Source organism: Succiniclasticum sp. (assembly GCF_056977735.1).
Genome location: NZ_DBMCWA010000007.1, coordinates 1 through 115,343, shown reverse-complemented (window position 1 = coordinate 115,343; position 115,343 = coordinate 1). Strand labels below are relative to the sequence as shown.

Below are 115,343 nucleotides of genomic sequence, written 5' to 3'. Positions count from 1 at the left end.
GCCCTGACGGACAACGTCTGATACGCAGGGGGAGTGACAAAAAATACCGTAAGATTTATTTCTAAATAATAGGATACACTATCAATTTATTGCGCTGTTGGTTTCATAACGGCGCATTTTTATTTTGCTGAATACTGCTTTAATGCAGTATTACATTATACAAGTGCGGTATTTACACATTGACAATAAGAAAAAATTGCTGTATAATACCGACAGTTTAAGAAAAGTTTTTTATTAGAATTATATACTAATAATTCAGGAAAAATGCAGAAAGGAATGAGCTCTATGAAAAAACTAACCAGGAAATCGGCGGCTTTGCTGGTGGCAGGTCTTGTAACCTGCGGTCTGCTGGCAGGCTGTGGCGGCGGTGACAAGAAGGCGGAACCGGCGAAGGACGGTAAAACTGCTGTCAAGACGTTAAACTTTGGCAGCCAGATGTATTCGGAAGGTTATCTCAATCCGGCCGCTCAGGTTAATACAGCCTGGAATCTGACCCGCTACGGTATCGGTCAGGCGCTGTTCCGGTTTGACGATCATGTAAAACCGGTTCCCTGTCTGGCGGAATCTGCAACGGCCAGCGACGGCAACAAGACCTGGGTCATCAAACTTCGCAAAGGTGTTAAGTTCAGCAACGGCGAAGCTATGACAGCTACCAAGGTCAAGGAATATCTGGACTGGATCCGGGAAGCCGGTAAGAAAGGATCTTCCAACCCGACCAAGTTCCTGGATGCCAAGGCAGTGGTTACGGCTGACGATGCTGCAGGAACCATTACCATTAAATCTGAAAAGGTTTATGCGAACATGCCGGCCAATCTGGCGGATCCCACCATGTGTATCCTTGATATTAAGAACACCAAGAACCTTGACACCGGTGTCATTGGTACCGGTCCGTACATGATTAAGAGTTTCAAACCGCATGTGGGCTACGAGCTGGTTGCCGGTGATTACGATTTTGACAATAACAACTGGAATGTAATGATTGCCGGATCACCTACCGTATTTATGGGCAACTGGTGGAGCAAGAACAAGGATAATTTCTGCGGTTTCAAGAGCGATGCCTACGATAAGGCCTATGAAGAACTGCGTGTAACCACGGACCAGAAACGTTATGCCGAACTGATGCAGCAGTGCCAGCAGATCCTGATTGATGAAGCGGCGATCCTGGTGGACGGTTACTATAACAGCTGCTTCGTCTATAACACTGATAAAGTCGGGTACGCGCATATTTATCCGCTGGATTACTATCATATTACCGACGAAATCAAACCGGCCGGCGCGAAATAAGCACATAATTTGCTGACAGACAACGGCAAGGCAGCAGAAAGATCCTGCTTGTCACAGGAAGCCGGAACGAACCGTAAATAATGGCGCTGCATCACAATCGGATTTGACAGAACTTTTAAAGTCTCCTTCCTTTCCGGTTCTGTCGAATCCGGTGCAGTGCGTTATTTTAAACTGATGCTTATGACTGCATTCAGGAAGTAAACTCCAATTTATCGCGGTAAATGATTCAACAGTCGTGGAAATTCCACGGCTGTTTTGTTTTAGTATGAAAAATTGTTGTTTGTTTTAGTGACGTGACCTGCCCCCGTTTTATGTACCACGGGGATTTTTAGTATAGCTGAAAGAATTAACATGCATTCGTTGTTCCAATTGGTGAGTATGTGATAAAATAGATTAGTATTAATAACTATAAAACAGAGACGAGCCGGATATGATTCCGACAAAACAGGTAAGCGTTATTCATGGAAAGGAGCCCGCAGCATGCGAATCTTTGTCATCACCTGCAGTTTTAATTTATCTCAAACAGTAATTGATTGTGCATTTAAAACGGAAGCGGATGCAAAAGCGTACGCCGATGCGTTGAACAACGATAAGGCCAAGGCAGTTGCCCGCTGTAAAGAACTGATTGCACAGTACGATGGTGAGGAGCTGCTAAAGTTTTTTGACGAAGCGGGCGCCATTACTTTTGCTGTTGTTGCAGTTGAAATGAAATAAGTTGCAAAAACTGCAAGGAGGGGATCAGGTTGTTGAAAAAAGTTCTGACAGGTATGGTGTTGCTTTCGCTTATAGGCCTGAGCGCGGAAGCATGCACTGTTACGCTGGTGACCAAAGGCGCGTCGGCGGACGGGAGCGTGATGGTATCCCATTCCAATGACGGGTTCGGCGCGGAAGTGAACCTTGTCTACGTGCCGGCAAAAGATCATCCAAAAGGCCGTCTCCGTCCCGTGTATCCCTCGCCTGCCGCGCTGGGTGAAATGCCGGAATACAACTGTTTTTCCCAACCGAGCCTTGTGACGGCGGAACGGGGCGACGGCTGGAATTTCCCCGGCAAGCCGCAGACCAGGCCGCTGGGGTATATTCCCGAAGCCGAACACACCTATGCGTATCTTGACGGTAATTATCCCGTGGCCAACGAACACGGGCTGATGATCGGCGAATGCACCGACTTGTCCGCGCGCCTGCCGGAAGCTCCTTTTAAAAAGGGTGGCGGGATTTTTTACGCTGCGGAGCTTGGGCGCGTGGCGCTTGAACGCTGCAAAACGGCGCGGGAAGCGATTGAACTGATGGGCCGCCTGATTGACGAATACGGTTTGTGGGGAACCGCCGAGACATTGGTTGTAGCCGATAAAGAGGAAGGATGGGTGCTGGAGATGCAGCCGGCGCCCGACGGGAAAGGCGGGTTCTGGATTGCTGAACGGATCCCGGACGGGGAGTTTTTCATTGCAGCCAACGAATTGCGGATCCGCGCTGTGAGGGAAGGCGACCCGGACCAGATGTTTAACCCGCGCCTTCCGCAAATGCTGAAAGACGCAGGCTGGGCTGTGTATGATGAAAAAGGGAATCTGGACTGGGTAAAATCGTTAGAAGCAAAAGAGCACAACCACCCGTATTATTCCAAACGCCGCGTCTGGCGCGGGATGAGCCTGGCCGCGCCGTCCAAAGGGCTGCCGGCAAAGGTGGGGAATTGGGATTCGGAGTCCTATCCGTTGTCCGTCCGTCCCGACAAAAAACTGAGCGTCGGCGACATTATGCAGATGCACCGGGATTATTATCAGGATACGGAATTCGATAAATCCGGAAGCGCGTTGGCGGGTCTGTACGGATCGCCGTACCATTACGGTAAAGAAAAGGGCGAACGTTCCATCCTGTCGGCGAAGACGAGTTATACGCATATCGTACAGGCCGATGCCGCGTTTCCTTCGCCGGTTGTCTGGTGTGCCATGAATACGCCGCTGGAGAATTCCTTTATTCCGTTTGCGGTAGCGGCCATGCCGGAAGCGTACCGCCACGCGATGCGCGATACCTACGACCCCGCGAAGATGTACTGGGCGTCGAACCAGGTCATGTCGTTATCGCAGGGATATTTCAACGTCATGTACCCGCTGGTCAGCGAGGCAGTACGGAAAGCGGAAGCGGACTCGTTGCAACTGGTCAAATCGTCCCGCGGCCTTTCCGGGGAAGCGTTTGCTGAAAAACTTAACGGGAACGCGCTCAAAGTATTCGGCGAATGGAAAGAGCTTTATATACAATTGTTGAAGAAATACAATGGCGGCGCGGGCGTCCGGTATGCGAAAGAGCCGCAGGCGGATACGCCGGAGAAATATTAATGATAATGAAAAAGGATGGCTGACAGCATAAAAAAGATTTAGGTGCGGCTTTGGCGAAAAAATAGCAGAGTTGTTATTAAAGGGGCGATTTCGTTCCGGATTTACATGGAGGAGCCATGAAACAGGTTATGGGTAAAAATCTGAAAAAGTTATCGGTGGCGGTTTGCGCGCTGGGCATTTTAGCCGGCGCCTTTGTACTGCCGGTGAAGGCGATGGCGGCGGAAACGGAAGCGCCTGCCACTATTACGCTGCCGGAGTTCCGTATCAGGGGAAACGGAGTGTTTAACGTGCTGGAAGCGTTGGACAGGCGGAGAACCTCCCGCAGTTTTGCAGACAAAGCATTAAGCGGAGAGGATCTGTCTGTGCTGCTGTGGGCGGCCAACGGCATCAACCGGCCGGAGTCCGGCAAGCGTGTGAATCCCACCACCAAGGGTATTTATAATATTGATGTGTACGCGGTGATGGCCGGCGGCATTTATAAATATGATCCGACGGCCCATGTCCTGACGCAGGTTTCCCCGGTGGATTTCCGCCCGCAGATCAATGCGAAGCAGACCTTTGTCCACACGGCGCCGCTGACATTGTTCTATGTGGCGAACCCGGTTCCGCCCAGGGATCCGTCCCGTCCGGCGAATCCGGAACGGCAGCTTGCGAACAACTGCATCGTGGCGGGCACCATGCTGCAGAGCGTGGCGCTGGCTGCGGTGGATCGGGGGCTGGGGACCTGTATCCGCGGCTCTGTCGACCGGGACGCGTTTAGTAAAGCGGCAGGTCTTTCACCGGAACAGAAGGTGCTGATTTCCCAGACTATCGGCGTGCTTCCCTGAGGGCAGGTTATGAGGAAACGGTGGGGAACTTTCTGTGCTTTTCATGCCGGTCCGGCGCAGGCGTTTCAAAATGGCTGCAGCCGGAGGACCGCACCATCGAGATACGGAATAAAGAAGGACTGGTATCCTGGATGTCAGAAATCAGTGAGAAAACAATCCGGCATCGTACCGATGCAAAGTTATATATAGAAGATTACTGGACGAAACGTTCTCCGGAATTCATGAAGCTGCGCAGGGAAGAACTGCACAGTGAAAAGTATGCCCTGTGGCAGAAGGAGCTTTGCAGCCATTTCCCGCCCGGTAAGGCGCTTAAGATTCTGGACGTGGGCTGCGGTTCCGGTTTCTTTACCATTCTTCTCGGCCGGCAGGGGCATGAGGTTACGGGGATTGATTTAACGGAATCCATGATTGCGGATGCCCGTGCGCTGGCGGCGGAAGAACAGTGCAGGGTGCAGTTTCTGGTGATGGATGCGGAGAATCTGCAGTTCCCGGAAGAAACCTTTGATGTAGTGGTGTCCCGCAATGTGACATGGAACCTGCCCAATCCGGAACAGGCTTACAAAGAATGGATGCGCGTGCTGAAAAAGGGCGGTATTCTTTTGAACTACGATGCGGAATACGGAAAATACCACCATCATGAATATGAAAAAGAGGCGGTATACTCCCATAAAGGCGTAACGCCGGAGATGGTGGAGCAGTGCCACCGGATTTATCATATGCTGGATGTCAGTTTGTGGGACCGGCCCCAGTGGGATCTGGATGTTCTGGAAAAATTAGGAGCAGCTTCCTGCAAGGCTGACCGGACCGTATGGGAGCGGTTATATCCGCAAAAAGATCAGTTTTATATGCCGGTATCCCTGTTCGGGGTCTGTGCGATCAAATAAACCGCGCGCAAACGCATGTAAATAGCGTCTCCGTGCAACAAAAAAAGTCACGTAAGTGTTGACCTTACGTGACTTTTTACGTGACTCTTTTGCTTTCGGAATCTTTCTGCCTGCAGGGATCAGGTAATCGAGGCTTCGTAAATGGAATCCACCGATGCTTTCAGCATTGCGTCAAACTCTGCTGCGGTCTGCTTCACATTCAGGCCTTCCGATAACGCGCGGGAGAAGCTGGCGATCAGACCGTGATTGGCCGCCAGTTTTTTGTTGGAATCTTCCCGGGTATAGCCGCCGGACAGGGCAACCACACGGACGACACGCGGATCGGCAATCAGTTCCGCATAGGTGTCGGGGATGTCGGGAATGGTTACCTTAAACATCAGCTTGGTGTCTTCCGGCAGTTTGGCCAGATGCTCCATAATATTTTTTTTCAGGAGTTCTTCCGCTTTTACCTTGTCAGGGCAGTGGATATCTACTTCCGGTTCGAGGATGGGAACCAGGCCGGCCGCTGCGATCTGCAGACCGATTTCAAATTGCTGGTCTACGATTTTTTGGATGCCTTCTTCATTGGCTTCTTTAATGACGCTGCGCATCTTGGTGCCGAAGATATGCCGCTCATCGCGGGCGCGGGCCAGCAGTGCGTCCAGGCCGGGGATCGGTTTCATCAGCTGTACGCCGTTTTCCAGATCCATCAGACCTTTGTCGACTTTCAGGATGGGGATGATCCCCTTTACGTCCCACAGATAGTCTGCCGTAAACTTGTCTTCGATTTTGCGGTCCATCGTGTTTTCAAATAAAATGGCCGCCAGTACACGGTCGCTGGTGAAAGAGGGGCTGGTGATGATCCGGGTCCTCATTTCGTGGACCAGACTGAACATTTCTTCGTCATTAGAATAGGCGCTTTCTTCTACGCCGTAAAGCCGCAGCGCTTTCGGCGTGCTTCCGCCGCTCTGGTCAAGCGCTGCAATAAATCCTTTGCCGTTTTTCATTTTTCCCAATTGCTTCTGGTTCATGTTCTTACCTCCATCCTTACTGATTTTCCGGGTCAGGTTCCTTTTCTTTATGTATCTTATAAATATTATATATAAAGCAGAAAAAGAATTCAATGCTTTCCATGATATACATCAGACCGGCCGGACCTCCGCAGGACTAAAATAATTTTCTTTCAGCCTTGTGTCTGTTCTGTAAAAACGATAAAATTATGGAAAGGAAATGCATATAAAAATAAGGAAACAAAGTAGCCGCGTCTTCTTTGATACAGGAAAAAGCTACACTATTATTATATTACAAATCAGCGGAAAATTAAACGGTAATTCTATCGGTAATTCTAAAGGAAGGAACGCACACCTGTGAAGTTTTCCGTTCAGCGCGGCCGGGTTGAAAACAGTTTCCGAATAAAGGATAGAAGCAGATTTGTTGTCCTGAGGGTAAAGGAGGAGATGATGTCCATGAAAAAACTGATCGTGTTCCTGACGTTGCTCTGTCTTTTTGCGGTTGGTCAGAATATTGCGGAAGCAGCGGACGGGAGGAGAACGGGCATGGGATATATTTCCTGGGATGAAAAGATGTTGAAACTGGATCTGCACGCCAATCTTTCCACAGGGTTCCAGTGGCTGGTGGTGTACCGGTCGGATAACCTTGTGAAGAGCAGCCAGCAGTACCAGGGTACAGACGATAATGAGAAAGCTACCACGGGAGGACCCGGGACGGATCATCTCCGTTTTACGGTGACGGACGATAAAGACGCGTACCTGGTGCTGAAATACGCAAGGCCCTGGGAAGAGGGAGAGCGGGGCACCTATCATTCGTATATCATAAAAATGGAAAACGGTGCGATTGCCGATGTGTCATGCCGTGAACGCATATACCATAAAGATTTTAAATTTGTGGTGGGCCGGCCGGAGAAAAACGCGGCAACCGGGGAGAAAGCGCGCTTTGTGGCATCCGTGCCGACGGACTGGGAGTATGAAGACATCGCCGATGAAGATATGCTTGGCTTAAAGGTCAGGCCGGTGGGCGAAGAAGGGTACTGCCGGATCGGCCGTCTCCGGAACGGGGTTGCGGCAGATTCGGGCGAAAACGTGAAAAAGATCATGATTTATGACAAAGAATACACCGTGGGACGTTCCGCAGGCGGGAGCTTTGTCCTGTTTAATCAGGACCGCATCGCCTGGCTGGGCGGCAGCGCGGACTGGCAGGAAGAATATTTCCCGGATATTGTAACGATGCTGGATACAGCGACCTATTGGGAATAGGAGCGGGCACTGTTCCGGACCCTGCAGCGGTAAGCAGGTACCTGCAACAAGGCTGGCAACGCCGTTCTGCGGGCACTGCTCCGGATCCTGCAGCGATAAGCAGGTTACGGAATACGCAGAGCACTGTTTTCGGTCACGGTTATGAGGAAAAGAAGTACAAGGGGGCATTCAGCTATGAAATTCAGAAATACGAAAGTTCTGTCACTCGCTGCGGTTGTTTTGTTTGCTGCCGGCGCGGCGGGAACGGCGCAGGCTGCGGCAAGCCCGGAAAAGCAGACATCGTTTATCGCGGACCAGGCTGCCGTCTGGGGCGCGGATGCGTTTTACAGGGACTGGCAGAAAGACAGGGGCTGTTGTGCCGTCACCGATCTGGACGGCAACGGACGGCTGGAGCTGTTCTTCCTTCGGGGAGTACGGAACCCTGTTCCCCACGCAAATGCAAATGGGTCAAACGAAGAAAAGGGCAGGGCTCTTGTAGCCACCGTTCCCATAACCATGCGTGTCCGCGGGTTTGAAGTGAGCGCGGATGGGAGCAGCCTGGACGAACTGAAATTCAATTACCCGGACAAGATCGTGCCTCCTGATATGAGTCAGTTACAGGGAGGGTCTTATTACGCAGATGACAAGATCCGTTATTATACTGTTTCTACGCTGAACCGTGTCGGGGATCTCGGCTTTTGTCTGTACCGGCAAGTCCTGTCACTGAAGAACGGAACGGTGGAGGTCCAGACTATTGGAACAGAATATGGCAACTATGGTCTTTTCAACGACGTTCCCACCGCTGAGGCGATTTTTGATCATGCCGAAGACCAGTACGGGAAGGAAATGAATGAGTCGCAGATGAACGATTATGTAAAAACGTATATGGCAGGCACGGATCCCGCTGACGTAAAAATAAACTGGATCTATGCATCCGATTGGAAAAAAGCGCAGGCCGTTCCCGGCGGCGTGCGTGATGCTTTTATGGAAAGCTGGAACGGATTTACATTTGCGGCGAAGAAGTAGAATCGTAAAACGCAGAAATGTTGTGCGTTAGAGAGTATATAATTGAAAAAAAGTAATTAAAAAAATCCCGGCAGGTTTTATTAAAACCCGCCGGGGTTTTGGTTTGGCAGCATGAATTGTTTTGCGTTTCCGGGTTATTCGCCCCGTTTCGCTACGTCTTCTTCGATTTCCGCCTTCCAGTCTTTGGAAATGGGCGTGCAGCAGGCACGCATGCAGGCCATGGCTTCGCCTACGACTTTGTAGTTCAGCGAGGTTCCCCGTTTGTCCGATTTATAGCGGACGGCCCGGTCGGCGGAGATGCCGATCCGTCCCGCTGCGCTGATGGCATCGATGTTGGCCCCCAGGAACATGAATTCCCAGTTGTGTTTTTCCTGCATCCGTTTTACCAGCCGTTTCACTTTGTCCAGGGTGTATTCCCGGCTGGAGTTTTCCTCCCCGTCGGTGGTGATGACGACGATAGTGTGTTCCGGCTTTTCCTCATCCGGCAGGCCCTTCTGCACTTTCCGGATGTGTTTTACGCTTTTGGCTACCGCGTCCAGCAGGGCCGTGCAGCCCCGGGCGTAGTATTCTTTTTCGGTCAGGGGTTTTACCGTTTCCAACGGCACGCGGTTGTGGATCACGTTCATTTCGCCGTCAAACAGGACGGTGTTTACGATGGCGCTGCCTTCCACGTTTTTCTGTTTTTCAATTAATGAATTGAAGCCGCCGATGGTTTCCGTTTCCAGTCCGCTCATGGAACCGCTGCGGTCGAGAATGAAGAGCATTTCCGTTAATCCTTTTTTCATGTTCGTTTCCTCCTGTTCTGAAAAAATGTTACGAAAGGTTGGTCGCGGAACTCCTGCAGACTTTTCCGTAAAACGTCACGGCGGTTTTTCCGTTTTGTTTTTGCAATACCTGCGGCGCGTTTTGCCGTGCGCGTACTGAAAAAGGCTGCAAGGATTTTTCCTTACAGCCTTATTGTAAATCGGTTTTTACTTGTTGTGGTCGCCCGGCAGGCGACAATTCGTTTACCGGTTTTCGCAAAAGAACAAACTGCTGTGAAACGTGCTGCAATTACACTCGCGGCTCTGCGTAAAACACTGTTTTGGCTTTTCTGTTCCATTCAAATCGTCGTGAGCCCAAAGTCTTCCAGAATGCCGTTGACCTCCCAGACGTCCCGTTTGTTGGCGGAAATGCAATAGGAAATGACAAGATCTGTCAGCTTGCTGTGGGACAGGACGAACCCCGCCGCGTTCAGCAGCTTATCGGTTTCTTCCGGGGAAAGTTTCAGGCCCAGGGCCAGCCGGACTGCGGTGTATTTTTTCGGCTGGTAGTCCATATTGCCCAGGATTTTGGAAAACAGTTTCCGGTCCAGGCAGGCGCGGTTATAAACTTCCGGCGGGTCCATGTGTTTTTCCCGCATAAAGCGGATCAGCAGCTGTGTAAAGGTTTCTTCTGTAGAGAAGTCTTCCTTGCGCAGCGGTTTAAGGGTATCGAGGTCAGCTTCCTGCTGGCGTATTTTGGATTTAAGGGAAAAGAAAGATTTGCTTTCATGAGGCGCAGAAGGGGCCATCTGGAATCTGGTTTCAGATTTTGCGTGTCCTGCGATTTCTTCTGCAACGCTAACACTGGGGGCGCTGTCTTCTGCTTCAAAATGGTAGTGTTCGCGGATGTATTCTGCTACGCGCCGGAACGAAGCCTCATCGGGAAACCGGGAATAATCCGTGCGCTGCCGGACGTTTGGCACATAATCGCGTCCGCGAAGGTACAGCACGATATAGATTTCCATGTCTGCCTTTGTTTCGTTTAAAAAACGCCGGCAGGTATCGTAGGCAATCTGCAGGGCGTCGTTATAGGGATAGCCGTAAGCGCCGGCAGAGATTACAGGGAAGGCTACGGTCCTGCAGTGATTCCGTTGCGCCAGTTCCAGCGAACGCAGGTAGCAGGAGGTCAGCAGCGTTTTTTCGTGAAAGGTGCCGCCCCGCCACACGGGTCCCACTGTATGGATGATATATTTGGCGGGCAGGTTGAAACCGGGGGAAAGTTTCGCCCCGCCGGTAGGACAGCCGCCCAGGGTTTTGCAGAATGCGTGGAGTTCGGGACCTGCCGCTGCATGGATGGCGCCGTCCACCCCGCCGCCGCCCCGCAGTTCGTTGTTGGCTGCGTTGACGATGGCATCTACTTGTAATTTGGTAATGTCGCCGCGGATAAATGTTACAGACATGATTTTACTCCTCAGGTTACAAACAGCCCTTGCTTTACATAGCAAAAGCAAAGGCTGTAAAATTTTTGCCTTGGCAAAGACGGGTCTGTGTATCTGATAAAAAAACTAATTCTACGCAGCCGGTTTCAGTTCCTGAACTGCCGGTTTTGTTTCCCGTTTTACGGAAGATTCGCTGACCGGGAAGGTGAAATAGGTATCCGGATAGGGCTCGTCTTTCAGCGTGAAATGCCACAATTCTTCTACCAGCGGCTTAAAGCCGTGGGCCAGCATGGCTTCCCGCAGGATCATGCGGTTTTTATACTGCTTTTTCATTTTCTTTCCTCCCTGTCATGTTGTGGAATGATTTATCTCTTATACAAAAATTCCGTAATCAGGCCTGCTACATAGCCTACGCAGATGCCGCCCAGGATATCGCTGGGATAATGCACGCCCAGGTAGAGGCGGGAGAACGCGACCAACGCCGCAATCAAAAATGCGGGAATGCTGTACCTCTTCGGCAAAATACGGCTGATGATAAACGCCACGGCAAAGGCCAGGGTGGTGTGTCCCGAGGGGAACGAAAAGTTTTTGGGCGGTTTGATGGCGGGTACAAGCGAAGGAACATCCAGAAAGGGGCGGGGCCGCATGACCAGTTTTTTCAGATAATCCTTCATGAAATCTCCCAGCAGGCCGCTGACGATGCAGGCAGAGGCAATAGGGAAGATTCTTCGTTTTTCCCACAGAAGCATGAGCACTACATACAGGCCCATGACAATGACGCCGTAATCGGCGACGGCTTTAAAAAACGGCGTCAGGGACGGGGAACGCAGGTTGTCCTGTATAAAAAGCAAAATGGCCCCATCGATCTGGAGCACGGCATTGGGAATCGCGACAGGCATGGCTAACACTTCCTTTAAAAGTTTTACAGAAAATAATCACGTTAAGGAGACGCCGGCAAAACGGGCTTGCGGCACCGGAACGCGCACAGACGAATGAAGCAACGCTTCTTTACTTATTATACTATATCTGTAAAACTAACGCAAAGAAGGGAAGAAGATACAATAACACGGACCATGTTACCGTTTTCTGAAATCGTTTCCGAGTACCGCTTCCTGAAAAACGCTTTTGTATAAACCTTTGTATAAATTAATGTAAGAATTCAATTTTTATGCTACAATGTAATTGCAGAATAACTTGTCTCTTTTTACTGCTGCAGACAGGAAAAGGCATGGGCAAAACACCGGCGACGGGTTTGCGGAATCTGTTCCTGCCTGCATACAAAACGTTGCATTTACGATGGGAGGTTGAGATCATGAAACGGCTGCGCACATTCATTACCACGCTTTTACTGTTACTGCTTCTCATGGCACCGGCTGCCGTCCGGGCCGGGCTGCCTCAGGACGGCGTCTATGAGAAACGAGACGCAAGCGGCAGGGTGGTAGCCAAAATGTACGTGCTTTCACTGGAAGGCAGGGGCGCCGCAGGGCCCGGACAGCTCTCCATGGAAAGTTCGGCCGGTGCGCCGTATATTGCGCTGGAAGCCTATGACGGTAACGGCCATGTTACGGAAGCGCTGGCTACCTCCTATATCTGGAAAACCGATACGGCCGGCGCAGGGGAAACGGGTATCCGCCTGACCGGTGAGAACCTGCGCAATTCCATGGAACCGTTTAAAAAATTTACACCGGAACGGTTCAGTACGTCCTTTGGGGAACAGGTGGGATTCAGTTTCCGGGACGAGGGGGAAGCCGAAGCCGTAAACTGCAGTCCTGCGCTGAACGGGATCTATGTACGCTATTCTGATGTAACCGGCTGGTACCCGCTGGCCATGTTCCTGTATGCGTATGAACATTCCTATAATATGAAGAGTTTTTATGACAAAGCAGTGCCGTCCAATACCTACACGCTGGGTGAATATGAACAAAAACCGTACTTTGGCGATTATTACTGCCTGAATGTTTCCAATCCGGCTAAGCAGGACATGTGGGAAGTAATGGCGGAAAAACGGTTCCATATTGTGATGGAATGCCATCAGCATGATTTTACCTTCCCCTTTGTGAAGAATGACTACCATGGCGACCCGTCCTGGGTGGGGATTACATGGGGAACCTTTACCGGATCGGCGATGACAAGCACCAACGCGTTATACCTGCACCGCTATATCACGCTGAATGCGCCGGAGATGCTGGACGACCCCAACACCTATATCCGCATGACGGATTTTTACAGCGGGGAAGGACCTGATGCGGTTACGACTAACGCCATGGCGGTATTGGTGCCGGAAGGCAACGACACCATGCGTCTGGGACACGCGAACATTTCGGACAGAGGAACCATCCAGTTCTTTAAGGAAATGGGCCGTGCCGAAATCAAAGGCGAAGGCGTGCGGATCCGCGAACAGCCCAACACCAATTGCGCGATTCTGGGTGAAAAGGATACGGGGTATCCGTTGACGGTACTGGGATTCGTAAAGGAGCCCGGGGAACAGTACGGGAATTATAAATGGGCCAAGGTGCGACTGGACGACGGAACGGTCGGTTATGTGAGCGGTCAGTTCATCCGGGGGATCGATACGCCCTTTGACTGAGAAAGAAATGCGGCAAACGTAACTCCGTATGCCTGCAGGATTATTTTACGGTTGTACTGAAGAGACAGGCGTGAAAACAGTTTAGAATCTTAAAACCTTATAAAGAAAAAGGGACTGGCAGGACGAATCCTGCACAGTCCCTTTTTTAGAGAGGGGTGTCATATGTCTACTCAGGGAGGTGTCTGTTAATTTTTTTGGTGTGTCTGCATACCGGGCCGGTTAACATTCCGTAACCGCGCATGGGTTAATCTGCATACACATATTCCACGTTGTCTGCTGTATGGTGGCTGTTGTTGGCAATAACCGCACCGATGATGCCGCCTATGATCAGTGCGCCCAGCCAGTCGCCGCTGTGCATGCTGCGATGGTCGTCATTATGGCGCGGCGGGGGCGGCGCAGGGTGGTGCTGCTGCACTACAACCGGTCCGCCGTGGTGGATGGTACCGCCCTTATGCATGACCGGTTTAGCCTGACGGTGCTGCCCGTTTTTGTGGATAATCGGTCCGCCGTGGTGGATGGTGCCGCCTTTGTGCATGACCGGTTTAGCCTGACGGTGCTGCCCGTTTTTGTGGATAACCGGCCCGCCGTGGTGGATGGTGCCGCCTTTGTGCATGACCGGTTTAGCCTGACGATGCTGGCTGCTTTTATGGATGGAAGGGCCCTGATGTCTGGAGCTGTCCTTATGCACTGCCGGTTTGGCATGATTGCCATTGTCTTTGTGCATGACCGGTTTGGCCTGACGGTGCTGGCTGCTTTTATGGATGGAAGGGCCCTGATGTCTGGAGCTGTCCTTATGTACTGCCGGTTTGGCATGATTGCCGCCGCTTTTCTGTACTGCCGGGCGGATCTGCTGGGATTGTGACGGACCTTTTCCCCCTCCGCGGGGCGCGGCTGCCGCTGCTTCCGAAACGCCCATCACAAAAGAGGTGCTCAGGAAACTTGTCATCAAGGCTACCGCCAATACTTTCTGTAATCGTTGCTTCATTGTCATGTCAATCCCCCATTTCTGCCTATGATATCCAGGTCGCGAATCGTTCTGTCCGGATTTTGTGTTGCCCGACAGCTTTTTGTTATCTGTATCATACCAGCAGGTTGGGGCGAAAGCATGACAAAAGTTAGACTTTTTTATGGCAAAAAATTTTGAAGGAAGATTTCTGCGCCCCGTAAGTAAAAACAGCCTTTCCAATTCCGGAAGGGCTGTTTATGCAGATACATGATTTCCCCGGCGTATCTTCTTTCGTACATATCGCAGCCGGAAGAATAAAATCAGCGCAGATGCTACCAGGCCGATGTCCAGACTCTGCCAGTAGGAGTAAGGGCCGTGTCCCAGTTTGTAATCAAGAAAAAGACCCAGCGGCATGCAGATGACCCAGTAGGCGATCAGGCCGGAGTAAAACGGGGCGTTCACATCTTTATACCCTCGCAGGATGCCCTGAATGGGTGCGGCTACGGCATCGCACATAATGAAGAAACAGCCGTAAACGAGAAACCGGACGCAGACTTCCAGAACTTCCGGCTCGGTCACGTACAGGGATGCAATCGGATACCGCAGCAGGTAACAGAGGAAGGGCAGGATCAGGGCACAGCTCCAGTTGAAGGCCAGTCCCACGTTTTCATACTGTTCCGCCGTAATCCACCGGCGGGCGCCGGCTTCGATGCCGATGAGGATGGTCATGCTCATGGAAACGCTGAGAGGGATCATATAGATCAGGCCGGCAAAATTCATAGAGGCTTCGCTGGCCGCAATGGCAACGGTGCCGAAACGTGTAAGCAGAAAGGCAACAACGCCGAAGATGCTGGTTTCCATAAAAATGGAAAGGCCGATGGGGATGCCGATTCGCAGGTATTCTTCCAGCAGAGCGCGACTGAGGAAGGGCTCCGGGCGCAATATGGCGGATTTGGTTTCGCCGGAGGGGTCCTTTGTTGCGGCGCTGTATCCAATCGTTTTTTCTCCGGTGCCGGGGCGCACCGGGAAAATCTGAATGTCCCGGTACTGGGGATGTCTGCGGATAATGAAGGCGAACAGGCCAAAAATCAGCCAGCAGGTCAGGCCGGTGCCGATGCCGGCGCCAATGCCGCCCAGCGCGGGCAGTCCCAGTTTGCCGAAGATTAAAATGTAATTCAGCGCTGCATTGACAGGCAGCGCGGTCAGATAGACCTGCATGGTAAGGCGGGTTCCGCCCAGGGTGTCGATGAAGGAGCGCAGTACGATGCCCATGAAAAAGGGGATGATACCGATCCCGATACCGGCCAGATAATAAAAAGCGACGTGGGCTACCTGCGGTTCCAGCTGAAACTGTTGAAGCAGCGGCTGGAGCAGAAATGCGCCGGCCATAAAGCAGAGACAGGAAAACAGCAGGGACAGGCATAATCCGTGACGGATGACGCGACCTGTTTCGTTGCGTTTCCTTGCGCCTAACAGGTGGGCGGTGAGCGGTGTGGAAGCAATCAGGATGCCGTTGATGGTCGTAAAGACGGGCATCCAGAGACTGCTGCCGATGGAAGCGCCGGCCAGTTGTTCCGCACCCGCGTGCCCGCTCATAACCGTATCAAAAAAATTCATGCCCATGATTGCGGTCTGAGTGATGAGGATGGGCAGCATGATGCTGAAAAAGTGGCGGAATTTATCCCGGCCGTCTGCGCCGAAAAGTTTTTGCGTGTAAGACATAGTGTGTTCCTGTTTGCGAAAAACGTTTTGCATAAAAACTTCTATATCAATGGTTTTCAAAAGACTGCGAGGCAGAAACGATTTGCAAAAGCAATGAAGCAAACGTTCTGCATCAAATTGTCTTATGCATTGTAATATGATTTACAATGAAATGCAATTCTTTTACGTTTTTTGCCGCTCGACCGGGAAAGAAAATGTTGCAGGGATGAAAAATTATTGCAGATGTGATATAATACCCCGGTACAGAAAAGTTTGGGAAGCGCTTCCATAACACGCAGGAGGATCGTCATGATTGATGTAAAAAAACTGGAATACGAATTCAAAAAATATATGGATATCTATAAAGCGGATCCGGAACTGGGCCATCTGATGCAGCAGATGACGTTCCAGGAACTGTTCAATGAAAAATTCATGAAAGAGAACAGCAAGTTCACGTCTATGGATGACATGCTGTTCAAAAGCGATTTCGGCCTGACAAATCCGCTGGAGATCGAAAAGGTGAATCAGGACAAGTGGAACGCATTCATTGCGAAGAACACCGAGTGCGAAACCTGGCACCAGTTTGGCAAACTGGCCATGATCGAATGGATGAAGACCGTGATCGACCTGTGGGCCCAGGGAAAAGAAAAGCGCGCGAAAGACGCAAAAAACGCGAAAAAGGCTGAGAAGAAAGCGCAAAAAGAAACGAAATAAGGAGTTTTTTTATTACCGGCTGCAATCGAATTGCAGTGACGGACGGTATGATATTAATCAAAAAGAAATCCTTTCCGGTTTGCTGTGAAAAACGGCAGGCGGAAAGGATTTTTCATTTTGAAAAACAACTTGCGATATCACTTAATTCATAGTAAAATATAGGCATATAACAAAGTAAGAATACAATGATATTGCGTGAAGGGTTAAAATTTCCCATTTCTTAATGGAACCGTTGCAGTTTTAAGGAAACATGTTGCATCAGTGTTCCTGAAAGTTTCCGAAAGAGGTGATTTCAATATGCGGATTTCGACAAAGGGGCGGTACGCCACGCGGCTGATGCTGGATCTGGCTGTACATTACGAATGCGGATATATTCCGCTGAAGGCAGTGTCACAGCGGCAGAATATTTCGGATAAGTATCTGGAGCAGATCATCACCCAGCTGAGCCGGGCGGGTTTGGTACGCAGCGCCCGGGGTGCCCAGGGCGGGTATAAGCTGACAAAATCCCCGGAAGAATATACCGTGGGGGACATTCTCCGTACCACGGAGGGAAGCCTGTCTCCCGTTACCTGTCTCGAAGCGGGCGGCGGTGAATGTGAAATGGCCAGGACCTGTGTCACGGTTGAAGTCTGGCAGCAGATCGAGGATGCGGTAAACAACGTGGTAGACCACATTACACTGGCGGATCTGGTGAAACGGTACTATGAAAAAACCGGCGGGGATTATGTGATTTAAGGAAAACATTTGTAATGATCAACGGGTTGCGATACTTCAGGAAAGCAGCCTGGGATATTTTGAATAGTAATGAAAGAAGGATGCGTTATGATTACAAGAGAAGAAGCATGGAATTTACTGACTGAATTTAATAAAGACCCGTTCCACCTGCGCCATGCGCTGACGGTGGAAGGAGCCATGCGGCATTTTGCCCGGACCCTGGGCTATGCGGAGGAAGAAGACTTCTGGGGCCTGGTTGGCTTGCTCCACGATCTGGACTTTGAACAGTATCCGGATCAGCACTGCACCAAGTCGCAGGAGATCATGCGGGAACGGGGACTGGACGAACGGCTGATCCACGCCACGGCCAGCCACGGATACGGGATCACGGTAGACGTCAAACCGGAACACGAGATGGAAAAAGTGCTGTTTGCCTGCGACGAACTGACGGGGCTCATCGGCGCCTGCGCCCTGGTGCGTCCGTCCAAAAGCGTGCAGGATATGGAAATGAAATCCGTGAAGAAGAAATTCAAAGATCACAGGTTTGCGGCAGGCTGCCACCGGGAAGTCATCCAGCAGGGCGCGGACATGCTGGGCTGGACACTGGAAGACCTGATTACGAAAACCATTGAAGCCATGCGCGTGGATGAAGCGAAGATTAATGCAGAGTGCGCTGCATTTGAAAAATAATTAGTGTAAAAGGTTTAACATGAAGCAGAAAGTTTTAATGGCCATGAGCGGCGGCGTGGACAGCAGTACGGCGGCGCTGCTGCTGCAGGAAGCGGGCTATGATGTGGTGGGCGTCACCCTGAAGATGTTCGAAAACAAAGACGTCGGGCTGGCAGGGGAAGCAGACAGCAGTCTCGCCAATGTACGGGACGCGAAACAGGTAGCAGATAAAATGGGATTTCCCCATTACGTGTTTGATTTTTGTCCGTATTTCCGCCGGTTTGTCATCGATCACTTCATTGCGGAGTATGAAAGCGGGCGGACGCCGAACCCCTGCGTGGACTGCAACAAGAACGTGAAACTGGGGCAGCTGTTCCCGAAAGCGGAAGAACTGGGCTGCGACTACATCGCCACGGGCCACTACGCCAATGTAAAATATGATGAAAAGACCGGACGCTGGCTGCTGCTGCGGGGGGATGACCGGCAGAAGGACCAGAGTTATATGCTGTACACCCTGACGCAAAACCAGCTGGCCCACATCCTGTTCCCGCTGGGCCATCTGAAGAAAACTGCAATCCGGGAAAAGGCAGAGACGGAAGGACTGGCCAGCGCCCAAAGACCGGACAGCCAGGATATCTGTTTTGTGCCGGACGGGGACTATGCCCGGGTGATACAGACTATTACAAAGCGTGAGCCGGAACCGGGGAAGTTTATCCATCTGGACGGCACGGTGCTGGGAACCCATAAGGGGCAGCTGCATTACACCATCGGGCAGCGGAAGGGACTGGGCATCGCCTATTCGTATCCGCTGTATGTGATTCGGAAAGATGTGGAAAAAAATATTGTGTATCTGGGACCGCAGGAGGCGCTGTTTTCAGACACATTGATTGCGGAACACTGCAACCTGATTTCGATTCCGGAACTGAAAGGACCGGTGCGGGTAACCGCCAAACCCCGTTACCGGGCCAAAGATGTGCCGGCGGTCATTGAACCGCTGGAAGGCGGAATGATCAAAGTGACGTTCGATGAACCCCAGCGGGCCTTGACGCCGGGTCAGGCCGTGGTGTTCTATCAGAATGACGTGGTGGTCGGCGGCGGTACGATACGCTGATCGGACAGACAGAAACAAACTTCAGTATATTTAATCTGGCTGCAGGTTGAAAACAAATTGAAATTGTTGCCTGACGTATTCGTGAGAAGACGTACAGTGGCAAGGGGAATATGATGGAAAGAAAAATTGTTTCAAGGAAAATGATGCGGCTGCTGGCAGCAGCTCTGTGGGCTTTCGGACTGATCCTGTACCCGCTGCGCGGTGAGACGGCACCGCCGATACATCCGATGCCGTCCGCACCGGAAAACGCGGCGGACAGGGTATGGACCAAAGTAAAAAACGAAACTCCTTCCAGGGAAAAAATGCCGAAAGCAGAGGCCGGGCAGAACGAAGCAACTGTACCGGAGCAGGACGGGAAAAAGGAACCGTTGCCCGATACGCCTGCCGCAGCTGTGAAGGTGCCTGCCGGAACCTTGGGGTATACGGAAGCCGAGATCCGCGAGCAGATGATCCGGAAACATACACCGTCCCGGCCGGATTTCCGCCTGGTGTCCGGCGCGTTTGTGGGTTCCGGCTACCGGCCAGGAACCATGGATGTTAAGATCCCTGTCTTATTCTTTCCTCCCAATGAAATAAAAGACGTATCGGAAACATTTTTGGAAAATCCCGACGGGACGTTTGGGACGAAAGCCCCGGAGGGTAATGGAAACGGGCCCCTTTCTTACGGAGCGGAAGCGCAAAAGCAACTGGCTGCGCAGGCGGGCAGTCTAAAACCATCTAAACAGCTCAAATCTGCGCAGCCCGAAAAGCAGGCAGGCGCTGCAGCTGCCAGACAGAAATATAAAACCATTACGGTACAGGTACCCGTACCGGCGCCTTCTCCTTTCCGCCCGTTAGCAGCCGGGGATTTCCGCTGGTATACTAACAGCAAAGGGCATTACGTGGTGGCGCTGCCGGTCTCCATGCCGTATGATCCGCTGCAGAAGCTTCCGGCCCTGGGCCCGGCGCTTCTCCGCAATGCTTCACAGAAAGAATTTATGGCAGTGACCACAGACGATCCGGAAGATACGTATTACTATAAAAATCAGGATACCTTCCCGGATTACGGAAAAACCGTGCCTTTGTTTACGGAAACCAGGAAAAACATCCAGGGGGATGATGTAAATATAAAGTATATCCGCCGTTATATTGGCGGAGACTACTGCCTGATTGTGGACAGCAGCGGAAAACGCGGGAATAAAACATATCGCACTGCCGTGGTCTTTCCGGAAAGCAAGCAGTACGAATATCTGCCGAAGGCGCTGTATATGATAGAAACGCTGAAGGGGATTTGAAATCTCACACATCATGCCATGATCGGAAAAATGGAAAACCTGTCCCCGTCATACTGACAGGCTATAGCACAAATTGAAACAAAAAAGCGCGGGCAAACCCTTTCGGGTTTACACCGCGCTGTCTTTTTAACAGCCCCGTTCGTTCCTGGGCCGGTGTTTCCTTACCGTAACTTTTTCAACGCTGCCGCATTTTTCACGAGGATGACACCGGCGGCTTTCATTTTTTCCAGAGCGGCTTCCGTTGTATCCGGCGCGATGCCCCGGCAGGCGGCTTCATTTAAAATCACGGTGAAGCCTGCGTCTTTTAACTGAAGGACCGTGTTCAGCACACAGTAATCTGTGGCCAGCCCGCCGCAAATGACGGTAGTGATGCCGTGCTGGCGCAAAAACTCGATGACGCCGGTGCTGTACTTGTTGGCCAGGTCATGGTAGCAGGCGCCATAGGGATGTTTGTCAGGCTCGATGCCTTTCAGACTCTGGAATGCATAGGAAGCCGGATTTAATCCGTCGATAAAATCAAAGCCGGGGGTGCCGACGATCGCATGCTTTGTCCAGTACAGATCCAGATCGGGCTGGCCTTCAATGGGCGTAAGGCAGGGATGCTCCGGCGTGGCGATCCATTTCGCATACGGGGAGTGGGCGTCCCGGGACGCGACACGCAGCGCGGCAAATTTTGCCTGGGCGTTTAATTCCGGAACGATTTTATCACCCTCTGCCACAGGTAATTCATCGGGGCAAAGCGGGGTGAAAGTCTTCTGGGCATCGATATCAAACGAGGCAATAAACGGCTTGGGGGGCAAACGAAAAGCGAACATGTGACGACCTCCTTTAATAAAAATTACGAACTGTTCGCAATAAAACTCTTGACAAACGAACTGTTTAGTTATATTATAATTATAACAAACGAACGTTTTAAAGAGGTGAACAAACATGAAAAAATTTTTACTTGCGTTTGTATTAGGTGCCATGCTGAGCGGCGGTTTTACATATATGACGGTTTCTGCTTCGCCCGAAATTTATGAGAAGCAGGTCATTACGGTCCACACCGGAGACACCCTGTGGGACATTGCGGCGGAGTGGAGCGGCAAAGAAGAAGATATCCGTGAAGTGATCATGCGGATCCAGAAAGAAAACAAACTGACAGGCAGCGATCTCGCGGTTGGTCAGCAGCTGGTAATCCCGGTACGCAAAACCGTGGCAGATGTGATCGCCGAACAAAACCGGTTAAATGCCAGAAAGGTACAACTGGCTGCACAGTAAAAGCAAAATGTGCAGGTCAGGAAAAGATTGGGCAAACGTGCCAGTTTTGTGAATTCGTTTCCTGACAGTGCAATTTTACAGGGTTTCCCAATAATTTCCCGGAACGACAAGGTCGTGACCGGGAATTTTTTTCTGGTCGAACAGGGAAAGAACATCTGTTGCCCGTAACGGTTCCGGCTTTTCAATCTGCCCCAGCAGCCAGGCGATGAATCCGATCAGCGGTTCCGGTCCCGTAAGCTGTCGGCGGAGGAACCCCATGTCGGCTGCCTTGTCCCGTTTTGCCAGCCGGACGCCGTCTTCGGTGACCAGCATGGGCAGATGCAGAAACTCCGGCGTATCAAATCCCAGAATGCGGAACAAATACATCTGCGGGGCGGAAGAACTTAACAGATCGCTGCCCCGTACCACCTGGGTGACGCCCATCAGCCCGTCGTCTATGGTAACGGCCAGCTGGTAGGCGAAGACCCCGTCGCTGCGGCGGATAATGATGTCGCCCCAGTCCCGGGCCAGGTTAAATGACTGGGGACCGTAGTTCCCGTCACAGAAAGAAATCTCTTCCTCTGGCAAAATCAACCGCGCGGCCGGCCTGCGCGTCTTCGCTTTCTCCTGCACTTCTTCCGGGGTGAGATGACGGCAGGTGCCGGCGTACACCACGCGGCCGTCGGAGGCATGGGGCGCGTCTGCCACATGCAGCTGGGCCCGGCTGCAGAAGCATGGATACACAAGCTGCCGGTCCGTCAGTTGTTGGAAGAACTTTTCATACACCGGTGTACGTTCGCTCTGGTAAGGAATCTCGCTGTTATCCCATGTGATACCCAGCCACTCCAGATCGGATAAAATCTGATCGGCGTTGGCCCGGGGGCAGCGAACCGGATCCAGGTCCTCGATGCGAAGCAGAAAATCTCCGCCCCGGCTTTTGGCACAGAGCCAGGCAGCCAGTGCGGTATACACATTGCCCAGGTGCATCCGTCCGCTGGGGGACGGCGCAAAACGGCCTGCAGGTGTCAGGTCAGAAACAGATTTTGCTTTCATATACAATGATTTCCTTATTTTTATTGTAAATACTTCAAACGGTTACGCCCGACCGTATTTCCTTACTGTTTGGGCAGGAGGGTAAAATCTGCTCTTTACTTCAGGGAGGATGAAGATTTGGTAACGGAGCGTTTGCTGTATCTGCTAATTGTTCATAAAGATTTCATCTTTTATTATAGCATAAGAGATATAATATAAAATACAGAAACAAAAATATCGGAACAGATTTCGTATTTTCATTATAAACCGTAGGGAGAAGGAATTTACCCGGAAAATCCGGGAGAAAGGAAAAATCCGGTCAGCTGTTTGGATGACCGGATTGTACGGAATATTATGGCAGAAGATGAAGTAAAACAGGAGAACGGGGAAAACGCGAAGGCTTCTGATGAGGTGAAGGAAAGCGCTGAAGAAACAGCAAAGGCGGAAGAAACACTGAAAGCGGAAGAGGCAGGACAGGAAACTGTGGCAGAACAAACCGAAGATACAAAAGCGGATGATGCCGCTGAGACAAAAGAAGAAAAATCGGAACTGGAACCGCTGGAAGATATTGATACGGAGTGGGAGGCGGAAAAGCTGTGCCGCTGGGGCGCGGCCCGTGCCAGCGTGCTGGTAGTGGCTCCTGTTTTCGGGACCATGGCGCTGATCGCCAATGAGGTGTATATGATCACCCGCCTGGCCGATCTGCGGGGCGTGAAAATTTCCGAAGGAACAGCGCTGGGACTGTTAGGCTCATTAGGCGCGACCTTTATCGGACAGTCGGTGTTCACCCTGCTGCCGATTCCGGCAATCCAGATCCCGCTGGCCGTGTCTATCACCTACGGTGTGGGCAAGGCGGCCAATGCCTGGCTGAAGGCCGGACGTCCGGAGGATGTGGCCAGTTTCCGGGAAGTATTTGAAAAAGCCCGGAAGGAAGGGGCAGAGAATGCGGATACGTTCAGTAACATGGACTGCAAGGACGAACCCCTGGGTGACGAAAGCAAGAAGTTCGACCTGAAAGCCCTGAAAGAAAAAATGAAGAACGTTTCGGGAGAAGACGTGTTTGCCGGGGTAAAGACCACGGCGGACAAGGCCGAATCTACCATTTCCCAGAAGATCAAAGATTTTAATGACCGCATCGTGAACCCGCTGAAGAGCAAAAGCGACCGCTGGATTTCCGCCCAGAACTGGCAGCAGCTGTCCCGGGGCGAATTGGTGATTCCCTACAGCGAAATCAAGATGTATATGACCAAAGCGCTGGCCGGCAGCGATTTTGCCCTGCTGGATATCGGATACCAGGCGCCGGATTATCTGCGGATGAACCTGCAGCATAATACCTACGGCACGCTGGAACTGAAACTTTCCGTGCTGGACTTTTTCGTGGAGCAGGAAGAAGCGGTTTCCCATATTAAGGTGGAAGGCTTCGACATCTTCAATAATGATTTTGCTTCCCTGGTCGTCAATACGGTGGGAGACAAGCTGATTGTGGCCATCGTTGACCTGATCTTTGACAGGGTAACCATTGAAAATAAAGATGTGGAAGTGACCTATGAAAACGGCGTGATCGGTCTTGACTTTACCAAGACCCTGCAGGACAGCAAGATCGGCAAGACACGTTTCCTGAAAAAATCTGTACTGGACGTGGTGCATCTGACGAACCTCAGCGTGATGGAAGAAGGGCTCAAAGTAAAAGCCAGCGTCAAACTGTGAGAGTTCCTTCCCGGGACATGTCGATGTGAAGGCGGGTAAATGTGCCGGCGCCTTTTTACAAAAATAGCAAAATTGTGCTGAAGCCATTCCGTCATTTGCCTGGCTTCAGCATTTTTTTCAGATGCGTACCCGTCCGGCAGTTTTGCCAAAATGTTACTTTTGGTGTAAAATATAATGGTACACTGCATACGTGTTTGCATTTTTTGCTTCACATGATTTTATATACATTTTACATACATTAAAAAGCCGGAAATGTAGCAACGGTTTCCGGCAGGAGGATTTTGTGGCATTAACGTACCGGAGAAAAACGTCGGCGATGGTAGAAGGAGCGATTTGCGCAGCCATTGCCATCGTGTTTAATTTATTGTTTGCGTATGTTCCCTTTATGGGAATCATCCTGAACCTGATCATGCCGTTGCCCCTGGTGGTCTGCGGCATGCGGAACGGGATGCGCTGGAGTATTATGGCCGGCGTAGTTTCCACTGTACTGGTAGCGATGACGGTGAACCCGGTCCATGCGCTGTTTTATATCGGCGTGTACGGTGTCATGGGCATCGTGCTGGGTGAATGCATGCACCGGCACCTGCCGGCGAAAAAGCTGCTGCTGTATGCGTCCCTCGGGGCGCTGGCCAGCATCGGCATCAACATGCTGCTGGCCCTGTATGTCATGGGCATCCATCCGGTGGATATGATGTTCCAGTCGCTGGATAACGCGATTCCCCAGATGGCATCGTCCTTCAATACCCGCGGTATGACGCCGGAACAGTCGGCTGCCTTTACCGCCCAGATGACAGAGATGGTCTCCATGATCAAAATCATCCTGCCGGGGGCCATGTTGCTGATGGCGCCCATCTTAGTGATGATCAATTACTGGGCGGCCCGCAAAATCCTGGCAAGGACCGGGGAAACCTTCCCGGAATTTCCCCCGGTGGACGAATGGTCCTTTCCCCCGGTTGTGGCGCTTGTCTATGTGGCGGCCCTTTTTGGTATCCAGTTTTTTATCAATGACCGGGCCCATATCGGTTATTCTCTCTGCGCCAACGTGTGGGCCATCTGCAGCATGCTGCTGATGGTACAGGGACTGGTGTTTATCTACTGGTATCTTAAAACCCATAAAAAACCGCTGTGGTGGATGCGCGTCATTATCCCCGTTTCCATGTTTATTTCCCTGTTCGGGCTGATTGTTACCTATATCGGCGGGTATGATATTTTATTTGACGCCCGTAAGCTCCGGGCCGGAAAGAATGCGGCGGAACGGGAGCAGAAAAAGAAGTGAGGAACACGGACCGGTGTATGCGTGCAGGTGTACCGGCCAATGCGCCGGCTGTTCCGTAAGAATGAAAGCAAGTAAGTTGAGGTGATACGAATGTTTGGAAGCAGGAGCCAGTTTTCCAATTGGAAAGAAGTTTGTGTTTACGTGCTGCTCATTGCCCTGCTGATCGCCGGAATCTGTATGCTGCAGCCCCTTTTCATTCCGGTTGGTGTGCTGCTGCTCATAGTGGTGGTTTGGTTTGCCCGCCGGGCTTATACCAAAAAGAAACAGATGCTGTCCGACTATCTGGACGACGTGATCCGCAACATTGAGCGTTCGGTACATTATTCCACCAAAAACCTGGATGTGGGGATCGCGGTGTTTTCCAGTGACGGGAGGCTGCAGTGGAAGAATGAAAAATTCCAGGAATGGACCGGTCTGAAGACGCTGGAGAAGAAGAAACCGGAAGAAGTGCTGCCCCTGCCGGAAAACGCGTTTGAAACCATGTGTGTGAAAGATGACAGCAAGGTCATCAAGATGCGGGGCCGGTATTATGAGATGCGCTATTTCAGCGTGCAGAACCAGGCTAAGAATACAGAAAGCAAAGAACCGGCGGCCAACACCCTGATGGTGTACCTGACAGATATTACCGAATGGGAAAAGCTGAAGCAGCGTTTTGCGGAAGAGCGTATGTGTCTGGCATATGTCCGCTTTGACAATTATGAAGATGTGATGAAGGGCCTCAGCGAAAGCGCCCGGTCCAACCTGAACGGCGAGATCGGCGAGATACTGAATAAATGGGTGGAATCCCTGCAGGGGTTTGTGGTGCGTGCCAACAAGGAAAACCTGGTGGTAGGCTTCAATTATAAAAACCTGCAGAAGGCCATGGAAGATAAATTTTCCATTCTGGATAAGGTGCGGGAAGTCCGTCAGGAAAATAAGCTGGCGCCTACCATCAGCATCGGTATTTCCAAGGATGGGGACACCCTGCAGGAGATTAGCATGCATGCTTCCAAGGCGCTGGATCTGGCGCTGGGCCGCGGAGGCGACCAGGTGGTTGTGGAATGTGACAAACAGATGAATTACTTTGGCGGTACCAATGCGGTCAGCGCCAAAAGTACCCGGGTCCGGGCCCGGATCGTGGCACATAATATACGGGAGCAGATGGAAGAAGCAGACAAAGTGTTTGTCATGGGCCATGCCAACGAAGATTACGATGCCATCGGCAGCGCCATCGGGGTGGCAAAGATGTCCCTGTCCCTGAGAAAACCGACATTTATTGTGGTCAGCAACCGGAGCACTTCGTTGCAGAAGCTGAAAAACTATGTGTTCAACAGCGAACTGGCCATTGCGGAAGAAGATAAGGTCTATGAAGGAATCTTCGTGCACGAAGAAGATATCCTGAAGGAGATTACGCCGAAGAGCCTGCTGATGCTGGTGGATCATCACAGGGCCGTGTTAAGCGCCAGCCAGAAGGTGCTGGAGGCGATTCCCACGAAGCGGATCATCATCGACCATCACCGGAGAGCCGAGGATATCATCAAAAATACGATCCTGAAATATATGGAGCCTTCCTCTTCATCCGCCAGTGAACTGGTGACGGAGCTGACAGGATACTTTAACGATAAATTGGAATTCACAAAAGGCGAAGCGACGGCCCTGTACAGCGGGCTGGTCGTGGATACCAAAAACTTTAACGTGCAGACCGGCGCCCGGACCTTTGAAGCGGCAGCCCTGCTGCGGACTTCCGGCGCGGATCCCATACTGGTCCGGCAGCTGTTTAAGGACGACCTGGATTCGTTCCGGGACCGGTACCGTATTATTGCGGAAGCAGAGACACCGCTGCCGCATCTGGCAATTTCCATCAATCGCGGTGTAGAGAATACAAGCGACACTTCAATCCTGGCTGCCCAGGCGGCCGATGCGCTGATCAACGTAACCGATGTATCCGTAGGCGTGGTGATTTCCGCCTGTACGGACGGCAACGTGAATGTCAGCGCCCGCAGTGACGGCAGCGTCAATGTACAGGTCATTATGGAAGAACTGGGCGGCGGCGGCCATCAGACTGTGGCCGGCGTGCAGCTGCAGAACGCCGATGCGGATGAAGTGAAGCGGCAGATTATTGAATTGACGAAAAAACAGCTTGACGAAGCAGCAGAGAAAGAGAAGGAGAAAGAGAAAAATGAAAGTAATCTTGTTGAGTGATGTAAAAAAACTGGGGAAAAAAGGCGATATTGTGGAAACGGCGGAAGGCTATGGCCGCAATTACCTGATCCCCCGCAAACTGGCAAAAGAAGCGACCGCGGTCAATATGAACCAGGCCATGCAGGATAAAAAGGTAGCAGAGCACAGGGCCGCCCAGCGCAAGGACGAAGCAGTGGTGCTGGCCGCGCAGGTGGAAAAGGTTACCGTGAAACTGAAACTGAAAGTTGGCGCAAACGGCAAACTGTTCGGCGCCATTACGTCCAAAGATGTGGCGGAAGCGTTGATCAAACAGACCGGGCTGGAGGTCGACCGCCGCAAGATCGAGCTGAATGAGACGGTAAAAACACCGGGTACCTATACGGCAGTGGCCAAACTGCATCCGGATATTTCCGCCAGATTCAATGTAATCGTGGAAGCTGACGCGGACTGATGTGACTGCGATCCGTTCAGTTTCCAATGCAGCAATGATTCCAAGGGACAGTGTCCGGTTAGATACATAGCAGAGGGTTAGAATGCAGGACAGGGTACCTCCGCAAAACATAGAAGCGGAACAATCCGTAATCGGGGCGATGCTCATTGACAAGAATGCGGTGAGCGTAGTAACGGAAAAGCTGATGCCGGAAGATTTCTACCGGCAGGCGCATCAGGTCATATACAGCGCCATGCTGACGCTTCATTCCAGGAATGAGCCGATTGACATGGTCACGCTGATCGATGAGCTGAAAAAAATGAATAAGCTGGATGACGTGGGCGGCGTTTCCTATGTCACCCTGCTGGCCAATGCGGTGCCTACGGCTGCCAATGCCAAATACCATGCCCAGATCGTGGAAGAAAAATCGCTCCTGCGGCAGCTGGTGGAAGGCGGTACGGCTATTGCAGCCATGGGCTACGACGGTTCGGAAGATGTACGGGACATCATGGACCAGGCGGAAAAAACCATCCTCCGTATTTCCAACCGGAAGGGGGGGACAGACTTTGCCCCCATCTCGGAAGTGCTGACCGATACGATCAACCATATCCAGACAGTGCTGGAAAGCAAGCAGTCCATTACCGGTGTGGCTACGGGGTTTGTGGATCTGGATAAACTGACTGCCGGTCTGCATCCTTCCGATTTCATTATCCTGGCCGCCCGCCCGTCCATGGGCAAAACGGCCCTGGCCCTGAATATTGCCCAGAATGTGGCGATCCGGGGATCCCGGGAAGGGGAACCGAAAAAACGGGTAGCTTTCTTCAGTCTGGAAATGAGCCGGGAACAGCTGGTGCAGCGTATGCTGTGCTCCGAAGCCGATGTGAATGCCCAGCGGCTTCGTGCGGGTGGAAATGACAGAGATACAGACAATGCGGATCTGTGGAACAAGCTGTGGGTCGCATCGGACCTGCTGGCCGGCGCCGAGATCTTTATTGATGACACACCGGGCATTACGATCATGGAGATGCGTTCCAAAGCGCGGCGACTGCAGGCGGATGGCGGACTGGACCTGATCGTCATTGATTACCTCCAGCTGATGCAAGGTTCTGTGGGGCGCAATACTTCGGATAACCGTCAGCAGGAAGTTTCGGAGATTTCCCGCGGGTTGAAAGCGCTGGCCCGTGAACTGAACGTGCCGGTTCTGGCTCTTTCCCAGTTAAGCCGGAGCGTGGAAGCGCGGCAGGTGAAAAAGCCCATGTTGTCTGACCTGCGTGAGTCCGGTTCTTTGGAACAGGATGCGGATATCGTCATGTTCCTGTACCGGGACGATTATTATAAAGGCGCGGACGAGGCCCCGACCCATGTTACGGAACTGATCGTTGCCAAGCACCGCAACGGTCCGGTGGGACGGGTCAACCTGTTCTTCCGGAATGAGTGCACAAAGTTCCTCAGCCTGTCAAAACGGGAAGAAGACGACAGAAGGTAATGTGGCGGCGTTATCTGCGCCATGCGGTGTGCCGGCGGCAAAAATGACCGTCATCATGCCGGACAGATAAAACAGTGATTGATGTAAGGCAATATAATTTTTTTTGCAGCTGCGGAAGCAGAAGGGAGAAAAACATGATTCCAAGGTACACACGTCCGGAAATGGAGAAGATCTGGAACGAGCGGAATGAATGGCAGACGATGCTGGATGTGGAGATCGCTGCCTGCGAAGCCAACGCGGAGCTGGGGCGCATTCCCAAAGAAGCGGTGGAGGTCATTAAGGCCAAAGCGGATTTTGATGTAGACCGCATCCATGAAATCGATAAGGAGATCAACCACGACATCATCGCGTTTCTGTCTGCCGTGGCGGAATATGTGGGTGACGAAGCCAAATACATCCACATGGGCCTCACCTCCACGGACGTGAAGGACACGGGTCTGAACGTGCAGGTGAAACAGGCTTCGGACGTGATCCTGAAGGATCTGGAAAAACTGGCGGAAGTACTGAAACGCCGCGCTGTGGAATTTAAACATGTACCTACCATCGGACGCACCCACGGCGTCCATGCGGAACCTACCACCTTCGGCCTGAAGCTGCTGCTGTGGTACAGCGAGACCCTGCGGAACATCGAGCGCATGAAACGGGCCGCGGAAAACATGTGCGTGGGCAAACTGTCCGGTGCGGTGGGGACTTATGCGGATATCGATCCCTACGTGGAAGAATATGTCTGCAAAAAACTGGGATTGAAAGTGGAAAGCGTAGCGACCCAGGTGGTGCAGCGGGATCATCACGCGGAATATATTGCAACCCTGGGCGTGATTGCCGGAACGTTGTCCCAGATGGCGCTGGAAGTCCGTCATTTACAGCGGACGGAAGTGCGGGAAGCGGAAGAATATTTCAGCCCGAAACAGAAAGGCTCCTCCGCCATGCCCCACAAACGGAACCCGGTGCGCAGCGAGCGGATCTGCGGCATGGCCCGGTTAGTGCAGGGCTATGTGCTGCCTGCGTTTGAAAATATCCCCCTGTGGCACGAGCGGGACATTTCCCATTCCTCTGTGGAACGGGTGATGCTGCCGGACGCTACCACGGCGCTGGATTATATTTTAAATGAAACCATCAACCTGATCGACCGGCTGTTGGTCTATCCGGAAAAAATGCTGGAAGACCTGAACATGACCGGCGGCCTGATCTACAGCCCCCGGGTTCTGCTGGCGCTGGTCAGCAAAGGCGCCTTCCGGGATACGGCGTACCGTTGGGTACAGCGCAACGCTATGAAACGCTGGCTGGAAGGGGAAGACTTCTACGAGAACCTTTGCAAGGACGAGGATGTGCGCAAGTACCTGACGCCGGAAGAAATCAAGGCCTGCTTCGATTACAAGCCTATGCTGGTGCATGTAGACAGAATTTTTGCAAGGTTCGGGCTGTAAGTTAGTATTGCTGGCAGTGTCAACTGATTCGTAAACCGGGTTCAGCAGTGTATAATTTCCTGTTGTGCCGATGGTGCGGAGCAGGGAAACCTGCGACAGATAAATTCGAAACGTGTTTTAATCTTTGAGGGGAGATGTAAACAGTATGTCATCCGTTGTTGTAATCGGTGCCCAGTGGGGCGATGAAGGAAAAGGAAAGATCGTAGATTATTTAGCGCAGAAAGCGGACGCGGTGGTACGTTACAGCGGCGGCTCCAACGCGGGGCATACCGTAGTGGTAAACGACGTGCCTTATAAACTGCGCCTGCTGCCGTCCGGCATTTTGTATCACGGGAAGATCTGCGTGCTGGGGAACGGCGTGGTGATCAACCCCGGCGTGGTGCTGCAGGAAATCAAAGAGATGCACGACAAGGGCGTGGACATCAGCCGCATCGCCATCAGCGACAGGGCCCACGTGGTGCTGCCTTACCATCAGAAGCTGGACGTGCTGCAGGAAGAGGCCCTGGGTGATAAAAAAATCGGCACGACCAAAGGCGGCATCGGTCCCTGCTACATGGACAAGGTGGCACGGGTGGGCATCCGCGTCTGCGACCTGATGGACAAAGACGTGTTTGCGGAAAAACTGAAAGCCAACCTGGCGGCGAAAAATGAGATCATCACCAAAATTTATGGAGCAGAGCCCTTTGATTACGAGACCGTGCTGAAAGAATATCTGGAATACGCGGAGGAACTGCGTCCGTATGTAACGGATACCGGCGTGATCCTGGACGAACTCTTTGCCAACGGTAAAAAAGTGTTATTCGAAGGGGCGCAAGCTACGTTCCTGGACATCGACCACGGCACCTATCCTTACGTGACCAGTTCCAATCCCACGGCGGGCAATGCCTGCGTAGGCAGCGGCATCGGTCCCCGCTTCATCGATCATGTGGTAGGCGTGGTGAAAGCCTATACCACCCGGGTCGGCGCCGGTCCGTTCGTAACGGAACTGCTGGATACGGATGGCCCCGGCAACCAGATCCGGGAGACCGGTCACGAATACGGCACCGTAACGGGACGGCCCCGCCGCTGCGGCTGGCTGGACGCGTTCATGCTCCGCTACTCCGTGCGTCTGAATAGTCTGGACGCCATTGCGGTGACCCGTCTGGACGTGCTGGACCAGATGAAAAAGATTAAAATGTGCGTAGGATACAAGATTGACGGCGTGGAGATCAAACAGATTCCCGCCAGCCTGAAAACCCTGGGCAAGGTGGAGCCGGTCTATGAAGAATTCAACGGCTGGATGTGCGATACTACAAAATGCCGTAAGTTTGAAGACCTGCCGGAAGGGGCAAAAAAATACCTGCGCCGCCTGTCGGAAGTGGCCGGCGTGGATCTGGGCATCGTATCCGTAGGACCCAACCGGGAACAGACTATTGTGCTGAAGGAATTGATTTAACGTCTGCGTCTGTGATACGAAACGCTGTATCGCCAAAAGTTGTATCGTAATCGTGAAAGCAAAGCTCCCCGACAGATTGTCGGGGAGTTTTTAAAAGGTGAGTGACTATGAATAAAATTGTATTAGCCTATAATTTTAAACCGGAACGTCTGCAGCAGCTGCGGCAGGTCTGCCTGATCTTAAAAGCAAACTGCAAAGCCGTGCCCCTGGAACAGTTTGACGACGCCGTGGGCTTTGTGGCCGGTGTGAAGGACTGCCCGCAAAAGGCGGTGAATCCGCCGGAAAACCAGGAAGACAAGCTGGCTGAAACGCTGGAGGAAGCGGCAAAGAAAGCAGGGGAAGACCCGGATGTTGTGAAAAAAGCAGCCATCCAGCTGATGATGGAGGCTTCGCAGAAAGAAATGGTTTTTCTGTGCGGCTTTGACATGAATGCGGTTAATAAATTTCTTGCCGCGATGAAGCGGAGCAAGTTAAAGGAAATTGAGCTGAAAGCCGCGCTTACCCCGACAAACCAACACTGGAGCGGACGGCACCTGTTGCAGGAAATTGCGGCAGAGCATGTGTATATGAAGCAGTACAGGAAGAGTATGCATAAGTAAAACTGATAAAACATAATAAAACGGATAAAATATAAAATAATTAAGATAAGTGCTTGACAAGGTGGAAAGAATTTGGTATCATAACTACGCTGAACTTTAAAAAATAACGTAAGTGTCTGAACGAAAGGATACGAACTAAAAAAGACTTCGGATAAGAAACATCGGTAGCGTGTGATTTCAGGAAGTGTTCCTGTTTTCACAGGGCTGGAGCGTTGAATGGGATTACGGTCTCTGTTCGCAAAGCGGAAGTGCTTTGCGGCAGAAGCGTAAACCCGTAAAATCAAACTCCTGAACCTATCAACAGGACAAGTGTACCTGTTTGGCTCTACGATGTTTTGGATCCGAAGTCTTTTTCGTTGCAGGGCCGGACTTTGAACCTTGAAATAATTCTTGCTAAAGTAAATTTCCCCAATCTTTCCATGAGATATATGACGTGCCGTTGATGTTCATGCTGATATCGCCAAGATAAAAGACCGCATTTCTTGCGTTTTTGTCTTGGCGCAGTTCAAGATATTTTTTTGTATTGGCAGCAAGTTTGGATTCCGGGGCGTTGTTACTTTTAATTTCAATGGCGAAGGTATGTTTCCAGTCCGCGATGGTATCCACTTCAAAGCCTCTGTCGTCGCGGAAAAAAGTCAGGTTTGCTTTTTTGCCCTGGTTCAGGCGCTGCTTAAGCAGTTCTGCTATGGCAAAAGTTTCGACAACGGCTCCTTTGTAACGGCTGAGCAGCAATTCTTCTTTTGATTCAAGGCGTAACAGGTGGCACAAAAGTCCTGAGTCAATAAAATACAATTTTGGCTTTTTTACGATATTTTTACCAAGATTATTTGTGTCCGGTTCCAGAAAATGAATGATAAAAGAGGTTTCTAAAATCGAAAGCCATGTTTTTATGGTTGGCGCGGAAACACCCACATCCCTGGCAATGCTGTCCATGGAAAGAAGTTGGCCGCTGCGCAGGGCGCAGATTTGGATAAATTTTTTAAATGTAGAGAGATTGCCCGGATTGATCTGATCCCGGACGTCAAGATCCAGATACGTATCAATGTAGCTTTCGTACCAGTCCTCGGGAATAAAACGTTTTTCTTTGTCGTGTAGCGGGGGATACTGGCCGCCGAAGATGAGGTCATACGGATTATCGGAAAGAACATTTGCTGCTTTCAATTCTTTTACAGAAAAAGGGTGCAACTTTAAGAATGCAGCTCTGCCGGCCAAACTGTCTGTCATGTTTTCACGGAGCCGGAACTGGCTGGAACCGGTTACGATAAATTTCCCCGGTACGGTTTTAGTGCTGTCAACATGTAATTTGAGCGCGTCAAAGATGTCAGGAACTTTTTGTGCTTCGTCAATAATTGCGCCATCCGGAAAGGCGGAAATAAAATCCTGCGGATTGGATGCGGCGAGTTCCCGCATAGTACGGTCATCGAAGGTGACATACTTTTTTTGAGGGAAGGTTGCTTTTGCCAGTGTTGACTTTCCGCTTTGCCGCGGCCCGGTAACGCCTACAACGGGAAATTGGGAAGCGAGGTGAAGCAATGCTTCTTTGGCAATTCGTTCTATCATCGGAAGATCTCCCTTACGTAACAATTGGTTTTTGCTTACGTCAATCCAAAGTTTATCATATGAAAAATCCAAAGTCAAGGTGGCGAGAAATCTAAAGTTTCATATTAGGGAAATCTAAAGTTTTAAAATGAGATGGGATTTGGCAAACATTTCAGGATGAAATATCGTCAAAAGGAGCTTTTAGTAATAATGCTTCGTGTAAAATAATAACTTTACTTTATCCCAATTACTCCCACCTCGGTATAAATCATGCCATGTTTGCCATGGTCAGACCGCATGAGCGAGATACGCTCCACCGGCATGGAAACCTTTTCAATATGGATTCCTGGCATCGTTCCGACGGCTTTACGGATCAGCGTGATGTGGGGTGAAAAACGTTTCCGATCAAATGGGATATCATGATTGGCCAGCGCATGGCGGATGCGGCGTACCACGGCAGCCAGCGGCGCCGATTCATCCATGCCGGCCCACCACAGGTCACGGAAACACCCCATACCTGAAAGGGATAGAGTAAATGGAGAAAGGGATACGGAAGAAAGCGCGTCCATCACCTGATCCTTGTCCGGGTATTCCCCGATAAAGGCCAGGGTAAGGTGCATGTTTTCCCCGGGCGTAAAGTTGCCCCGGACGCCCCTGTCATACATTTCGTCCTGCGCGGCAGTGAGGGCGTCCTTCATGTCGTCAGACAAATTGATTGCGATAAAAAGCCTCATGGTTTTCTCCGAAATAATCAATAAAAAAGTATGTCAGTCTTTTCGTTTGGTTCTGCTGAAAGTATCATCCTTAATAGTAAATACAAATTTAAACGCCCGTGCATTGTACCGACAACGTCACGGGCGTTTAACTATTGAATCGACTTAACCTCTGCAATGGAAACACTTCCTTTTCATTTTTTCTTATACTGCCGCTGCTTATTTCGGGGGAACCACTCCTTTCTCATTTTACATCCGAAGTATCCTCATTTCCTTTTCCAAGATTCCCCTTTTCAGGGGACTTTCGGTACTTCCTTTGTTCACTTATATAGTAGCAGAAATTATCAGAAAATGCAAGAAGATAATGTGTAAAGGATGTTACAGAATATAAAAACTATGTGACGAAAGTGTAAAAAACTGTGGAAGCTTCCCGCGGCGTCCGTTTATTTCGGATAATATTGTACTGTATTCAGGCTGCCGATCCGCAACAGTAATCCGAAAAAAAGGTTAACTAAATTCAAAAAACGGGTTGACAACAATCCGATAAGTATTTATAATTAGAAACGTGGTTAACCTTTGTTTTTGAAAAGGATAACATTACACAATGGATGCTATGGATGGCTTAACCTGAAGTACGGTCTGTTTACCGTTCATGGATCCGTTGCGTGAATCATAATTTCGGAGATGATAGTAATGGAACAGATTTCTGTAACACCGGCACACCGTGAAACTGCGGCGGATAAGACCCGCAAACTGACTAAAATGGCATTGTGCGTCGCCTTTCTGGCGATTTCGTCTTATCTGGCTTTCCCGCTGCCCTTTACGCCGGCTATGGTTGTAGGCACGACCATTATCGTGAACATGACGGCGTTCATTTTAAAACCCAATGATGCGTTTCTTGTAGTACTGGCCTGGCTGCTGATCGGCGCCATCGGCGTTCCGGTACTGCCCGGCGGTTCTGCCGGACTGGGGCGTCTGCTGGGACCTACCGGCGGGTTTTATGTGTGTTTCGCCATTGCAGCCTGGCTGATGAGCAGGCTGCTGAACGGGTCCAACAGCTTTAAACGAATGGTTTTTCTGGGAATCGCGGTAGGGATGCCTGTCATTTATGTGGGCGGCTGCGTTTCCATGTATCTGGTCGCGCACATGGATGTGTGGGCTACGCTGGTGGCAGCGGTGTTCCCCTTCATCTTTGGCGATATAGTGAAGGTGCTGGCCGGTGCCTTCCTGGCAACACGTATTAATGCATTTTTGAAAAATTAAGGAGACGCTGATTCAGTGAGTTCGTGAACGGTTCCTTTGCGTGCATATGAATGGACCGTCGTCCTCTTGACAGCTGAAATTGACACTTCCATAGAGCTCCCGGTCTGGAATCAGGCCGGGAATTTTTTCAACAGGCAATATGGTTTGGTTTGTCTGTGTGGCAATGCTGTGAGAATATTCTTGAGGAGACGCGGATGCAATGGGTTTGTACGCCGTCGGTCACAAAAGCGCCGGGCAGCGTGCATACGAATGAACCGGCGTTTCCTTGACTGGTTACGAAATGGGGAAGAGTATGGAAAAGGTTTTTCTGATTGGAGGGCTGCGCAGCCACATCGGCCTCACGGGAGGCCTGTTTAAAACAGTTCCTGCGGAAGATCTGGCTGCGGCAGTTTTAGAAAACGTAATAAAAAAATATCCCTGTGCGCTGCAGGCGGATGGCCTGCTTTGCGGAAACGCTGTAGGCACGGGAGGGAATATTACACGGCTGGCAGCACTGAAGGCGGGACTGCCTTTGCATATTCCGGCGCTGACGCTGGATATGCAGTGCGCGTCCGCGGCGGCTTCCATCGAACTGGCCATGACCAAGATCGGCAGCGGTATGGCGGACATTCTGATTGCCGGCGGGTTTGAGTCCACATCCATGCAGCCCACCCGCGTTTACGCGAAAACGGATCCCCGTTATACGGCAGAAGGTTTTACCGTAGCGCAGTTTTCCCCGGATACAACCAGCGCAAAAGCCATGCTGGAAGGAGCGGAACGGACCTGTCAGAAACACGGCTTTACCCGGGAGGAACTGGATGCCTTCGCGGTACGGAGTCATCAGCTGGCAAAAAAGGCCAGGGAAGAAGGCCGGCTGAACGATGTTATTGTTCCTGTGTATGACAGCGCGGGGGATGAAGGGATCCGTGACCGGATGAGCCCGAAACTGGCAGCCCGGATGCCGAAGCTGTTCACGGAAGAAGAAGTGAAGGCGCTGCTGACGGATCGTCCGGATTCGCGGCCGGTACGTTGTGCAGCTGCAGAAGAGAAAACAGTCAGGGACGGGGACCTGTTACAAGCAGATGAAATGGTTTATAAAGCCTGTCCTGCTCATACGGAGGACAAGGCCGTTCCCCTGCTGACAGCGGCCAACGCCTGCCTTATGAATGACGGTGCGGCGTTTGTTATATTAGCTTCGCAACAGGCGGTGGAAAAATATCATCTGCAACCGGAAGCGGAACTGCTGGCCGGCTTTGAATGGGGCGTGGATCCGCGCTACAGTCCGGAAGGTGCCATTGAAACCGGCAATCGATTGCTACAGCGCTGCGGTTTACAGCCGGAACAGATTGATGTGTTTGAATATAATGAAGCCTTTGCAGTGATCAGCGCGCTGTTTGCACGGAAGTATCCGGAACTGGTTGCGCGTTACTGCCCCTGGGGCGGGGCATTGGCCTACGGTCACCCGTACGGTGCGTCGGGTGCGATTTTGCTGCTGCATCTGTGGCAGGAACTGAAACAGATGCATGGCAGGCTGGGAGTATTGAGCATCGCCGGCGCAGGGGGACTGGGCACGGCGATGCTGGTGAAAAATAGTAAACTGAAATAGCAATCGTGGACGGTTTTGCGAGTTTTTTCCTTATAGCATAATAAACAACAAACTTTGATTACAATTACAATGTAATCATTTGGAGAACCTATGGATTACGTTACACTGTTACAAAAGTATGCAGAAAAAAAGAAGAACACGCCGTATCTTATTCTGAAAGACAGGCAGATCACCTACGGACAGGCTTATGAAGATGTCTGCGGGTTTGTTGCGCCGGAGTGGAAGCGGCAGTTTCCGGTTGGGTATAAGACCGGTGTGCTGATCCGGACACAGGATGTGTATCATCAGTTGCTGGCGTTTCTGGCGGTAATGGGTGCGGGGCAGATCCCCATCATCGGGCATTATGATCTTCCGGAAGCAGCGGAAGAGAAGCTGGTAGAACAGAACCGGATTGGTTTTGTATTGGAAGAAAAGGAAAACAGATGGATACTGCGGCAGGGCTGTTCCGGACAGGAGGCTGCTGTTCCTGAAACAGATATGGGAGAGATTGCGTCGGATTCTGAAAACAAGCAGGAAGCGGCAAAGGCGTGTCCCGGTTTTATCCCGGTTCCGGCACCGTACCAAAATGCCTGCATGGGCGTATTGAGCAGCGGTTCGACTGATGTCCCGAAAGTCATGTACCGTACCTATGAAAGCTGGGCCGGTTTTATTCCGGAGCAGAACCGTCGCTTCCGAATTGACGGGGACGCGGTGGTCTTTGTGGAAGGCAGTTTCAGTTTTACCGGAAATCTCAGTATATGGGCTTCGGTTCTTTATGAAGGCTGCACGCTGGCTGTCAGCGATGTGTTTAACTGCCGTCAGTGGCTGGAGATGTTCCGGGATCTGCAGGTGCGTGTGCTGTATCTGGTTCCGGCCAAGCTGAAGATGCTGACGAAGTATCTGAAACAGGAATATCCATCCATGCAGATGGTACTGGCAGGTTCCCAGCTGTTAGGGGCGAAGACGGCGGAACGGCTGAAACGTTTTTTTCCGAACAGCGATATTCTTTTGTACTATGGGGCCAGCGAACTGGATTACATTACCTGGCTGGGCTATGAAGAAGTCCTGCGTTTTCCGGACAGTGTGGGCAAACCGGTGCCTGGCGTGAAGGTGTGGGTGGAAAACGGCCTGATCTATATTGATACACCGTACCATGTGGAAGGACTGCCGCAGCCTTGCACGTTGCATGATACAGGCTATTTTAATGAAGAAGGGTATCTGATCTTTAACGGGCGCGAGGGGGATATCATCAATAAAGGCGGCTTTAAGATCAGCTGCACGAAAATTGAAAACGCGCTGTGTTCTTTGACGGGAGTGCTCCAGGCCGTCGTGTTGCCCTATGATGACGCAGGGCGGGGGCAGGAGGCCGCTGCGTTTGTGGTCTGTGAAAATGCAAACGTGACAAAACAGGAACTGCGGCAGCAGTTGCGGAATGCCCTGATGCAGCAGGAAATGCCGAAGAAAATTATTACGGTAGAGAAAATACCGCTGAACAGCCGGGGAAAAACAGATAAAAAATTACTGCTTGCGATGCTGCGGTAGAGACATCCGTTCCGGATGCTTGTGTCTGCTGTATCTGTAATCCGGTGATTCGTTTCCTGCATATCAGGCAGCATCAGTCAGCTTTTATAAAAATTTCTTGACAAACATTATATAAAAACGTATAATACTCACGTTACGGAAGTAACGCCATGTGGTCCATTAGCTCAGTTGGCAGAGCACCTGACTTTTAATCAGGGTGTCCCGCGTTCGAGTCGCGGATGGATCACCATTTTTTTTGCCATTTTTCAGGAGATATAAAAAGCCGGACTGAAGCGGTGTGATGTTGCGCTTCAATCCGGTTTTTTCGTTTCGTTGGCTTCTTAACTATTACACCAGCGCCACATAGGCGTATGCCACATAACAGGCAAGTAACAGCCCGCCTTCCCAGCGGACGATTTTCATCTGGGTGTAGCCGAAGAGCAGCAGCAGCACGGTTGCCCCGACTGCCACATAAGCGTCGCTGAGGAAATTGGGAGCACAGGCAATCGGCAGGATCAGAGCCGAGGTTCCCAGTACAAACAGGATATTGAAAATGCAGCTGCCCACCACATTCCCAACGGCCAGGTCTGCGTTTCCCCGGAGGGCCGCGGTAGCGGAGGTGACCAGTTCCGGCAGGGAGGTGCCCAGGGCAACGATGGTGAGACCGATTATCCGGTCGCTGATGTTAAACATTTTGGCCAGGGCTACGGCTGCGTCAACGGCGTAATCACTGCTGACCAGGATTACCACGAGGCCGATCATGGTCAGGGCTGACAGCTTCCATATGGAAGGCGGTTCTTTTGCAGCCGTTTCCACCGGATTTTCTTCGGCCGTTTCGCCTAACGTGCCGGAAACGGTAGCGCCTTCGGCCGAAACGGGATTGGCAGCGGATTCTGCCGTACTGGTGCCAACAAGATCTGCGGTTGCGGATGCAGGAGCCTGTTCCGGGGATTTCTGTTTTCCCTGACGGACAAGGTAAATGATATAGGCAATCAGGCCTGCCCATAAAATACTGCCGTCTGTCCGGGTGATCAGTCCGTCCCTGCCCATCCAGACAAAAAGAGCGGTCACCAAAATGGTAAAAGGCATTTCATACCGGACCGTGGAACGCTCCATATGCAGCGGCACGATAGCGGCTACCACGCCCAGGATGATGAAGATGTTCATGATGTTGCTGCCGATGACATTACCGATGGAAATACCGGCGCTGCCTTTTATCGCGGCGGCAATGGAGACGGCGGCTTCCGGGGCGCTGGTACCCATAGCCACGATGGTGAGGCCGATGATCAGTTCCGGGATACCGAATTTTTTTGCGATTCCTGACGCGCCGTCCACAAACAGGTCTGCGCCTTTTACCAGCAGGGCAAATCCGGCAATGAGGATGGCCAGCTGTTTTATAATTTCAAAATCCATAATTGCTCATTCAGTCCTTTAATACTTAGTGAAAACTTTCAATGGGAGCACCGTTGATCGGCTGGGGCCAGTCCTTGTGGGGACCGGTGATTTCCACGATCTTCGAGGCGGCGGTTCCGTCCCAGAGTATCTGGCCCTGCATTTCACCGGTCATCCGGAAAATGGTCTTCCCGCTGACGGAATCTTTAATGGAAAAGGCCGTAGGGGTAACGCCAAAAATCCCCGCGTTCCGGATGTACACATCGGAAAAGATTTGTCCGCAGAACACACCGTCGCTGTACATGGGCTTCCCATAAACATTTAAAGGTACGATTTTTGCTTTGACAGGCACCGTGATCAGATTTACAATCTCGTTTACTTCACGGATATCTTCATTGTGATTGTGGAAATAATACACATCGTAGAGCTGATGAGTGTCGGTTGCCTGGTTTTGATAAGGGAACAGATGGTTCAGGATCAGGGCATCCGTGGTGGATTCGTAAAAAAGATTCTTTTGGGTAACGTAACGGCCCAGATAGGTCCATTCCTCTGCGAAGGCATGGGAAACAGACAGTGTGAGCACGATCAGGCAGAGCAGGATGCGTTTCAGCATGGCGATCACCCCTTTTTCATGCATAAAATAACCGTAACAAACCATCTTAATTTAATGAGACGCTGATTAAATGAGCTTGTACGATGTTCCTGGCGTGCATACAGATTAATCAGCGTTTTTCTTACCAGTTACTTTTTAATTTTCTGCTTACAGTAGATACTATAGTATGATTAAGGCAATTTTGCAAGTTTTCTTTAGCCGCGGATAAATTGTGTATGGTTTTTTACACATTTTCCACAGGAATGCACTCTGCTGACTGATAAAAAGTTGAATTTACCTGAAAACTATTTACTTTATTGGCGTCAGAGATTACAATGTAAAATATGCAGGTATAGAGACCCGGAAAATATGAATTTCTTTATCTGTATAAAATTTTAAGGGAAGGATCTGAGCAGGATGTTTAAGTTGACCGGAACCAGGATGAAGGCACTGACGGCGGCACTGTTGCTGGCGCTGGCTGTTGGTGTGGCAGGCTGCGGCGGCGGAGAAAAGAAAGCGGCAGCGCCTGCACCAGAGAAAAAATTCAAGGTAGGTATAGTCCAGCTGGTTGAGCATGCGGCGCTGGATGCCGCGAACAAAGGCTTTGTGGACGGACTGGCCAAAAACGGTTTTACGGAAGGGAAAAATATTACCTTCGACAGGCAGAACGCGCAGGCGGACCAGTCGAATCTTCAGAATATAGCGAACCGTTTTGTCAATAATAAAGTAGATCTGATCTGTGCGATTGCGACGCCTTCCGCCCAGTCGGTGGCGAACGCAACGAAAGAGATCCCGATTGTAGGAACGGCTATCACCGACTATAAAGCAGCCAAGCTGGTCAAGGATGCGGCAAAACCGGGAACCAACGTGACCGGTACTACAGATATGAACCCCATCAAAGAACAGGTGGAACTGTTGCAGAAGGTTGTGCCCGCAGCGAAAAATGTGGGCGTCATCTACTGTTCCAGTGAAGTGAACAGCCAGCTGCAGGTGGAGATACTGAAGAAAGAAGCGGCGGCCAAAGGGCTGACGATAAAAGAAGCTACGGTTTCCACCGTTAACGATATCCAGCAGGCGGCCCACAGTCTGATCGGCAAAGTGGATGCGCTGTATATTCCTACGGATAACATTATGGCTTCCGCCATGCCGACCCTGTGCAAAGTGACCGATGAAGCGAAACTGGCGGTCATCTGTGCAGAACCCGGAGAAGTGAAGGCCGGCGGCCTGATTACGTTAGGTATCGACTACTATATGCTGGGTGAAGAAACCGGCGCCATGGCGGCAGAGATACTGAACGGTAAAGCCAAACCCCAGGACATGGCGATCCGTTCCCAGAAAAAATTTAAAGCAGTAGTAAATTTGAAAAAAGCAGCGCAGCTGGGGATCAAGATTCCGGACGAACTGCTGAAGGGCGCGGAAGTTTTGAAATAATCGGCGCAATATGATATAATTATATAGTTTACGGCTGGACGGATCCGTCGTAACGAACGGATCCGTTCCTTTTTATATCATTACAATTAAGGAAAACAGGGGCCTTCCGTGTTTTTCCAATGTCACGGTGACGGGGAAAGCGGGCAAGGCAGTCGTATTTTTCTTAAGGAAAGAATTCGAGGTCAATGTTTTATGAGTAACCTGGCTGTGTCCACGGTGGCACAAGGTTTGTTGTGGGCTGTTATGGCTCTGGGCGTGTATGTAACATTTCGTGTATTGGATCTGGCAGACCTGACCTGTGAGGGCAGTTTCCCGCTGGGTGCGGCAACGGCGGCGACGCTGATGGCTTCCGGTTACGGAGTGGGCACTGCGATACTGGCGGCGGCGGTGGCCGGCATGCTGGCAGGAGCGGTCACCGGATTTTTAACAACGAAGATGAAGATACCTGCGCTGCTGGCAGGCATCCTGACCATGATTGCCTTGTATTCGGTCAATCTGCGTATCATGGGCAAGGCGAACCTGTCTCTGCTGGGGATAGATACAGTATTCTCTTTTACCCAGCAGTCATTGGGTCTGAATAATGCCCAGACGACCTTTGTGGTGGGATTGGTTGCGACACTGCTTATCGGCATCGGCATGTACTGGTTCTTCGGTACGGAAATCGGCGCGGCGATCCGGGCCACCGGTTTTAACCAGCAGATGATCCGGGCCCAGGGTGTGAACACGGACATGACCATCATTCTGGGACTGATCATCAGCAATGCCCTGATCTCCATCTCCGGCGCGCTGGTAGGACAGAACAACGGTTTCGCAGATGTAGGTATGGGCGTCGGCACCATCGTTATCGGTCTGGCGTCGGTTATTATCGGCGAGGTGCTGTTCGGTACCCGCAGTTTTAAAAACTGTATGATTTCCGTAGTGCTGGGTTCTGTCGTCTACCGTATCGTTATCGCCGTGGTACTGCAGATGGGCATGCCGCCCAATGACTTAAAACTCTTTACCTCCGTATTGGTGGCGATTGCATTGTCCATGCCGCTGATCAAGGCGAAGTTCAAGGGCAGAAAGGCGGCGCGCTGATGTTACATGTAGAGCACATTTATAAAACATTTTTCCCCGGAACGATTAACGAAAAAAAGGCTCTGGTGGATGCGGACCTGCATCTTAAACCGGGAGATTTCACCACGGTGATCGGTAGCAACGGGGCCGGCAAGTCCACTATGCTGAACGCCATTGCCGGTGTCTGGCCCATTGATAAGGGCCGTATCGTAATCGACGGCGTGGATATTACGAAAGAACCGGAACACAAACGGGCCCGGTATATCGGCCGGGTGTTCCAGGATCCCATGCTGGGGACGGCGGCGGGTATGATGATCGAAGAGAACCTGGCCATCGCGTCCCGGCGGGGGCAGTTCCCCGGATTAAGCTGGAGCAGCACCAGCGAGCAGCATGACCGGTTCTATGAAATGCTGAAAGAGCTGAACCTGGGACTGGAAGACCGGATGACCGCCCATGTAGGCCTGTTGTCCGGCGGGCAGCGGCAGGCGCTGACCCTGCTGATGGCGACCATTAAAAAACCGAAATTGTTATTGCTGGACGAGCATACGGCGGCGCTGGATCCGAAAACGGCGGAAAAAGTGCTGGAGCTGACGGATACTATTGTAAAACGGGATCGGCTGACGACCCTGATGATCACCCATAACATGCGTGATGCCCTGCGTTTCGGCAACCGCCTGATCATGATGCATGAAGGCAAGGTGCTGATCGATGTGGACGGCGAAGAAAAGAAAAATCTGAAGATCGCCGACCTGCTGGCCATGTTTGAAAAAGCCAGCGGCGACGGGATGGCCAGTGATAAACTGCTGCTGGGGTAATTATGGAGCAACATTTTATTGTTGCGGTAAAAGCAATCATCCCTCTGTTTCTTCTGATCGGGATGGGCATCTTTGTCCGCTGGCGGAAGATGCTGACGGATACGGAACTGAAGCATGTAAATGCGATGATTTTCCGGGTGTTCTTTTTCTGCATGATGTTTTACAACATGTATACGACCACGATCGCTACCGCGCTGCGTCCCCGGCTGCTGGTATTTACCGTTGCGGGGTTGTTTATCATGCTGGCGCTTTCCGCTGTCGTGGTATGCACGGTGGAAAAGGATAACCGGTCCAGAGGGGCGATGCTGCAGGCGCTGTTCCGCAGTAATTTCGTACTGCTGGGCATGCCGCTGGTGGAAAACATCTTCGGGCCGGAAGCGCTGGCGGTTCCTACGATGATGATTGCCGTGGTTTCCCCGATCTATAATTCCGTGAGTGTCTTTTTTCTGGAAAGTTTCCGTGGGGAAGGGCGTTTTTCATTGCTGCAAACGCTGCGGACGGTGTTGCAGAATCCCATGATCGTAGGCGCGATCCTGGGCGCGTTTTTTATGGTCACCGGGATCACGGTGCCGGAACCGGTATTAAAGCCGGTCCGCCAGATCGCGTCCTGCACGTCCCCGGTGGCCCTTCTGATTTTAGGTGCATCGTTCCAGTTCGGGACCATCAGCGGGGAGAAGCGTAACCTGATCCTTGTGGTGCTGGGCCGGCTGATCGTAATACCGGCGCTGGTGCTGGGAACTGCTTATTACATGGGGTTCCGGGGCGTGGATTTTGTCACGCTGCTTTGCATCTTCGCTACCCCCTGCGCAGTGGCCAGCTTTGCCATGGCGCAGCAGCTGGGCAGCAACGCGGAACTGGCAGGCAACAGTGTGGTGCTGACCTCTGCATTCTCCAGTGTCACGCTGTTTTTCTGGGTCATGCTGTTCCAGATGCTGGGAGTATTCTGAGGGAAACACGGATCCGAAACACGGCCACGGCTGGTGTAACAGGAAGTGGACAGCGGTCTCTGAAATGTTATTTTTCCCGGTGTTGCCAAAACGGCAAAAACGTGCTATTATTTTACAGTACCTTAAAAAATATACAGTTACCTCCTGCGGGCATAGTTCATCGGTAGAATGAAAGCTTCCCAAGCTTTAGAGGTGGGTTCGATTCCCATTGCCCGCTCCATAAAAAAAATAACTCCTGTCAATGTGGCAGGAGTTTTGTTTTTATGCGAGGGTGTGTTCTGAAAATTATAAGAGATTTGTTCAGAAATCAGCGGGCCTTAAATAGGCCGGAAACAGGATGGCGGCTGTGCAACGGAAAAAACTATTTTTCCGTTAATGCAATACTGACTTCCACAGCGGCTCCTTCCGGCAGTTCTTCCGGTTTTTTATCGGAGAACAGTGTGACTGTATCCTGTTCGATCTTGCGGATTACAGCCGGGAAGGATTTTTTGCTTCCGGCAGCGGTCACGCTGGCTTCCATTCCTTCCGTAAGGCGGGAGTCTGTGATTGCAGAAGGAATCGTAATCGTACAGTCTGCGGCAGAAAGAATCTGCATGACGGGCTGTTCTTTTTTTACGGCTTCTCCGTTTTTGCCCCATATCTGCCGGACGGTGCCGGTGACGGGGCTGACGATCTCGCTTCCTTCCACGGTAAGGATGACGGCGTCGTAGGCGGCCCGGTTCTTTTGCACCTGCTGCTCCAGTTCAGCCAATTCTTCCGGTGTATACGCACGGCTGGCCTGCTCATAGCGGGCCTGCGCGGCGGCCAGTGTGGCACGGGCGCTTTCCAGATCGAGCTGCGCCTGCTGCATCCGGTTACGGCTGATACCGCCAACATCGTACAGACGCTGCATCTTATTAAAGTTCTGTTCGGCATTCTGTACTTCGTTCCGGGCACTTTGCAGGGCCGCAGCGGCAGAAGCACGGCCGGCTTCATTGTTTCCCTGGGTGGCGTTGTTCAGCCGGGCCTGGGCTTTTGCCAGATCGGCGGCTGCTTTTCCCACCTCCGGGTTCTCGTCCTGCGTACCCAGGCCGAAGAGGGGCTGTCCCTTGCGGATCCGTTCGCCGGTCTCCAGGATCAGGCCGCGGATCTCCCCGTCAACAGGCGCGTGGACTGTATAAAGGACTGCCTCCGTTTTTCCTTGCAGGCGGATGCTCTTCCCGGTTGCCCGGGTCCTGTTGCAGGCTGCTGTAAGGATCAGGCAGAACAGCAGCAACAGCATACATAGTTTTTTCATGGGTTTCTCCAGTATCATTTTTCAGTGTTTCCTTACGATTGTATTACATTTTCTGCTTCTTGTCACATACTATCAGGAAAAAAAGTCTTTTTTGTGAACGCAGGGTGTTTTTACAAATTCTTTATAAAAAAGAGTGTTAAGAAGTTTACAATGAAGTGTAAAATGTTATATAATGCTTAGGAAAAGTGTTTTAAATGTTATATGATTTGAATTGAATTTTTGAAAAATGTAAATATTTTTTGACAGAAAAGGAAGCACAGATGTTTTTCGATAATTACGATACCCCTGTTTTCCGTCCGCCCAGCGAAGCCAACAGCTTTATCCTGCGGGTGACCAGGGGCTGTGCCCATAATAAGTGTACCTACTGCAATATGTACCGCGGTGTGCCTTTTCAGGTTCTGACGGACGAAGAGATTGCCCGGCAGATGGCAATGGCCTATTCCTATAACAGGGACGGTGTGCGCCGTGTCTTTCTGGCGGACGGCGACGCACTGGTACTGAGCACGGACCGGCTGCTTCGCATCCTTCATGCGCTGAAACAGTATTTTCCCCATTTGCAGCGGGTCTCTTCCTACGCGGCTCCCAAGGACATTCTCAGGAAGTCGCCGGAGGAGATGATAAAGCTGCGGGAAGCGGGCTTGAAGCTGTTGTATTACGGTATGGAAAGCGGCGATTCGGTTACGCTGAAAGCGGTAAACAAGGGAGTGGACGGAACCCAGTCCATTGAGGCGGGGAAACGTGTCATTGAGGCGGGCATGAAGCTTTCCATCATGATCATCCTGGGCATCGCAGGCGTGGAAGGCAGCGAGCGCCACGCGCTGGAAACGGCGAAGGCTATCAGCGAGATACGGCCCACCATGCTGAGCGCCCTGTGCCTGATGCTGTACCGGGGCAGCGAACTGAAAGAACAGTTTGAACGGGGCGAATTCCATCCCCTTTCCCCCGGCGGCCTGATGCACGAGCTGCACATGATTCTGGAAAATGTGGACCTGCCGGAGCATTGCCATACCATATTCCGCAGCAACCATGTTTCCAATTATGTCAATTTTGCCGGTAATCTGCCAAAGGACAAGCAACGCTTGCTTGTTGAGGTTCAGATGGCGGCGGAGGAACTGGATAAATTAAAGACATGGGACGTTTATAACGACGACAGATATTAACAGTAAAGGAGATACGCCTGCCTGTGGCAGCGTGTATTCTATGTGGTGACATGCATTACAGAGGAATGAAACGAATCATTGCGAAAACGGTGGCAGCCGTATTAGTGGCAGTTCTGTGTCCGGTGTGGGGATCACAAGCGGTTCTGGCAGCCCCTGTCATCACCAATATGCCCCACAGGGCGGATGGAACGCGGATTACCGGCAATCAGACGGTACCCAGGTCGATGCCTAAAGATGTGACGGTGAAAACGAAACCGCAAAGTACAGTGACGGCCAATCCTCCGGCAGCAAATAAACCGGCAGAGACGAAACCGATACAGCAAAATGCGCCGGTACAGGCAGCGCCTAAACCTATGCAGCCCGCTGCGCAGAAAACTGCACCGGCACAGGCGCCCATACAGCCTGCCGTAAAAGCGGAAACTGCCAAACCGGCAGAGACGAAACCAGTACAGCAAACTGCGCCGATACAGGCAGCACCTAAACCAATGCAGCCCGCTGTGCAGAAAACTGCACCGGCACAGGCGCCCGTACAGCCTGCCGTAAAAGCAGAAACTGCCAAATCGGCAGAGGCGAAACCGGTACAGGCAGCACCCAAAGCAGAGGCGACGAACGTGGTACCTAAGCCGGTGGTGAAAGCAGCGCCGGCCAAACTGCCTACTAAACCGCCGGGTCTGGAAACAAAGAAGCCTGCTCAGGGAAAACCGGCCGCGACAGAAAAGAAGGCCAGAGCACAAAGGCCGGCCAAGCCGGAGCCGGAAAAATCGGTGTATCAGGTCGGTGACAAGGGCTGGAAGATCAAACAGGCCCAACAGTACCTTCTGAAGCTTGGCTTTGATCCCGATGAGACGGACGGACGGTTCACCAAATCGACCCGTAAGGCCATACGTAAGTTCCAAAAAAAATATAAACTGAAAGAGACCGGTAACCTGGATAACGCTACCTATGAAGAGCTGAAGTTCCAGGTGGAAGCCAAGGAGTATGGCGGCAATGTAGCCAGTACCAGGATCCTGAAAACGGCCGCGCAGTACAAAGGCGTACCGTATGTCTTCGGAGGGACGACACCCCACGGTTTTGACTGTTCCGGATACGTGCAGTATGTGTTCGCAAAGAACGGGATACGGCTGACGCGTACGGCGGACACCCAGGCGCTGGAAGGCAAGTTTGTCTCGAAAAAGAATCTGAAACCGGGAGATCTGGTATTTTTCACTACATATGAACCTGGCGCTTCCCATGTGGGAATCTACGCCGGTAATAACCTCTTCTGGAACGCGACCAGTTCCAGAGGCATCATGCTCAGCAATCTGACTGACAGCTACTGGGGACCGCGGTACTATACAGCCCGCCGGATCCTGACTGGTAATGACCGCAGCCGCTGAAACAGATAAAATGGGGAGAGAGGAACGCAGCGATGATTCGTGAAAAAAGAAATAAGGAAAAATTAACGGCATATTACAATAAATTCATGGAGGACGGTATCGTCGATCCCAATGTGCATCCGTGGGTGGCGGAATCCTGGCAGCGCTGCCGGGCTCTTCATCTGCCTCATGAAACGATGCCCAAGATCAACCGCCTGACCCGGGAACAGATCATTGAGCATCAGAAGGCCCATGCCCAGATCGTAGAGTATGTGGACGGGTTGTATGAACAGAACAAACAGCATTTTAACGCCCATAATCTGAGCATGCTGCTGATTGACGACCAGGGTTATGTTATCAAAAATTATGCCATGCCGTTTTTCCAGCGGGTAATTGAAGATATCCAGGGGATGCGCGTGTTGGAAGGCGATGTAGGAACTTCCAGTATCAGTATAGCCCGGGAACATAATGTGCCTTTCCTGATGTTCGGCCCGGAAATGTGGATCCGGGAAAGCCATAACGGGGATGCCTGCAGTGCACCTATCTGTGTGCAGGGCAAGATCCGTTATATTCTGTCTTTCTGCTCCGTGGATCAGAGCGAACTTCCCTATGACCTTCTGTTATCGCTGTTGCTGACCATGAAATATTCCCTGGAACGGTATCTGGAAATGCTGGTCTACTGGAACGTGCAAAAGATGATCCTGAACGAATTGCCGGTCAGTGTTTACTGGCTGAACCGGGACGAAAAGATACAGTATTGTAATGAAAACGGAAAACAACGTCTGGACGGAAAAAATTCTCTGGCTGACGTGTTCCTGAACTATGAACATATCCCGGTTCGCCAGACGCTGGCAGGAAAGCCTGTATACCGCCGTGAAATCACCTGGATCACCCAGGACAAGACTTATGAAGATGTTACGACAACGCTGCCGGTAAAAGTAGGGAATAATGTGGAAGGGGCCGTCATCCTGTCCATGTCCATCGAGGACCTGAAAACTACGATCGCCCATGCGACCGGGTACAGCAGCCGGTACAGCTTATACAGTATGGTTGGCGAAACGGCGGAATTCCTGGCGCTGCAGCATAAGGCTACACGGATCGCCCGGGCAGATACCAATATTCTCCTGCAGGGTGAGCCGGGAACCGGCAAACAGCGGCTGGCCCACGGCATCCATCAGGCCAGCGCCCGGGCAGCGGCCCCCCTGCTTGTAGTGAAATGTTCCGATGAATCGCCTGAGGTCATGGAAGAAGAATTTTTCGGAAGGACGGACGGGGATAACCTGCCTGCGGCCGGTAAACTGGAACTGGCTATGGGCGGTACCCTGTTTATTGATGAGGTGGAAAAGCTCCCGGTAGAACTGGGAGACCGGCTGGCAGATGCATTAAAAGAAGGCCTGCCTGTCCGCGGATCGGGAGAACGGAAGAAGCTGAATGTCCGTGTAATCGCGGCCTGTGACAGTAATCTGAAGCGTCTGGCTGACAAGGGGCTTTTCAGCCGAAGGCTGTTTGAAATGCTTTTGGATACGGTTATGCGGATCCCGCCGCTGCGGGAGCGGGTGAAAGATATTTCCATCCTGGCAAACCATATACTGGCGGAAATGAGCGCCCAGTATAATATGCCCCAGAAGCATCTTACGCCGGAAGCGCTGAAAATACTGACCGGCTTCAGCTGGCCCGGTAATATCAAGCAGCTGCAGGGGGTCATCGAACGGGCTTTCTTCCATGTGCCCGGCACAGTAATCGAGGCGGAAGACATTAAAATGCCGGTGGATAAGACATTGGAAAAATCCTGGAAATATGACAAGGAAGCCTTTATCTCCGTGTGGAAAGCGGCGGGCGGCAATATTTCCAAACTGGCTTCCATGCTGGATGTAAGCCGCGTGACCCTGTACCGGTATCTTAAGAAGTATGAACTGGGACCGATTTCTCCGAGAAAGAAAAAAAAGGAACTCTGACACATGCGTTTACGAAAGAAGCCCTGGATCGAAAAAGCCATGCCGGAAGTGATGGAGGCAGGCTTTTTATACCGGAAAGATATAGAAAAGTTTAAAGGCCGCTGGCAGGAGCGGTTTCCCGGCAGGGAGATCTGTCTGGAAATCGGCTGCGGCAAAGGCGGGTTTATTACGGGGATGGCTGCGCTGCATCCCGAAAAGGCATTTATCGGAATCGAGACCCAGTTTGACATTTCCTATTACCCGGCAAGGAAAGCGATGGAAAACGGGCTGGATAATATGGTGATCATCAATGCGGACGCCGCGTATATGGAAGATTGGTTCGCACCGGGTGAGATTCGTACCCTGTACCTGAATTTCAGCGATCCCTGGCCGAAAGCCAGACAGGCGAAACGCCGTCTGACCCACCGGAATTTCCTGGGACTGTACCTGAAGCTGCTGGGGGTGGGAGGCCGTCTGTTTTTTAAGACAGATAACCGGAAACTGTTTGATTTTTCCGTGGAAGAATTTAAAGAATTCGGTATGGAGATACGGGAACTGTCATACGATCTGCATCACAGCGGGTACCGCAACGAAGTGCAGACAGAATATGAAAAGAAATTCAGTGCACTGGGAACGCCGATCAACTACTGTGCCGCAGTGTTCACGAAAGAGTCCGGCAAGGTGGAAACCCGCCCGCCGAAGAATATCCGTCCGGCGGGAACCGGGGATGTCTCCGGCTGACTTCCATATTCATTTTGACTGTCCTATAGATACAGATGTTCAGCTTCAGCTTTTTTCTGCAAGGAAAGAGGATATATACACATTATGCGAGAACGATTCATGTTATGGGAAAATCCCAAAGACGCCATTATCACGCTGATGATCCTGCTGATGGTCATCGGCTGCGTCAATGTGTTCAGCGCCAGCTTCGTCAGGGCGGAGGCCATGACCGGGAATCCCTACCATTTCCTGGTCCGGTATCTGGGATATGCTGCCGTGGGCGGACTGGTATTTTGGGTTACTGCGTTTCGCGTAAACTATAAACGTATGATGAGCCCGCGGTTCTATATGGTCATTGCCTGGGTCACGGTTCTGTTGCTGGCGGCGACGCTGGGCATCGGGACCGTGGTCAACGGTTCCCGCCGCTGGATCTACATTGCAGGGTTTTCCCTGCAGGCGTCAGAACTGGCCAAGGTGTCCGTCATCCTGATGGCTGCTTCCTTTTTGGGAGACCGGCTGCAAAAGGGACAGAAAGTAAGTTTGCTGGGATATCCCTCTAATCAGGCGCTGCTGATCACAATTCTTTTTGCGGGGCTGATCTTCCTGCAGCCGGACATGGGGACGGCGACCATCGTGCTTGCCCTGATGCTGGGCATGTATGTGCTGGCGGGGATTCCCAAAAAGCAGATCCTGTCTCTGGGAGGGCTTGGCGTTCTGATCTGCGCGCTGGCCATGATGGCTCCGTACCGTCGGGCCCGTATCTTCCTCTGGCTGGATCCCTGGAAGGATGCCCAGGGCGGCGGTTACCAGATGACCCAGTCTCTGATGGCTATCGGCAGCGGCGGACTGACAGGGCTTCCCTGGGGACAGGGGTCCAGTAAGTTCTTTTATCTGCCGGAAGCCCATACCGACTTTGCTTTTGCTATTTTTTGCCAGGAATGGGGCTATATAGGCGCGCTGTTTTTAATCGCCTGTTTTGTAATGATGGCCTGGGCCATGGTGACGATCGCAATGAATACGAAAGACCGGAGAGGATATATGCTGGTGGCGGGCGCGACATTTTTCCTGATCGGGCAGGCTGCCGCCAATATGGCTATGGTTACCGGTCTGTTTCCGGTTATCGGTGTGCCGCTGATGTTTATCAGCTACGGCGGCACGTCGCTGATTGCCAATATGTTTACCATGGGCCTGGTGATCGGGGTTTACCGTAACGAAAGCGCCCGGGAGAGTATGGAAGAACGGATCGCAGCCGGGCTTCCTCCTACGGAAGACAGCAGGCTGAGGGTGGTTTCCTCCAACCGTTACAGGAGGCCATTCTGATGAAAAAGATAAAATTTACGCTAAGTGACAGCCGGAACCGGCTGCTGATTCTGGGTGGCCTCATTTTGTGCCTGTTCATCGCCGTGGCCATTAAATTACTGTGGATCCAGATCGTCAGTGGTACGGAACTGGGGAAACGTGCTACCATACAGGTTACAGACAAGATCAAGCGGCATACGCCCCGGGGACGGATCGTGGACCGGAACGGGGAAGAACTTGCCGTCAGCATCATGGTGCACTCCCTGTATGTGAATCCCGATGAGATGAACAAGAGCGCCAAACCCGGCAAACAGCAGACCGAATACCGGGATATCCCCCGGATCGCGGCCCAGAAGCTGGCGCCGGTTTTGAATATCAGCGAAGCGGCGTTGTATGAAGACTTTACATTAAAAGGCCAGTTCGTCTGGATCAAGCGCATGCTGGAACCCAAAGATTACGAACAGGTCGTAAAGATTATAAAAGAAAACAAGCTGCCGGGTCTGCATTTCATTTCGGAAAGCAAACGGTATTATACGAAAAAATCCATGGCAGCCCAGGTGCTGGGCTTCGTCGGGACGGATGACAGCGGCCTGTCCGGGCTGGAATTGGCTCTGGATAGCATTTTGAAAGGCGCGGAGACACGACAGACCAAGATGGTGGACGCTATGGGACGGACCATTGCCGACCAGGACACGGATCTGGAGGAGAACCGGGAAAAGACCATGGTGGCCACCGTGTACCTGACCATTGACAGCAAGATGCAGTTTGTCATCGAAGACGCGCTGGATGATGCCATGAAGCGGACAAACGCGGCGGCTGCCGCGGTGCTGATCATGGATCCCCATACCGGAGCGATTTTGGCCATGGGCAGCCGGCCTACCTTTGACCCCAATCATTTCGGGAAATATCCTGCCTCCAACTGGCTGAACCGGGCTATCTCCATCATTTACGAACCCGGCTCTGTATTCAAGCCAATCGTAGGCACCATGGGCCTGTCGGAGGGCATTGTCACCCCGGATACGCCCATTAACGATACCGGTTCCATCCGCATTGCGGACCGGGTCATCAGCAACTGGGACGATACGGGCATGGGCCTGTGTAAATTTGAAGACGTCATCAAATATTCCATTAACACCGGCATGGTGCAGCTGGGGATGAAGCTGGGGGCTGAACGGGAAATCGCATGGGCGAAAAAATACGGCTTCGGGACAGCCACCGGTATCGAACTTCCCAGCGAGGAAGACGGGATACTGTACGACCCCAAGAACATGTATGAACCGGATATTGCCACCCTGGCCATCGGACAGGGCATTGCGGTGACGCCGTTACAGGAACTGCGGGCCATCTGCGCCATCGCCAACGGCGGGGACCTGCTGAAACCCTATATCATTGACCGGATCGTAGCGCCGAACGGCGAGGTGATCCGCAAAGGCAAGAAGCAGGTGGTGCGGAATGTCATCAAGCCGGAAGTAGCAGCCCAGATGCGGACCATGATGGAAAAGGTGGTCAGCGAGGGCGGCGGTAAGACCGCCCGGATCAAAGGCTACCGGATCGCAGGCAAGACGGGTACGGCCCAGAAGATTGCCGAACAGGGCGGTTATGCGGCAGGGAAATATATTGCTTCCTTTGTCGGTTTTGTACCGGCGGATAAACCACAGTATGCCATGCTGGTCATGCTGGATACGCCCCGGGGGGCATTCTACGGTTCCCAGGTGTCCGCGCCTATCTTCCGCGACACCCTGCAGCAGATCCTGGTGGCCAAGGGCATCCAGCCCAGCAACAGCGAAGGCCTTCCCAGTTTTGAAGCTCATATGAAACCGGGGCAGCGGGAAAAACCGGAAAAAGCGCTGCCGTCCCTGAAGCCGAAAGGAAAGAACTGGATCGTGCCGGACTTTTCCGGTTTTGATGCCCGGGCTATCACCGGCGAACTGCAGAAAGGAAACCTGGTGCTGGAGCCCTACGGCTCTGGAAAAGCTTATCAGCAGAGGCCTGCCGGCGGGACGGAAGTGGAACCGGGAACAAAAATAGAAATCTGGTTTCAGTAAATGAGATTTTAGGGTATAATAGAAGCGCGAAACCGCAAATTGCGTGTTTAAACAAGTACATAATAGTTAGAATTATAAAACCAGTATGAGGGGATTCAGGAGAAGAGAAGGAGGATGCAGCCATGTTGTCTGATATTGAAATTGCCCAGCAGGTGAAAATGCAGTCTGTTACGGAGATTGCGGAAAAATTGGGGATCGCGCAGGACGATCTGGAATTGTACGGAAAATATAAAGCCAAACTTTCCTATGACCTGATCCGTAAAGTGGAAGACCGGAAACCGGGCAAGCTGGTACTGGTGACCGCGATTACACCTACGCCGGCCGGCGAAGGAAAATCTACTACTACGGTAGGCCTGGCCCAGGGCCTGCAGAAGATTGGCAAAAAAGTAATTGTGGCCTTGCGTGAGCCTTCTCTGGGGCCCTGCTTCGGGATCAAAGGCGGCGCGGCCGGCGGCGGTTACTCCCAGGTTGTGCCCATGGAAGACATCAACCTGCATTTTACCGGCGACTTCCATGCCATCACGTCCGCCCATATGCTGCTGTCCGCCATGCTGGATAACTCCATCCAGCAGGGGAACCCGCTGCACATCGACCCGCGGCGCATCATCTGGAAACGGGTCGTGGATATGAATGACCGGGCTCTGCGGAACATTGTCATCGGCCTGGGCGGCAAAGCACACGGCGTGCCCCGGGAAGACGGCTTCGATATTACGGTGGCCAGTGAAGTCATGGCGATCCTGTGCCTGGCTTCCAACCTGCACGACTTAAAAGAACGGCTGAAACGGATCGTAGTCGCCTATGACTATGACGGAAAACCGGTCACGGCAGAAGACCTGCATGCGGCCGGCGCCATGGCGGCGCTGCTGAAGGATGCGGTGAAACCGAACCTGGTACAGACCCTTGAACACGTACCGGCCATCATCCACGGCGGCCCCTTTGCCAACATCGCCCACGGCTGCAACAGTGTAATGGCTACCCGTACGGCCCTGCGTCTGGCAGACTTCACCATTACGGAAGCCGGATTCGGCGCCGATCTGGGCGCGGAGAAATTCTTCGACATCAAATGCCGTCAGGCTGGCCTGGCCCCGGACGCCTGCGTGCTGGTAGCTACGGTGCGCGCCCTGAAGATGCACGGCGGCGTAGCCAAGGCAGACCTGAAAGAACCTAACGTGGAAGCCGTGAAGAAAGGCCTGCCGAATCTGGGCAAGCATATCGAAAACATTTTCAAATTCGGCGTGCCTGTAGTGGTTGCCATCAATATCTTTGCCCAGGATACCAAGGAAGAGCTGCAGGCAGTCTATGATTACTGCGCCGGCATGGGCGTCAACGTAGCCCTCAGCGACGTATTCGCCAAAGGCGGCGAAGGCGGCGTGGAACTGGCCAAAGAAGTGGTTGCCCTGGCGGAAAGCGGCATGGCCCGCTTCAAACCGGTATACCCGCTGGAGATGCCGCTGCGTAAAAAAGTGGAAACCATTGTGAAAGAAATTTACGGCGGCGACCGGGTAGAATTCCAGGCCAAAGCGGCCCAGGCCCTGGATCAGTACGAAAAAGAAGGCTACGGTAATCTGCCGGTCTGCATGGCCAAGACCCAGTACTCCTTGTCGGATAATCCGGCCCTGTTAGGCGCTCCATCCGGTTTCACCGTGAACGTGAAGAACGCCAAAATCAGCGCCGGCGCCGGCTTTATCGTCATTTATACCGGCGACATCATGACCATGCCGGGCCTGCCCAAGAAACCGGCGGCGGAAAACATCGACGTAACGGATGAGGGCAAGATCAGCGGCCTGTTCTGATGATTACGCCTTGTGATAAGGGAACTGACGAATTGACGGATATTCCCTGTAATCAGGGAACATTGGTGACGGAATAAAATTGAGACCGGCAGATACTCCTGTCGGTCTCTTGTTGTCGAAAGGGAACTACACATGGAAACACTAATGATGAGTGGCCGCCCGGTGGCGGATGAATATAAAGAACAAATCAAAGAAAAAGTGGAAGAAGCCCGCGTAACAGGCAAACAGGTTACCCTTGCGATCGTAACGGTGGGGGAAGATCCCGCTTCCTTTGTGTACCGGAAACGCCTGCTGAAGATGACTGAAAGCCTGGGCATCGGCAGCCGCTGTGTGGAACTGCCGGGAACCGCCACTACGGAAGAAGTGATCGCGGCGGTCCGGAAGCTGAACGGGGATCCGGATATTTCCGGTATCCTGCCCATGATGCCCATGCCGAAGCAGGTGGATGGGGAAGCGGTGGGCGCAGCCCTGGCCCCGGAAAAAGACATGGACTGCCTGAACCCGTCTAACGGCGGGGCCCTGCTGATGGGCAAAGGCCGCTGGGCTGCCTGTACGCCCCGGGCCTGCATGGCGATCCTGAAGTTTTACAAGATTTCTTTGGACGGAAAACATGCGGTTGTATTAGGACGCAGCAACGTGGTAGGCAAACCGGTGGCGCTGCTGCTGCTGCAGGAAAACTGCACTGTTACCGTCTGCCATTCCCATACAAAAAACCTGCCGGAAGTAGTACGGCAGGCGGATATTATTGTGGCGGCTATCGGTAAAGCCGGCTTTGTGACACCGGATATGGTGAAACCCGGCGCGGTGATTGTGGATGTGGGCATCAACGTGACCGAAAACGGGATTGCAGGGGATGTGGCGCCGGACGTGGCGGAGAAAGCCTCGGCCTTTACCCCGGTGCCCGGCGGTGTCGGCGTGGTCAGCAACGTGATGATGATGGACGCGCTGATCCGGAATCTGTAAGGTAGGGAGCCATGCGCAAACTTTACGGGGTGGCGGCCCTGGCTTTTACCGGGCTGATTTTTTACAATTCCAGCCTGCCGGCAGAACTCAGCGATGAAACCAGCTATTTTTTCGTGAACCTGATTGCCGGGATCAATTCCTTTCTGGACAAACCGGTGCCGCTGCCGGCGATGAATCATTATATCCGCAAGACGGCGCATTTTACGGAGTACTTTGTACAGGCGCTGTTATTGTGCAACGCTTTTCAGTCCGCCCGCACAGACCGTAAAAACGCCCACGGTTATATCTTGCTCCTGTCGCTGATGACAGCGGTGCTTGACGAGTATATCCAGCTGTTTTCACCGGGGCGGAGCGGCCAGGTGACGGATATCATGCTGGATTTCTCAGGCGGCTTCAGCGGCTGGCTGGTCTTTCAGCTGTGGAAACGGATAAAACAGTAAGGCTGTAGAAGCGAAAGGAATTTATTGAATATAATTGTATAAAATAAAACAGCAGCGCCGGGGAATACATAAGCAAAACATTGTGAGCGTTTGCGAAATTTCGTGAGATGAAATGAGCCGGCTGTGGCGAGACTGTCTGAGGGCGAAGCCCGAGTTTCGAAGCCACAGGCGAATGAATCCATGAAATAGCAAACGGGAACAGTTTTGCGATGTATTCCCCGGCGCTGCGTTTTAACTTTTAAAAAATTTTAAATTCCGATCACCACACCGCCGCCATGTCCGTGGTGGTGGCCATGGCCCCAGCCGATGCCGATGCCGATCCCGATGGGGAACCCGCCGCCGGACCGCCGGTTTTCTTCCCGGGCTGCGTCTTTTTCATCCATTACGGTGAAAGAAAGGACCTTGCTTGTTGAAAAGTTACCGATCTCTACTTCGGCCAATACGTCGGCTTTGCCGCGGGATACGCCATAGACCCACTGCTGGCCGTGCTCATCCGTTTGGATCGTCAGCATATTTTCATTGAGACTGGTCAGCGTCAGGTTATAAGGGATGTTGCCGGGGACCCGGATCAACACTTTGCCTACGCCGTCTATCGGTATTTTTTTATAAGCGGGATAGACTTCCACCTTTTCCAGCAGCTTTTCCGTGGTTCCTTCCAGCAGTTCTGTCCGGTTTTCCCCGGGAAAGCGCCGGAACACACAGCTCTGGTCTTTGGCCAGCAGGAAATCTCCCGCAGCACCAGTGGAACCGGGATGGAATGCCCTGACATGGTAGAAATAATCGCCAGTCAGGACTTTATCCATACGATAGCTGTATTCCACCTGAGGATCCAGGCCTGTTTCTTCCGGATTGATGTTCAGCAGTGTTGCTACCGCCTGGTCCAGCTTTTTACCGCTGGTAATATAATAATCAGAAAGGGCTTTTTCCTGTGCGGCCCGACGTACGGCAGGCGCCTTTGCCGCAGGCACGACGGCGCCATCTTTATAGGTCTGCGCGGAAGAATCTGCTTTCCGGATATCAGCGGCGCCGGCACATACAGGAACAGCCAGCACTGCGGCAAGGACGGACAGTGTTAAAAGGCGCGCGGCCATCTGTTTCCATTTTTTCATGGTAAGAAACCTCCCTATCTGTGTTTTTGTGGTTTCGTATTGATCTGTGTCTCCCTAATACTCTGACTTACGATAACTTGAAATGACTAATACCTGACCTTACTATTTATTATAAAGATAAAATTAAATTTTGACAAATGCATGGCAAAACCAAAGTTTCCTATAAATTGTGAAAGCCCCCTGTCGCACAACAGGGGGCTTTGCATAGGGGAGAAAATGTATTGTCTTTTCGAATCAGTTTTTTGGAATCAGGATGTTACCGGCAATCAGATTACACCGGGCGGGGTTCTTTGGGACCCTGACCGTCGTGCGGTCCCCTGTGTCCTCTCGGTCCTGGTACTCCCTGGCCGGGACCGGGGCCGAAACGGTGATGGTCTTTCTTCCATTGCTCTTTTTCTTCCGGAGTCATCTGTTTCCATTTCTTCCAGAAGGCCTCCATACGTTCCTGCTGGCGTTTATCCCGCTCCAGGAAGCGTTCTTTTTCTTCCGGGGTCATATTTTTGGTACGGTTTTTCACCATCTGGTCGTGTTTCTGTTTAAAATACTCATGCCGTTCGTCTTCCGTCATTTTGGCGATTTTTTCACGTTCGGCTTTTTTCGCGGCCTGACGTTTTTCAAAGGCTTTCTTTTCGTCTTCGGTCATGTTTTTCATGCGTTCTTCATTGACGCGGTTGATAAAGTTCTCGGTAGCTTCACGCCGTTCCAGGTCAGACATGCTCTGCCAGTTTGCAAAGAACTGTTCCCGTTCTCTGGCTAACTGCTGACGCTGTTCCTGAGTCAGTTTGCCGGGCCGGTCCTTCTTTTCCCCGTGGTGTCTGTGGAATTCTCCTTTGTGGTGACCGGGTCCGCCGAGGGAACCTTCGCCGCCATGGGGTCCGTGGAACTTGTCATGGTGATGGCCGGGACCCGGTTTGCCATGGTGTCCGTGGTGCGGACCGGGTTTATGATGCCCATCCTTGTGGATACCGAAGGGGGGATGGCCTTTTTCCATATCCGGCGCCTGCTGTTCGATTTTATTGTTGTAATCCAATCCTCTCTGCTGGGTTGCGGCATCTTCCGCTTCCGTAGCGGCAAATGCGGAGCCTGCCAGTACAGTGGCCAATACGCCTGCAGCAACTAAGCTCTTTTTCCAGTATTTAAACATGTTCATCTCTCCTTCTTTTTTATTTTTTCTGTCTTTTGCGTCTGCGTTTCCGGAACCGGAAGGCATTACGGCATGTTGAGTTCAGAAAGGTTTCCGGACAGTAGCGGTGTCATGAATTAAACCTGCCTGTGTGCCTTCTGTTCATGCTCATATTACTTGCAATTTATGACAAAACCATGTTTTTTTCCAAACAAAAATATGTTTTTCCTTTTGATGTTTTTGATGTATAATTAATCTGTATAAGTATCTTTGTAAGTCTGCAACGAGGGGGGCTGCATATGAACAAAGTATTGATTGCGGACGATAATGCGCAAATAACAAAAGTATTGAAAGATTACGCTGCCAAAGAAGGCTGGGGCAGCTATATTGCCTATGACGGGGACGAGGCGCTACGCCTGTTCCGGGAATTTTCCAGAGAGATCAGCATTGTTTTTCTGGACGTCATGATGCCGAAAAAAGACGGTTTTTCCGTATGTAAAGCCATCCGGGCTACGTCCCAGGTGCCTGTAATCATGATCACAGCCCGGAGCGAAGACGCGGATAAAATTCTGGGACTGGACATCGGGGCAGATGACTATATCGTGAAACCGTTCAGCGCGGCAGAGGTCATGGCCCGTGCCCGGGCGATCCTGCGGCGGATTCCCCAGCAGGAGGAGAATAAATCCCGTAAACTGACCGTTGCCAACCTGAGTATTGATATTGATAATTATATGGTTACCATTGATGGGACGGAAGTGCCCCTGACCAAACGGGAAAAGGAACTGCTCTGGCTGCTGGCGTCCAATTCCAAAAAGGTCTTTTCCCGGGACAACCTGCTGGACAGTCTCTGGGGATACGATTATTTCGGGGACAGCCGTACGGTGGATTCCCATATAAAACGATTGCGTGCCAAACTGGACGCCTTTGAACATCCCGGCTGGGCCGTGAAGACGATCTGGGGTGTGGGCTACCGGTTCGAAATCGCGGAGAAGTAAAAATTGTTCCGTTCGTGACCGGGTTTACGGACGGATGCCATCCGGTAGTTTTAGCCGTTTTGTTGCAGCGGCGGAATGGAGAGGGAAATGTTTAAGAGTAAAATAGCTGCGAAGTTGGCGGCCTATTTTGCGCTGGCCATTTTAGTATTCGCGTTTGTCATGGCCTTTTCGTTCGGCCATTTTTTCCGGGAGAACTTCATTGAACGGCAGCAGCGCTCGCTGGCCCACAGGGCAGCCAGCGTAGCGGCCATTATGGGGGACAATCTGGAGCGCTCCCGGTTGCGGGAAGCAAATGAAAAGAATACCGGAAACGCTGACGCCCGTGCTGCAAACAACGCTGGCAGCGGCACGGAGACTCCTGCTGTTTTCGGGCAGGATGCGGCGGGGAAAGCAAATCCGGATTCCGGAGGCAAGGCGGTGAATCCGGCCACCCTGTTGCGCTCCCGCCGGCTGATCGCCTATGTCAATATTATTACGGCAGACGATGTCTGGGTGGCAAACAAGGATGGGGAGATCGTGATGCGGACTCATATCCCGGAAGGGGATATGAAAGAAGTTCCCTACAATATCCGGGGTCGTGTGGAACACCATAACGGTCCCCAGGGACGGGATATCCCTCCTGTCTTTGAAGGTACTACTACGGTTAATTCCCTCCCACAGGTCTACCGGGACATGTTCCGCAAAGGCTTCAGGGGAGAATCCTCTGTACGGGAGGAATTTGACAAACGGATCAATGAGATGATGGTCCTGGCCGCGGCTCCTGTTTATGACAAAAATGGTGGAGTAGAGGGAGTCCTGATGCTGCGGGTGCCGGTATTTGGCCTGCGGCATGCATTCTATGAGGCGCTGGAAGTCTTCGGCGGCTGCCTGGTTCTGGCACTGATCCTGGCGCTGGCGACGGCCTGGTTCCTGTCCCTGAAATTTACCAGACCGCTGAACAAGATGAAAGATACGGCAGAAAAACTGGCTGCCGGCGATTATACAGCCCGGTGCTTTGTGCAGCAGAATGATGAGATTGGCGAACTGGCTGCCACTTTGGACAGTATGGCCGGGAAACTGGAGCAGGCCGACAGGGAAACACGGAAAACGGAAAAACTGCGGAAAGAATTTATCGCCAATATTTCCCACGAGCTGCGTACGCCGGTCACGGTGGTACGGGGCAGCCTGGAAGCGCTGCGGGATAAGGTGGTGACGGAACCGGCCGATGTGGAACGGTATTATGATACCATGTACAGCGAGACCCTGTTCCTGCAACGGCTGATCAACGACCTGCTGGATCTGTCCCGCCTGCAGAATGTGGATTTTCCCATTGAAAAGGAACCGCTGAACTTCTGCGAAGTGGTACAGGGCGCTGTGCGAAGTGCCCGCCATCTGGCCAGAGAAAAAAATATTACCGTGGACTGCCAGCTGGATACGCCGGTCTATAAGATGACGGGTGATTTCGGACGGCTGAACCAGATGCTGATGATTTTTTTGGACAATGCCGTGAAATTCAGCCCGGAGAACAGCTCCATCGAAGTAAAGCTGACGAACCGGCGCCTGACCATTGCGGATCACGGGCCCGGTATCAAAAGCGAGGATCTGCTGCATGTGTTTGACCGCTTCTACAAGACGAGAGGGGAGGACAATAAATCCGGCAGCGGACTGGGGCTGGCGATAGCCCGGGAAATTGCGGAACGGCATGTCATTGCTGCCATGATGCAAAGTGAGTACGGCAAGGGTACTACTGCGGTGCTGGAGCTGCCGAAACCGGAAGAACTCAGTGCAGAAGAAAAGGCGGAAGCGGGTTTTTGCTAAAAGACAGACTGCAGGAGCCGGTCATCGTGCAGACGGACGAATCGGTGTTTCCGTAACATAACATTTTGTTCAATTCAGGAGTTCTTACATGGAGTACGGTTGTAAAAATAAAATGGTACTGATTACCGGCGGGACCAGCGGGATCGGACTGGCCGCCGCCCGGGCCTTCTGGCTGGACGGGGCCGCTGTCTGTATCGTCGGCAGGGACCGTACAAGGGGCATGAAAGCGCTGGCGGAAATCGCCGGATGCAAGGACCCGGAGTCTGTGGTTTTTCCCGGTTTGCAGGAAGAAACGGATACATTCAGCGCTGCAGACGGGCCGGGCAAAGACGGGTCCGGAGCGCGGGACAGTTCCCTGCCGGGTACTGCCGAAGACCGGGCAAGACTTCGCTATATACATGCGGATGTGACGAAGCCGGCGGACTGCCGTATGGCGGCTGCCATAGCCGGGTATTGCGGGAAAGACCGGATCGATATCCTGGTGAACAGCGCCGGGATCTATCAGGAGAAACGGATAGAGAATGTTTCGGTGGCGGATTATAACCGCATCATGGATGTTAACGTCAAGGGAACCCTGCTTATGATACAGGCCTGCCAGCCGTATATGCTTCCTCACGGCGAAGCGGAAAACAGTGCAGCGCCAGACACAGATGCAGTAACCGGAACGGACGCTGCAATGCCGGAACCGGCGGTCGAAAATACGGGCAGCGCTACGGCATCCCGGGACCGCTGCATCATCAACATAGCCAGTGACGCGGGGATCGGAGGCAATTACGGCTGCCCCGTGTACTGTGCATCCAAAGGTGCCGTGGTGTCCCTGACCAAAGCACTGGCACTGGATCTGGCGCCGGATATCCGGATTAACTGCATCTGTCCGGGAGACGTGGATACGCCGTTGCTGACAGCCCAGCTGACAGCGGCGGACGGAGGGTATACCAAGGAAGACATGGGTGAGGGCTATCCGTTGGGGCGGATCGCGGCGGCGGAAGAAGTCGCCCATGTGATCTGCAGTGTGGCTTCCCCGGCTAATTCCTTCATGACGGGAGCAGTGATTCCCGTGGATGGCGGGCTGACCGCGGCAGGATGAAGGGAAAAGCAGGATGAAGTCCACGGCAGACTGGAAAAGACCGGAAGGTTTGCGGCTTTTTACACAATAATCAATAATGATTAAAGAATCTTTTACGTATGCGTATGTGTGATTCCGGAGAGAATATCATGGATAAAAACCAGCCGATCGGCGTCATTGATTCCGGGGTAGGCGGACTGAGCGTCTTGCGTGCATTGCAGAAGGCCATGCCCCATGAAACTTTTTTATATCTGGGGGATACGGCCCGGGCACCGTACGGAACCCGCAGCCGGGAAACCATCACCGCATTTGTGGCGCAGATGACGGACTGGCTGGAGAAAAAACGCATCAAACAGCTGGTGGCGGCCTGTAATACCATCACCGTGCTGGGAACGGATGTGATCCGGGGCACCCATTCCTTCCCCGTGATCGGTATGTCCAAAGGCGCGGAGCTGGTGCTGAAGACTACCAAGAACAAGCATATCGGCCTGATGGCCACGGACTTCACCGTCGGGATCGGGGCGCACCGTAAAGAAATCCGGGCGGCGGACCCTGCCGCAGAGGTCTACGGGGTAGGCTGTACAAAATTTGTCCCGCTGATTGAAGGAAACCGGTTTGGCAGTCCGGAACTGGAAGCGGCCATTGCTGAATATGCGGAGGCTTTGAAGGCAAAAGAGGTGGATACCGTGATTCTGGGCTGCACCCACTATCCTTTCGTGAAAGAGTATCTGGAAGCAGCCTTCGGGCCGGGGGTAACCATCATCGACCCGGCGGAGGCAACGGCGATGCAGGCGAAAGCAGAGCTGGAGCAGCGCGGTCTGCTCCGGACAGAAGGACAGGGAAGCTGTACTGTGTGCTTTACCGGCGATGTGGGTAAGGGAAAACTCCTGGCAGAGCGCATGCTGAATCTGGAAACCTGTGAATTTAAGAGGATAGAACTTGTTTGATCAGCGTTTCCCTAAACTTTGGTTTCCGGAACGCCCCGTAATGGTTCCCGGCATTTAACTTTTAATAAGAATCAGTTTTAGTTTTTTTCCCTTTTTGTACGTTTTTATTTTCAACAGCAGGAAAAAGTGGTATAATATAGAAGTTAGTTATAGGGTAGGGCGACTATGCCCATAATTCCTTTTGGCTTCAATGAAATAAAAATATAAAAGTTACAAAGGTGGTGAGTTGTGAATGTCCATACTGGATGAAATCAAGGCGGCTGAGGCTGCTGCCGCACAGGCGAAGAAAGAAGCTGCCCTGACCAGTCGCAATCTTCTGCGGGACGCGGAGGAGGCAGCCAACCGTGAGGCCGCTGCCATGATCACCGAAGCCCGTGCCGCTGCAAAGGATACTGTTGCCAAGGCCGAAGCACATGCCAAGGTCCAGGCAAAAGACCTGATCGCAGAGCGGGCCAGAGCCGACCGCGCATTGGCGGCAGCCGCGGAAGAGAAGCTTCCAGATGCTGTAGCTTACATTGTAGAAAGGGTTGTGGTTTAGTATGCTGATTGCAATGAAAAAGGCGACGCTCTTCGCGCTGAAGGAAGACCGAGACGCCATTTTGCTTGCGCTGCAGAAAGACGGCAACATCATGCTCATTTCGGAAGGCGAAAAGACCCCGGCGCTCGAAGGAGCGGACAAGGTGGGTGACCAGATTGCCAAGGCAAAAGATGCCCTGAAATTTGTTGACCTGCACGGGAAAAAAGATTCCATGTTCGCCTCCCGTCTTCCGGTTTCCTATGATTCCTTCCTCCGTGAATCGAAGGAAGGCTCAGCCCTGGCAGACCAGGTTGAGGAACTTTCCGGTAAGATCATGTCCCTCCGAAACGAGGCGTCCACCATGACAAGCCAGGTAGATGCCTTACAACCGTGGATCGATCTGGACATCCCGCTGGAACAGCTGGCTCCTACGAGCACCAGCGACTATTTCGCGGGCTACCTGCCGGAACTGGAAAAGGAAGCGTTTCTGGAGGATATCAAGGGGCTGGCGGCCGAACCCGTCGTGCTGCGTGAAGCACCGGAGGGGCGTGCCATGCTGATCTTCTGCCTGAAAGAAGATGCGGCACAGCTCAAACATTTCCTCAAAGCGCATGACTTTGCCGATGTAGTCTTTCCCAAGCGCACGGGACTGGTCTCGGAGATTACCGTCGATCTCACGGAGGCAGCCCGGGTGAAGAACTTACGCGCCGACGAACTGGAAGCAGAAGCCAAGAAAATTGCCGAAAGCAAGGCCGAGCTCCAGTTGTATTACGACCAGCTGATGGCCAAGGAGGAACGCCTGGCCAACGGCGGCGTGGAGACGGAAAAGACGTTTTATATGGAAGGCTGGGTTCGTAAGGACCGCACCGTCCAGGTTGAGAGGGCCATCCGGAGTGTGACGGATGCTTACCAGATCGAGTTCAGCGATCCGGCGGAGGGAGAGATTCCACCGACAGAGATGGAAAACAATGCCTTCGTATCGCCCTATGAATCAGTTATCGAATTGTATTCCAGGCCCCAGGCGGGCAGCATTGACCCGGATTTCCTGATGGCGCCGTTCCACTTTATCTTCTTCGGCATGATGCTTTCGGACGCAGGCTACGGCCTGGTGCTCACGATCGGTCTGCTGATTGCCATGAAGCTGGTCAAACCCCAGGGGTTTGGCGGCAAACTGGCCATGGTCATCTTCTTCGGAAGCATCTCCACGATCATCTGGGGAGCGCTGTTCGGAGGCTGGTTCGGACTGGAGCTGCATCCGCTGCTCTTCGTGCCCATGAAGGAACCGCTGAAGATGCTGGCCCTGTGCTTCGGACTGGGCGCCCTGCACCTGGTCTGCGGCATGCTGCTCAAGGCTTACATGCTCGTCCGGGACGGGGATGTCATCGGGGCCTTCTGCGATGAAATCAGCTGGCTGATCATGTTCGCAGGGTTCTTCTGCATGGCGTTCTTACCGGGTCCGGTCGGCAAGTATATGGCTATCGCAGGTGCTGCCATTATCGTACTGACAGGCGGCCGCGCCAAGAAGGGGATCCTGGGCAAACTGATGGGAGGTCTCCTGTCCCTTTACAACATCAGCGGATACATGAGCGATCTGCTGAGTTACTCCAGGCTCTTTGCACTGGGCCTGGCAACGGGCGTTATCGCCATGGTCATCAATACCATCGCGCAGATGCTCATGGAGGCGGGACCGGTCGGCACGGCAGTGGCCGTACTGGTACTCCTGGGAGGACACGTTTTCAATATCATCATCAATGTACTGGGCGCATTCGTACACAGCAGCCGTCTGCAGTACATCGAGTTCTTCGGCAAGTTCTATGAAGCCGGCGGCAAAGCATTCGTTCCCCTGGCGATTAGGACCAAGTACATGAACGTAACCAAATAAAAATTTTTATAAACGAAATTTAAGGAGGCAGTTAGTTATGATTACTTTAGGAACAGCCCTTGCGTTTGCAGGTGCAGCAGTTGCCGCCGGGTTTGCCGGCGTAGGAAGTGCCGTGGGTGTAGGTATTGCCGGTCAGGCAGGCGCCGGTGTCGTATCCGAGGATCCGGAAAAGTTCGGTAACGTCCTCGTACTGCAGGCTCTGCCGGGTACCCAGGGTATTTACGGATTACTGATTGCGTTCATTATCGTCCTGAACCTGGGCGTTATTGACGGCAATGTTAAGGACCTGACCACAGACCAGGGCCTCGCCATGTTCTGCGCCGGCCTGCCGATGGCCATCGGCGGCCTGATGAGCGGTATTTACCAGGGCAAGGTTGCCGCATCCGGCATTTACCTGTGCGCAAAACGCCCGGAAGAAACCGGTAAGGGCATCATCCTGGCCGCTATGGTTGAAACCTACGCAGTATTGGCCCTGCTCATCTCCTTCATCATGGTTAACGGCGTAAAGCTCTGACATAGGGAGGTAGACCGATGGCAGCAAACAAGATTATTCTCAAGATAGAGGAAGAAGGCGCCCGGGAAGCGGCGGAGATCGTGGATGCCGCTAAGAAAAAGGCTGCTGCCTCTACTGAAAAAATAACAGCTGCTGCAAAGGTGAAAATAGAAGAAATCAATGCCCAGGCCGCGGCCGATGCCGATGAGGCAGCCCGCCGCCAGATCCTGATCGCCGAACTGGAAGCCAGAAAGAACTCGCTGGACAGTAAGCGCAAGGTGCTGGAGGAAGCGTTTGCCAAGGCGGAAGAAACGGTCGCCGCGATGCCGGAGGAAAAATGGGAGCAGCTCATTACCTCCATCGTCGTGAAGTCCGCGGAAACCGGTACGGAAAAACTCTGTGTGCCGGCGGCAGACCGGGCGAAATACGAAGGAGGCTTCCTGACCAGACTGAATGCAGCGTTGGTCAAGGCAGGCAAGCAGGGCGGACTGACGCTGTCGGACGAGGCAGCGAAGTTTGCCGGCGGGATCCTCCTGCAAGGAAAGACAAGTGATTTCGACGGATCCTTTGCAACGATTCTGAGGGATGTCCGCACCCGTATTGAAAAGGAAGTGGCGGATATGCTCTTCCCTGCGGAGGTGAAATAACATGCCGCAGGCAAGTTACGAATACGCGGTGGGCCGCATCAGCCAGCTTTCTACGAAAATGCTGGACGCGGCCAAGCTGAGGCGTATCTATGAGGCAGGTTCTTTTCAGGAGTCGCTGGCGCTGCTTCTGGAGACCGGCTACGGCGGTTCCCTGACCCCCGAACAGCTTGCTTCGGAAGAAATTGACTATGTCATCCGCGAGCAGCTGCAGATATCCAGGAAGGTGGTGTGGGAGGTCACTCCCGCCCCGGAACTGACCAGTCTCTTCCTGCTGGAAGTGGACGGCCATAATCTGAAGACACTGCTGAAGGCACGCCTTCTGGGAGTGGAAGCTCCCGACGTGCTGATCGACGGTGGTTCCTTCCCACTGGAACAGCTCAAGGAGTGCGTGGCCAGTGCCAACTACGATGCCCTGCCCGACGCTTACCGCAACACCATGAACAAAATTGAGGCTGATCTGGCCCGCGGGATCGATTCCCTAAAATTCAGTGCCGAGATTGACAGAGCCATGTTCCGTCATATCAAGAGCGTGCTGGATAAGAAGAACGACCGCAGCTTTGTCCGGGATTACTTCTCCCTGCAGGCGGATTTCCAGAACGCCCGCAGCGTGATCAGGGCAAGGCTCCTGAACTGGGACGTGGACAAACTGCGTCTGATGCTTCTGGATGGCGGGGAAATAGACCACACCGTGTTCCTGGAGGGGATGGATACCCCCATGGAACAGCTGGGGGCAAAATTCAACAGAGGCAAAAACGGAAAACTGATTTCCCAGAGTGTAGAGGAATATGTTTCCACCGGCAATGCATCTGTTCTGAAACGAAAAATGGAAACGGCGCTGATGAATGTTCTGCGCAGTGTGAAATGGGATATGTTTTCTCTGGGTCCGATCATTGGGTACCTCATGGGCCGCGAGGCGGAAGCCAAGGCGCTCAGAGTCATCTTCGGGGCCAAGCGGGGCGGCTTCGACTACGAGCTGCCTGAACTGTACGCATAGAAAGGCGGATATCAATGAAGAAAGAACGAAAAATCGCGGTGATTGGCGATCCTGGTTCCGTAATGATCTTCAAGGCTATCGGTCTGGATGTGTATTACGAGGAACAGGCTCCCATGATAGAAAAACGGATACATAAACTGGCGGATAAAGGGTATGCAGTAATTTACATCACCGAAGAGGCCGCACAGCTGGTACCCGAGGCGATCGATTATTACACTACTGCGACATTTCCTGCCATTATCCCCATTCCGTCCGCCAAGGGCAGCCTGGGGCTGGGCATGAAAAGGCTGAAGGGCAATGTGGAAAAGGCTGTGGGCGCAGACATTCTTTTCAAGGAAGGGTAGGTAAATAGCCGATGAGTGGAACTATAGTAAAAGTATCAGGCCCGCTGATCGTTGCCAGCGGCATGGGTGACGTAGAACTGTATGACGTGGTCCGTGTCAGCGAGAAGCATCTGATCGGCGAGGTAATTGAATTGCGGGGCGACATGGCCTCCATTCAGGTATATGAGGAAACGGCAGGCCTGGGGCCCGGCGAGCCGGTAGAATCAACCGGTTCCCCCCTGTCCGTGGAGCTGGCTCCCGGACTGATCGAGGGTATCTTCGACGGCATCCAGCGTCCGCTGGACGTGCTGTACAACAAAGCGGGCGACCGTATCACCCGCGGCGTGGAGGTTCCCAAGCTGAACCGTGAGAAAAAATGGAAATTTGAACCGAAAGTGCATGTGGGTGACCATGTGGTTGGCGGCGACGTCATCGGCGTGGTCCAGGAGACCCCGGCCGTACTGCACAAGATCATGCTGCCCCCCCGTAAGGAAGGCACCGTGGAATGGGTGTTCAATGGCGAGGCGACCATTCTGGACCCCGTTTACAAGATCAAGGATAAAGACGGCAACGTGACGGAGTATCCGATGCTCCAGACCTGGCCTGTGCGCCGCAGCCGTCCTTACAAGGAAAAACTGCCTCCGACGGAACCGATGGTTACCGGCCAGCGCGTCGTAGACGCGCTCTTCCCCATCGCCAAGGGCGGTGTGGCAGCCGTACCGGGTCCTTTCGGCAGCGGCAAGACCGTTATCCAGCACCAGCTGGCCAAGTGGGCTGACGCGGATATCATCGTTTACGTAGGCTGCGGTGAACGCGGCAACGAAATGACCGACGTTCTGATGGAATTCCCGGAACTGAGCGACCCCCGTACGGGCCTGCCTCTGATGAAGCGTACCGTGCTGATTGCCAACACCTCCGATATGCCGGTTGCGGCCCGTGAAGCGTCCATCTATACCGGTATTACCATTGCGGAATACTTCCGCGACATGGGCTACAAGGTAGCCATCATGGCAGACTCTACCTCCCGCTGGGCCGAAGCCATGCGTGAGATGAGCTCCCGTCTGGAAGAAATGCCCGGCGACGAAGGCTATCCTGCGTACCTGAGCTCCCGTCTGGCCGAATTCTACGAACGGGCCGGCATCGTAAAATGTATCGGCAGCGAAGAGCGGACCGGCGCGGTTTCCGCTATCGGGGCCGTATCCCCTCCCGGCGGTGATATTTCCGAACCGGTATCCCAGGCTACGCTGCGTATCGTCAAGGTGTTCTGGTGCCTGTCGGCAGCCCTGGCCTATGCCCGTCATTTCCCGGCGATCGACTGGCTGCAGAGCTACTCCCTGTACAGCGACCGCCTGCGGAACTACTACAACACCTCCGTATCCCCCGACTGGGCCGGGATGGTCACCAAGATGATGAACATCCTCCAGGAGGAAGCGGAACTGAACGAAATCGTGCGTCTGGTAGGTGTGGATGCCCTGAGCTTCAAGGACCGCATCACGCTGGAATGCGCCCGCTCCATACGCGAGGACTTCCTGCACCAGAACTCCTTCCACGAAGTGGATACCTACACTTCCCTGGAGAAGCAGCATGACATGATGAAGCTGATCCTGACCTGGTACGACAAGGCGGAAGCCGCCCTGACGCAGCATGTACATCTGGATAAGCTGATCGATATGCCGGTCCGCGAGGAGATCGGCCGTATGAAATACATTACCGAAAAAGAGCGCGTGGAAAAATTTGGCGAAATCGCCAAGAGACTGGATGCTGCCTTTGCAGCACTGACAGAGGGAGGCGAACTCGATGCGTAAAGATTACAAGACGATTCGCGAGGTCGTCGGCCCCCTGATGCTGGTTGACCAGGTCGAGGGTGTCAAATACGACGAACTGGTGGAGATCCAGCAGGCTAACGGCGAAATCCGCAGCGGCAAGGTGCTGGTTATCGACGGCGACAAGGCGCTGGTTCAGCTGTTTGAAAGCTCCCAGGGTCTGAAGATTGACGATGCCAAGGCCCGTTTCCTGGGCCACGGCGTGCGCCTGGGCGTATCCCCGGCCATGCTGGGCCGTGTGTTTGACGGGATGGGCCGTCCCATCGACGGCGGCGCGGATATCATTCCCGACGAATACCGGGATATCAACGGCGAACCCATGAACCCGGCTGCCCGCGACTATCCTGCCGAATTCATCCAGACCGGCGTCAGCGCCATCGACGGACTGAACACCCTGGTCCGCGGCCAGAAGCTGCCGGTATTCTCCGGCTCCGGTCTGCCCCATGCCCAGCTGGCTGCGCAGATCGCCCGTCAGGCCAAGGTACTGGGTACCGGCGAAGGCTTCGCCGTTGTATTCGCGGCCGTAGGTATCACCTTCGAAGAAGCCAACTACTTCATGGAAGACTTTAACCGCACCGGTGCGCTGGCCCGTGCCGTTATGTTCATCAACCTGGCCAACGACCCGGCCGTAGAACGTATTTCTACCCCGCGTATGGCCATTACCGCTGCCGAATATCTTGCCTATGAACTGGGCATGCACGTACTGGTCATCATCACCGATATCACCAACTACGCCGATGCCCTGCGTGAGGTATCCGCAGCCCGTAAAGAAGTGCCCGGCCGCCGCGGCTATCCCGGTTACCTGTATACCGACCTTGCGACCATGTACGAACGGGCCGGCCGTATCAAAGGCAAGAAGGGTTCCATTACCCAGATCCCGATCCTGTCCATGCCGGAAGATGACAAGACCCATCCGATCCCTGACCTGACCGGGTATATTACAGAAGGGCAGATCATCCTGTCCCGCGATTTGTACCGCAAGGGCCTCACACCGCCCATCGACGTACTGCCGTCCCTGTCCCGTCTGAAAGATAAGGGCGTAGGCAAGGGCAAGACCCGGGAAGATCATGCCGACACCATGAACCAGCTGTTCGCCGCGTATGCCCAGGGCAAGCAGGCGAAAGAACTGGCCACCATCCTCGGCGAGGCTGCCCTCTCCAAGGTAGATAAGCTGTACGCGAAGTTCGCCGACGCTTTTGAAAAGGAATACGTTTCCCAGGGTTACGAAACCAACCGCAGCATCATCGAGACGCTGGACTTGGGCTGGAAACTGTTGGGCATCCTGCCCCGCAGCGAGCTGAAACGTATCCGTGACGAATATCTGGACAAATACTATGTTCCTGCTGCTACAGAGGATAACGAGGGGGAATAATCGATGGCAACCCAAGTTAACCCGACCCGAATGGAGCTTACCAGGCTGAAAAAACGCCTGGTAACTGCCGTCCGCGGCCATAAGCTGCTGAAGGATAAGCGGGATGAAATGGTCCGTCAGTTTATGTTGCACATTCGCCGTAACCACGCGCTGCGCCTGGAAGTGGAAAAGGCCCTGCAGGGCGTGTCCACCCGTTTTGCCCTGGCGAAGGCCCAGATGGGCGCCCTACGGATCAGCGAGGCCCTGCTCTATCCGGCCCGCGCGGCTGTTTACGAAGTAGGCATGCATAACGTAATGAGCGTGGACGTTCCCACCATCAAGTTTACCGGCGGGGAAGAGGCTACGGAAATTCCCTATGCCTTCACCTTTACGTCCAGTTCGCTGGATAACGCGGTCGTTGAGCTTTCAGCGTTGCTGCCCAAGCTGCTGGAACTGGCGGAAGTGGAAAAAACCTGCAACCTGCTGGCGGATGAAATCGAAAAGACCCGCCGCCGTGTAAACGCGCTGGAATACGTCATGATCCCCGAGATGCAGACCAATATCAAGTTTATCACCATGAAGCTGGCCGAGAACGAGCGCGCCAGTACCGTACGCCTCATGAAGGCCAAAGACATGATGGCCGCGCAGGAGGCAAAGGCACAGGCTGAAAGAGCCGCCAAACAGGCCGGATAAACTGTATCCTGAAATCCGTTACCGGAAATAACGCCGGTAACGGATTTTTAACTATCTTTTGCAGCCATTTTTTGATAAAATAATAACAACAGAACTGATACAAATATGTTTTATAAAAGGAGGCGCTGTATGAAAGAATTTACGTTCCACTATGGCAGAGGCACCAAAACCTTTTCTTTGGATGAAAGTAAAGTAATCAAAGAGATCCGCATGCCGGAGACCCCGGTGATGGAAGACGTGCAGCAGGGTGTGCTGGACGCCATCTACCATCCCATCGGCACGGAACCCATTGACAAGATCATCAAACCGGGCCAGACAGTAACCTTCATCTGCAACGACCCCACCCGGGTGGCCAACAGCTTCGACTTTATGCCGGTGCTGGTGAATGAACTGAACAAGCTGGGGATTCCCGACGAAAACATGCAGATCGTGTTCAGCCTGGGGACCCACCGCCTCATGACCCACGAGGAGATGGTGGAAGGCGTGGGCGCGGAAGTCGCCGGCCGCCTGAAAATGTACAACAGCGACGCCAAGATCGCGGAAGAATTTGAATATTTCGGAACCACCAGCCGTTTTACCCCGGTGCTGATCAACAAACGGATCTGCCACAGCGACCACATCATCCTGACAGGCACCATCGTACACCACTATTTCAGCGGCTATGGCGGAGGCCGTAAGGCCGTACTGCCGGGTTGCGCTGCCATGGAGACCGTGCGCCACAACCACAGCTTCATGCTGGATCCGCGGGCTGGGTTAGGCGCCATGGATGGCAACCCTGTCTACGACGACCAGATGGAAGGCGTGGCCATGTGGGCGGAAGCCATGAAGAAACGGGGCACCAGCGTGTTCCTGTTCAACGCGATCCTGGACGCGGAACACCGTTTCCTGCGCATGTTCGCCGGCGATTATATCGTGGCCCATAAAGAAGCCTGCAAGTTCGTAGACCAGGTCTACGGCGTAAAGATTCCGAAGCAGGCGGACGTGGTCATCGCCTCCTGCGGCGGCTACCCGAAAGATATCAACGTATACCAGATGCAGAAGACCATGGACAATGCCGTACTGGCCTGCCGGCAGGGCGGCGTGGTGATCCTGCTGGCGGAATGCGAGGAAGGCAGCGGCAGCGCAGTACTGGAAGAAACCTGCCGCCGTCTGGGCAGCATCGACGCCATTGAAAAAGAAATCAAAGACCGGTTCGTCATTGGGGCCAACAAGGCCTACGCAGTGACCCGCCTCTTCAAGAAAGCGCATTTCATTTTAGTAACCGCCCTGGACCGCCAGATGGCGAAAGACATGCTCTTTGACGGCGCTGTGGATACCGTGGAAGAAGCCCTGGCCGCCGCGGAAAAGTATGTAGGCAAGGATTACAGCGTAGTGCTGATGCCGACCGGCAGCCTGACCGTGCCGCTGGTGGAAGGGTAAGAAAAAATCTGCATAAATTTTTACGCTGTTAGTAACCAAAACAGCCAAAATGTGTTATAATATGTATTATAATAATAAAAAGACTGCAAAGATGCTGTTGAAACATGCTTTCTATGCAGTCTTTTTTGGTGTTATAATATATTTTCCTTTATTACGTGTAATAGGCAATAGATTATGGTATAATAAATAGATAAATTTAGTTTTCCTGCTATCAGGAAATTTACACAGCTTCCAGTGAAGTCTGCTGTGCTATGAACCATAAACACAGTATGTTTGGTTGTTTGCCTAAAAAAGATGCGCTCATTAAGTATAATCATCTTAACAAGAAATGAAGAAAACGACATAGAAGCCGCCGTCCAAAATGCCTGGCAGTGTGCAGACGAAGTGCTGGTTGTGGACTCCGGCAGTACGGACAGGACGGTGGAACTGGCAAAGAAAAATGGCGCCCGGGTGGTATTCCGCGCCTGGGACAATGATTTTGCCGCCCAGCGTAATTTTGCCCTGTCACAGACAGAAGCGGACTGGGTGCTGTATCTGGATGCGGATGAGCGCATGAATGATGAGCTGGCGCGCGCTGTAAAAAAAGTTGTTTCAGCCAATTCGTCAGAAGCAGGCGGAAAGAAACAGTACAGAATGCAGCGGAAGTCCGTAGCATTCGGGAAAAAATTCAGTTACGGTCCCCTGTATCCTGACTGGGTAACCCGCCTGTTTCCTCGCAAAAGTGTAAAATGGGTGGGAAAAGTCCACGAACGTCCGGAAAGTGACCTTCCTTTGGAAAAGTTGCTCGGGCATATTGAACACTATACCTACCGGGACTGGCAGGAGTGGGAAGAAAAGATGAGCCGGTACTCATCTATATGGGCGGAAGAAGCATATAACAGAGGCAGGCGCACATCATTGCCGGTTGCGTTGTTACACGGCGTCGGAAGTTTGATCAGTACGCTGATCCTGCGCCGCGGTTTTCTGGATGGCTGGATGGGGATATGCCTGAGCTGTATGTATTTTTCCTATACCATGTTAAAGTATCTGAAGCTATATCAAATACAAAGAATGAACGGAAACGGATTTATAAAATAACTGTTTTCTTCGGAGGTTTAGTAATTGCAGAGTCCGAGATTGTCTGTTATTGTGCCAGTTTACAATGTTGAAAAATATGTACGAAAAGTATTGATTCCATATTAAAACAGACCTTTACCGATTTTGAATTAATATTAGTAGATGATGGCTCAACTGACAGATGTGGAAAAATATGTGATGAATATGCGTTGTCAGATTCTCGTGTGAGAGTTATCCATCAAAAACATGCAGGAGTCAGTAACGCGCGAAATCAGGGTATCGATATTGCCCGGGGTGCAATCGTGGGATTTGTGGACAGTGATGATGCAATCTGTGCGGATATGTACGAAAGAATGCTTCGGTGCATGGACGCCAATCAATCTGATATTGTTTTTGCCGATACCTATATTGTTAGAAATGGGATAAAAACGTTTAGGAGCCCCATATATGAAAAAGACAAGTTTCTTGACCATAAAGAAGCAGTCAATGGAATATTAGATGGTACGATAGATAACGCTGTCTGGAATAAAATTTACAGAAGAGAAATAATTGGAAATATACGTTTTCCCGCAGGACGGGTTTATGAGGACGTTGCAACTGTTTACAAATTTATGGATCGGGCAAAAAAAGTCAATTATCTCTGCAAGCCTCTCTATTATTATATAAAAAGAAAAGATTCTATCACGAATACATCTTTTAATAGTAAAGGGAGATACGATTGCTTTTGCGGTTATAAGGAAAGGGCAGATTTTGCCGAACAACACCAATTAGAATGTGCGGAAAGATGTAAAGCCCTGGCATTGGAAACGGCATTGTCTACATTGACTGCTTTTTATGCAGTTAATGAAAGCCGTACTTCGGATAAATATCTGGATGTGACCGGTTTTATAGAAACTCATAATCTTTCCCGGTTAATCTCTCATCTTAAACCAAAACACAGATTTCTTATGTATTGTTATCAGTACTGTATTCCGGTTTACAAGTTATATGCTTTTTTATCGGCAGGATTTAAGAAAATAAAAAAGTGTTGAAGCATTAAAGAAGTAAATGATGGAGAACCTGATTCTGTCACGGGAGTTTCAGGATCGTACATGTTTGATTCATAGGTAACGGTGGGGCATCTTTTCTAAATATAGTTATTTGCCATACCGACTATGCTATGCTAAAATAAAACAGTGTATTTCTTTAGGAGGGGGATTAGTATGTCAAATTTATTTGGAGTATCACATCTGGAAAACTTTAAGGCTTCGCTGGACGAAAGGTCCCAGGCTGCAGTTGCTTCCGCCATTGAAAGAATTACAGAAATAAAAAAACGGGGCGGAAAAGTGATGGTGGTAACGGGAAGCGGCCCGAACATTCACGAAGGCGTTACCACGCTGATCGCGGAACTGATCCGTGTAGGGATCGTTGATGCGGTTTCCACCAGCTCCGCTGTTATCTCCCACGAGATGGCAGGTTCCCTGGACCGGGTCTTCCGCGTTGATGCCAAAGCTCTTGGCATGGACATGGAAAAAATGCCCCGGGGCGATGTTTTTGAATTCACCTGCATGACGGATGAAGAAATTACAAACTTAAAGCGCGAAATGCCGCTGGACGATGATTTGTTAAAACGCGGCAGGGAATTGCCCAAACAAAACGAAATCATCAAAGCGGCCGGGAACATGGCTTACCCCATGGGTCCCAGAACAGAAAAGGTCGCCCACGAAATTTTGGGCATGGCAAGAATGTACGGCCTGCCTTTCGAGACGGTAGCCGGCTGGGGCTGTGACGAGCATACCATGTTGGGGGCTGCAGCGCGGAAAGGCGTTCCGGTCCTGGTTACCATTCCCCAGCTGATCGGAGGCGGTGCCGTAGGCATGTCCATTGGCGATTCCATCCCGGTTTCCCAGCGTTCCATGCGTCTTTCCCGGATGCTTGCTTCCTGCGATGTCATCATCGAAAGCGCCGTGGCGCTGACCCAGGAAATCCACGACGGTCCTTTTGAATGTTATACGGGACATGGCATCTGGGCCTGGTGGTCCGGTCAGAATACCTATAACCTGCGGAATAAGAGCCTGATCCGCTTTGACCTGGACGAAAACCTGCGCCGGGCTGTGGAACTGAACCAGACCGTGCAGGAAGCCATTGACAAAGGCCTGCCCAAGACAAAGGCCGCCAAGATTCCGTTCCGGATGGAAATGTCGGCCTTTGCGCGGCATGAAAACAGCATCCCGGTCATTGGCGATATCGGCAAGGTATGGCCGCTGGTGGCAGCCGGCGTGGCCAAAAATCTGGGCATCGAACTGGAATTCCTGTCTGCGTCCCAGGATACGCCGGAAGGGGCGGCCATGCGGGAGTGGATCGTAGACAACGTGAAACCTTTTGACCGGGAAAAAATGCTTGCCCATACAAGGAGTTTTGAGCTGTAATCAAGTAAAATGCCCACCCGTTGTATGAACGGGTGGGCTACAGTTGTTATTATTTAAGGGAGAAGTCCATGAACAAAAAGAAAACCGGCCCAAAGCGTGTCGTCCTCCTCGTAGATAATACCCGGGGGCACTTTCATCAGTCACAGGGGATTGCCCGGTGGCTGGAACGGCTATGTGGAGCGGATATCCATGAAATCAAAGTTCCAATCCTTACCGGTCTGAGACGGTTTCGTGTCCTCAAGATGCAGGGCCGGCAACTTGCCTCCGCCTCCCCGGAAGAGGCTAAGGAATGGTTGAGGAAGGCGGGTTTTTCCATAGAGGCTCATGCGGACGTCCTGTCCGGTGAACCAGGGATTCTTTTTATGGCGACAGGCAACTCGGCGTCAACGTTCTGCCTTGCGTTGGGCAAGGCGCTTAACGGGCGTTCTGCCGTTGTCATGACTCCCGACGTGGTTGGAACGGAGCCCTTTGATTTTGCTATCGTCCCTGAACACGACCGTCCCACTCCTGCGGAAAATATCCTGACGACACTTGGCGCCCCCAATCATATCTATTTCCCGGAACTTCAGGCAATGGCGGAAGAATTCTTTGCACCTGTGAACCCCTTTCCCGGGAAGGTAATCGCTCTTCTGCTGGGCGGAAGTGATGCTAATTACGAACTTACGCCTTCCTGGGTTCAGTCTGTGCTGCCATCCTTATGCAAAGCGGCGGAACAGCAGGGGGCTGCCCTGCTCGTTACGACCTCGCCACGTACAGGGGCGGAAGCGGACTGTGCTGTTGAGAAGGTTTTTGCGGGAAGCCCTGCGACCCGTTATCTGCTTCTGGCCTCCCAGAGCAAAGATAATCCTGTACCCGCCATGTTGGGTGCGGCGACCCATGTCATTGTCACGGAAGATTCCGTGTCTATGGTCTCAGAGGCTGCAACGGCCGGTTTCCGGGTAGGACTGCTCCGGGTGGGCCGAAAGCAGACCCCGAAAACAAAAGTCCGGAATCTTTTCAGCGCAGGTACGGTACGTTTTGACGCGCTCTTTGAGAAAATGGCATCCAAAGGGTTTGTGGAGGACCTGGGGACTGCCCCGGATTTTGATGCTTTCCTGGGGCCTGAGGCCCGCAGGACAGAGACTCCGTTTAACGAGGCGAAACGAGCTGCGGAATGGATCATAAGCCGCTGGGAACCGGCAGAGGTGAAAAAATAAAATGAGGATCCTTCACATTGTTCCGGAATTTGAACAGGGGGGCGTGGAGCGTTACGTTCTGCGGCTTGCCAAAGAACAGCTTGCCCAGGGTCACCAGATTTTTTTGGCGACGGCAGGAGGAAAGCTGGAAACGCAGTTGCCCCGGGAAGTGGAGGTACTGCATCTGCCTGTCCAGAGAAAGAATCCGCTTACAGGGCTTTACTGTACCTTTTGCCTTGCGCGAAAACGGAAGCAATGGGATATTGTACACGTCCATTCCCGTGTACCAGCCTGGATTGCCTGGTGGACATCGGCCCTCACGGGGATTCCCTGGATTATGACGGCGCACGCGATCTATTCCCTTAACGCGGGGATAGCGCCCCTGAAACACGCCAACGGCGTAATCTGTATCTCCGATGCGGTGAAACAGCATCTGGCAGGGTATCTTCCGGCACGAACTGTCGTTGTGCCTAACGGTGTACAAAAACCAACCCGCTTCTGGGAGAAAAAAGGATTTCCCGATTACCCCCGTTTCCTCTTTGTGGGTCGCCTGACGCGCCTGAAAGGGCTGGACACGGTCCTCAGGGCTCTGGGGCAATTGAAGGACCGTCCATGGACACTTGATGTAATCGGTGACGGTCCCCAGCGTGCTGAGTTGGAGGCTTTGACGGCAGAACTGGGCCTTAAGGAACGGGTTACGTTTCTCGGGTTTCGCGATGATGTAGAAGCATGGATGGCCCGCTCTGGGTGTCTGCTTTTTCCTTCGTACCATGAGGGGATGGGACTGGTCGTTCTGGAAGCACTGAACGTGGGTCTGCCTGTGCTGGCTTCTGATCTGGACCCCCTGCGTCCCCTGGCATCGGGACCTCTCGTTCCTCCCGGTGATGTGGAGGCGTGGCATAGAGCCATAGAAGCGGTTCTGGGCGGAAGAAGCGCCAGTCCGCTTTCCGCGGAGAAACTGACCACGTTCGAGGAAACCGTCCGGAAAACGGAGGAGTTTTATAGAGAGGTCCTGGAAAGATGAAAGAGAAAAGGGAGCCTCGTCCGGTTTTACATTTGGAGACGCTTATTGGGCACGGCGGAACCCGTGAATGCTGGCAGCACCCATTAAATGATAATTTATGCGTAAAAGTGAATCTTGAGAACAGGAAAAACAATTCCCTGCTCTATGAGATTCACGTTTATGAACGTATTAAAAACCTGTTGCCCGGACTTGTCGCTGCAATTCATTTTGAATTGGTTGAGACTGATAAAGGAGTGGGACTTGTCAGCGACCTTGTCCGTGATGAAGACGGGACGATTTCACCGTGTCTTATTGACTATTTAAAAAATGGCGGAGACAGTAAGAAAATCCTGAATCCCCTCAACAGAATCATAAAAAGAATGATCGTGCGAGATATTTTTTTCCTTGATTTGAACAAAGGTAATTTTGCGGTACAAACACTACATGGCAAAAAGGCGGTTATTATGATAGATATTAAGAGCCTGAACCGTGCAGGATTTATGGGATTTTTACATCTTGAGAGAATTTTTGCGCCGCTTGCACGAAACATTATGTTCCGGAGAATACGAAGGTTATATAACGATTTGGGGTTGGAGTTTCCTTATGATGATATATGCCGGAAAAAAAGATTTCACACAATTTTTGTTACGAATTGATGGGTTACCCTGTAGTATGCGGGTAATCGACAGATAGATGATTATCATGCTACAACATAGGAATTTGGGAGGTTCTTATGAATTTCCGCGATAACACCTACCCTCTTGTCAGTGCCGTTGTGCCTGCGTATAACAGTGAGACATGGATCAATCGCATGCTCGAATCCATCATTGTACAGGACTACCCAAACATTGAAATTATTGTCGTAAATGATGCTTCGACAGATGCGACAGAAGAAGCCGCCCGTCGCACACTGGAGGGCTGCGGGCGTCCTTTTTGCCTTATTACCCATAAAGAAAACCGTGGTGTATCTGCAGCACGAAACACGGGTATAAAAGAGATGAAGGGCGAATTCGTCTGGTTCGTTGATGCGGATGATATGGCTGAGAATAACCTGGTTTCTACACTGCATTCCCTGATTGAGGAATACCAATGCGATCTGTCATTTTGCGGTTTAAAGAACAGGTTTGAAGATGGGCGCCCCGATGTTTTAGTCCCTGTGAAACTCGAAGGCACTAAAACTCGTAATGGGGAGGAACTTTTATGGCTGAGAGTGTTCTGCAAGATTGCTCCTACGGTCTGCGGAATGTTATTTCGGAAAAACTTCCTTCTTGAAACAGGCCTGCGTTTTCATGAAGGGTGCGCTGCAGGCGAGGATGTGGAGTTTCAGTTGAAAACCCTTTGCCGTGCCGGACAGGCGGCTTTCACTTCGGACTGCCTTTATATATACGTCCACCACGCGGGCATGGGATCGTTACGTGATACGGATACGAAAACGAAACAGATCCGCCGTTACCGGGATAACACGGACGCCCACCAAAGGACAGCCCGGTATCTGAGCGAACACGCCCCCTCTGAAAGGATAAAGGAACTGGCGGATTGTTTTATTATGCCACAAGCTCTCATCCGCCGGTTGACTCTTTGCGCGAGAACAAATGACAGGGCCGGGTTTGACGCGCTCCTGTCTGACGGTGAAACACGTAAGACGCTGAGCTCTTCAAAAAAATTCTTCTTCCAAAAACCGGAAGTCTATGGCAAGGCGTTCGCGTTGCTCCATTTTCCGGATCTTTATTACCGGCTGAGGAGCAGATAGTTTGTTTTAAGGGAAAAAATTATGGATAATAGTTTTATTGGTTTAACCCATAATTATTTCATTGGTAAAGGGACAAATATGGCGGTTTATATTAATCCAATGAATCCGTCGCAATGCATTAAAATCAGAATACGGGAAATACGAGATTATTATCTGGAAATGGATTATAGAAAATCAAGACAACGAAGAAGGCTTCCGCAATCATCGCTTATGGTAAAGTACTATGGCGAGGTTGAAACAAACCTTGGAACCGGATACGTCTACGAACGGGTTGCCGAGTATGATAGTTCTACAAGCCTGTCAATCCACGATTTGGCCCAATTGGAAATGTTGGCCCGTGAAAAAGGCTGCAACCTGAAAGAAATAGCGGGTACTGAAAAAGAAATTCCTTGCGTAAAGGATGTTATAGTAAAACTATTCGGGGGGATTTTACAAGACAGAGTAATTGTCCACGATTATAATTGTTTCAATTTTATGGTTCAGTTTAGTACGCCTAAATCCTGGAGAATACGAATAATTGACGGTCTGGGTTATCGGGTTCTTATTCCCCTGGTCTACTACATTGACTATTTTAGTGTACGTCAAATCAGACGTTTTCAGCTTCGCTTCATCAATTCGTTTACAACCTTACAATTTCCGGGATTCTTTTCGGAAGAAGAAATTAAAAGTCTGAAAATATCGTTGAATGAATAACGCTCCGTAATTCATCACAGTTTGCGGCATTGATCCTGACTTTGCCATGTGCGGTATTTTTCCGGGTGCAGTTGTTGTCCATGTTACAAGATTGAGAGGATAGGATAAAAAAGGGCAAATCAGATGAAAATTGAGCAGATAAAACAGCTTTACACGGAATTTGGCCCGGAGACAGCTCTTTCATCCGTCTGCGCGTCGAGATTTAAGAAAGCCGCGCCGTGGAAACACCGGTGTATTCTGCGCTATCTTAAAGAAGGATACAGCGGGTTAATATCCCGTTATAAGCAGGGGCAGACGAAAACGAATGACGCAGCTTCAGAGATACCAGGCGCTGTCTGGACTATGTGGTGGCAGGGGGAAGATAACCTGCCGGAAGTTGTCAGAATGTGCCATGCCAGTGTCAACAGACACAGAGGCAATCATCCGTTCAGGATCATAACCCGCGATAATTATCAAAACTTCGTCAGCCTTCCGGATTATATCATGACTGAAAGATACTTATAATTTAAATAAACTTACAGATGTAATCAAAGGCGGAGATTCCCGCTATAAGTCTATTTATAATGGTATTTCTTTTTGCCTCGGGCATTGCTCTGCTGAAGATATTTTGCTCATCCATGATGCTGTACGGCCCTGCATAACAGAAGAAATACTAACCGACAGTATTGAAAAAGCACAGAAACTTCGACAATTAATCTGATGCACTCTTTTGATGCTATGATAACAGATTATTCTGCGGCATATCATGAATTCCTTTTACTTGACAGACCTATTGGCCTTTCCATAGATGATTATGATATATATTGTGAAAAGCCCGGATTCAGCTTAGATTATTTTGACTGGATCAAGGGCTTTTATATGAAAAATTTTGATGATTTGTTTGCGTTTATTCAGGATACCCTTGAAGGCCGGGATGTTTCCAAATCCCAAAGGGAATCTGCCATGCTCCGGATTCATAAAAACAGAGATGCAAAATCTACTGTGCGGGTAGTGGATTACCTTATACGCTGTGCGAAATTGTAAAACGGATAATATCACTAAACTGGTATCTGACAGTATCGTTTACGTCGATAACAGCAGGTATTAGGGATTTTTCGGATAAAGAGGTTCTAAATTGAGAAATGAAAAGCTGATTTCTGTTATTATACCGGTATACGGTGTAGAAAATTATATTAGCCAATGCCTGGATTCCATTATTAATCAAAGCTATAAAAATTTAGAAATCATTGTTATTAATGATGGTACCAAAGATAGAAGTGCTGAGATAGCTAAGGAGTATGCCCAAAAAGATAGCCGTATCAGAGTATATGATTATGAAAATGGCGGGCTGAGCACAGCTCGCAATCGAGGTTTGGACCTTGCCAAAGGCGAATATATCTCTTTTGTAGACAGTGATGATTGGCTTCATCCGGATTTTTATAAGATACTGGCAGATGCGTTAGAAACAAATAATGCTGACATAGCTAAATGTTCTATAGTTATTACTGATACTGTAAAAGAAAGAATTAAGGATTTTAAAAAAACAAAAGTCCGAAAAGCTGCCATTGATTTATTTTTTCATCAAGGACTTTTGTGGAGAGTTGTCTGGAATGCTCTGTATAAAAGAGAGATTGTTATGGATGTACGTTATCCTGCCGGTGTAAATTTTGAAGACAACTACGCTTCAGGTATGTATATTTTTAAGGCAAAAAAGGTTGTAGAATTAAAAGATGCTCTTTATTATTACAGGTATAATACCGCCGGAATCACTAAAGGGGTTCAGAAGTATCCCTTTGACTTGTTAATCGTAATCAGCAGGTTGAGAAATGATTTGTTCAAGTCAGGTTTTACTGATAAAAGAATGGATTCGCTTGTTGCCGCTGAAGCTTTTCGTCTTATCAGAGACAAAGGGGCTTCCCGCAGGTACCGCATAAAAGCAATAGACAAAGAATGGTATGAATATATTAAAAATAACTTGAGCTCGCGGAGAAGAATAAGATTATACTACTTGTTACATAAAATGCATATTGAGATTATTTGATTTGATATATTATATCATGGACTCTGCCCGCAGTATTATTGTAATTGAAGGAAACCGTAATTGGTTTGAGGTGGGACAATGCCAAATTTTATAAAACATATAAAACTTTTACGCTTCATCGATTATAATTTTAAAGCGCGCAAAGTTCAGGCAATTTTGCTTAACACTCCGTTGCACGGAAATATCGGCGATCATGCTATTGCAGTAGCTGAAAAAGAAATCCTGTCAGCTATGGGCATCAGTGTGTTGGATTTTCCGTGGGAAAAGAGATATTTTAATGTACTGGCAAAATTAACACCACATGATAAAGTAATATTAGTACATGGCGGTGGCTATATCGGAGACTTGTGGTTAAATGAGGAAGAAAAGCTGGAAAAAATTATACAGGCTTTTAAGCATCACAGAATTATAATTATGCCGCAAACTGTATATTTTGATTTAGAAACCGTAGAGGGAAGGGAGTTCTTTGAAAGAGCGATGAAGATATTTTCTGTGCATCCGTCGCTTACCATATTCCTCAGAGAAAAAAACAGCTATGAGTTTATGAGAAAAAATATGCCGAAAGTTCATGTTGAACTTGTGCCTGATATTGTCATGCTGCTTCAATATGGCGTTAAGACTTCCCGTAGCGGCATTTTAGTTTGTCTTAGAAATGATAAAGAAAAAACAATGACAGAAGAAGACAGAAGAATTCTTCTTACATTAATTAATAGAAACTATGATAGAATCACATATAGCGATATGGTAGTAAACAGAAACATCGGACCGGAAGAAAGTCATCGTATGGTGCATCTCAAACTCAGGGAATTTGCAGCTTCTGAGTTGGTAATTACTGACCGTTTGCATGGAATGATCTTTGCTGCGGTAACGGAAACACCCTGTATTGTATTGAACAGCCGAAGCCATAAGATCAGAGGCTGTTATGAATGGCTGAAAAAATTGGGTTATATCCGGTTCTTGAATGATATTAATTATGTGCCGGATGTTATCGAAGCATTAAAAGCGATAAAGCCGCTTTACGAGCATGACGCAATTATTAATGAAATGGAACCATTATTCAAAACATTAAAGAAAGATTTTGCCAGCTGATGATGCGACAGAGGTAAATAGTATAATCAATGGGGAGAAAAAGAGTTGAACCGGTTGCGGATTGAGAAAATTGATATTATAAATGGTAAAAGAGTTATGTACCATTATTCTGTTTCTGGTGAATGGGCAAAGTATTTTTCTGGTCAGCGAACATCTTTTATTGAATATGATTCAGACATTTCTTTTGTACCGGACTCTGTTCTTGCGATACCTTTTGTTTGTAATGTACTTCCTGCTTTATGGCTTTGTGATGCTGAGTTATTTGTAGATAGTCTGGACAGGGATTTCTTAGAGAACTTGCCTTTCGTTAAGGAAGGCTACTGTAAGATGTATCCCATGCTTAGCTTTGGTGGAAGAATACACACGAAAGCTGAGAAAGTGAAGCCGGAAAAATCACCCAGAACTTCAGCCTGTTTTTTCAGTGGCGGTGTGGATGCGCATACGACTTTATTCCGGCATTTAGATGAAAAACCGGATTTGGTAACCATTTGGGGTTGCGATGTTAAGTTAAGCGACAAGGCTGGCTGGGATAATGTAATGAAACATGTAACAAATACGGCTGAGACTTACGGAGTGAATTTTCATGGAATAAAGAGTGATTTTCGCGGTGTTCTGCAAGAGTCTAAATTAGGTAAACTCGTACGTTCGATAGGAAGTGGATGGTGGGTTAGTTTTCAACATAGTATTTCAATAATCTCCCATGCAGCTCCACTGGCATTTGTTTTTGGCTGGGAAAAAGTTTTCATTGCATCTTCTATTACTGAAAAAATAAGAGATAAATTTCCTTATGATTGCGTTAGCGTTCCGTCAATTGACGGTCATTTGTGGTTTTGCGGTTGCCGCACGATTCACGATGGCTATGAATTGGAGCGGCAGCAGAAAGTTGCTTATCTTGTCAAGTGGCGCAACAAGTTGCACAAGCCTTTAAAACTGAGGGTTTGCTGGGAATCGGAAGGTGGAGAGAATTGTTCGCATTGTGAAAAGTGTTACCGGACTATTTTAGAGTTGGTTTCTGAAGGGGCAGATCCTAATGAGTATGGGTTTTTCTGGAGGATTGAGAACGTTCGTCGTTGTAAGCATGAAATGTTGTATGAAACAAAAATTCCGAAAGATTTAATAGAGCATTTTTATCTTCCTATCCAAAGAAGATTACAAGAGAACAGGGAAAATATCAATAACTATGAAGAGTACCGTTGGCTTGTTGAATGTGATTTTTCAAAATTTAATAATACAGTTGAAAAACGGCTTTGCAAAACAAAATTAGGCAAACTTCTTGTCAAAATAGTTCATAAGTAATATAAGACATAGATACAGCCGGTCGCAAAAAGTTCCGGCATTCATACGAATCGTTTAGCATTAACGTCCTGTCAGGCTGGTAAAGGGAGTTGCGTTTCTGTGTCGCATGTTGAAGAAAAAGCATTAATTAAATATTTGGCCGTTTCTGTAACCTTTATGGTCTGTATATTACGTGTTTCTACGGCAGTATCGCAGTTTGCCGGCGGAGTTTCTTTGTTGCTGGGGATTTTATTGTGGCGTAAGAACAGGGACGGTCTCTCTGTCCCTGATGAAATAAAAGGATACATGAAAGCGTATGGAATATTTGTTCTGTCGACGCTGCCATCCATCGTTTTTTCGGATAATCCGGTTGCCAGCGTCAAATCTTTTTTGGATTTGTGGATCTGGCGTTATGTGATATTTGTAGTAATTGCAGTTTTTATTCATCGGAGAGAGTACCTTGTCAATATGCTGGCCGCATATCTGGCTGTGAGTTCTGTTGAGTTCTTGTTTGCGCTGGTACAGGTAATAAACCATGTAAGGCCGGATGGCCGCGGGGTGGGATTTGGCGGTCAAAGTATGGTGCTGACGCTTGGAGGCATTCTTTGTATGCTGTTGCCCGTTGTGCTGGTCATCCTCATGGACTCCGGCTTTGAAAAACGGTTAAAGAAAACGGCCTTTTTTGCTGTTATCAGCATTCTTGTGGGCCTTATATGTAATAAAAGCCGGGGTGCCTGGCTGACAGATCTGATTGTGGTACCTGTGGCCACATTCCGGTATTTAAAGCAAAATAAAAAATATCTTGCGATTGTATTGGTGGTGTTCCTTGGCATAGCAGGGTTTATGGCCAGCAGTCCGCAATATGTACAGCGAGTGAAATCGATTACCAATACCACTACAGACCGGTCGAACGCAGACCGGATCTGGATCTGGAAATCTGCTGCGGATATGATTCGGGATCATCCGGTAACCGGCGTTGGGTCAGGCCGGTTCCGGGAACATTATAAAGATTATAAATATGAACAGGAAACGCAGAATCTGAGCCATGTCCATAATAATTTCTTTCAGGTAGGCGGTGAAAGCGGCATAATAGGATTAGCAGGCCTGCTTTATTTTGCAGGGTTTTATTTGTATACAAGCGTACTGAATTACCGCAAAAACAATAATCCGTATGATATCCTTGTCTTTACAACTTTTTTTGGATACATTTGCCTGTTCGGGCAAATTGATTATTCGTTGGGATCGTCAACCGGGATGCGTATCATGTGGTTTTTACTGGCAGTTTTATTGGGATTGAAAGAAACAGAAAATAAACCTGATGAAATACAATAGTTTTCTGTATTTCTGTGAAGGGTGGCGTGACGTTGCGTAAAGAAGAGGTTTATAAAATTTCTTTTAAAGATAAATATGCTTATATCCTGCTGCCGGTACTTCTGGCCATTGCGGATTATTGTGCTGTGCTGGCAGCGGAGCAGCTGGCGTTTACGCTGCGGAATTTCCTGATTACGGATCACGGATCATTGTATATTTCCCAGCTGCATTTTTATGTGGTCTGTCCGGCAATATTTCTGTTGTTTATGCATATTTGCCAGCTTTATACCCGTCAAATGCAGTTCTGGCGGGTAATTGCCGGAATTTTTAAAGCCTGCTTATATGGCATGCTGACAGAGGTTCTTTTCTTGTATGTGGTTCAGGCTGCAGGGACTACGTCGCGTCTGTACGTGGTATTGCTGTGGATTTTGACTTTTTTAATAATCCTTCTTTTTCGTTACATTATAAAAATTGTATTAAATAAAAAAGACATTATCTCTGAACCGTTACTGCTTGTTGGAACTGGGGTCAACGCGGAGATTGTTATAGCGCATTTGCGGTCAGATATGGGTTTTCCATATCGGTTTATCGGGTATCTGGAAGATGGGCAAGCGACTCCTGCTGCAGCGTTTCCGCAATTACCGAAACTAGGCTCGCTTGTGGAGGCAGCCTCCGTAATCAAGGAAACCGGTGTGCAAAAAGTGTTGATTATTGCATCAGGTTTCAGCCAGGAAAGAATGCAGAATATGATTTACGAATTGCAACCACTGGTCCGGGGAATCAGTGTGATTCCGGATATGGGGATATTGCCTTTCCTGACCGTGGATATAGAAAGCCTGATTGATGGGCGTGTGGTTATGTTCCGAATGCGAAATAATTTAAAAAATAAATGGAATCGCCTTTTCAAATTTATATTTGATTGGTTTGTTACCCTGCTTGGCGGCATCGTAATCGCCCCGGTTATGCTGGGTATTGCTCTTTGGATTCGGATGGATTCCCCCGGACCGCTCATCTTTAAACATAAACGCATCGGCCAATACGGAAAAGAGTTCTGGTGTTATAAGTTCCGCACCATGTGTGTGGATGCAAAAGAAAAACTGGAAAAATTGCTGGAAGAGAATCCGGAGGTAAAAAAAGAATGGGAAGCGAATTATAAACTGAAAAACGATCCCCGAATTACCCGTAGCGGAAAGTTCCTGCGCCGTACCAGCCTGGACGAGCTGCCCCAGATTTTCAATGTGCTGAAAGGGGAGATGAGCCTGGTGGGACCCCGGCCTATTGTGGCGGAAGAAGTTCATTATTACGGGAAATTTATTGAAGATTATTATATGGTACGTCCCGGCATTACCGGTATGTGGCAGACCGGCGGGCGCAGCGATACCGGCTATGAACAGCGGGTGCAGATGGACAGCTGGTATGTGCGGAACTGGAACATCTGGTTCGATATTGTGTTGCTTTGGAGAACATTCAGAGTGGTGTTGAATGAGAAAGGTGCGTATTGATTGGCTTGTTATGAGGGTCAGAACATACTTTTTCTGTAACGCAAAGTAAAGCAGAACAAGGTGGAGTTTAATGAAAAAGTTACTGCAGATTTCCAATTATATGTATCCGAATATTGGCGGAATTGAGCAGGTTGCGCGTGATATTGCCAATGCTTTTGCCGCAGATGGGAACTATGAACAGAAAATCATCTGCTTCAATGAGACAGCGAAAGATGGCGATTATATCTGCCATCGAAATGAAACCGTACATGATGTGGTAGACGGAGTTGAAGTAATACGTTGCGGCTGTATTACGAAAAAGGCATCCCAGTCAATCTCATTGACATTTCCGGGCGAATTAAAAAAGGTGATGGATGATTTTGATCCGGATATTGTAATTTTTCATTATCCGAACCCTTTTCAAGCGCAGTTTCTTCAAAGATATTTTAAACGGAATTTCAAATTTGTTCTGTATTGGCATTTGGATATTGTAAAACAAAAAGTTTTGGGCAAGTTATTTTACGGGCAGACGCTTCGGCTTCTGAATCGTGCAGACGTTGTTGTAGCAACGAGTCCGTTATATATTGAAGGCAGTCCGTTTTTAAGCAGATATAAGAATAAATGCCGGGTGATTCCCAATTGCATCAGCGAAAATCGTATGGTGGTAACTGATGACATTGAGCAGAAAGCGAAACGTATCAGAGCAAACAATAAAAACAAAATAATCTGTTTTGGAATAGGAAGGCATATTCCTTATAAAGGCTTTACCTGTTTAGTGGAAGCCTCCAAATATCTTGATGGCCGGTTTATCATCTATATTGGAGGGCGGGGCGAGTTAACAGAGCAACTAAGGGTGCAAGCTGCAGGAGATAATAAAATTGTCTTTTTGGGGCGTATCAGTGACGAAGATCTCATTGCGTACTATCTTGCTATGGATATTTTCTGCTTTCCGTCCATTACTAAAAACGAAGCGTTTGGTATCGCATTGGCGGAAGGTATGTTTTTTGGCAAACCGGCGGTTACATTTCACATTCCCGGTTCCGGCGTCAATTATGTTAATCTGAAAGATGTCACCGGCTTAGAAGTCCCTAACGGAGATAGTCAGGCATATGCAGGCGCCATAAAGATGCTTGCAGATAACGCTGCGTTGAGGAAAAGAATGGGATCGGAGGCAAAATGCAGAGTAGGGAAACTGTTTATGACGCATTCATTCAGGACCAGTATTTTAAATGTTATTCAAAGTTTATGAGTATATCAGGTGTTTTTTTAACGGGGCTGTCGTCGTTATTAACCCGGCATGAAGCGCGCCATTAAAGGTATTACAGAGCTCCATATTATAGAGATTCAAATTGGTAATGAACTGACAGAAGAGGATATTGAGAGAATGAACTGGAACTGGGAGCAGATGGATGAGAAACAAGTATGCAATTAATGGTCTGTTTCTTACACAAAATGTAACGGGAATACAAAGGTTTGCCTATGAAGTAACAAAGGCACTGGATCAGATTTCTGAAAAAAACGAACTTGTTCTGGTAGTTCCCGATGTAGATAATCTGGATTTACCATTCCAAAATATATCTGTGGAAAAATATGGTTCGCTAAAGGGAATTTTGTGGGAACAGATAAACTACCCGTCTTGCCTGAGAAAAAATAAGTATCAGGCACTATGCTTGGCTAATGTGCTTCCGCTGTCTTACCGAAAGGGTATTATTACCATACATGATGTGAGCTACAAAGCCAATCCTCGATTTTTTACCGGCCTGCGAAACCGGGTATCTGCTTTTTGGCATTGTGTAAACTATCATGCAGGGTTCCATTCAGACATGGAGATACTTACCGTTTCAAATTTTTCAAAAACGGAGATCCGAAAATATTATAAAGTGGATGCTGAACGAATTCATGTTGTTTATCCTGCCTGGCAGCACATGAACAGCATCCATCCGTCGGAGACATTGTTTGAACGGTATCCGCAACTGAAAAAAAAGAACTATTTTTTCTCTATGGCATCACTGGCTCCGAATAAGAATATAAACTGGATCATGGAAGCGGCAAAACAGCATCCGGACCAGTTGTTTGCAATAGCCGGAGGCGGCCGGTTTAATGGGGATAAACCCACTAATACACTGTTTTTGGGTTATGTTTCCGATGCAGACGCCAAGGCGCTTATGGCAAATTGCAAAGCGTTTTTATTCCCAACCCTTTATGAAGGCTTTGGCATGCCGCCGCTGGAAGCAGCAGCATGCGGGGCATCGCAGATTATTGTTTCCGATACGCCGTGTATGCGGGAAGTTTATGGGGAATACGCGTCTTACGTGAATCCCTATAAACCGGAAGAATGGATTATTGAAGAACGTAAAAATGACAATTTGAAAGAATTGCTAAATAAATATTCTTGGAAAGCGACGGCGGAAGCTATAAAAAGGCTGATAAAAGATACAGAATCAGAATAGTTTTTGGAGGAATTTTATGTATAACTATTTGGTGGTTGGCAGCGGCCTGTTTGGGTGCGTATTTGCCCATGAGGCAAAGCGGCGCGGCAAGTCGGCGCTGGTCATTGAACACCGGAACCACACTGGCGGCATCATTTACTGTGAGGAAAAAGAAGGAATCAATATCCATAAATACGGGCCTCACATTTTCCACACGGATGATAAAGAAGTCTGGGAGTATGTGAACCGGTTTGTGGAGGTTAATAACTTTGTGAATTCCCCGGTGGCCAATTACAAAGGGGAAAGGGTAATGTGAGTTAAACATAGACAGTGTGGTCATTCAGACAGTTATCAAAAAAAGCTGCCGGGAACCTAAATTCCCAGCAGCTTTTTCATGTCCAGTATGTTGTTTTGCATGGCTTTGGCCCGGCGGTTGACGTCGTTCATTTCTATGGGGCAGCAGCGCTCCAGGATGCGGTCGTAGATCCGTTTCTTGGCTACGGAACGGGGATTCAGCAGATCCTGCTTGGTCAGGTTGGTGGTGATGATCATGGGCAGGCCGGCCCGGTAGCGGCTGTCCACGATGCGGAAAATCATATTGTCGATATACTTGTTGTCTGCTTCTGCATCCAGGTCGTCCAGTACCAGCAGTTCAAACTTGTTAAGATCTTCCACTTCCATGGTGCGTTGGGCCTTTGGCGCTGTCAGTTTGTCAAACAGCCGGTCAAAGTTGCTGACCAGGCAGGGGATGCCCTGTTCGATGAGGGCGTTGGCAACAGCCGCAGCGGCGAAAGTTTTGCCGGAACCGCAGCTGCCGTAGAGCAGCAGTCCCTGGCCTTTGACACGGCACTCGCTGAAATGTTCCACATAGCGTTTCATGATGGCCGTATATTTGGGACTGGCGCCGTCGTCCCGGGCAAAGGTCCAGTTTTTCAGTACTTCGTCAGAAAAACCCAGCTCCCTGTACCGCTGTGCCTTTTCCATGGCCTTGCGGCGTTGCTCGTTCTGCTCCTGCCTGGCCAGCGCATCCTTCTGGCACTGACAGGGGATAGGGAACCGGTAGGTTTTGCCGCGCCAGTCCCGCACGTGCTGTTTTGGCGTATGGCAATGGCAGCAGTACAGCACGCCGTCAATGCTGTAGTCCCCTTCGTGCTTTCCCCATTCCACATGATCGTCCAGTTCGTCATAGCCATGGGATGCCCAGTCGTAGCCGGGCTCGTAAGGCCTGGCGTCCGGGTTGAGGGGAATGGTGTACGGTACTTGTTCGATGACGTGGTTCTGGAATATGTCGTTCATCCTGTTTTCTTCCGGTCTGTTCATGGGTTGTCTCCTGTCGCCGCGTCGCTGCTGTCCGTCCAAACCTGATTGATACCCTGAAGATCCTGCCCGCTGTAGCCCAGCCGGCTGTTTTGATCGTTGCTGTCCTCATCCTCTTCATCCAGATAGTTTCCGTTCCGTACTTTTTCAAAGTTTTCCGGCAGGATGAACCAGTCAAAGCGGATCTGCCAGTGATTGGCTCCGCCTCCCAGCAGGAAAGGGCTGCGGGCGATGGAATAAATGGCGCGGATGATTTCTTCTTCCGGATACTGTGCAAGCAGCATTTCCGTCCGTTCCTTCCGCCGGCCGGTAAAGCGTACAATCTTTTTCAGGGGAAGCCGGTTCCATGCTTCCGCGATGCGGCGTAGCTGGCTGGCTAAGCTCTCTCTTTCCGGGTCTTTTTCTTTCTCTTTTCTTTGTGTTACTTTCTTTTCGCTTTCTTTTTCCCCGCCTTTCTCTCCGGACAGAAAAGACAGTGCGTCCGGGAGAGCAGCCGGGTCGCCGCCGGCGGACGGAAACGCAGGTTGGATAGAAAGGATGTTGATCTGCAGGGTTATGGTGTAGCCGTTGCAGATTTGTGTGATAATGCTGCTCATAGTGTGCCTCCGTAAGGGAAACGGCTGACAGATGCGATAGTCCGACAGCTGTTCCCTCTGATAGTTTTATAACTCAATACAGTAATCCGACAAAAAAAGCCAAAGCGGAACCTTTTTCTGCAGATTTTTTGCAAAAAGGCAACGTTTTGGCTTTTGTTTTTGGAAAACCGGATTCATATATCCGGGAAATAACGGGATATGAATCTGTACTCCCCTGCTTTTCTATGTAGCTTACAGAACCTGCAGCGACGGATAGTGCGCTTCAAGATATTGGCGAATCCTGGCAAGGGCGCGCTGTTTCAGCCTGCGCAGGTACCGTGTGCTGCAATGGAGGTCTTTTGCTACTGACGAAGGAGGTTTATTCTCTATGATGATTTTTTCTACAACAGTTTTTTCTTTCGGGGAAAGTATCCGCATGGATTCCTGCAGGACTTTCCGCAGGAATTTCCTCTCAAGTTTGCGGTCCGCCTGCATTTCACAGATGGGGAAACGCTGTGAAAACGGAGAGTTTTCTTCCAGTTCCTTTTCAAAATCCATGGTGTAGCAGTCCGGGCAGTGCCTGGCGGCTGTTTTGCCAAAGTCGATCCGGCTGTCGTGCAGATACTTTTTTATCAGGCCGGCAATCCGGTTGCTGTCCGCTGTAAAGTCGTAAAAGTCAGAGATGAATTCGAAAAAGAACAGGACAGCCTGACTCTTTGCATCTTCCTTTTCCGTAAAAAGGTTATGCCTGACAAAAAGGCCGGCTTCGCGTTCCAGCAACGGTTCGAACATCCGGACCAGCGTCAGCGAGGCGTCCGTATCCCCGTTCTGGGATTGACGGATCAGTTCTGCCAGGGAAACGGTTTCGACATCCTGCTGATACAGGCAGCCTCTTTTGTTACGTGACTGTGTAATTGTTTTTGACTCCTTTGCTTTCTGCAGCTCTGCGTTTTGATCAGAGCTGTTTTGATGGGTACAGTTCATAGAGAAATCCTCCTGGTTTGTGGTTTCGGCGTCCCATAAGGGCGCGAAGTTTATTATGGACTTTCAGAAGTCAGTTGTCAAGCAGGAATTTTTTTCATAAATCCGGTTCCGCTTTTTGCGTTTTTGTCGGATTACTATGGTGAGCGGCGCAAAACAGCTGTTGAAAAATCAGCCGCGAAGGAGGTGAATACGATGGCAGTATCTGTTAACGTTACCAAGCGCTCCATGAGCATCCTGGTGGATGAAGGTGTGGACGCCAACGGCAAGGCCGTAACGAAAGCCTATGCTTTCAACAACGTGAAACCGGATGCCGAACCTGCGAAGATCGCGGCAGCCGGTCAGGCGCTGGGCGGTCTGTTTGCCAAAGACATGACAGGCATCACCCTGTCTGAAAAAGCCGAGCTGGTCGCTGAATAACGGCGGGAAGCAGAGCTGTGTGAAAAGCCCGGGCCAAGCCTGCCGGACAACGGTGGGAAACAGGGTTGTATGTAAGGCGGGAACCGGATACAAGGCCTGCCGCAAAGAAAGGCTGACTGTCTGTAACCGCCTCCCTCTGTAAGAGGGATGGAAGATAATTTTGGAAAAGGAGGAGAAAGGACATGAACACGGAAAAAGAACTGGAACTGAAGTTCAAAAACGCATCCGGCCAGAGCCGTACCCTTACCGTAAAGGCTCCTAAGGACGGTCTCACCAAAGAGGAAGTGGAAGCTGCCATGAATACAATCGTGGAAGCAAACGTATTTACTTCCAACGGCGGCGACCTGGTGGAAGCGGTAGAAGGCCGCGTGCGCACCACCACCCTGGACGTGATCGACTGATGGAATTACCGCAGTTGTTTGACTATATCAGAGACTTCGGTTTTCCGGTGATTTTAAGCTGGTACTTGCTGGTGCGCATGGAAAGCAAGCTGGACAGCCTGACAAAGGTCATCGGCGAACTGAACTGCAGTATAGCCGCCATGCGGGCGTAAGCCTGCGGAACAGGAACTGCCATAACGCAGTTTCCTTAAGCGCCCTGCGATTCCTGTTGCGTACACTAATATCTGGGGTATGCGCAGGGGGTCGCAAGGGCGCTTTTTACATATACAGCGGGACGCGTTTCCTGACTGTTGCACGACACAATGCGTAAATGAATAAACCTTTTTACCGGATACGCTTTGAAACAAAGGAGGAAAACCAGAGTGCTTTTTATAAATCCGCGAACCATTGATGAATCTGAAATCATCTCCATGGCCAAAGCTGCCTGCCATGAGATTGACCATATTTACCTGCACTGGACGGCCGGCCATTACGGTCAGGCCTATGATGATTACCACCTGAACATTGATAAGGACGGAACGGTGTACCGGACCTGCCGTAGTCTGACGGATGCAAAGGCCCATACCTAGCGGCGAAACAGCCGCAGCATAGGCATCGCGCTGGACTGCGGATACCGGGCTTCCGTAACGGTGCCTGTGGGAGCCGTAGAAGAGGAACTGCTCGGCGTGACCGCCGGGTCGAAACGACCGCGTCCCCTGCTTTCCGCCGAAGTGGATTACGGGCCGGAAGAACCCACTGGCCCTCAGATCGAATGCCTGTCTAAAATTACGGCGCTGTTGTGCAGGCATCTGGAACTGCCCATTATGGACGAGACCGTGATGACCCATGCGGAAGCTGCCATTGCCGACGGGTACGGCCCCTGTTCCGGCGATCCGGAGATGCGCTGGGATCTGTGGTTCCTGCCGGACAGCGCGACCGGTTCCGGGATTTATCCGGGAGGGAATATCATCCGGGCCAAGGCGGTGTGGTACCAGCTGCAGGATATTATTGCGTAAATAGTTTTATAAACAGTAATTTGGGGTGATTGTTTTACAGAAACACTGTTCTGCAATTCCGCTGCGATTGTTGTTCGCGGCGGATACGCGGAGCAGTGTTTTCTTCATTTTTTACTCCGGATGCGGTATAATAGATTGCAAGCTATTAATTAATGATTTGTCGTATAATTTGCTTATAGCAATTATGGATATAAAAAATGTGCCTAACAATGCAGACAATCTGAATTTGGCTTCAGGTAAATACAATATGGACCGGAGGTATTTAGAGACACTGCATGGCCTGAAAAGCTTGATGGAGGAAGTAAAATAACAACAATCATGAAACGGGATCAGCTTTTGGAAATAGTGCGCTTTGCCATCGTGGGGGGAGCGTCCTTCCTCGTGGATTATGCGCTGCTTTATATTTGTACCGAGTGGCTGGGGATCCATTACCTGTATTCTGCGGCGATTTCTTTTACGGTTTCCGTAATCGTAAATTATTGGCTTTGCGTGATATTCGTGTTTACCGGTGCGGGAAAACAGACCGGCCGGCAGGCGGCGCTGTTTATCGGTTCCAGCATTGTGGGGTTGGGGATCAACCAGGTCTGCATGTGGCTGTTCGTGGAAAAGTTTGGGCTTCATTACATGATGGCGAAGATTGGTGCCACGTTCATAGTGATGTTTTGGAATTACGTGATGAAACGCAAGGCGGTGCGGGGATAGGGCATAATCTGAATCTGCAGATCAGAACTCAATAGTTAATACAAAACTGACTATTTCTGTAGATGTGATTATTTTCTGTCTGAATATTGCTTATTCCGCTTAAATATAGTATGATAGTAATATAGCATAATATAGAAATTAGTGTATACTGTTCTGTATTATAAAGTATATGAACGTGCAAAAGGTTATAATTTAATTTAGGAGGGATGGTACATGGATTTACAGCAAGAGTCCTTAAAAATGCATCTGGAGAATCACGGCAAGATGGAGATCCGCTGCAAAGCGCCTCTGAATGACCGGCACGACCTGGCGGTTGCCTATACCCCCGGCGTGGCGGAGCCCTGCAAAGAGATTAAAAAACAGCCGGATATGGCTTTTGAGTACACCTGCCGCGGTAACATGGCCGGCATCTGCACCGACGGCACCCGCGTGCTGGGTCTGGGCGACATCGGCGCTGCCGCTGCCATGCCGGTAATGGAAGGTAAGGCTGTCTTGTTCAAACGTTTCGGCGGTGTGGACGCAATCCCGGTCTGCATCAACGAAAAAGATCCCGATAAATTTGTAGCAATCGTAAAAGCATTGGAAACTTCCTTTGCGGCTATCAACCTGGAAGATATTTCTTCCCCGAAATGCTACGACATCGAAGATAAACTGAAAGAAATCATGGATATCCCCGTATTCCACGACGACCAGCATGGCACGGCTATTGCGGCTGTCAGCGCGGTACTGGGTGCCCTGCGTTTCGTTAAGAAAGACCTGAAGACTGCTAAGATCATCATGAACGGCTGCGGCGCCGCAGGCACTGCTATCGGCCGACTGCTGGCGGAAATGGGCGCTGAGAACCTCATCATGGCAGGCCGTAACGATACCCTGTACGAAGGCTGCAACTGGGGTAAACCGCTGGACCGTATCCAGGAGATGCTGGCCAGGACAACCAATAAAAATAAGATCAGCGGAAAACTGAAAGATGTAGCGGTAGGCGCTGATGTGCTGATCGGTGCTTCTTCACCCGGCGTATTTACGGAAGAAATCATTAAATCCATGGCACCGGATTCCATCGTATTCGCACTGGCCAATCCGGTTCCGGAAGCTATGTATGATTTTGCCAAGGCAGCAGGCGCGCGGGTTGCCGGCACCGGCCGCAGCGATGCTCCTAACCAGGTTAACAATGTAAACGTATTCCCGGGTGTGTTCCGCGGCGCTATTGATGTCCGTGCAAAAGAAATCAACGAGCAGATGAAGATTGCGGCGGCGTATGCCATCGCCAACCTGATCGAAGACAAAGACCTGCGTGAAGATTACGTAGTGGCCGATGCCTTTGACAAACGGGTTGCACCGGCTGTTGCTGCAGCGGTTGCCAAAGCGGCTATTGAGACTGGTGTAGCACGGAAGATCATGGATCCGGAAGACGTTCGCAAGCATACGGAAGAACTGTTGGCAGGGTATTAAGGTAACGTATATGTAAAAGTATACTGAAAAGCAGCAATCAATTAACAAAATACGAGTAAAGTAGTACAGCCCGTCAGGCATTTGCCTGACGGGTTAGTTTTTTGCAGAATCATATATTGGATTTGTGGATAATACGGATTATTCTTCCTTTTAGTACGAGAATTTGCTATAATTTATACATAGAAATTTTAAGTATTATCGTTTACAGGTAATTTGCAGCATAATAAAAAACAAAGAGGTGCGACATGGACAAGGCATTACTGGAAAAATATGAAATCTGGCTGGAAAAGGCGGTGGCGGATTCGGATCTGAAACCGGAACTGGAGGCCATGGCCGGTGACAAGGCCAAAATCGAAGACGCGTTTTACAAGGATCTGGAGTTTGGCACGGCGGGCCTGCGGGGCGTCATTGGCGCCGGGACCAACCGGATGAATGTATATATTGTGGCCCGGGCGTCCCAGGGCTTAAGTAATTATGTAATCAACCACTTTCCTCCAGAAGAACGGCGCATTGCCATAAGTTATGATTCACGCATCAAGAGCGATGTGTTTGCTAAGATTGCCGCGGAGGTGTTCGCTGCTAACGGGATTAAAGCCTACATCTTCCCCCAACTGATGCCGGTGCCCTGTGTTTCCTATGCCACACGCTATCTGAAATGCGCGGCGGGCATCATGGTGACCGCTTCCCACAACCCTTCCAAGTATAACGGATATAAAGTGTACGGGGCCGACGGCTGCCAGATGACCACAGCGGCAGCCAATGAAGTGCTGGGTGAGATTGAGAAGCTGGACCTGTTCGCGGACAGCAAACGGATTGCTTTTGACGAGGGCCTGAAAGCCGGCAGCATTGCCTGGATCCCGGACGAAGTGTATACCGCGTTTGTGGAAGAAGTGAAGAAGCAGTCTGTGGTGGGCGATGCGGAAATCAATAAAGACGTAGCCATCGTGTACTCCCCTCTGAACGGAGCGGGGCTTAAACCTGTGCTGCGTACCTTAAAGGAAACAGGCTACACTAATATTACGGTGGTAAAGGAACAGGAACAGCCTGACGGAAACTTCCCTACCTGTCCCTATCCCAACCCGGAAATCCATGAAGCTATGGCATTAGGCATGGAGTATGCGGCGAAATATAATGCGGATCTGCTGCTGGCTACGGACCCTGACAGTGACCGGGTAGGCATCGCGGTGAAAGATAAAAAAGGAAACTACCAGCTGCTCACTGGCAACCAGACAGGCATGCTGCTGACGGATTATGTCTGCGCCCGCCGCACCGAAAACGGGACTATGCCCCAGGACCCGGTGGTGATCAAGACCATTGTGACCACGGACATGGTGGAACAGATTGCTGCCCATTACGGGGTGCGTACGGTAAACGTGCTCACCGGTTTCAAATATATCGGCGAGCAGATCGGGTTGCTGGAGAAGCAGGGGAAAGCCGATTCCTATATTTTCGGTTTTGAAGAGAGCTACGGGTACCTGAGTGGTTCCTATGTGCGGGACAAGGACGCGGTGGACGCCGCCTTCCTGATCTGCGAAATGTTCTGTTACTACAAGACGCGGGGTATCAGCCTGCTGGATAAGCTGGACGAGCTGTACAAACGCCACGGTTACTGCCTGAATACCCTGTACTCCTATCAGTTTGAGGGCGCGGCGGGCTTTGCGAAGATGCAGGAGATCATGAAAGACTTCCAGACCGCAGGCATTACCGAATTCGGCGGACGTAAAGTGGAAACGTTGCTGGACTACAACACCGGTATCGACGGGCTGCCGAAAGAAAACGTGCTGAAGTTCTTATTGGAAGGCCACGGTTCCGTAGTGGTGCGTCCGTCCGGTACCGAACCGAAGCTGAAGACATATATTACCGTAAGTGCGGCGGATAAAGCGGCGGCAGAAGTCATTGAGCAGAAGATCGTGTCGGATCTGAAGAAGAGGATTAACTGATATCGCCTGTTGTCAGGCATGCAGGGAGTTGAAGAAGGATAATGAGAATATTGGTTACAGGCGGAGCCGGGTTTCTTGGTTCCGCTCTCAGTAAAAGACTGTTGCAGGAGGGAAATGAGGTCTGGTGTCTGGATAATTTTTCTACCGGATACAGGAAGAATATTGCGGATTTGATAAAAAATTCCAACTTCCATCTCATACAGCAGGATATTATTGAACCAGTGGATCTACCGGTCGAGCAGATTTATAATCTGGCTTGTCCGGCCAGTCCTGTCCATTATCAGGAGGAGCCGGTCCAAACGGCTAAAACCTGTTTTCTCGGTGCGCTGAACGTATTGGAACTGGCGAAAAAGTATAAAGCAACCGTTTTGCAGGCAAGTACCAGCGAGATTTATGGGGATCCGTTAGTGCATCCGCAGACAGAGGATTATAAAGGAAACGTAAATCCTATCGGTATTCGTTCCTGTTATGATGAGGGAAAACGGATTGCCGAAACGCTGTTTTTTGACTATGCCCGGCAATACGGGACTCAGATTCGTGTTATCCGTATTTTTAACACCTATGGCCCGGGGATGGAACCGGATGACGGACGTGTGGTTTCCAATTTTATCCTTCAGGCCTTGCGGGGCGACAAGATTACAATCTATGGAGATGGCAGTCAGACCCGTTGCTTCTGTTACGTGGATGATATGACAGAAGCCCTTGTCCGTATGATGAATAATAAACATAATTTTATCGGGCCGGTGAACCTGGGGAATCCTGTAGAAATGACAGTAAAAGAACTGGCAGAAAAGATAATCGGTCTTACCGGTTCCGCTTCAACTTTGGAATACCATGACCTTCCTTATGATGATCCCGTGCGGCGCAGGCCGGATATTTCCCTGGCGAAGAAAGTATTGGATTGGGAACCGAAGGTTTCTTTAGAGCAGGGTCTGGAAAAAACGATTGCGTATTTTAAAATGCTTCAGAAGTAAAACAGGGCTTGAATCAACGATTTTAGTTTATTGGGCTGATTTGAAATAACAGGTATTTGCTGATGCAAAAGGAAAAAGAGTTTTTCTTACAGATTTTGGCAGATCATTTGAATAAAAGAAAAACAGTGGTACCGGAAGACTTAAACTGGCAGGAACTGGAAATAATGGGGCAGAACCAACAGTTGAGCGGTATTATCTATCACCAGTGCAAAAACAGCATCATCCGGTCAGATTTGCCGGAGGAAGCGAAAACGAAGTGGAGACTCGGGTATGTGTACAACTCTTTTTTGTATTCGAAACGGATGGCTTTGCTGAGTCAGTTTGATAAGGAGTTCCAGAAAGAAAACATTAAATATTTAATTTTTAAAGGTACTGAAGTGGCAAAATTTTATCCTGTACCTGCGCAAAGGACTATGAGTGATCTTGATTTTTTAGTACGTGAAGAAGATAAACAAAAATCTTGTCATGTGCTGCGAAGGATAGGGTTTGAGATGGATACCAGCGAACCGGTTGAATGGAAGGGGTCTAAAAATGATATGCAAATTGAACTCCACCACAGATTGATTTACAATTACTATAAAAGTGTAGAGTTAGAATCCTTTCAGGCCTGGGGAGATACAGTTTGGCAACATGTGATAGAAAAAAGGAATAAAGTACAGTGTGAACTTGATCTTACATACCATTTGATATATGTTTTACTGCATCTGCGAAGGCATTTTTTGGAAGCGGGCGTTGGTTTTCGTCAGTTTATGGATGTAGCTGTATTAGGCTCGCGGCCTGAGATAAATTGGGAACAGGCGAAATTGTGGTTAAAGGAATTGGGGTTAGAAAAGTTTTCGCAGGTCTGTTTTGAGCTTTGCAAGCGCTGGTTTTGCGTTAAGATACCGAATGCAGGGTCGGAACTTCAGGAAAATTTTTACAATGATGCTACAGAAAAAATATTTAATAATGGTGTATTTGGCTCAATTGACAAAGAGTATAACGAAAACATTATTTTTAATGAAGCCCGTTTTACCAAATCATCCGGCACATACAGTATTTTTAAACTTGTCTTTTTGCCATATAACGAAATGAAAGGCAAATTCTATTGTAAATTTTTGATTGGAAGACCTTATTTATTACCAGTTGCGTGGTGTTGGAGATGTATATATTTACTTTATAGCAGAAAAAACATTGTCTCATATTTAAAGGGCGCTTACAACAGTGAAACAATAAAAAAGAAAGAAGACATGCTTTCCCGGTGGGGGCTGTAGAAAAGCTGTTTTTTTAAGACAAGTTCTTTTTTATAAAAAATAAATGTTCAGGTATATTGGAGGGAATGGTCTTGAACTTTTCCAATGCAGAAACCCTGTCAGACTATTTTGCGGCGTTAGATGAAAGATTAGAGGCAATATTGCCTGCAAGAGTTAGCCTGCTTGCTCATATTGCCGGTTATACGGTGCGTTTGGTTTTTCCCAATATGGAGTACGCCCGTTATGCCGTACCGGATATGTTTGTAAGTCCCGATAATGGAACGGACGCGGTTGATGCAACATTTATCTGGTGGGAAGACAGGATTTTTCCGTATCAGTTGCATAAGTTTTCACATTTAAAAGGTTTTAAACATATCATTAATACTGAGTACCCGGGATATGATATTTTTAAAGCTGGTGATGCCCGTGGCTACATTGAAATATTAGGTAGTGTTCTTAGGGCGGAAGATTACCAAAAGAATAAGTATTTTTTGTTATCGCATCCCTCTGAATATCCCAAATGGTCCATTGCCAATCATCCATTTGCTAAAGCCGTTTTTTTGTGGGCACAAAAACATAACCTGATAATGTTGCATTCGGCTGCTGTTGGTGTAAAAGGGCATGGAGTACTGATTGTAGGTCATGGAGGCACAGGGAAAAGCACCTTGGCTTGTTCCTGTTTGGCAAATGGATTTGAGTTTATTTCGGATGATTATTGTTTATTAAGTGCATCGGGTACGCGCACAGTTTATCCCATTTATACTAACGTTTCCTTAAATCCGGATTCACTAAGTTTGTTGCCTATGTTTAAACCTTTTGAAATACTGCCAATGCAGGGTGAAAAAGGTGCTTTTGAAGTCAGTGAAATTAATATTAAAGCATCTTTGCCTGTTCATGCAATTGTTTTACCTCAAATAACAGCGTTGCCGGAACCTGGAATTGAACGGGATCAGTCCAGCAAAGCGTTAGGACAGCTTATTTACTCAACTACAAAGCAACTTTCACGTTTCCAGGAAACGAAGTTTGTCCGAGAACTGGCACAGCGTTTAATAGGAATGCCTGTATACAGGTTCAGCTTAACAGAAGACTTGCAGAAAAACTGTCAATATTTAAAGAAATGGATTGAGGAGGAGTTACCATGTTCAAATTAAATGAAGAAAAAATGTTTTATGATTATGCAGACGGACAGGCTGTGGTAATTAATTACCAGACAGGTATGTATTATGGCATGGGCTTACTGGGATCCGCTATTTTGGATCGTATTCTTGCAGGAAAAAATATAGATGAAATAATAACGGCAGTAAAAGCGTTACCGCAGTGCCCGCCAGATATGGAAGAACGCGTACATGGTTTTGTGAAAGAACTGCAGGAAAATGAGGTTATTGTTAGCGGGCCAACAACGCCCGGTGGTGCGGAACCTCTGCCAAAAGAAGTGGCGGAAGACGGTTTTGAGTTAAAATTGGACATGTTTGCAGAAATGTCGGATTTATTACTGGCCGATCCGGTACATGACGTTGATATGCAGTCCGGGTGGCCTAAACTGAAAGACTGATAACAAGGGCATATATTTTGCTTACTGTGCAGGGAAGGAAGTTAGAATATGGATCCTTTAATTTCTGTAATTATGGCTACCTACAATCGTGCTGAATATATTGAGGAAGCAATAGACAGTATCAAAAGACAAACATTTAAAGATTATGAAATTATAGTGGTTGATGACGGCTCTACGGATAATACAAAGGAAGTTTTGGAAAAGTACAAAGATGTCCGTTATATTCCTCTGGCGCACGGCGGTATTGCTACAGCCCGAAATGCAGCTGTTAAAGCTGCCCGTGGGAAGTGGATTGCGTTTCTGGATTCCGATGACATGTGGAAAGAGGATAAGCTGCAGAAACAGGTCGATTATTTGCAGGCCCACCCTGGTTGCCGGATTGTGTATTCGAAATTCAGCAATTTTACCGAGATCCCGGAGGAGGAACTAGACGAACGGCAGAAGGAACTGTTGCGAACGGATGACATACACTGGTACTTGCCTAGCGCATTGGTAGACGCCAGGCTTTTTGCTGAGGTAGGTCTGTTTGATAAAACCTGGGAACCTAACGATGATACCGAATGGAATTTTCGTCTGAAATTTTACCAGATAAACATGGGGCATTGCATAAATGAAGTACTTTATTTACGAAGGGTCCATAGTTCTAATATCTCTAATGCGAGAAGAGAACTCTACAGTACAGATATCAGAGATTTGGCCCTTGAAGCGTACAGGAAAGTAAGAAAGCTCAGAAAGTAAACGAACATTTGGGAATCTGTTATTTTTCAGAAGGTGGACAGTATGGATCCGTTGATCTCCGTGATTGTAGTGACGTATAACCGTGCTCATTTTCTTACAGATGCGTTGGACAGTATACAAAGACAAACGTTTAAAGATTATGAAGTGATTGTTGTGGATGACGGTTCAACGGATAACACAAAAGAGATTGTGGAGAAATACCGGGGGACCCGTTATATATATCAGGAACATGGGGGTATTTCCAAAGCACGTAACACTGCCCTTAAAGCTGCTAAAGGAAAGTGGATTGCGACTCTTGATTCTGATGATTTGTGGAAAGAGGAAAAACTGCAGAAGCAGGTGGATTACGTAAGGGCACATCCGGATTGCCGTATTGTGTATACGGCGTTTAGCAATTTTACTGATATTGATTTAGATGAATTGAACGAGCGGCAAAAGGTTCATTTGCAAACGATTATAAATTGGTATTTGCCAAGCGCGCTGATAGATTCCAGTCTGTTTGAGGAGATTGGCGCATTTGATGAAAACCTGGTTTGCGGTGAAGATACAGACTGGAATTTGCGGCTTAAATTTTATAAGGTAAACAGAGATCACTGTATAAACGAAGCCCTTTATTTGCACCGTGTTCATAATTCTAACATTACCAACAGTCAAAAATTATTTTGCAGTTCAGATATGCAGCGGATGGCGGTTGATGCCTATAGAAAAGTTAGAAAGGCCAGAAATAACCTGAATAAATGATAAAAGTATATGAAACGCTCCGGGCGACTATATTGGCAAATTTAGGCATTGATTATACGGTTACCGGTGATCTTTTAAATTTATGTTTTGCCGGGAACTTAGCGCCGGATTCGTTAACTTCATTTTTTTCAAAATATGATATTGAATTGTTAGAGTACCAGAGTGTATGGTTGTTAAGTAAACTATCGGGCCAATTACAGTACAAAGGTGTACCCGAAGAACAGGTCCCCCGTGTCAGGGGTGTCGTGAAAAAATTTATGGTGGTTAATGGCAGACGACTCTGTATTTTGCCTGCTGTTTTAGATGCATTGAGCAAAGCCGGAGTAGAGATAATGCTGTTAGGCGGAACCGCTATGAAAGTTTTTTATGAGCCTGGGGAAACACGTTATGAGAGCGCGAATGAAATTCTGGTCCACACCGGTGATGTTAAGAAAACTGAACTCATTTTGGAAAAACAGGGATTCCGGCTGAAGGATTCCTCCTTGTTTCGCCGTGCATATCAGAAAAATGATATCTGGCTTGTAGTGTACACTGCCTATCTGCGCACTACTACATTGACAGGGGATATGGCAGATATTTGGAGGCACTCCCTGCCCATTAAGTGGCAGGGGAAAAACGATACGTTAGTACCCTGTGCCGAAATGATGCTGCTGATTCTTTTGGTTCAGGCATTGGAAGATTCCTGTTCACGCATTTGTGACGGTTTGGCAAACCAGTTTGTAACCCGTTTTTTGGATATCCGGTTCTTTTTGAAACGTTCTTCTTTGGACTGGAATTTGTTGGTTGAACTTGCCGTGAGAAGCAGGATAACGCTGCATGCAAGCTTGATGCTGGATATTTTAAATCATTTGTATCCGGGGTTGGTTACAGAAGAATTATTGAATGCATTTCTGTTTACTGATCAAGATGTTGTGAATGTGCAGCGACTGATTTCCTATAATATTGCAAGAAAGCAGATGGCAGATGCAAAGAATCGGCATAACCGGTTAGGTTATTATTACAGTGGTGCGGCTGCTTTGTGGCACCTGAATTGTTACTGCGGTAATTGCAGTTCAGCGGTTTCTAATGTTATCGATTTTCCCCGGTTTATTTCTGAATGGAACGGACATAAGGGGATTCAAGGTGTATTATCCAGGTTGGGAGGTTATAAATAATGAAGTTATCCGTGATTATTCCCTGCTATAACGCTGGTTCCTATCTGGAAGAGGCGGTTTCTTCCGTACGGGAACAGCAGACTGGTTTTCCCTTAACGTTGGAAATTATTGTAATTGACGACGGTTCTTCGGATGGTTGTGTAGAACGGTTGCAAGGATCCGACCTTACGATTTTGCATCAGGACCATCAGGGGGCTTCAGCAGCCCGTAATTATGGTATGAAAAAAGCAACCGGGGACTATCTGTTATTTTTAGATGCGGACGACAAACTGCTTCCGGATGCGGTAGAATCCTTGTATCAGGCACTTTTACGACATGAGGGCACGGCCGTTGCATTGGGCATGGCAGAGGAGTTTATTTCGGAGGAGATTGACGCTAAAACTGCGGCCGGGTTATCGAAAAAAGAAATTCCATTTGGTGCATTTCTTTCCGGGTGCTGTTTTGGGAAAAAGGAAAATTTACTGCAGGTAGGTTTTTTTGATACCAGCCTGAATCAGGCCGGCGAAACCGTGGACTGGCTGGCAAGGTTGCGTAATTCAGGGTTGCATGTTATGCAACTGGAAAAAGTTACGGTGAAACGGCGGATTCATTTAACCAATTCTGGCAGAGTCCAAATGCAAGGGCAGATGCAGGATTATGCTACGATAATCAGGAGAAAGTTGCTGGCGAAGAGAATGAGTAATAAAAAATGAGCTTTTTGAATAAGTTCAGGTATTTTCTGGGCGCAGATCAAAAATTAAAAGTGTTGGGGTTTTTAGTCTGTATTATCCTTTCCGCAGCTATGGAAATGCTGAGTCTGTCATTGATGATTCCGCTGGTCATGGCTTTGCTGGATGCTTCCTTTCTTCAAAAGTTGCCGTTTTTGAAGAACTATGAACAGATACTGGACCAATGGGACCGGCAGGAGCTGATTATTGGTTTTTTGCTGGCCTTTTTTCTGGTTATATTAATAAAAAATCTTTTTGTCTTTGTTACGAAGATTTACCGCAGATCCTTTATTGTTACCAGCAATTACCGAAGTTCGTCAAAATTGTATAATACCTATCTTCATTGTGATTATGAAGATGTGCTGATGCGTAATTCTAATGACATTATCCGGAATATAGTGTATGTAAGCGACCATTCCTATATTCTGCTGGAAGCCTTGCTGGAGCTTTTAGGGGAACTGTGTATTGTGATTTTTATGCTGGCGTTTTTGTTGTTCATAAACTGGCGCGTTACATTGATCTTATTCTTTTTCTTAAGTGGTCTGTTGTTTCTTTATCATGGGTTCAGTAATAAAAGGTTGCAGCAAATAGGCAATGAATCCAACCGTGTATATCTTTATGCTATGGAACGTGTGCGGGAATCAATCCTGGCTTTTAAAGAAATCCAACTGATGAACCGGGAATCCGTTTTTTATAAACGATATCTGGAAAATCATGCGTATAATGTTAAGCTGGAAAAAGAGAAAGCCTATTATGCAGTGGCGCCGGCCCATGTGACAGAGGTTTGCGTATTTGCAGCCCTGTGCCTTTATATCGGCATAGCTGTTTCGTTGGATATGGATCCTACAAGGTTGATGGCTGAACTGTCCGTAGTCTCACTGGCTGCCTGGCGTATGATTCCTTCCGTAAACCGGATCAATCATAATGCGAACCAAATTAGTTTATATATGCCTTCGTTTAATATGATTACCGGAGAGTTTATCCGCTACTTAAAAGCAGAAAATGTGGATCAGGGTTTTGCTGATGTTAAAAGAATGCAATTTCATCATTTTGTTGAGTTACAGGATGTCTGCTACCGGTATCCGCATACGCAGACAGATATTTTGCAGCATGTTTCATTAAAAGTGAATAAGGGAGAAACGATTGGTATTGTCGGTGTTTCTGGTGGCGGAAAAACTACGTTGGTGGATTTGCTGTTAGGTTATCTGAAACCCTATCAGGGAAAAATAGTAGCTGACGGAACGGATATAGCTTCGAACCGGAAGGGCTGGATGCTGAATATTGGTTATATTCCCCAACTGATTTTTTTGCTGGATGGGACGATTCGCCACAATGTGTTGCTGAGCTATGAAAACGGGGATGAAAGTAAGCTTTGGGAAGCCCTTCGATTAGCTCAATTGGAGGATTTTGTAAAAGGATTGCCAGAGGGACTTGATACCGAAATTGGTGAACGCGGCATTAAACTGTCAGGCGGGCAGCGGCAGCGGATTGGGATTGCACGGGCTCTTTACAATGATTCACAACTTCTTGTATTTGATGAAGCAACATCAGCCTTGGATAAAGATACAGAATCGGAATTGATGAAAGCGATTTATGCATTGGATAAGGATAAAACAATCATCATTATTTCTCATAACGTGAATACATTGCGTAATTGCGATAAGATTTACTGCGTGAAGGATAAGCAGTTGGTGGAAAAAACGTAAAGGGGAAACGTGGAAATTGTTGAAGAATAAATTGTTGTGAAAGATTGACTGGAATCCCCAAAAGACGGGTTTTGAAGAACTGGTACGGATCATGGCGGAACATGACCGCGAACTTGCAAGGCGGGAGCGCATACTGAAGGAGGCTGAGTATAAAATGATGGATAAAAATGCCAAAATTTATGTGGCCGGCCATAAAGGAATGGTGGGCAACGCCATTGTCCGTGAACTGAAAAGACAGGGTTACACTGATATTATTACACGGACCCACAAAGAACTGGACCTGACGAGACAGGATCAGGTAGAAAAATTCTTTGCGGAAGAAAAGCCTGAATATGTATTTCTGGCTGCTGCCAAGGTGGCTGGCATCATGGGGAATGTTACCGCCAAAGCGGATTTCATGTATGAGAACATGATGATCGAAATGAACGTAATCCATGCTGCCTGGAAAAACGGCTGTAAAAAACTGGAGTTTTTAGGGTCTTCCTGTATCTATCCGCGCATGGCGCCCCAGCCCATAACGGAAAATGCCCTGTTGACCTCTTCACTGGAGTCAACGAATGAAGCCTATGCCCTGGCCAAGATCAGTGGCTTAAAGTATTGTGAATATCTGAACAATCAATACGGTACGGATTATATTTCTGTCATGCCTGCCGGTTTATACGGCCCCAATGACAATTACCATCCGGAACACAGTCATGTGCTGCCGGCCCTGATTCGCCGGTTCCATGAAGCGAAGCTGGCAGGTAAAGACAGCGTGACATGCTGGGGCGACGGTTCTCCTTTACGGGAGTTTTTATATGTGGACGATTTGGCCAACCTGTGTGTGTTGCTTATGAATCATTACAGTGGTAATGGAGCGGTGAACGCCGGAACCGGAAAAGAATTTTCGATTAAAGAACTGGCGGAACTGGTGGCGAAGGTGGTTGGCTATACGGGAAAAATTGAGTGGGATACTACCAAACCTAACGGTACGCCCCGGAAACTCCTGGATGTAAGCAAGGCAAAACAATTAGGCTGGACTTATAAAACAGAACTGGAAGGTGGGATACGTTTAGCGTATGAAGATTTCCTGCACAATCCGGTGCGGGCAGAGAGGTAACATGTGATGCATATTATTTTATTATCCGGCGGGTCCGGCAAACGCCTCTGGCCATTGTCCAATGAGGTACGGTCCAAGCAGTTTATTAAAATTTTCAAAAAATCGGAAGCGACGCAGAAATGCCGGCCAGAGGGAGAAAAACCTAAAGATGTTATGGGGAAGAATACGGGCGGTCAGGCAGGGGAAATCTACGAATCCATGCTGCAGCGCGTTTACCGGCAGATCAGGACAGTAGACCCGGAAGCATCGGTAACGGTTGCTACCAGTAAATCACAGGTTTCTTCCATCCGTAATCAAATCGGCGAAGAGGCAGGTATTTGTGTGGAACCCTGCAGGCGGGATACGTTTCCGGCGATTGCGCTGGCAACAGCGTATCTGCACGATGTGAAAGGTATTCCCAAAGACGAAGCTGTTGTTGTCTGTCCGGTAGATCCTTATGTTAATGAAGATTACTTTGCTGCCCTGAAGCAGTTTTGGGAACTGGCGCAGAAGGGAACGGCCAACCTGGTGCTGATGGGAATCCAACCCACATACCCCAGTGAAAAATACGGATACATTATCCCGGTTACTGCAGATCCCGTTTCTAAAGTTTCCGCCTTTAAGGAAAAACCGGATGCGGTGACGGCGCAGGCATATATTGAGCAGGGCGGTCTGTGGAACGGTGGGGTGTTTGCTTATAAGCTTTCCTATGTATTGGAACGGGCACATCAGCTGATTGATTTCACGGATTATGCTGATTTGTTCAGTAAATATGATACACTGACCAAAATATCTTTCGACTATGCTGTGGTGGAACACGAACCGGACATTGCGGTAATGCGTTTTAACGGGGAATGGAAAGACCTGGGAACCTGGAACACCCTCACCGAAGCCATGGAAGAAAATGTGATCGGCGATGTGCGTCTCAATGAGACCTGCCGGAATGTCCATGCCATCAATGAACTGGGGATTCCGGTGCTGGCCATGGGTCTGAAGGATGTGGTGATTTCCGCATCGCCGGAAGGCATCCTTGTTTCAGACAAGGAGCAGAGCAGTTATATTAAATCATTTGTGGATGCCATAAAGGGACGGGTAATGTTTGGTGAGAAGTCCTGGGGAAGCTTCCGTATTTTGGATGTGGAAGAGAACAGTCTGACCATCAAGGTTACGCTGAATCCGGGGCACCGGATGAATTACCACAGCCACGAAAGAAGGGACGAGGTCTGGACGGTGATCAGTGGTCAAGGCCGGACCATTGTGGATGGGATGGAACAGCCCGTCCGTGTTGGAGATGTAATTACCATGCAGGCCGGGTGCCGGCACACAGTGATTGCGGATACGGCAATGCAGCTGATAGAAGTACAACTTGGTACGGATATAAGCGTAAGTGATAAACAAAAATATGAGCTGGAAATATGAGCGGTATTATTCCTTTTCTTCTGAAGCCTTATCCAAAAGATTATCTTTGGGGCGGAAGAAGGTTAAACGACGAATTTAATAAGGAAATAGATTTATACCCTTTAGCAGAGACCTGGGAGTGCTCCACCCATCCGGACGGGGCGAGCACGGTTGCCTCCGGCATGGATGCCGGGAAACCGTTAACCGAGGTATTGAAGGAGCACCCGGAATACGTTGGCAGCCATCCTCTGCAAATCATGGACGGCAAACCGGAGCTGCCAGTCCTGATCAAGCTGATTGACGCTACCCAAAATATATCTGTACAGGTACACCCGGACGATGCCTATGCGTTACAGCATGAAAACAGTTTGGGAAAGACAGAGATGTGGTATGTACTGAAGGCTGAGGAAGGCGCTTCGCTGATATTTGGCTTTAATCAGGACATGGAAGAAGAACAGGTCCGAAAGGCGCTGGCAGACGGTACGGTTGGCAAATACCTGAACCGTGTGCAGGTCCGGAAGGACGATGTGTTTTTTGTGGAAGCAGGGACGGTTCATGCCATTGGAGCCGGCGTCGTTATGGCGGAGATTCAGGAAAACTCCAACCTGACGTACCGCTTGTACGATTATGAGCGTGCGGATAAAGATGGGAACCTTCGGGAATTGCATGTGGAAAAAGCGCTGCGGGTGATGAACAGGCAGTCTTCTGCCATACCCCGGCAGCCCATGAGGGTGTTACGCTACAGGAGGGGCTACGCCGGCGAGTTACTGACACGTTGTAAATATTTCCAAGTGGAACGGTTGTTGCTGAATACAGCTATTTACCGGTTACCGGTAGACTATCAAACCGGAAGTAACAGTTTTCATGTATTGCTTTGTATAGAGGGGGAAGGATATCTTTCCGGTGAAGGTTTCGGCCTTGAATTTATAAAAGGCGACTGCATGTTTGTCCCGGCCGGCAGTATTCCGCTAAAGCTGTATGGCAGGGCGCAGTTGTTGAAGGTTAGTTGTTAATCAGGATTAAAAGGTTTGAAAAACTGTTTATGATGCAGTCATTCAGAGATAATATTCTTGCCATGATCCGTAATTTGTAATGAGTCTGGGGGCATAAAATTGCGAGTTGCATTAGATGACCGGGCTATAAAGTTTTCCGGTATAGGCATCTATACCAGAAATTTATATGGGATTTTTAAAGATTCAGGTCACTCTGTTTTTTTATATGATGACCAGTTAATCGTTTCCAGATCAAAATTTGTTTTAAAATATATAAACTTTTTCAGAAGAATCGTAAAAGAAAACAGGGATGTGGGACATTGGCTAAAGGCAAAT

At 50.0% G+C, this 115,343-nt stretch carries 111 protein-coding genes, 2 tRNA genes and 2 pseudogenes (1 of these 115 running past the window's edge); 96 read left to right on the top strand and 19 right to left on the bottom strand.

Translation table 11 applies throughout. The features are described 5' to 3' along the window. From ACZOWY_RS05720 to ACZOWY_RS05695, 6 genes are all read left to right on the top strand, one after another. Positions 1–21, top strand: partial view of a TetR/AcrR family transcriptional regulator gene (locus ACZOWY_RS05720; protein WP_484393710.1) — the end only. The gene continues 624 nt to the left of window position 1, outside the view; 21 of the gene's 645 nt are visible here — the last part of the coding sequence; its start codon lies beyond the left edge, outside the window; the stop codon is at positions 19–21. A gap of 264 nt (positions 22–285) precedes the next feature. Continuing rightward, on the top strand, positions 286–1,284 hold the full coding sequence (locus ACZOWY_RS05715) for an ABC transporter substrate-binding protein (protein ID WP_484393709.1): 999 nt from the start codon (positions 286–288) through the stop codon (positions 1,282–1,284). 480 nt (positions 1,285–1,764) lie between these two features. Then, on the top strand, positions 1,765–1,998 hold the full coding sequence (locus tag ACZOWY_RS05710) for a hypothetical protein (protein ID WP_484393708.1): 234 nt from the start codon (positions 1,765–1,767) through the stop codon (positions 1,996–1,998). Between the two features lie 29 nt (positions 1,999–2,027). Further along, a complete protein-coding gene (locus ACZOWY_RS05705) occupies positions 2,028–3,611 on the top strand; it encodes a dipeptidase (RefSeq protein ID WP_484393707.1) in 1,584 nt (527 codons plus the stop codon). Between the two features lie 116 nt (positions 3,612–3,727). Beyond that, the gene (locus tag ACZOWY_RS05700; RefSeq protein WP_484393706.1) at positions 3,728–4,438 is read left to right on the top strand and encodes a SagB/ThcOx family dehydrogenase; all 711 of its coding nucleotides are present in this window, start codon (positions 3,728–3,730) and stop codon (positions 4,436–4,438) included. 20 nt (positions 4,439–4,458) lie between these two features. Next, the gene (locus ACZOWY_RS05695) at positions 4,459–5,322 is read left to right on the top strand and encodes a class I SAM-dependent methyltransferase (protein WP_484393705.1); all 864 of its coding nucleotides are present in this window, start codon (positions 4,459–4,461) and stop codon (positions 5,320–5,322) included. 119 nt (positions 5,323–5,441) lie between these two features. On the opposite strand, the gene ACZOWY_RS05690 is transcribed toward ACZOWY_RS05695, so the two are convergent. Next, positions 5,442–6,332, bottom strand: a complete 891-nt coding sequence (locus ACZOWY_RS05690; RefSeq protein WP_484393704.1) for a fructose bisphosphate aldolase — start codon at positions 6,330–6,332, stop codon at positions 5,442–5,444. Positions 6,333–6,767: 435 nt separating this feature from the next. On the opposite strand from ACZOWY_RS05690, the gene ACZOWY_RS05685 reads away from it, so the two are divergent. Continuing rightward, complete coding sequence (locus ACZOWY_RS05685; protein WP_484393703.1) at positions 6,768–7,574, top strand: protease inhibitor I42 family protein; 807 nt, start codon at positions 6,768–6,770, stop codon at positions 7,572–7,574. Between the two features lie 174 nt (positions 7,575–7,748). Beyond that, the gene (locus ACZOWY_RS05680) at positions 7,749–8,579 is read left to right on the top strand and encodes a hypothetical protein (protein ID WP_484393702.1); all 831 of its coding nucleotides are present in this window, start codon (positions 7,749–7,751) and stop codon (positions 8,577–8,579) included. A gap of 134 nt (positions 8,580–8,713) precedes the next feature. Here the strand turns inward: ACZOWY_RS05680 and ACZOWY_RS05675 are convergent, their stop codons facing one another. The 4 genes from ACZOWY_RS05675 to ACZOWY_RS05660 all read right to left on the bottom strand — a co-directional run bounded on the left by ACZOWY_RS05675 (position 8,714) and on the right by ACZOWY_RS05660 (position 11,660). Further along, on the bottom strand, positions 8,714–9,364 hold the full coding sequence (locus tag ACZOWY_RS05675) for a vWA domain-containing protein (protein WP_484393701.1): 651 nt from the start codon (positions 9,362–9,364) through the stop codon (positions 8,714–8,716). Positions 9,365–9,681: 317 nt separating this feature from the next. Continuing rightward, complete coding sequence (locus ACZOWY_RS05670) at positions 9,682–10,782, bottom strand: macro domain-containing protein (RefSeq protein WP_484393700.1); 1,101 nt, start codon at positions 10,780–10,782, stop codon at positions 9,682–9,684. Between the two features lie 111 nt (positions 10,783–10,893). Beyond that, a complete protein-coding gene (locus ACZOWY_RS05665) occupies positions 10,894–11,094 on the bottom strand; it encodes a M15 family metallopeptidase (protein WP_484393699.1) in 201 nt (66 codons plus the stop codon). Positions 11,095–11,126: 32 nt separating this feature from the next. Continuing rightward, a complete protein-coding gene (locus ACZOWY_RS05660) occupies positions 11,127–11,660 on the bottom strand; it encodes a phosphatase PAP2 family protein (protein WP_484393698.1) in 534 nt (177 codons plus the stop codon). 413 nt (positions 11,661–12,073) lie between these two features. Here ACZOWY_RS05660 and ACZOWY_RS05655 point away from each other — a divergent pair, with 413 nt between their 5' ends. Then, entirely contained in the window at positions 12,074–13,348 is a 1,275-nt protein-coding gene (locus ACZOWY_RS05655) for an SH3 domain-containing protein (protein ID WP_484393697.1), read from the top strand. A 244-nt stretch (positions 13,349–13,592) separates the two neighbouring features. Here ACZOWY_RS05655 and ACZOWY_RS05650 read toward each other — a convergent pair whose 3' ends face one another. Then, positions 13,593–14,333, bottom strand: a complete 741-nt coding sequence (locus ACZOWY_RS05650; protein WP_484393696.1) for a hypothetical protein — start codon at positions 14,331–14,333, stop codon at positions 13,593–13,595. A 216-nt stretch (positions 14,334–14,549) separates the two neighbouring features. After that, entirely contained in the window at positions 14,550–16,016 is a 1,467-nt protein-coding gene (locus ACZOWY_RS05645) for an MATE family efflux transporter (RefSeq protein ID WP_484393695.1), read from the bottom strand. A 288-nt stretch (positions 16,017–16,304) separates the two neighbouring features. Between ACZOWY_RS05645 and ACZOWY_RS05640 the strand changes: the two genes are divergently transcribed. From ACZOWY_RS05640 to ACZOWY_RS05620, 5 genes are all read left to right on the top strand, one after another. Beyond that, complete coding sequence (locus tag ACZOWY_RS05640; RefSeq protein ID WP_484393694.1) at positions 16,305–16,709, top strand: hypothetical protein; 405 nt, start codon at positions 16,305–16,307, stop codon at positions 16,707–16,709. Positions 16,710–17,006: 297 nt separating this feature from the next. After that, positions 17,007–17,444 carry an RrF2 family transcriptional regulator gene (locus tag ACZOWY_RS05635; RefSeq protein WP_484393693.1) on the top strand — a complete coding sequence of 146 codons (438 nt, stop codon included), beginning with the start codon at positions 17,007–17,009 and terminating at the stop codon, positions 17,442–17,444. Positions 17,445–17,531: 87 nt separating this feature from the next. Continuing rightward, positions 17,532–18,113 carry a hydrolase gene (locus tag ACZOWY_RS05630; protein ID WP_484393691.1) on the top strand — a complete coding sequence of 194 codons (582 nt, stop codon included), beginning with the start codon at positions 17,532–17,534 and terminating at the stop codon, positions 18,111–18,113. A 19-nt stretch (positions 18,114–18,132) separates the two neighbouring features. Beyond that, on the top strand, positions 18,133–19,203 hold the full coding sequence (gene mnmA, locus ACZOWY_RS05625; protein WP_484393690.1) for a tRNA 2-thiouridine(34) synthase MnmA: 1,071 nt from the start codon (positions 18,133–18,135) through the stop codon (positions 19,201–19,203). A 110-nt stretch (positions 19,204–19,313) separates the two neighbouring features. Continuing rightward, on the top strand, positions 19,314–20,477 hold the full coding sequence (locus tag ACZOWY_RS05620) for a hypothetical protein (RefSeq protein WP_484393686.1): 1,164 nt from the start codon (positions 19,314–19,316) through the stop codon (positions 20,475–20,477). Between the two features lie 161 nt (positions 20,478–20,638). On the opposite strand, the gene ACZOWY_RS05615 is transcribed toward ACZOWY_RS05620, so the two are convergent. Continuing rightward, entirely contained in the window at positions 20,639–21,292 is a 654-nt protein-coding gene (locus ACZOWY_RS05615; RefSeq protein WP_484393684.1) for an isochorismatase family protein, read from the bottom strand. 115 nt (positions 21,293–21,407) lie between these two features. Here ACZOWY_RS05615 and ACZOWY_RS05610 point away from each other — a divergent pair, with 115 nt between their 5' ends. Beyond that, positions 21,408–21,737, top strand: coding sequence for a LysM peptidoglycan-binding domain-containing protein (locus ACZOWY_RS05610; RefSeq protein WP_484393682.1), 330 nt, complete (start codon positions 21,408–21,410; stop codon positions 21,735–21,737). Positions 21,738–21,812: 75 nt separating this feature from the next. Here ACZOWY_RS05610 and gluQRS read toward each other — a convergent pair whose 3' ends face one another. Beyond that, entirely contained in the window at positions 21,813–22,769 is a 957-nt protein-coding gene (gene gluQRS / locus ACZOWY_RS05605; RefSeq protein ID WP_484393680.1) for a tRNA glutamyl-Q(34) synthetase GluQRS, read from the bottom strand. 333 nt (positions 22,770–23,102) lie between these two features. Here gluQRS and ACZOWY_RS05600 point away from each other — a divergent pair, with 333 nt between their 5' ends. The 8 genes from ACZOWY_RS05600 (at position 23,103) to ACZOWY_RS05565 (ending at position 33,268) form a co-directional block, all read left to right on the top strand. After that, entirely contained in the window at positions 23,103–24,455 is a 1,353-nt protein-coding gene (locus tag ACZOWY_RS05600; protein ID WP_484393678.1) for a hypothetical protein, read from the top strand. Positions 24,456–24,738: 283 nt separating this feature from the next. After that, positions 24,739–25,731 carry a YybS family protein gene (locus tag ACZOWY_RS05595; protein ID WP_484393676.1) on the top strand — a complete coding sequence of 331 codons (993 nt, stop codon included), beginning with the start codon at positions 24,739–24,741 and terminating at the stop codon, positions 25,729–25,731. Positions 25,732–25,821: 90 nt separating this feature from the next. Then, on the top strand, positions 25,822–27,912 hold the full coding sequence (locus ACZOWY_RS05590; RefSeq protein ID WP_484393674.1) for a DHH family phosphoesterase: 2,091 nt from the start codon (positions 25,822–25,824) through the stop codon (positions 27,910–27,912). Then, a complete protein-coding gene (rplI, locus tag ACZOWY_RS05585; RefSeq protein ID WP_484393672.1) occupies positions 27,890–28,342 on the top strand; it encodes a 50S ribosomal protein L9 in 453 nt (150 codons plus the stop codon). Before ACZOWY_RS05590 ends, rplI begins: the two co-directional genes overlap by 23 nt. 82 nt (positions 28,343–28,424) lie before the next feature. Continuing rightward, positions 28,425–29,807 carry a replicative DNA helicase gene (dnaB, locus tag ACZOWY_RS05580; protein WP_484393670.1) on the top strand — a complete coding sequence of 461 codons (1,383 nt, stop codon included), beginning with the start codon at positions 28,425–28,427 and terminating at the stop codon, positions 29,805–29,807. Positions 29,808–29,941: 134 nt separating this feature from the next. Beyond that, the gene (gene purB, locus ACZOWY_RS05575) at positions 29,942–31,234 is read left to right on the top strand and encodes an adenylosuccinate lyase (RefSeq protein WP_484393669.1); all 1,293 of its coding nucleotides are present in this window, start codon (positions 29,942–29,944) and stop codon (positions 31,232–31,234) included. A gap of 145 nt (positions 31,235–31,379) precedes the next feature. Further along, the gene (locus tag ACZOWY_RS05570) at positions 31,380–32,669 is read left to right on the top strand and encodes an adenylosuccinate synthase (protein ID WP_484393668.1); all 1,290 of its coding nucleotides are present in this window, start codon (positions 31,380–31,382) and stop codon (positions 32,667–32,669) included. Between the two features lie 107 nt (positions 32,670–32,776). After that, positions 32,777–33,268 (top strand): DUF3783 domain-containing protein, encoded by a 492-nt coding sequence (locus tag ACZOWY_RS05565; protein WP_484393667.1) that lies wholly within the window; start codon positions 32,777–32,779, stop codon positions 33,266–33,268. A 393-nt stretch (positions 33,269–33,661) separates the two neighbouring features. On the opposite strand, the gene ACZOWY_RS05560 is transcribed toward ACZOWY_RS05565, so the two are convergent. Then, the gene (locus tag ACZOWY_RS05560) at positions 33,662–34,828 is read right to left on the bottom strand and encodes an ATP-binding protein (protein ID WP_484393664.1); all 1,167 of its coding nucleotides are present in this window, start codon (positions 34,826–34,828) and stop codon (positions 33,662–33,664) included. A 212-nt stretch (positions 34,829–35,040) separates the two neighbouring features. After that, positions 35,041–35,541 (bottom strand): RNA 2',3'-cyclic phosphodiesterase, encoded by a 501-nt coding sequence (gene thpR / locus ACZOWY_RS05555; protein ID WP_484393661.1) that lies wholly within the window; start codon positions 35,539–35,541, stop codon positions 35,041–35,043. A 672-nt stretch (positions 35,542–36,213) separates the two neighbouring features. On the opposite strand from thpR, the gene ACZOWY_RS05550 reads away from it, so the two are divergent. The 4 genes from ACZOWY_RS05550 to ACZOWY_RS05535 all read left to right on the top strand — a co-directional run bounded on the left by ACZOWY_RS05550 (position 36,214) and on the right by ACZOWY_RS05535 (position 40,118). Then, positions 36,214–36,783 (top strand): biotin transporter BioY, encoded by a 570-nt coding sequence (locus tag ACZOWY_RS05550; protein WP_484393658.1) that lies wholly within the window; start codon positions 36,214–36,216, stop codon positions 36,781–36,783. 292 nt (positions 36,784–37,075) lie between these two features. After that, entirely contained in the window at positions 37,076–38,368 is a 1,293-nt protein-coding gene (locus tag ACZOWY_RS05545) for a thiolase family protein (protein WP_484393655.1), read from the top strand. 90 nt (positions 38,369–38,458) lie between these two features. Then, positions 38,459–39,889, top strand: a complete 1,431-nt coding sequence (locus tag ACZOWY_RS05540; RefSeq protein WP_484393654.1) for an AMP-binding protein — start codon at positions 38,459–38,461, stop codon at positions 39,887–39,889. Between the two features lie 153 nt (positions 39,890–40,042). Beyond that, positions 40,043–40,118 (top strand) — tRNA-Lys (locus ACZOWY_RS05535). Positions 40,119–40,216: 98 nt separating this feature from the next. On the opposite strand, the gene ACZOWY_RS05530 is transcribed toward ACZOWY_RS05535, so the two are convergent. Continuing rightward, a complete protein-coding gene (locus ACZOWY_RS05530) occupies positions 40,217–41,281 on the bottom strand; it encodes a calcium/sodium antiporter (RefSeq protein WP_484393651.1) in 1,065 nt (354 codons plus the stop codon). A 25-nt stretch (positions 41,282–41,306) separates the two neighbouring features. After that, the gene (locus ACZOWY_RS05525; RefSeq protein WP_484393649.1) at positions 41,307–41,897 is read right to left on the bottom strand and encodes a hypothetical protein; all 591 of its coding nucleotides are present in this window, start codon (positions 41,895–41,897) and stop codon (positions 41,307–41,309) included. 396 nt (positions 41,898–42,293) lie between these two features. Between ACZOWY_RS05525 and ACZOWY_RS05520 the strand changes: the two genes are divergently transcribed. From ACZOWY_RS05520 to ACZOWY_RS05500, 5 genes are all read left to right on the top strand, one after another. Then, positions 42,294–43,283: an ABC transporter substrate binding protein gene (locus ACZOWY_RS05520; RefSeq protein ID WP_484393716.1), complete on the top strand. Its 990-nt coding sequence runs from the start codon at positions 42,294–42,296 to the stop codon at positions 43,281–43,283. 192 nt (positions 43,284–43,475) lie between these two features. Beyond that, positions 43,476–44,360: an ABC transporter permease gene (locus ACZOWY_RS05515; RefSeq protein ID WP_484393645.1), complete on the top strand. Its 885-nt coding sequence runs from the start codon at positions 43,476–43,478 to the stop codon at positions 44,358–44,360. After that, the gene (locus ACZOWY_RS05510; protein ID WP_484393644.1) at positions 44,360–45,154 is read left to right on the top strand and encodes an ABC transporter ATP-binding protein; all 795 of its coding nucleotides are present in this window, start codon (positions 44,360–44,362) and stop codon (positions 45,152–45,154) included. The genes ACZOWY_RS05515 and ACZOWY_RS05510 overlap by 1 nt, the downstream gene beginning before the upstream one ends. Positions 45,155–45,156: 2 nt before the next feature. Continuing rightward, positions 45,157–46,101 (top strand): AEC family transporter, encoded by a 945-nt coding sequence (locus tag ACZOWY_RS05505; RefSeq protein WP_484393643.1) that lies wholly within the window; start codon positions 45,157–45,159, stop codon positions 46,099–46,101. A gap of 146 nt (positions 46,102–46,247) precedes the next feature. Continuing rightward, positions 46,248–46,321, top strand: a tRNA-Gly gene (locus ACZOWY_RS05500). A gap of 141 nt (positions 46,322–46,462) precedes the next feature. Here ACZOWY_RS05500 and ACZOWY_RS05495 read toward each other — a convergent pair. After that, a complete protein-coding gene (locus ACZOWY_RS05495; protein WP_484393640.1) occupies positions 46,463–47,377 on the bottom strand; it encodes an HlyD family secretion protein in 915 nt (304 codons plus the stop codon). Between the two features lie 260 nt (positions 47,378–47,637). Between ACZOWY_RS05495 and ACZOWY_RS05490 the strand changes: the two genes are divergently transcribed. The 9 genes from ACZOWY_RS05490 (at position 47,638) to ACZOWY_RS05450 (ending at position 59,086) form a co-directional block, all read left to right on the top strand. Next, on the top strand, positions 47,638–48,537 hold the full coding sequence (locus ACZOWY_RS05490; protein WP_484393639.1) for a radical SAM protein: 900 nt from the start codon (positions 47,638–47,640) through the stop codon (positions 48,535–48,537). A gap of 65 nt (positions 48,538–48,602) precedes the next feature. Continuing rightward, a complete protein-coding gene (locus ACZOWY_RS05485; protein WP_484393637.1) occupies positions 48,603–49,913 on the top strand; it encodes a C40 family peptidase in 1,311 nt (436 codons plus the stop codon). A gap of 32 nt (positions 49,914–49,945) precedes the next feature. Then, the gene (locus tag ACZOWY_RS05480; protein ID WP_484393635.1) at positions 49,946–51,847 is read left to right on the top strand and encodes a sigma-54-dependent Fis family transcriptional regulator; all 1,902 of its coding nucleotides are present in this window, start codon (positions 49,946–49,948) and stop codon (positions 51,845–51,847) included. Between the two features lie 3 nt (positions 51,848–51,850). Beyond that, on the top strand, positions 51,851–52,567 hold the full coding sequence (gene trmB, locus ACZOWY_RS05475; RefSeq protein ID WP_484393631.1) for a tRNA (guanosine(46)-N7)-methyltransferase TrmB: 717 nt from the start codon (positions 51,851–51,853) through the stop codon (positions 52,565–52,567). Positions 52,568–52,666: 99 nt separating this feature from the next. Beyond that, on the top strand, positions 52,667–53,866 hold the full coding sequence (locus ACZOWY_RS05470; RefSeq protein WP_484393629.1) for an FtsW/RodA/SpoVE family cell cycle protein: 1,200 nt from the start codon (positions 52,667–52,669) through the stop codon (positions 53,864–53,866). After that, positions 53,866–55,890 carry a penicillin-binding transpeptidase domain-containing protein gene (locus ACZOWY_RS05465; protein ID WP_484393628.1) on the top strand — a complete coding sequence of 675 codons (2,025 nt, stop codon included), beginning with the start codon at positions 53,866–53,868 and terminating at the stop codon, positions 55,888–55,890. The genes ACZOWY_RS05470 and ACZOWY_RS05465 overlap by 1 nt, the downstream gene beginning before the upstream one ends. Positions 55,891–56,012: 122 nt before the next feature. Continuing rightward, a complete protein-coding gene (locus tag ACZOWY_RS05460; RefSeq protein WP_484393626.1) occupies positions 56,013–57,683 on the top strand; it encodes a formate--tetrahydrofolate ligase in 1,671 nt (556 codons plus the stop codon). A gap of 132 nt (positions 57,684–57,815) precedes the next feature. Then, complete coding sequence (locus tag ACZOWY_RS05455; protein WP_484393622.1) at positions 57,816–58,646, top strand: bifunctional 5,10-methylenetetrahydrofolate dehydrogenase/5,10-methenyltetrahydrofolate cyclohydrolase; 831 nt, start codon at positions 57,816–57,818, stop codon at positions 58,644–58,646. An 11-nt stretch (positions 58,647–58,657) separates the two neighbouring features. After that, complete coding sequence (locus ACZOWY_RS05450) at positions 58,658–59,086, top strand: VanZ family protein (RefSeq protein WP_484393619.1); 429 nt, start codon at positions 58,658–58,660, stop codon at positions 59,084–59,086. 248 nt (positions 59,087–59,334) lie between these two features. On the opposite strand, the gene ACZOWY_RS05445 is transcribed toward ACZOWY_RS05450, so the two are convergent. Beyond that, positions 59,335–60,195, bottom strand: coding sequence for a hypothetical protein (locus tag ACZOWY_RS05445; protein ID WP_484393618.1), 861 nt, complete (start codon positions 60,193–60,195; stop codon positions 59,335–59,337). Between the two features lie 271 nt (positions 60,196–60,466). Further along, the gene (locus ACZOWY_RS05440; protein WP_484393615.1) at positions 60,467–61,339 is read right to left on the bottom strand and encodes a hypothetical protein; all 873 of its coding nucleotides are present in this window, start codon (positions 61,337–61,339) and stop codon (positions 60,467–60,469) included. A 278-nt stretch (positions 61,340–61,617) separates the two neighbouring features. Between ACZOWY_RS05440 and ACZOWY_RS05435 the strand changes: the two genes are divergently transcribed. From ACZOWY_RS05435 to ACZOWY_RS05270, 34 genes and pseudogenes are all read left to right on the top strand, one after another. Next, entirely contained in the window at positions 61,618–62,313 is a 696-nt protein-coding gene (locus ACZOWY_RS05435) for a response regulator transcription factor (protein ID WP_484393614.1), read from the top strand. An 87-nt stretch (positions 62,314–62,400) separates the two neighbouring features. Beyond that, positions 62,401–64,110, top strand: coding sequence for a HAMP domain-containing sensor histidine kinase (locus tag ACZOWY_RS05430; RefSeq protein ID WP_484393611.1), 1,710 nt, complete (start codon positions 62,401–62,403; stop codon positions 64,108–64,110). 88 nt (positions 64,111–64,198) lie between these two features. Beyond that, complete coding sequence (locus tag ACZOWY_RS05425) at positions 64,199–65,197, top strand: SDR family NAD(P)-dependent oxidoreductase (protein ID WP_484393608.1); 999 nt, start codon at positions 64,199–64,201, stop codon at positions 65,195–65,197. 128 nt (positions 65,198–65,325) lie between these two features. Next, positions 65,326–66,123, top strand: a complete 798-nt coding sequence (gene murI, locus ACZOWY_RS05420) for a glutamate racemase (protein WP_484393606.1) — start codon at positions 65,326–65,328, stop codon at positions 66,121–66,123. Between the two features lie 232 nt (positions 66,124–66,355). Continuing rightward, positions 66,356–66,661 (top strand): hypothetical protein, encoded by a 306-nt coding sequence (locus tag ACZOWY_RS05415; RefSeq protein WP_484393604.1) that lies wholly within the window; start codon positions 66,356–66,358, stop codon positions 66,659–66,661. Between the two features lies 1 nt (position 66,662). After that, positions 66,663–68,522 (top strand): V-type ATP synthase subunit I, encoded by a 1,860-nt coding sequence (locus ACZOWY_RS05410; RefSeq protein ID WP_484393603.1) that lies wholly within the window; start codon positions 66,663–66,665, stop codon positions 68,520–68,522. A 37-nt stretch (positions 68,523–68,559) separates the two neighbouring features. Further along, positions 68,560–69,036: a V-type ATP synthase subunit K gene (locus ACZOWY_RS05405; RefSeq protein ID WP_484393601.1), complete on the top strand. Its 477-nt coding sequence runs from the start codon at positions 68,560–68,562 to the stop codon at positions 69,034–69,036. Positions 69,037–69,053: 17 nt separating this feature from the next. Next, entirely contained in the window at positions 69,054–69,662 is a 609-nt protein-coding gene (locus tag ACZOWY_RS05400; RefSeq protein WP_484393600.1) for a V-type ATP synthase subunit E, read from the top strand. A gap of 1 nt (position 69,663) precedes the next feature. Then, positions 69,664–70,656 carry a V-type ATPase subunit gene (locus ACZOWY_RS05395; protein ID WP_484393599.1) on the top strand — a complete coding sequence of 331 codons (993 nt, stop codon included), beginning with the start codon at positions 69,664–69,666 and terminating at the stop codon, positions 70,654–70,656. 14 nt (positions 70,657–70,670) lie between these two features. Continuing rightward, complete coding sequence (locus ACZOWY_RS05390; RefSeq protein WP_484393597.1) at positions 70,671–71,000, top strand: V-type ATP synthase subunit F; 330 nt, start codon at positions 70,671–70,673, stop codon at positions 70,998–71,000. Between the two features lie 11 nt (positions 71,001–71,011). Then, positions 71,012–72,784, top strand: coding sequence for a V-type ATP synthase subunit A (locus tag ACZOWY_RS05385; RefSeq protein WP_484393594.1), 1,773 nt, complete (start codon positions 71,012–71,014; stop codon positions 72,782–72,784). After that, positions 72,777–74,174 carry a V-type ATP synthase subunit B gene (locus ACZOWY_RS05380; RefSeq protein ID WP_484393591.1) on the top strand — a complete coding sequence of 466 codons (1,398 nt, stop codon included), beginning with the start codon at positions 72,777–72,779 and terminating at the stop codon, positions 74,172–74,174. Before ACZOWY_RS05385 ends, ACZOWY_RS05380 begins: the two co-directional genes overlap by 8 nt. Before the next feature lie 3 nt (positions 74,175–74,177). Next, positions 74,178–74,846 (top strand): V-type ATP synthase subunit D, encoded by a 669-nt coding sequence (locus ACZOWY_RS05375; RefSeq protein ID WP_484393589.1) that lies wholly within the window; start codon positions 74,178–74,180, stop codon positions 74,844–74,846. A gap of 129 nt (positions 74,847–74,975) precedes the next feature. Further along, complete coding sequence (locus ACZOWY_RS05370; protein ID WP_484393587.1) at positions 74,976–76,265, top strand: nickel-dependent lactate racemase family protein; 1,290 nt, start codon at positions 74,976–74,978, stop codon at positions 76,263–76,265. A gap of 294 nt (positions 76,266–76,559) precedes the next feature. Then, positions 76,560–77,342 (top strand): glycosyltransferase family 2 protein, encoded by a 783-nt coding sequence (locus ACZOWY_RS05365; RefSeq protein ID WP_484393585.1) that lies wholly within the window; start codon positions 76,560–76,562, stop codon positions 77,340–77,342. Between the two features lie 74 nt (positions 77,343–77,416). Further along, entirely contained in the window at positions 77,417–78,352 is a 936-nt protein-coding gene (locus ACZOWY_RS05360; RefSeq protein ID WP_484393715.1) for a glycosyltransferase, read from the top strand. A gap of 171 nt (positions 78,353–78,523) precedes the next feature. Next, entirely contained in the window at positions 78,524–79,729 is a 1,206-nt protein-coding gene (locus ACZOWY_RS05355) for a hypothetical protein (RefSeq protein WP_484393584.1), read from the top strand. Between the two features lie 68 nt (positions 79,730–79,797). Next, a complete protein-coding gene (locus tag ACZOWY_RS05350) occupies positions 79,798–80,925 on the top strand; it encodes a mitochondrial fission ELM1 family protein (protein WP_484393581.1) in 1,128 nt (375 codons plus the stop codon). A 1-nt stretch (position 80,926) separates the two neighbouring features. Next, entirely contained in the window at positions 80,927–81,928 is a 1,002-nt protein-coding gene (locus ACZOWY_RS05345; RefSeq protein WP_484393579.1) for a glycosyltransferase family 4 protein, read from the top strand. Then, complete coding sequence (locus ACZOWY_RS05340) at positions 81,925–82,563, top strand: YrbL family protein (RefSeq protein WP_484393577.1); 639 nt, start codon at positions 81,925–81,927, stop codon at positions 82,561–82,563. The genes ACZOWY_RS05345 and ACZOWY_RS05340 overlap by 4 nt, the downstream gene beginning before the upstream one ends. Positions 82,564–82,640: 77 nt before the next feature. Then, the gene (locus ACZOWY_RS05335; RefSeq protein ID WP_484393576.1) at positions 82,641–83,657 is read left to right on the top strand and encodes a glycosyltransferase family 2 protein; all 1,017 of its coding nucleotides are present in this window, start codon (positions 82,641–82,643) and stop codon (positions 83,655–83,657) included. A gap of 21 nt (positions 83,658–83,678) precedes the next feature. After that, positions 83,679–84,350, top strand: a complete 672-nt coding sequence (locus ACZOWY_RS05330; RefSeq protein WP_484393574.1) for a YrbL family protein — start codon at positions 83,679–83,681, stop codon at positions 84,348–84,350. A gap of 123 nt (positions 84,351–84,473) precedes the next feature. Beyond that, a complete protein-coding gene (locus ACZOWY_RS05325) occupies positions 84,474–84,854 on the top strand; it encodes a capsular polysaccharide synthesis protein (protein WP_484393573.1) in 381 nt (126 codons plus the stop codon). Then, entirely contained in the window at positions 84,838–85,050 is a 213-nt protein-coding gene (locus ACZOWY_RS05320) for a 2-C-methyl-D-erythritol 4-phosphate cytidylyltransferase (protein WP_484393714.1), read from the top strand. Before ACZOWY_RS05325 ends, ACZOWY_RS05320 begins: the two co-directional genes overlap by 17 nt. Beyond that, positions 85,050–85,373 (top strand): CDP-glycerol glycerophosphotransferase family protein, encoded by a 324-nt coding sequence (locus ACZOWY_RS05315; protein ID WP_484393572.1) that lies wholly within the window; start codon positions 85,050–85,052, stop codon positions 85,371–85,373. Before ACZOWY_RS05320 ends, ACZOWY_RS05315 begins: the two co-directional genes overlap by 1 nt. A 91-nt stretch (positions 85,374–85,464) precedes the next feature. Further along, a complete protein-coding gene (locus ACZOWY_RS05310; protein ID WP_484393571.1) occupies positions 85,465–86,370 on the top strand; it encodes a glycosyltransferase family 2 protein in 906 nt (301 codons plus the stop codon). Positions 86,371–86,448: 78 nt separating this feature from the next. Then, complete coding sequence (locus ACZOWY_RS05305; protein ID WP_484393568.1) at positions 86,449–87,459, top strand: polysaccharide pyruvyl transferase family protein; 1,011 nt, start codon at positions 86,449–86,451, stop codon at positions 87,457–87,459. A 45-nt stretch (positions 87,460–87,504) separates the two neighbouring features. Continuing rightward, positions 87,505–88,755 carry a hypothetical protein gene (locus ACZOWY_RS05300; RefSeq protein ID WP_484393567.1) on the top strand — a complete coding sequence of 417 codons (1,251 nt, stop codon included), beginning with the start codon at positions 87,505–87,507 and terminating at the stop codon, positions 88,753–88,755. A gap of 99 nt (positions 88,756–88,854) precedes the next feature. Next, a complete protein-coding gene (locus ACZOWY_RS05295) occupies positions 88,855–90,066 on the top strand; it encodes an O-antigen ligase family protein (RefSeq protein ID WP_484393565.1) in 1,212 nt (403 codons plus the stop codon). 32 nt (positions 90,067–90,098) lie between these two features. Continuing rightward, the gene (locus tag ACZOWY_RS05290) at positions 90,099–91,547 is read left to right on the top strand and encodes a sugar transferase (RefSeq protein ID WP_484393564.1); all 1,449 of its coding nucleotides are present in this window, start codon (positions 90,099–90,101) and stop codon (positions 91,545–91,547) included. Positions 91,548–91,617: 70 nt separating this feature from the next. Beyond that, the gene (locus tag ACZOWY_RS05285; RefSeq protein WP_484393562.1) at positions 91,618–92,775 is read left to right on the top strand and encodes a glycosyltransferase; all 1,158 of its coding nucleotides are present in this window, start codon (positions 91,618–91,620) and stop codon (positions 92,773–92,775) included. A 160-nt stretch (positions 92,776–92,935) separates the two neighbouring features. Next, positions 92,936–93,427: pseudogene (locus ACZOWY_RS05280) on the top strand (glycosyltransferase family protein); the annotation flags it as partial. Positions 93,428–93,451: 24 nt separating this feature from the next. Then, positions 93,452–93,976 carry a glycosyltransferase gene (locus ACZOWY_RS05275; RefSeq protein ID WP_484393713.1) on the top strand — a complete coding sequence of 175 codons (525 nt, stop codon included), beginning with the start codon at positions 93,452–93,454 and terminating at the stop codon, positions 93,974–93,976. Between the two features lie 16 nt (positions 93,977–93,992). After that, a pseudogene (locus ACZOWY_RS05270) lies at positions 93,993–94,259 on the top strand (NAD(P)-binding protein); the annotation flags it as partial. 68 nt (positions 94,260–94,327) lie between these two features. Here ACZOWY_RS05270 and ACZOWY_RS05265 read toward each other — a convergent pair. The 3 genes from ACZOWY_RS05265 to ACZOWY_RS05255 all read right to left on the bottom strand — a co-directional run bounded on the left by ACZOWY_RS05265 (position 94,328) and on the right by ACZOWY_RS05255 (position 96,831). Then, on the bottom strand, positions 94,328–95,275 hold the full coding sequence (locus ACZOWY_RS05265) for an ATP-binding protein (protein ID WP_484393560.1): 948 nt from the start codon (positions 95,273–95,275) through the stop codon (positions 94,328–94,330). After that, positions 95,272–95,868, bottom strand: a complete 597-nt coding sequence (locus ACZOWY_RS05260; protein WP_484393558.1) for a hypothetical protein — start codon at positions 95,866–95,868, stop codon at positions 95,272–95,274. Before ACZOWY_RS05260 ends, ACZOWY_RS05265 begins: the two co-directional genes overlap by 4 nt. Before the next feature lie 231 nt (positions 95,869–96,099). After that, a complete protein-coding gene (locus ACZOWY_RS05255; protein WP_484393556.1) occupies positions 96,100–96,831 on the bottom strand; it encodes an RNA polymerase sigma factor in 732 nt (243 codons plus the stop codon). Positions 96,832–97,023: 192 nt separating this feature from the next. Here ACZOWY_RS05255 and ACZOWY_RS05250 point away from each other — a divergent pair, with 192 nt between their 5' ends. From ACZOWY_RS05250 to ACZOWY_RS05150, 21 genes are all read left to right on the top strand, one after another. Beyond that, the gene (locus tag ACZOWY_RS05250; RefSeq protein ID WP_484393555.1) at positions 97,024–97,248 is read left to right on the top strand and encodes a DUF1659 domain-containing protein; all 225 of its coding nucleotides are present in this window, start codon (positions 97,024–97,026) and stop codon (positions 97,246–97,248) included. A 182-nt stretch (positions 97,249–97,430) separates the two neighbouring features. Beyond that, positions 97,431–97,649 carry a DUF2922 domain-containing protein gene (locus ACZOWY_RS05245; protein ID WP_484393551.1) on the top strand — a complete coding sequence of 73 codons (219 nt, stop codon included), beginning with the start codon at positions 97,431–97,433 and terminating at the stop codon, positions 97,647–97,649. Beyond that, positions 97,649–97,801 (top strand): YvrJ family protein, encoded by a 153-nt coding sequence (locus ACZOWY_RS05240; protein WP_484393549.1) that lies wholly within the window; start codon positions 97,649–97,651, stop codon positions 97,799–97,801. Before ACZOWY_RS05245 ends, ACZOWY_RS05240 begins: the two co-directional genes overlap by 1 nt. A gap of 210 nt (positions 97,802–98,011) precedes the next feature. Then, positions 98,012–98,218, top strand: coding sequence for a hypothetical protein (locus ACZOWY_RS05235; protein WP_484393547.1), 207 nt, complete (start codon positions 98,012–98,014; stop codon positions 98,216–98,218). A 66-nt stretch (positions 98,219–98,284) separates the two neighbouring features. Beyond that, entirely contained in the window at positions 98,285–98,644 is a 360-nt protein-coding gene (locus ACZOWY_RS05230) for a hypothetical protein (RefSeq protein WP_484393545.1), read from the top strand. Positions 98,645–98,962: 318 nt separating this feature from the next. Beyond that, positions 98,963–99,346, top strand: a complete 384-nt coding sequence (locus tag ACZOWY_RS05225) for a GtrA family protein (protein ID WP_484393543.1) — start codon at positions 98,963–98,965, stop codon at positions 99,344–99,346. 213 nt (positions 99,347–99,559) lie between these two features. Then, positions 99,560–100,795: an NAD(P)-dependent malic enzyme gene (locus tag ACZOWY_RS05220; protein WP_484393542.1), complete on the top strand. Its 1,236-nt coding sequence runs from the start codon at positions 99,560–99,562 to the stop codon at positions 100,793–100,795. Positions 100,796–101,040: 245 nt separating this feature from the next. Next, the gene (locus ACZOWY_RS05215) at positions 101,041–102,735 is read left to right on the top strand and encodes a phospho-sugar mutase (protein ID WP_484393540.1); all 1,695 of its coding nucleotides are present in this window, start codon (positions 101,041–101,043) and stop codon (positions 102,733–102,735) included. A gap of 41 nt (positions 102,736–102,776) precedes the next feature. Next, entirely contained in the window at positions 102,777–103,709 is a 933-nt protein-coding gene (locus tag ACZOWY_RS05210) for a UDP-glucuronic acid decarboxylase family protein (RefSeq protein WP_484393537.1), read from the top strand. Between the two features lie 62 nt (positions 103,710–103,771). Further along, positions 103,772–104,962 (top strand): nucleotidyltransferase domain-containing protein, encoded by a 1,191-nt coding sequence (locus ACZOWY_RS05205; RefSeq protein ID WP_484393535.1) that lies wholly within the window; start codon positions 103,772–103,774, stop codon positions 104,960–104,962. Between the two features lie 71 nt (positions 104,963–105,033). Then, complete coding sequence (locus ACZOWY_RS05200; RefSeq protein WP_484393533.1) at positions 105,034–106,092, top strand: hypothetical protein; 1,059 nt, start codon at positions 105,034–105,036, stop codon at positions 106,090–106,092. Beyond that, the gene (locus ACZOWY_RS05195; RefSeq protein ID WP_484393531.1) at positions 106,080–106,493 is read left to right on the top strand and encodes a PqqD family protein; all 414 of its coding nucleotides are present in this window, start codon (positions 106,080–106,082) and stop codon (positions 106,491–106,493) included. Before ACZOWY_RS05200 ends, ACZOWY_RS05195 begins: the two co-directional genes overlap by 13 nt. A 48-nt stretch (positions 106,494–106,541) precedes the next feature. Then, complete coding sequence (locus ACZOWY_RS05190; protein WP_484393528.1) at positions 106,542–107,231, top strand: glycosyltransferase family 2 protein; 690 nt, start codon at positions 106,542–106,544, stop codon at positions 107,229–107,231. Between the two features lie 42 nt (positions 107,232–107,273). Then, positions 107,274–107,972, top strand: coding sequence for a glycosyltransferase family 2 protein (locus ACZOWY_RS05185; RefSeq protein ID WP_484393527.1), 699 nt, complete (start codon positions 107,274–107,276; stop codon positions 107,970–107,972). Positions 107,973–108,004: 32 nt separating this feature from the next. Beyond that, positions 108,005–109,126 (top strand): nucleotidyltransferase family protein, encoded by a 1,122-nt coding sequence (locus tag ACZOWY_RS05180; protein ID WP_484393524.1) that lies wholly within the window; start codon positions 108,005–108,007, stop codon positions 109,124–109,126. Continuing rightward, the gene (locus tag ACZOWY_RS05175) at positions 109,126–109,818 is read left to right on the top strand and encodes a glycosyltransferase family A protein (RefSeq protein ID WP_484393523.1); all 693 of its coding nucleotides are present in this window, start codon (positions 109,126–109,128) and stop codon (positions 109,816–109,818) included. Before ACZOWY_RS05180 ends, ACZOWY_RS05175 begins: the two co-directional genes overlap by 1 nt. Beyond that, the gene (locus ACZOWY_RS05170) at positions 109,815–111,539 is read left to right on the top strand and encodes an ATP-binding cassette domain-containing protein (protein WP_484393519.1); all 1,725 of its coding nucleotides are present in this window, start codon (positions 109,815–109,817) and stop codon (positions 111,537–111,539) included. Before ACZOWY_RS05175 ends, ACZOWY_RS05170 begins: the two co-directional genes overlap by 4 nt. Before the next feature lie 154 nt (positions 111,540–111,693). Continuing rightward, entirely contained in the window at positions 111,694–112,638 is a 945-nt protein-coding gene (locus tag ACZOWY_RS05165) for a GDP-L-fucose synthase family protein (protein WP_484393517.1), read from the top strand. Positions 112,639–112,644: 6 nt separating this feature from the next. Further along, positions 112,645–114,036: a sugar phosphate nucleotidyltransferase gene (locus ACZOWY_RS05160; protein WP_484393516.1), complete on the top strand. Its 1,392-nt coding sequence runs from the start codon at positions 112,645–112,647 to the stop codon at positions 114,034–114,036. Continuing rightward, positions 114,033–115,028, top strand: coding sequence for a type I phosphomannose isomerase catalytic subunit (locus ACZOWY_RS05155; protein WP_484393515.1), 996 nt, complete (start codon positions 114,033–114,035; stop codon positions 115,026–115,028). Before ACZOWY_RS05160 ends, ACZOWY_RS05155 begins: the two co-directional genes overlap by 4 nt. A 99-nt stretch (positions 115,029–115,127) precedes the next feature. Then, a partial coding sequence (locus tag ACZOWY_RS05150) for a hypothetical protein (protein ID WP_484393514.1) occupies positions 115,128–115,343 on the top strand: 216 nt, incomplete at its 3' end.

Excerpts from the sequence above, each read along its gene's own strand:
- ACZOWY_RS05715 (WP_484393709.1), top strand. The coding sequence starts at position 286 with ATGAAAAAACTAACCAGGAAATCGGCGGCTTTGCTGGTGGCAGGTCTT.
- ACZOWY_RS05710 (WP_484393708.1), top strand. The coding sequence starts at position 1,765 with ATGCGAATCTTTGTCATCACCTGCAGTTTTAATTTATCTCAAACAGTA.
- ACZOWY_RS05700 (WP_484393706.1), top strand. The coding sequence starts at position 3,728 with ATGAAACAGGTTATGGGTAAAAATCTGAAAAAGTTATCGGTGGCGGTT.
- ACZOWY_RS05690 (WP_484393704.1), bottom strand. The coding sequence starts at position 6,332 with ATGAACCAGAAGCAATTGGGAAAAATGAAAAACGGCAAAGGATTTATT.
- ACZOWY_RS05685 (WP_484393703.1), top strand. The coding sequence starts at position 6,768 with ATGAAAAAACTGATCGTGTTCCTGACGTTGCTCTGTCTTTTTGCGGTT.
- ACZOWY_RS05680 (WP_484393702.1), top strand. The coding sequence starts at position 7,749 with ATGAAATTCAGAAATACGAAAGTTCTGTCACTCGCTGCGGTTGTTTTG.
- ACZOWY_RS05675 (WP_484393701.1), bottom strand. The coding sequence starts at position 9,364 with ATGAAAAAAGGATTAACGGAAATGCTCTTCATTCTCGACCGCAGCGGT.
- ACZOWY_RS05670 (WP_484393700.1), bottom strand. The coding sequence starts at position 10,782 with ATGTCTGTAACATTTATCCGCGGCGACATTACCAAATTACAAGTAGAT.
- ACZOWY_RS05665 (WP_484393699.1), bottom strand. The coding sequence starts at position 11,094 with ATGAAAAAGCAGTATAAAAACCGCATGATCCTGCGGGAAGCCATGCTG.
- ACZOWY_RS05660 (WP_484393698.1), bottom strand. The coding sequence starts at position 11,660 with ATGCCTGTCGCGATTCCCAATGCCGTGCTCCAGATCGATGGGGCCATT.
- ACZOWY_RS05655 (WP_484393697.1), top strand. The coding sequence starts at position 12,074 with ATGAAACGGCTGCGCACATTCATTACCACGCTTTTACTGTTACTGCTT.
- ACZOWY_RS05650 (WP_484393696.1), bottom strand. The coding sequence starts at position 14,333 with ATGAAGCAACGATTACAGAAAGTATTGGCGGTAGCCTTGATGACAAGT.
- ACZOWY_RS05645 (WP_484393695.1), bottom strand. The coding sequence starts at position 16,016 with ATGTCTTACACGCAAAAACTTTTCGGCGCAGACGGCCGGGATAAATTC.
- ACZOWY_RS05640 (WP_484393694.1), top strand. The coding sequence starts at position 16,305 with ATGATTGATGTAAAAAAACTGGAATACGAATTCAAAAAATATATGGAT.
- ACZOWY_RS05635 (WP_484393693.1), top strand. The coding sequence starts at position 17,007 with ATGCGGATTTCGACAAAGGGGCGGTACGCCACGCGGCTGATGCTGGAT.
- ACZOWY_RS05630 (WP_484393691.1), top strand. The coding sequence starts at position 17,532 with ATGATTACAAGAGAAGAAGCATGGAATTTACTGACTGAATTTAATAAA.
- mnmA (WP_484393690.1), top strand. The coding sequence starts at position 18,133 with ATGAAGCAGAAAGTTTTAATGGCCATGAGCGGCGGCGTGGACAGCAGT.
- ACZOWY_RS05620 (WP_484393686.1), top strand. The coding sequence starts at position 19,314 with ATGATGGAAAGAAAAATTGTTTCAAGGAAAATGATGCGGCTGCTGGCA.
- ACZOWY_RS05615 (WP_484393684.1), bottom strand. The coding sequence starts at position 21,292 with ATGTTCGCTTTTCGTTTGCCCCCCAAGCCGTTTATTGCCTCGTTTGAT.
- ACZOWY_RS05610 (WP_484393682.1), top strand. The coding sequence starts at position 21,408 with ATGAAAAAATTTTTACTTGCGTTTGTATTAGGTGCCATGCTGAGCGGC.
- gluQRS (WP_484393680.1), bottom strand. The coding sequence starts at position 22,769 with ATGAAAGCAAAATCTGTTTCTGACCTGACACCTGCAGGCCGTTTTGCG.
- ACZOWY_RS05600 (WP_484393678.1), top strand. The coding sequence starts at position 23,103 with ATGGCAGAAGATGAAGTAAAACAGGAGAACGGGGAAAACGCGAAGGCT.
- ACZOWY_RS05590 (WP_484393674.1), top strand. The coding sequence starts at position 25,822 with ATGTTTGGAAGCAGGAGCCAGTTTTCCAATTGGAAAGAAGTTTGTGTT.
- rplI (WP_484393672.1), top strand. The coding sequence starts at position 27,890 with ATGAAAGTAATCTTGTTGAGTGATGTAAAAAAACTGGGGAAAAAAGGC.
- dnaB (WP_484393670.1), top strand. The coding sequence starts at position 28,425 with ATGCAGGACAGGGTACCTCCGCAAAACATAGAAGCGGAACAATCCGTA.
- purB (WP_484393669.1), top strand. The coding sequence starts at position 29,942 with ATGATTCCAAGGTACACACGTCCGGAAATGGAGAAGATCTGGAACGAG.
- ACZOWY_RS05570 (WP_484393668.1), top strand. The coding sequence starts at position 31,380 with ATGTCATCCGTTGTTGTAATCGGTGCCCAGTGGGGCGATGAAGGAAAA.
- ACZOWY_RS05565 (WP_484393667.1), top strand. The coding sequence starts at position 32,777 with ATGAATAAAATTGTATTAGCCTATAATTTTAAACCGGAACGTCTGCAG.
- ACZOWY_RS05560 (WP_484393664.1), bottom strand. The coding sequence starts at position 34,828 with ATGATAGAACGAATTGCCAAAGAAGCATTGCTTCACCTCGCTTCCCAA.
- thpR (WP_484393661.1), bottom strand. The coding sequence starts at position 35,541 with ATGAGGCTTTTTATCGCAATCAATTTGTCTGACGACATGAAGGACGCC.
- ACZOWY_RS05550 (WP_484393658.1), top strand. The coding sequence starts at position 36,214 with ATGGAACAGATTTCTGTAACACCGGCACACCGTGAAACTGCGGCGGAT.
- ACZOWY_RS05545 (WP_484393655.1), top strand. The coding sequence starts at position 37,076 with ATGGAAAAGGTTTTTCTGATTGGAGGGCTGCGCAGCCACATCGGCCTC.
- ACZOWY_RS05540 (WP_484393654.1), top strand. The coding sequence starts at position 38,459 with ATGGATTACGTTACACTGTTACAAAAGTATGCAGAAAAAAAGAAGAAC.
- ACZOWY_RS05530 (WP_484393651.1), bottom strand. The coding sequence starts at position 41,281 with ATGGATTTTGAAATTATAAAACAGCTGGCCATCCTCATTGCCGGATTT.
- ACZOWY_RS05525 (WP_484393649.1), bottom strand. The coding sequence starts at position 41,897 with ATGCATGAAAAAGGGGTGATCGCCATGCTGAAACGCATCCTGCTCTGC.
- ACZOWY_RS05520 (WP_484393716.1), top strand. The coding sequence starts at position 42,294 with ATGAAGGCACTGACGGCGGCACTGTTGCTGGCGCTGGCTGTTGGTGTG.
- ACZOWY_RS05515 (WP_484393645.1), top strand. The coding sequence starts at position 43,476 with ATGAGTAACCTGGCTGTGTCCACGGTGGCACAAGGTTTGTTGTGGGCT.
- ACZOWY_RS05510 (WP_484393644.1), top strand. The coding sequence starts at position 44,360 with ATGTTACATGTAGAGCACATTTATAAAACATTTTTCCCCGGAACGATT.
- ACZOWY_RS05505 (WP_484393643.1), top strand. The coding sequence starts at position 45,157 with ATGGAGCAACATTTTATTGTTGCGGTAAAAGCAATCATCCCTCTGTTT.
- ACZOWY_RS05495 (WP_484393640.1), bottom strand. The coding sequence starts at position 47,377 with ATGAAAAAACTATGTATGCTGTTGCTGCTGTTCTGCCTGATCCTTACA.
- ACZOWY_RS05490 (WP_484393639.1), top strand. The coding sequence starts at position 47,638 with ATGTTTTTCGATAATTACGATACCCCTGTTTTCCGTCCGCCCAGCGAA.
- ACZOWY_RS05485 (WP_484393637.1), top strand. The coding sequence starts at position 48,603 with ATGAAACGAATCATTGCGAAAACGGTGGCAGCCGTATTAGTGGCAGTT.
- ACZOWY_RS05480 (WP_484393635.1), top strand. The coding sequence starts at position 49,946 with ATGATTCGTGAAAAAAGAAATAAGGAAAAATTAACGGCATATTACAAT.
- trmB (WP_484393631.1), top strand. The coding sequence starts at position 51,851 with ATGCGTTTACGAAAGAAGCCCTGGATCGAAAAAGCCATGCCGGAAGTG.
- ACZOWY_RS05470 (WP_484393629.1), top strand. The coding sequence starts at position 52,667 with ATGTTATGGGAAAATCCCAAAGACGCCATTATCACGCTGATGATCCTG.
- ACZOWY_RS05465 (WP_484393628.1), top strand. The coding sequence starts at position 53,866 with ATGAAAAAGATAAAATTTACGCTAAGTGACAGCCGGAACCGGCTGCTG.
- ACZOWY_RS05460 (WP_484393626.1), top strand. The coding sequence starts at position 56,013 with ATGTTGTCTGATATTGAAATTGCCCAGCAGGTGAAAATGCAGTCTGTT.
- ACZOWY_RS05455 (WP_484393622.1), top strand. The coding sequence starts at position 57,816 with ATGGAAACACTAATGATGAGTGGCCGCCCGGTGGCGGATGAATATAAA.
- ACZOWY_RS05450 (WP_484393619.1), top strand. The coding sequence starts at position 58,658 with ATGCGCAAACTTTACGGGGTGGCGGCCCTGGCTTTTACCGGGCTGATT.
- ACZOWY_RS05445 (WP_484393618.1), bottom strand. The coding sequence starts at position 60,195 with ATGAAAAAATGGAAACAGATGGCCGCGCGCCTTTTAACACTGTCCGTC.
- ACZOWY_RS05440 (WP_484393615.1), bottom strand. The coding sequence starts at position 61,339 with ATGTTTAAATACTGGAAAAAGAGCTTAGTTGCTGCAGGCGTATTGGCC.
- ACZOWY_RS05435 (WP_484393614.1), top strand. The coding sequence starts at position 61,618 with ATGAACAAAGTATTGATTGCGGACGATAATGCGCAAATAACAAAAGTA.
- ACZOWY_RS05430 (WP_484393611.1), top strand. The coding sequence starts at position 62,401 with ATGTTTAAGAGTAAAATAGCTGCGAAGTTGGCGGCCTATTTTGCGCTG.
- ACZOWY_RS05425 (WP_484393608.1), top strand. The coding sequence starts at position 64,199 with ATGGAGTACGGTTGTAAAAATAAAATGGTACTGATTACCGGCGGGACC.
- murI (WP_484393606.1), top strand. The coding sequence starts at position 65,326 with ATGGATAAAAACCAGCCGATCGGCGTCATTGATTCCGGGGTAGGCGGA.
- ACZOWY_RS05415 (WP_484393604.1), top strand. The coding sequence starts at position 66,356 with ATGTCCATACTGGATGAAATCAAGGCGGCTGAGGCTGCTGCCGCACAG.
- ACZOWY_RS05410 (WP_484393603.1), top strand. The coding sequence starts at position 66,663 with ATGCTGATTGCAATGAAAAAGGCGACGCTCTTCGCGCTGAAGGAAGAC.
- ACZOWY_RS05405 (WP_484393601.1), top strand. The coding sequence starts at position 68,560 with ATGATTACTTTAGGAACAGCCCTTGCGTTTGCAGGTGCAGCAGTTGCC.
- ACZOWY_RS05400 (WP_484393600.1), top strand. The coding sequence starts at position 69,054 with ATGGCAGCAAACAAGATTATTCTCAAGATAGAGGAAGAAGGCGCCCGG.
- ACZOWY_RS05395 (WP_484393599.1), top strand. The coding sequence starts at position 69,664 with ATGCCGCAGGCAAGTTACGAATACGCGGTGGGCCGCATCAGCCAGCTT.
- ACZOWY_RS05390 (WP_484393597.1), top strand. The coding sequence starts at position 70,671 with ATGAAGAAAGAACGAAAAATCGCGGTGATTGGCGATCCTGGTTCCGTA.
- ACZOWY_RS05385 (WP_484393594.1), top strand. The coding sequence starts at position 71,012 with ATGAGTGGAACTATAGTAAAAGTATCAGGCCCGCTGATCGTTGCCAGC.
- ACZOWY_RS05380 (WP_484393591.1), top strand. The coding sequence starts at position 72,777 with ATGCGTAAAGATTACAAGACGATTCGCGAGGTCGTCGGCCCCCTGATG.
- ACZOWY_RS05375 (WP_484393589.1), top strand. The coding sequence starts at position 74,178 with ATGGCAACCCAAGTTAACCCGACCCGAATGGAGCTTACCAGGCTGAAA.
- ACZOWY_RS05370 (WP_484393587.1), top strand. The coding sequence starts at position 74,976 with ATGAAAGAATTTACGTTCCACTATGGCAGAGGCACCAAAACCTTTTCT.
- ACZOWY_RS05365 (WP_484393585.1), top strand. The coding sequence starts at position 76,560 with ATGCGCTCATTAAGTATAATCATCTTAACAAGAAATGAAGAAAACGAC.
- ACZOWY_RS05355 (WP_484393584.1), top strand. The coding sequence starts at position 78,524 with ATGTCAAATTTATTTGGAGTATCACATCTGGAAAACTTTAAGGCTTCG.
- ACZOWY_RS05350 (WP_484393581.1), top strand. The coding sequence starts at position 79,798 with ATGAACAAAAAGAAAACCGGCCCAAAGCGTGTCGTCCTCCTCGTAGAT.
- ACZOWY_RS05345 (WP_484393579.1), top strand. The coding sequence starts at position 80,927 with ATGAGGATCCTTCACATTGTTCCGGAATTTGAACAGGGGGGCGTGGAG.
- ACZOWY_RS05340 (WP_484393577.1), top strand. The coding sequence starts at position 81,925 with ATGAAAGAGAAAAGGGAGCCTCGTCCGGTTTTACATTTGGAGACGCTT.
- ACZOWY_RS05335 (WP_484393576.1), top strand. The coding sequence starts at position 82,641 with ATGAATTTCCGCGATAACACCTACCCTCTTGTCAGTGCCGTTGTGCCT.
- ACZOWY_RS05330 (WP_484393574.1), top strand. The coding sequence starts at position 83,679 with ATGGATAATAGTTTTATTGGTTTAACCCATAATTATTTCATTGGTAAA.
- ACZOWY_RS05325 (WP_484393573.1), top strand. The coding sequence starts at position 84,474 with ATGAAAATTGAGCAGATAAAACAGCTTTACACGGAATTTGGCCCGGAG.
- ACZOWY_RS05315 (WP_484393572.1), top strand. The coding sequence starts at position 85,050 with ATGCACTCTTTTGATGCTATGATAACAGATTATTCTGCGGCATATCAT.
- ACZOWY_RS05305 (WP_484393568.1), top strand. The coding sequence starts at position 86,449 with ATGCCAAATTTTATAAAACATATAAAACTTTTACGCTTCATCGATTAT.
- ACZOWY_RS05285 (WP_484393562.1), top strand. The coding sequence starts at position 91,618 with ATGAAAAAGTTACTGCAGATTTCCAATTATATGTATCCGAATATTGGC.
- ACZOWY_RS05275 (WP_484393713.1), top strand. The coding sequence starts at position 93,452 with ATGAACAGCATCCATCCGTCGGAGACATTGTTTGAACGGTATCCGCAA.
- ACZOWY_RS05265 (WP_484393560.1), bottom strand. The coding sequence starts at position 95,275 with ATGAACAGACCGGAAGAAAACAGGATGAACGACATATTCCAGAACCAC.
- ACZOWY_RS05260 (WP_484393558.1), bottom strand. The coding sequence starts at position 95,868 with ATGAGCAGCATTATCACACAAATCTGCAACGGCTACACCATAACCCTG.
- ACZOWY_RS05255 (WP_484393556.1), bottom strand. The coding sequence starts at position 96,831 with ATGAACTGTACCCATCAAAACAGCTCTGATCAAAACGCAGAGCTGCAG.
- ACZOWY_RS05250 (WP_484393555.1), top strand. The coding sequence starts at position 97,024 with ATGGCAGTATCTGTTAACGTTACCAAGCGCTCCATGAGCATCCTGGTG.
- ACZOWY_RS05245 (WP_484393551.1), top strand. The coding sequence starts at position 97,431 with ATGAACACGGAAAAAGAACTGGAACTGAAGTTCAAAAACGCATCCGGC.
- ACZOWY_RS05240 (WP_484393549.1), top strand. The coding sequence starts at position 97,649 with ATGGAATTACCGCAGTTGTTTGACTATATCAGAGACTTCGGTTTTCCG.
- ACZOWY_RS05225 (WP_484393543.1), top strand. The coding sequence starts at position 98,963 with ATGAAACGGGATCAGCTTTTGGAAATAGTGCGCTTTGCCATCGTGGGG.
- ACZOWY_RS05220 (WP_484393542.1), top strand. The coding sequence starts at position 99,560 with ATGGATTTACAGCAAGAGTCCTTAAAAATGCATCTGGAGAATCACGGC.
- ACZOWY_RS05215 (WP_484393540.1), top strand. The coding sequence starts at position 101,041 with ATGGACAAGGCATTACTGGAAAAATATGAAATCTGGCTGGAAAAGGCG.
- ACZOWY_RS05210 (WP_484393537.1), top strand. The coding sequence starts at position 102,777 with ATGAGAATATTGGTTACAGGCGGAGCCGGGTTTCTTGGTTCCGCTCTC.
- ACZOWY_RS05205 (WP_484393535.1), top strand. The coding sequence starts at position 103,772 with ATGCAAAAGGAAAAAGAGTTTTTCTTACAGATTTTGGCAGATCATTTG.
- ACZOWY_RS05195 (WP_484393531.1), top strand. The coding sequence starts at position 106,080 with ATGTTCAAATTAAATGAAGAAAAAATGTTTTATGATTATGCAGACGGA.
- ACZOWY_RS05190 (WP_484393528.1), top strand. The coding sequence starts at position 106,542 with ATGGATCCTTTAATTTCTGTAATTATGGCTACCTACAATCGTGCTGAA.
- ACZOWY_RS05185 (WP_484393527.1), top strand. The coding sequence starts at position 107,274 with ATGGATCCGTTGATCTCCGTGATTGTAGTGACGTATAACCGTGCTCAT.
- ACZOWY_RS05175 (WP_484393523.1), top strand. The coding sequence starts at position 109,126 with ATGAAGTTATCCGTGATTATTCCCTGCTATAACGCTGGTTCCTATCTG.
- ACZOWY_RS05170 (WP_484393519.1), top strand. The coding sequence starts at position 109,815 with ATGAGCTTTTTGAATAAGTTCAGGTATTTTCTGGGCGCAGATCAAAAA.
- ACZOWY_RS05165 (WP_484393517.1), top strand. The coding sequence starts at position 111,694 with ATGATGGATAAAAATGCCAAAATTTATGTGGCCGGCCATAAAGGAATG.
- ACZOWY_RS05160 (WP_484393516.1), top strand. The coding sequence starts at position 112,645 with ATGCATATTATTTTATTATCCGGCGGGTCCGGCAAACGCCTCTGGCCA.
- ACZOWY_RS05155 (WP_484393515.1), top strand. The coding sequence starts at position 114,033 with ATGAGCGGTATTATTCCTTTTCTTCTGAAGCCTTATCCAAAAGATTAT.